102 protein-coding genes are annotated in these 111,485 nt (G+C 69.9%); 32 read left to right on the forward strand and 70 right to left on the reverse strand.

The features are described from left to right. Positions 1-63: 63 nt before the first annotated feature. The 5 genes from IEY33_RS05140 to IEY33_RS05160 all read right to left on the reverse strand — a co-directional run bounded on the left by IEY33_RS05140 (position 64) and on the right by IEY33_RS05160 (position 5,914). Positions 64-576 carry an ankyrin repeat domain-containing protein gene (locus tag IEY33_RS05140; protein WP_188961192.1) on the reverse strand — a complete coding sequence of 171 codons (513 nt, stop codon included), beginning with the start codon at positions 574-576 and terminating at the stop codon, positions 64-66. Positions 577-598: 22 nt separating this feature from the next. Then, positions 599-1,333 carry a ferritin-like domain-containing protein gene (locus IEY33_RS05145; RefSeq protein ID WP_188961193.1) on the reverse strand — a complete coding sequence of 245 codons (735 nt, stop codon included), beginning with the start codon at positions 1,331-1,333 and terminating at the stop codon, positions 599-601. A gap of 125 nt (positions 1,334-1,458) precedes the next feature. Continuing rightward, a complete protein-coding gene (locus IEY33_RS05150; RefSeq protein ID WP_188961194.1) occupies positions 1,459-3,723 on the reverse strand; it encodes a catalase in 2,265 nt (754 codons plus the stop codon). A gap of 230 nt (positions 3,724-3,953) precedes the next feature. Then, positions 3,954-5,255 (reverse strand): sensor histidine kinase, encoded by a 1,302-nt coding sequence (locus IEY33_RS05155; protein ID WP_188961195.1) that lies wholly within the window; start codon positions 5,253-5,255, stop codon positions 3,954-3,956. Then, entirely contained in the window at positions 5,255-5,914 is a 660-nt protein-coding gene (locus tag IEY33_RS05160) for a response regulator transcription factor (protein ID WP_188961196.1), read from the reverse strand. The genes IEY33_RS05155 and IEY33_RS05160 overlap by 1 nt, the downstream gene beginning before the upstream one ends. Positions 5,915-6,127: 213 nt before the next feature. On the opposite strand from IEY33_RS05160, the gene IEY33_RS05165 reads away from it, so the two are divergent. Together IEY33_RS05165 and IEY33_RS05170 are read left to right on the forward strand one after the other, a co-directional pair. Continuing rightward, a complete protein-coding gene (locus tag IEY33_RS05165; protein WP_188961197.1) occupies positions 6,128-7,072 on the forward strand; it encodes an AraC family transcriptional regulator in 945 nt (314 codons plus the stop codon). 88 nt (positions 7,073-7,160) lie between these two features. Further along, on the forward strand, positions 7,161-8,090 hold the full coding sequence (locus IEY33_RS05170) for an NADP-dependent oxidoreductase (RefSeq protein ID WP_188961198.1): 930 nt from the start codon (positions 7,161-7,163) through the stop codon (positions 8,088-8,090). A 78-nt stretch (positions 8,091-8,168) separates the two neighbouring features. On the opposite strand, the gene IEY33_RS05175 is transcribed toward IEY33_RS05170, so the two are convergent. From IEY33_RS05175 to IEY33_RS05205, 7 genes are read right to left on the reverse strand one after another with little or no spacing between them, the layout of a single operon-like run. Continuing rightward, positions 8,169-10,739, reverse strand: coding sequence for a polynucleotide kinase-phosphatase (locus IEY33_RS05175; protein WP_188961199.1), 2,571 nt, complete (start codon positions 10,737-10,739; stop codon positions 8,169-8,171). Next, positions 10,736-11,470 carry a hypothetical protein gene (locus tag IEY33_RS05180; protein ID WP_188961200.1) on the reverse strand — a complete coding sequence of 245 codons (735 nt, stop codon included), beginning with the start codon at positions 11,468-11,470 and terminating at the stop codon, positions 10,736-10,738. Before IEY33_RS05180 ends, IEY33_RS05175 begins: the two co-directional genes overlap by 4 nt. Beyond that, on the reverse strand, positions 11,467-12,222 hold the full coding sequence (locus IEY33_RS05185) for a nucleotidyltransferase domain-containing protein (RefSeq protein ID WP_188961201.1): 756 nt from the start codon (positions 12,220-12,222) through the stop codon (positions 11,467-11,469). Before IEY33_RS05185 ends, IEY33_RS05180 begins: the two co-directional genes overlap by 4 nt. After that, positions 12,219-13,130 (reverse strand): nucleotidyltransferase domain-containing protein, encoded by a 912-nt coding sequence (locus IEY33_RS05190; protein ID WP_188961202.1) that lies wholly within the window; start codon positions 13,128-13,130, stop codon positions 12,219-12,221. Before IEY33_RS05190 ends, IEY33_RS05185 begins: the two co-directional genes overlap by 4 nt. Further along, complete coding sequence (locus IEY33_RS05195; protein WP_188961203.1) at positions 13,127-14,491, reverse strand: 3' terminal RNA ribose 2'-O-methyltransferase Hen1; 1,365 nt, start codon at positions 14,489-14,491, stop codon at positions 13,127-13,129. The genes IEY33_RS05190 and IEY33_RS05195 overlap by 4 nt, the downstream gene beginning before the upstream one ends. Before the next feature lies 1 nt (position 14,492). After that, positions 14,493-15,740 carry an AAA family ATPase gene (locus tag IEY33_RS05200; RefSeq protein WP_188961204.1) on the reverse strand — a complete coding sequence of 416 codons (1,248 nt, stop codon included), beginning with the start codon at positions 15,738-15,740 and terminating at the stop codon, positions 14,493-14,495. Beyond that, a complete protein-coding gene (locus IEY33_RS05205) occupies positions 15,737-16,369 on the reverse strand; it encodes an RNA ligase family protein (protein ID WP_188961205.1) in 633 nt (210 codons plus the stop codon). Before IEY33_RS05205 ends, IEY33_RS05200 begins: the two co-directional genes overlap by 4 nt. A gap of 358 nt (positions 16,370-16,727) precedes the next feature. On the opposite strand from IEY33_RS05205, the gene IEY33_RS05210 reads away from it, so the two are divergent. Then, positions 16,728-17,156, forward strand: coding sequence for a hypothetical protein (locus IEY33_RS05210; RefSeq protein ID WP_188961206.1), 429 nt, complete (start codon positions 16,728-16,730; stop codon positions 17,154-17,156). 10 nt (positions 17,157-17,166) lie between these two features. Here IEY33_RS05210 and IEY33_RS05215 read toward each other — a convergent pair whose 3' ends face one another. Then, positions 17,167-18,156: a DMT family transporter gene (locus tag IEY33_RS05215; protein ID WP_306415598.1), complete on the reverse strand. Its 990-nt coding sequence runs from the start codon at positions 18,154-18,156 to the stop codon at positions 17,167-17,169. Between IEY33_RS05215 and IEY33_RS05220 the strand changes: the two genes are divergently transcribed. Then, a complete protein-coding gene (locus IEY33_RS05220; RefSeq protein WP_188961208.1) occupies positions 18,116-19,525 on the forward strand; it encodes an aminotransferase-like domain-containing protein in 1,410 nt (469 codons plus the stop codon). The genes IEY33_RS05215 and IEY33_RS05220 overlap by 41 nt on opposite strands. On the opposite strand, the gene IEY33_RS05225 is transcribed toward IEY33_RS05220, so the two are convergent. Both IEY33_RS05225 and IEY33_RS05230 read right to left on the reverse strand, forming a co-directional pair. Further along, the gene (locus IEY33_RS05225) at positions 19,513-21,813 is read right to left on the reverse strand and encodes a 3'-5' exonuclease (RefSeq protein WP_188961209.1); all 2,301 of its coding nucleotides are present in this window, start codon (positions 21,811-21,813) and stop codon (positions 19,513-19,515) included. The genes IEY33_RS05220 and IEY33_RS05225 overlap by 13 nt on opposite strands. A 133-nt stretch (positions 21,814-21,946) precedes the next feature. Further along, entirely contained in the window at positions 21,947-22,855 is a 909-nt protein-coding gene (locus tag IEY33_RS05230; RefSeq protein ID WP_229670784.1) for a LysR substrate-binding domain-containing protein, read from the reverse strand. Between the two features lie 62 nt (positions 22,856-22,917). On the opposite strand from IEY33_RS05230, the gene IEY33_RS05235 reads away from it, so the two are divergent. Beyond that, positions 22,918-23,418 (forward strand): GNAT family N-acetyltransferase, encoded by a 501-nt coding sequence (locus IEY33_RS05235; RefSeq protein WP_188961210.1) that lies wholly within the window; start codon positions 22,918-22,920, stop codon positions 23,416-23,418. Between the two features lie 33 nt (positions 23,419-23,451). Here IEY33_RS05235 and IEY33_RS05240 read toward each other — a convergent pair whose 3' ends face one another. The 9 genes from IEY33_RS05240 to IEY33_RS05280 form a co-directional block, all read right to left on the reverse strand. Beyond that, positions 23,452-24,540: an aminopeptidase gene (locus IEY33_RS05240; RefSeq protein WP_229670785.1), complete on the reverse strand. Its 1,089-nt coding sequence runs from the start codon at positions 24,538-24,540 to the stop codon at positions 23,452-23,454. Next, positions 24,537-25,322 (reverse strand): SDR family oxidoreductase, encoded by a 786-nt coding sequence (locus IEY33_RS05245; protein WP_188961211.1) that lies wholly within the window; start codon positions 25,320-25,322, stop codon positions 24,537-24,539. The genes IEY33_RS05240 and IEY33_RS05245 overlap by 4 nt, the downstream gene beginning before the upstream one ends. Continuing rightward, positions 25,322-26,005 carry an RraA family protein gene (locus tag IEY33_RS05250; RefSeq protein ID WP_188961212.1) on the reverse strand — a complete coding sequence of 228 codons (684 nt, stop codon included), beginning with the start codon at positions 26,003-26,005 and terminating at the stop codon, positions 25,322-25,324. The genes IEY33_RS05245 and IEY33_RS05250 overlap by 1 nt, the downstream gene beginning before the upstream one ends. After that, positions 26,002-27,621, reverse strand: a complete 1,620-nt coding sequence (locus tag IEY33_RS05255; RefSeq protein WP_229670786.1) for a DUF885 family protein — start codon at positions 27,619-27,621, stop codon at positions 26,002-26,004. The genes IEY33_RS05250 and IEY33_RS05255 overlap by 4 nt, the downstream gene beginning before the upstream one ends. After that, positions 27,618-28,757, reverse strand: coding sequence for a Gfo/Idh/MocA family protein (locus IEY33_RS05260; RefSeq protein WP_188961213.1), 1,140 nt, complete (start codon positions 28,755-28,757; stop codon positions 27,618-27,620). The genes IEY33_RS05255 and IEY33_RS05260 overlap by 4 nt, the downstream gene beginning before the upstream one ends. Then, the gene (locus IEY33_RS05265; protein WP_188961214.1) at positions 28,754-29,833 is read right to left on the reverse strand and encodes a ketopantoate reductase family protein; all 1,080 of its coding nucleotides are present in this window, start codon (positions 29,831-29,833) and stop codon (positions 28,754-28,756) included. Before IEY33_RS05265 ends, IEY33_RS05260 begins: the two co-directional genes overlap by 4 nt. A 67-nt stretch (positions 29,834-29,900) precedes the next feature. Beyond that, the gene (opp4C, locus tag IEY33_RS05270) at positions 29,901-30,785 is read right to left on the reverse strand and encodes an oligopeptide ABC transporter permease (RefSeq protein WP_188961215.1); all 885 of its coding nucleotides are present in this window, start codon (positions 30,783-30,785) and stop codon (positions 29,901-29,903) included. Next, the gene (locus IEY33_RS05275) at positions 30,778-31,731 is read right to left on the reverse strand and encodes an ABC transporter permease (RefSeq protein WP_229670787.1); all 954 of its coding nucleotides are present in this window, start codon (positions 31,729-31,731) and stop codon (positions 30,778-30,780) included. The genes opp4C and IEY33_RS05275 overlap by 8 nt, the downstream gene beginning before the upstream one ends. Positions 31,732-31,791: 60 nt before the next feature. Then, complete coding sequence (locus IEY33_RS05280) at positions 31,792-33,354, reverse strand: peptide ABC transporter substrate-binding protein (protein WP_229670788.1); 1,563 nt, start codon at positions 33,352-33,354, stop codon at positions 31,792-31,794. A 255-nt stretch (positions 33,355-33,609) separates the two neighbouring features. Here IEY33_RS05280 and IEY33_RS05285 point away from each other — a divergent pair, with 255 nt between their 5' ends. From IEY33_RS05285 to IEY33_RS05295, 3 genes are read left to right on the forward strand one after another with little or no spacing between them, the layout of a single operon-like run. Next, positions 33,610-34,806: a hypothetical protein gene (locus IEY33_RS05285; RefSeq protein ID WP_229670789.1), complete on the forward strand. Its 1,197-nt coding sequence runs from the start codon at positions 33,610-33,612 to the stop codon at positions 34,804-34,806. Positions 34,807-34,826: 20 nt separating this feature from the next. Beyond that, positions 34,827-35,612: an IclR family transcriptional regulator gene (locus IEY33_RS05290; protein ID WP_188961217.1), complete on the forward strand. Its 786-nt coding sequence runs from the start codon at positions 34,827-34,829 to the stop codon at positions 35,610-35,612. 20 nt (positions 35,613-35,632) lie between these two features. Beyond that, on the forward strand, positions 35,633-36,853 hold the full coding sequence (locus tag IEY33_RS05295) for a M24 family metallopeptidase (RefSeq protein ID WP_188961218.1): 1,221 nt from the start codon (positions 35,633-35,635) through the stop codon (positions 36,851-36,853). On the opposite strand, the gene IEY33_RS05300 is transcribed toward IEY33_RS05295, so the two are convergent. Continuing rightward, complete coding sequence (locus IEY33_RS05300) at positions 36,827-38,431, reverse strand: GGDEF domain-containing protein (RefSeq protein ID WP_188961219.1); 1,605 nt, start codon at positions 38,429-38,431, stop codon at positions 36,827-36,829. The two genes, IEY33_RS05295 and IEY33_RS05300, sit on opposite strands and share 27 nt — an antisense overlap. A 91-nt stretch (positions 38,432-38,522) precedes the next feature. Further along, complete coding sequence (locus IEY33_RS05305) at positions 38,523-39,461, reverse strand: DUF808 domain-containing protein (protein ID WP_188961220.1); 939 nt, start codon at positions 39,459-39,461, stop codon at positions 38,523-38,525. A 470-nt stretch (positions 39,462-39,931) separates the two neighbouring features. Between IEY33_RS05305 and IEY33_RS05310 the strand changes: the two genes are divergently transcribed. Continuing rightward, complete coding sequence (locus IEY33_RS05310; protein WP_188961221.1) at positions 39,932-40,390, forward strand: sulfocyanin-like copper-binding protein; 459 nt, start codon at positions 39,932-39,934, stop codon at positions 40,388-40,390. Between the two features lie 204 nt (positions 40,391-40,594). Here the strand turns inward: IEY33_RS05310 and IEY33_RS05315 are convergent, their stop codons facing one another. From IEY33_RS05315 to IEY33_RS05335, 5 genes are all read right to left on the reverse strand, one after another. Next, positions 40,595-41,383: an isocitrate lyase/PEP mutase family protein gene (locus tag IEY33_RS05315; RefSeq protein ID WP_229670790.1), complete on the reverse strand. Its 789-nt coding sequence runs from the start codon at positions 41,381-41,383 to the stop codon at positions 40,595-40,597. Then, positions 41,380-41,973, reverse strand: coding sequence for a TetR/AcrR family transcriptional regulator (locus IEY33_RS05320; RefSeq protein WP_229670791.1), 594 nt, complete (start codon positions 41,971-41,973; stop codon positions 41,380-41,382). Before IEY33_RS05320 ends, IEY33_RS05315 begins: the two co-directional genes overlap by 4 nt. Positions 41,974-42,047: 74 nt before the next feature. After that, positions 42,048-42,662, reverse strand: a complete 615-nt coding sequence (locus IEY33_RS05325) for a LysE family translocator (protein WP_188961222.1) — start codon at positions 42,660-42,662, stop codon at positions 42,048-42,050. A gap of 172 nt (positions 42,663-42,834) precedes the next feature. Then, complete coding sequence (locus IEY33_RS05330; RefSeq protein ID WP_188961223.1) at positions 42,835-43,299, reverse strand: NfeD family protein; 465 nt, start codon at positions 43,297-43,299, stop codon at positions 42,835-42,837. 1 nt (position 43,300) lies between these two features. Then, positions 43,301-44,218, reverse strand: coding sequence for an SPFH domain-containing protein (locus tag IEY33_RS05335; protein WP_188961224.1), 918 nt, complete (start codon positions 44,216-44,218; stop codon positions 43,301-43,303). A 290-nt stretch (positions 44,219-44,508) separates the two neighbouring features. On the opposite strand from IEY33_RS05335, the gene IEY33_RS05340 reads away from it, so the two are divergent. Further along, positions 44,509-45,231, forward strand: coding sequence for a hypothetical protein (locus IEY33_RS05340; protein ID WP_188961225.1), 723 nt, complete (start codon positions 44,509-44,511; stop codon positions 45,229-45,231). 178 nt (positions 45,232-45,409) lie between these two features. On the opposite strand, the gene IEY33_RS05345 is transcribed toward IEY33_RS05340, so the two are convergent. The 6 genes from IEY33_RS05345 to IEY33_RS05370 form a co-directional block, all read right to left on the reverse strand. Then, positions 45,410-47,344 carry a pectate lyase-like domain-containing protein gene (locus IEY33_RS05345; protein ID WP_188961226.1) on the reverse strand — a complete coding sequence of 645 codons (1,935 nt, stop codon included), beginning with the start codon at positions 47,342-47,344 and terminating at the stop codon, positions 45,410-45,412. 324 nt (positions 47,345-47,668) lie between these two features. Next, positions 47,669-48,877: an aminotransferase class I/II-fold pyridoxal phosphate-dependent enzyme gene (locus tag IEY33_RS05350; RefSeq protein WP_188961227.1), complete on the reverse strand. Its 1,209-nt coding sequence runs from the start codon at positions 48,875-48,877 to the stop codon at positions 47,669-47,671. Continuing rightward, positions 48,874-50,184, reverse strand: coding sequence for an adenosylmethionine--8-amino-7-oxononanoate transaminase (gene bioA / locus IEY33_RS05355; protein WP_229670792.1), 1,311 nt, complete (start codon positions 50,182-50,184; stop codon positions 48,874-48,876). Before bioA ends, IEY33_RS05350 begins: the two co-directional genes overlap by 4 nt. After that, positions 50,181-50,840 (reverse strand): dethiobiotin synthase, encoded by a 660-nt coding sequence (bioD, locus tag IEY33_RS05360; protein ID WP_229670793.1) that lies wholly within the window; start codon positions 50,838-50,840, stop codon positions 50,181-50,183. Before bioD ends, bioA begins: the two co-directional genes overlap by 4 nt. A gap of 2 nt (positions 50,841-50,842) precedes the next feature. Then, positions 50,843-51,880 carry a biotin synthase BioB gene (gene bioB / locus IEY33_RS05365; protein ID WP_188961228.1) on the reverse strand — a complete coding sequence of 346 codons (1,038 nt, stop codon included), beginning with the start codon at positions 51,878-51,880 and terminating at the stop codon, positions 50,843-50,845. Positions 51,881-52,085: 205 nt separating this feature from the next. Beyond that, positions 52,086-54,707, reverse strand: a complete 2,622-nt coding sequence (locus tag IEY33_RS05370) for a glycoside hydrolase family 9 protein (RefSeq protein WP_188961229.1) — start codon at positions 54,705-54,707, stop codon at positions 52,086-52,088. Between the two features lie 564 nt (positions 54,708-55,271). Between IEY33_RS05370 and IEY33_RS05375 the strand changes: the two genes are divergently transcribed. After that, positions 55,272-56,111: a family 16 glycosylhydrolase gene (locus IEY33_RS05375; RefSeq protein ID WP_188961230.1), complete on the forward strand. Its 840-nt coding sequence runs from the start codon at positions 55,272-55,274 to the stop codon at positions 56,109-56,111. A gap of 85 nt (positions 56,112-56,196) precedes the next feature. Beyond that, on the forward strand, positions 56,197-57,201 hold the full coding sequence (locus tag IEY33_RS05380; RefSeq protein ID WP_229670794.1) for a LacI family DNA-binding transcriptional regulator: 1,005 nt from the start codon (positions 56,197-56,199) through the stop codon (positions 57,199-57,201). Positions 57,202-57,237: 36 nt separating this feature from the next. On the opposite strand, the gene IEY33_RS05385 is transcribed toward IEY33_RS05380, so the two are convergent. Both IEY33_RS05385 and IEY33_RS05390 read right to left on the reverse strand, forming a co-directional pair. Continuing rightward, the gene (locus IEY33_RS05385) at positions 57,238-58,821 is read right to left on the reverse strand and encodes an FAD-dependent oxidoreductase (protein WP_188961231.1); all 1,584 of its coding nucleotides are present in this window, start codon (positions 58,819-58,821) and stop codon (positions 57,238-57,240) included. A 34-nt stretch (positions 58,822-58,855) separates the two neighbouring features. Further along, complete coding sequence (locus tag IEY33_RS05390) at positions 58,856-60,202, reverse strand: family 1 glycosylhydrolase (protein WP_229670795.1); 1,347 nt, start codon at positions 60,200-60,202, stop codon at positions 58,856-58,858. 216 nt (positions 60,203-60,418) lie between these two features. Here IEY33_RS05390 and IEY33_RS05395 point away from each other — a divergent pair, with 216 nt between their 5' ends. From IEY33_RS05395 to IEY33_RS05405, 3 genes are read left to right on the forward strand one after another with little or no spacing between them, the layout of a single operon-like run. Then, complete coding sequence (locus IEY33_RS05395; protein WP_188961232.1) at positions 60,419-62,686, forward strand: acyl-CoA dehydrogenase family protein; 2,268 nt, start codon at positions 60,419-60,421, stop codon at positions 62,684-62,686. After that, positions 62,671-63,390 carry a PIG-L deacetylase family protein gene (locus tag IEY33_RS05400; RefSeq protein WP_229670796.1) on the forward strand — a complete coding sequence of 240 codons (720 nt, stop codon included), beginning with the start codon at positions 62,671-62,673 and terminating at the stop codon, positions 63,388-63,390. Before IEY33_RS05395 ends, IEY33_RS05400 begins: the two co-directional genes overlap by 16 nt. Beyond that, positions 63,387-63,977 (forward strand): class I SAM-dependent DNA methyltransferase, encoded by a 591-nt coding sequence (locus tag IEY33_RS05405; RefSeq protein ID WP_188961233.1) that lies wholly within the window; start codon positions 63,387-63,389, stop codon positions 63,975-63,977. The genes IEY33_RS05400 and IEY33_RS05405 overlap by 4 nt, the downstream gene beginning before the upstream one ends. Here IEY33_RS05405 and IEY33_RS05410 read toward each other — a convergent pair. Beyond that, positions 63,951-65,021: a glycosyltransferase family 2 protein gene (locus tag IEY33_RS05410; RefSeq protein WP_229670797.1), complete on the reverse strand. Its 1,071-nt coding sequence runs from the start codon at positions 65,019-65,021 to the stop codon at positions 63,951-63,953. The two genes, IEY33_RS05405 and IEY33_RS05410, sit on opposite strands and share 27 nt — an antisense overlap. Before the next feature lie 291 nt (positions 65,022-65,312). Between IEY33_RS05410 and IEY33_RS05415 the strand changes: the two genes are divergently transcribed. Both IEY33_RS05415 and glf read left to right on the forward strand, forming a co-directional pair. Continuing rightward, positions 65,313-66,488, forward strand: coding sequence for a glycosyltransferase family 1 protein (locus IEY33_RS05415; RefSeq protein WP_229670798.1), 1,176 nt, complete (start codon positions 65,313-65,315; stop codon positions 66,486-66,488). Then, on the forward strand, positions 66,481-67,623 hold the full coding sequence (glf, locus tag IEY33_RS05420) for a UDP-galactopyranose mutase (RefSeq protein ID WP_188961235.1): 1,143 nt from the start codon (positions 66,481-66,483) through the stop codon (positions 67,621-67,623). The genes IEY33_RS05415 and glf overlap by 8 nt, the downstream gene beginning before the upstream one ends. A 123-nt stretch (positions 67,624-67,746) precedes the next feature. Here glf and IEY33_RS05425 read toward each other — a convergent pair whose 3' ends face one another. Both IEY33_RS05425 and IEY33_RS05430 read right to left on the reverse strand, forming a co-directional pair. Continuing rightward, positions 67,747-69,903, reverse strand: coding sequence for an MDR family MFS transporter (locus IEY33_RS05425; protein ID WP_188961236.1), 2,157 nt, complete (start codon positions 69,901-69,903; stop codon positions 67,747-67,749). Further along, positions 69,900-70,409 (reverse strand): MarR family winged helix-turn-helix transcriptional regulator, encoded by a 510-nt coding sequence (locus tag IEY33_RS05430; RefSeq protein ID WP_188961237.1) that lies wholly within the window; start codon positions 70,407-70,409, stop codon positions 69,900-69,902. The genes IEY33_RS05425 and IEY33_RS05430 overlap by 4 nt, the downstream gene beginning before the upstream one ends. Before the next feature lie 78 nt (positions 70,410-70,487). Between IEY33_RS05430 and IEY33_RS05435 the strand changes: the two genes are divergently transcribed. The 3 genes from IEY33_RS05435 (at position 70,488) to IEY33_RS05445 (ending at position 72,913) form a co-directional block, all read left to right on the forward strand. Continuing rightward, positions 70,488-70,955: a DUF1801 domain-containing protein gene (locus IEY33_RS05435; protein WP_188961238.1), complete on the forward strand. Its 468-nt coding sequence runs from the start codon at positions 70,488-70,490 to the stop codon at positions 70,953-70,955. 90 nt (positions 70,956-71,045) lie between these two features. Then, positions 71,046-72,035, forward strand: coding sequence for a type II toxin-antitoxin system prevent-host-death family antitoxin (locus IEY33_RS05440; protein ID WP_188961239.1), 990 nt, complete (start codon positions 71,046-71,048; stop codon positions 72,033-72,035). Then, positions 72,032-72,913, forward strand: a complete 882-nt coding sequence (locus tag IEY33_RS05445) for a ParB/RepB/Spo0J family partition protein (protein ID WP_188961240.1) — start codon at positions 72,032-72,034, stop codon at positions 72,911-72,913. The genes IEY33_RS05440 and IEY33_RS05445 overlap by 4 nt, the downstream gene beginning before the upstream one ends. 374 nt (positions 72,914-73,287) lie before the next feature. Here the strand turns inward: IEY33_RS05445 and IEY33_RS05450 are convergent, their stop codons facing one another. The 3 genes from IEY33_RS05450 to IEY33_RS05460 are packed head-to-tail and all read right to left on the reverse strand — an operon-like array spanning position 73,288 to position 77,190. Further along, positions 73,288-75,528 carry a xanthine dehydrogenase family protein molybdopterin-binding subunit gene (locus IEY33_RS05450; RefSeq protein WP_188961241.1) on the reverse strand — a complete coding sequence of 747 codons (2,241 nt, stop codon included), beginning with the start codon at positions 75,526-75,528 and terminating at the stop codon, positions 73,288-73,290. Then, positions 75,525-76,514, reverse strand: a complete 990-nt coding sequence (locus IEY33_RS05455; protein WP_188961242.1) for an FAD binding domain-containing protein — start codon at positions 76,512-76,514, stop codon at positions 75,525-75,527. The genes IEY33_RS05450 and IEY33_RS05455 overlap by 4 nt, the downstream gene beginning before the upstream one ends. Then, entirely contained in the window at positions 76,501-77,190 is a 690-nt protein-coding gene (locus IEY33_RS05460) for a (2Fe-2S)-binding protein (RefSeq protein WP_188961243.1), read from the reverse strand. Before IEY33_RS05460 ends, IEY33_RS05455 begins: the two co-directional genes overlap by 14 nt. Positions 77,191-78,059: 869 nt before the next feature. Here IEY33_RS05460 and IEY33_RS05465 point away from each other — a divergent pair. From IEY33_RS05465 to IEY33_RS19555, 3 genes are all read left to right on the forward strand, one after another. Further along, positions 78,060-78,467: a (R)-mandelonitrile lyase gene (locus tag IEY33_RS05465; protein ID WP_188961244.1), complete on the forward strand. Its 408-nt coding sequence runs from the start codon at positions 78,060-78,062 to the stop codon at positions 78,465-78,467. Positions 78,468-78,939: 472 nt separating this feature from the next. Continuing rightward, the gene (locus IEY33_RS05470) at positions 78,940-79,491 is read left to right on the forward strand and encodes a DUF4384 domain-containing protein (protein ID WP_188961245.1); all 552 of its coding nucleotides are present in this window, start codon (positions 78,940-78,942) and stop codon (positions 79,489-79,491) included. 300 nt (positions 79,492-79,791) lie between these two features. After that, positions 79,792-80,220 carry a transposase gene (locus IEY33_RS19555; protein ID WP_373287992.1) on the forward strand — a complete coding sequence of 143 codons (429 nt, stop codon included), beginning with the start codon at positions 79,792-79,794 and terminating at the stop codon, positions 80,218-80,220. Between the two features lie 303 nt (positions 80,221-80,523). On the opposite strand, the gene IEY33_RS05485 is transcribed toward IEY33_RS19555, so the two are convergent. The 8 genes from IEY33_RS05485 to IEY33_RS05520 all read right to left on the reverse strand — a co-directional run bounded on the left by IEY33_RS05485 (position 80,524) and on the right by IEY33_RS05520 (position 85,792). Then, positions 80,524-80,934: a VOC family protein gene (locus IEY33_RS05485; RefSeq protein ID WP_188961247.1), complete on the reverse strand. Its 411-nt coding sequence runs from the start codon at positions 80,932-80,934 to the stop codon at positions 80,524-80,526. After that, positions 80,931-81,377: a YdeI/OmpD-associated family protein gene (locus tag IEY33_RS05490; protein ID WP_188961248.1), complete on the reverse strand. Its 447-nt coding sequence runs from the start codon at positions 81,375-81,377 to the stop codon at positions 80,931-80,933. Before IEY33_RS05490 ends, IEY33_RS05485 begins: the two co-directional genes overlap by 4 nt. Before the next feature lie 80 nt (positions 81,378-81,457). Next, positions 81,458-82,672 (reverse strand): hypothetical protein, encoded by a 1,215-nt coding sequence (locus IEY33_RS05495; RefSeq protein WP_188961249.1) that lies wholly within the window; start codon positions 82,670-82,672, stop codon positions 81,458-81,460. Continuing rightward, a complete protein-coding gene (locus IEY33_RS05500; RefSeq protein ID WP_188961250.1) occupies positions 82,653-83,378 on the reverse strand; it encodes an ABC transporter ATP-binding protein in 726 nt (241 codons plus the stop codon). The genes IEY33_RS05495 and IEY33_RS05500 overlap by 20 nt, the downstream gene beginning before the upstream one ends. Further along, positions 83,375-84,298: an HTTM domain-containing protein gene (locus IEY33_RS05505; protein WP_188961251.1), complete on the reverse strand. Its 924-nt coding sequence runs from the start codon at positions 84,296-84,298 to the stop codon at positions 83,375-83,377. The genes IEY33_RS05500 and IEY33_RS05505 overlap by 4 nt, the downstream gene beginning before the upstream one ends. After that, a complete protein-coding gene (locus tag IEY33_RS05510; RefSeq protein ID WP_188961252.1) occupies positions 84,298-84,984 on the reverse strand; it encodes a DUF5819 family protein in 687 nt (228 codons plus the stop codon). The genes IEY33_RS05505 and IEY33_RS05510 overlap by 1 nt, the downstream gene beginning before the upstream one ends. A 242-nt stretch (positions 84,985-85,226) precedes the next feature. Then, positions 85,227-85,583 (reverse strand): hypothetical protein, encoded by a 357-nt coding sequence (locus IEY33_RS05515; RefSeq protein ID WP_188961253.1) that lies wholly within the window; start codon positions 85,581-85,583, stop codon positions 85,227-85,229. Continuing rightward, positions 85,580-85,792: a hypothetical protein gene (locus tag IEY33_RS05520; protein ID WP_188961254.1), complete on the reverse strand. Its 213-nt coding sequence runs from the start codon at positions 85,790-85,792 to the stop codon at positions 85,580-85,582. The genes IEY33_RS05515 and IEY33_RS05520 overlap by 4 nt, the downstream gene beginning before the upstream one ends. Positions 85,793-85,972: 180 nt before the next feature. Between IEY33_RS05520 and IEY33_RS05525 the strand changes: the two genes are divergently transcribed. Next, positions 85,973-86,170, forward strand: a complete 198-nt coding sequence (locus tag IEY33_RS05525; RefSeq protein ID WP_188961255.1) for a hypothetical protein — start codon at positions 85,973-85,975, stop codon at positions 86,168-86,170. A gap of 25 nt (positions 86,171-86,195) precedes the next feature. Here the strand turns inward: IEY33_RS05525 and IEY33_RS05530 are convergent, their stop codons facing one another. Together IEY33_RS05530 and IEY33_RS05535 are read right to left on the reverse strand one after the other, a co-directional pair. Then, positions 86,196-86,399, reverse strand: a complete 204-nt coding sequence (locus tag IEY33_RS05530) for a hypothetical protein (RefSeq protein WP_188961256.1) — start codon at positions 86,397-86,399, stop codon at positions 86,196-86,198. A 276-nt stretch (positions 86,400-86,675) separates the two neighbouring features. Then, positions 86,676-89,555, reverse strand: a complete 2,880-nt coding sequence (locus IEY33_RS05535; RefSeq protein ID WP_188961257.1) for an AfsR/SARP family transcriptional regulator — start codon at positions 89,553-89,555, stop codon at positions 86,676-86,678. 379 nt (positions 89,556-89,934) lie between these two features. On the opposite strand from IEY33_RS05535, the gene IEY33_RS05540 reads away from it, so the two are divergent. Together IEY33_RS05540 and IEY33_RS05545 are read left to right on the forward strand one after the other, a co-directional pair. Continuing rightward, the gene (locus IEY33_RS05540; protein ID WP_188961258.1) at positions 89,935-90,321 is read left to right on the forward strand and encodes a hypothetical protein; all 387 of its coding nucleotides are present in this window, start codon (positions 89,935-89,937) and stop codon (positions 90,319-90,321) included. A gap of 195 nt (positions 90,322-90,516) precedes the next feature. Then, the gene (locus IEY33_RS05545) at positions 90,517-90,735 is read left to right on the forward strand and encodes a hypothetical protein (protein ID WP_188961259.1); all 219 of its coding nucleotides are present in this window, start codon (positions 90,517-90,519) and stop codon (positions 90,733-90,735) included. 485 nt (positions 90,736-91,220) lie between these two features. Here IEY33_RS05545 and IEY33_RS05550 read toward each other — a convergent pair whose 3' ends face one another. From IEY33_RS05550 to IEY33_RS05575, 6 genes are all read right to left on the reverse strand, one after another. Next, positions 91,221-92,351, reverse strand: a complete 1,131-nt coding sequence (locus IEY33_RS05550; protein ID WP_188961260.1) for an alpha/beta hydrolase family protein — start codon at positions 92,349-92,351, stop codon at positions 91,221-91,223. A 64-nt stretch (positions 92,352-92,415) separates the two neighbouring features. After that, entirely contained in the window at positions 92,416-93,717 is a 1,302-nt protein-coding gene (locus tag IEY33_RS05555) for a transglutaminase-like domain-containing protein (protein WP_188961261.1), read from the reverse strand. Next, positions 93,708-94,697 (reverse strand): HTTM domain-containing protein, encoded by a 990-nt coding sequence (locus IEY33_RS05560; RefSeq protein WP_188961262.1) that lies wholly within the window; start codon positions 94,695-94,697, stop codon positions 93,708-93,710. The genes IEY33_RS05555 and IEY33_RS05560 overlap by 10 nt, the downstream gene beginning before the upstream one ends. Next, positions 94,694-95,425, reverse strand: a complete 732-nt coding sequence (locus IEY33_RS05565; RefSeq protein WP_188961263.1) for a DUF5819 family protein — start codon at positions 95,423-95,425, stop codon at positions 94,694-94,696. The genes IEY33_RS05560 and IEY33_RS05565 overlap by 4 nt, the downstream gene beginning before the upstream one ends. A 45-nt stretch (positions 95,426-95,470) precedes the next feature. After that, complete coding sequence (locus IEY33_RS05570; RefSeq protein ID WP_188961264.1) at positions 95,471-95,797, reverse strand: hypothetical protein; 327 nt, start codon at positions 95,795-95,797, stop codon at positions 95,471-95,473. 118 nt (positions 95,798-95,915) lie between these two features. Further along, entirely contained in the window at positions 95,916-96,275 is a 360-nt protein-coding gene (locus IEY33_RS05575) for a hypothetical protein (protein ID WP_188961265.1), read from the reverse strand. 608 nt (positions 96,276-96,883) lie between these two features. Here IEY33_RS05575 and IEY33_RS05580 point away from each other — a divergent pair. The 3 genes from IEY33_RS05580 (at position 96,884) to IEY33_RS05590 (ending at position 98,692) form a co-directional block, all read left to right on the forward strand. Next, on the forward strand, positions 96,884-97,045 hold the full coding sequence (locus IEY33_RS05580) for a hypothetical protein (protein WP_188961266.1): 162 nt from the start codon (positions 96,884-96,886) through the stop codon (positions 97,043-97,045). 376 nt (positions 97,046-97,421) lie between these two features. Continuing rightward, positions 97,422-97,832 carry a VOC family protein gene (locus IEY33_RS05585; RefSeq protein ID WP_188961267.1) on the forward strand — a complete coding sequence of 137 codons (411 nt, stop codon included), beginning with the start codon at positions 97,422-97,424 and terminating at the stop codon, positions 97,830-97,832. A gap of 194 nt (positions 97,833-98,026) precedes the next feature. Then, positions 98,027-98,692 carry a Type 1 glutamine amidotransferase-like domain-containing protein gene (locus IEY33_RS05590; protein WP_188961268.1) on the forward strand — a complete coding sequence of 222 codons (666 nt, stop codon included), beginning with the start codon at positions 98,027-98,029 and terminating at the stop codon, positions 98,690-98,692. 142 nt (positions 98,693-98,834) lie between these two features. On the opposite strand, the gene IEY33_RS05595 is transcribed toward IEY33_RS05590, so the two are convergent. Then, positions 98,835-99,689 (reverse strand): helix-turn-helix transcriptional regulator, encoded by an 855-nt coding sequence (locus tag IEY33_RS05595; RefSeq protein WP_229670799.1) that lies wholly within the window; start codon positions 99,687-99,689, stop codon positions 98,835-98,837. 106 nt (positions 99,690-99,795) lie between these two features. On the opposite strand from IEY33_RS05595, the gene IEY33_RS05600 reads away from it, so the two are divergent. Continuing rightward, a complete protein-coding gene (locus IEY33_RS05600; RefSeq protein WP_188961270.1) occupies positions 99,796-100,491 on the forward strand; it encodes an SDR family NAD(P)-dependent oxidoreductase in 696 nt (231 codons plus the stop codon). A gap of 15 nt (positions 100,492-100,506) precedes the next feature. On the opposite strand, the gene pcaB is transcribed toward IEY33_RS05600, so the two are convergent. The 5 genes from pcaB to IEY33_RS05625 are packed head-to-tail and all read right to left on the reverse strand — an operon-like array spanning position 100,507 to position 105,620. Beyond that, on the reverse strand, positions 100,507-101,850 hold the full coding sequence (pcaB, locus tag IEY33_RS05605) for a 3-carboxy-cis,cis-muconate cycloisomerase (RefSeq protein ID WP_188961271.1): 1,344 nt from the start codon (positions 101,848-101,850) through the stop codon (positions 100,507-100,509). Positions 101,851-101,865: 15 nt separating this feature from the next. Then, positions 101,866-102,483 (reverse strand): protocatechuate 3,4-dioxygenase subunit alpha, encoded by a 618-nt coding sequence (gene pcaG / locus IEY33_RS05610; RefSeq protein WP_188961272.1) that lies wholly within the window; start codon positions 102,481-102,483, stop codon positions 101,866-101,868. Continuing rightward, positions 102,473-103,195, reverse strand: coding sequence for a protocatechuate 3,4-dioxygenase subunit beta (gene pcaH / locus IEY33_RS05615; protein ID WP_188961273.1), 723 nt, complete (start codon positions 103,193-103,195; stop codon positions 102,473-102,475). Before pcaH ends, pcaG begins: the two co-directional genes overlap by 11 nt. Continuing rightward, positions 103,192-104,427 (reverse strand): bifunctional 3-oxoadipate enol-lactonase/4-carboxymuconolactone decarboxylase PcaDC, encoded by a 1,236-nt coding sequence (gene pcaDC, locus IEY33_RS05620; RefSeq protein ID WP_229670800.1) that lies wholly within the window; start codon positions 104,425-104,427, stop codon positions 103,192-103,194. The genes pcaH and pcaDC overlap by 4 nt, the downstream gene beginning before the upstream one ends. Then, positions 104,424-105,620 (reverse strand): 4-hydroxybenzoate 3-monooxygenase, encoded by a 1,197-nt coding sequence (locus tag IEY33_RS05625; RefSeq protein ID WP_229670801.1) that lies wholly within the window; start codon positions 105,618-105,620, stop codon positions 104,424-104,426. Before IEY33_RS05625 ends, pcaDC begins: the two co-directional genes overlap by 4 nt. Before the next feature lie 208 nt (positions 105,621-105,828). Here IEY33_RS05625 and IEY33_RS05630 point away from each other — a divergent pair, with 208 nt between their 5' ends. After that, positions 105,829-106,653 carry an IclR family transcriptional regulator gene (locus IEY33_RS05630; protein ID WP_188961274.1) on the forward strand — a complete coding sequence of 275 codons (825 nt, stop codon included), beginning with the start codon at positions 105,829-105,831 and terminating at the stop codon, positions 106,651-106,653. Positions 106,654-106,763: 110 nt separating this feature from the next. Here the strand turns inward: IEY33_RS05630 and IEY33_RS05635 are convergent, their stop codons facing one another. Genes IEY33_RS05635 through IEY33_RS19205 form a run of 3 tightly spaced genes read right to left on the reverse strand, consistent with a single transcriptional unit; the run spans position 106,764 to position 110,243 of the window. After that, positions 106,764-107,213, reverse strand: a complete 450-nt coding sequence (locus IEY33_RS05635) for a response regulator (RefSeq protein ID WP_188961275.1) — start codon at positions 107,211-107,213, stop codon at positions 106,764-106,766. Further along, entirely contained in the window at positions 107,203-109,488 is a 2,286-nt protein-coding gene (locus tag IEY33_RS05640; protein WP_188961276.1) for a sensor histidine kinase, read from the reverse strand. Before IEY33_RS05640 ends, IEY33_RS05635 begins: the two co-directional genes overlap by 11 nt. Continuing rightward, positions 109,485-110,243, reverse strand: a complete 759-nt coding sequence (locus IEY33_RS19205; RefSeq protein WP_229670802.1) for a helix-turn-helix transcriptional regulator — start codon at positions 110,241-110,243, stop codon at positions 109,485-109,487. Before IEY33_RS19205 ends, IEY33_RS05640 begins: the two co-directional genes overlap by 4 nt. A gap of 345 nt (positions 110,244-110,588) precedes the next feature. Between IEY33_RS19205 and IEY33_RS05650 the strand changes: the two genes are divergently transcribed. After that, the gene (locus IEY33_RS05650; RefSeq protein ID WP_188961277.1) at positions 110,589-111,059 is read left to right on the forward strand and encodes a DUF4440 domain-containing protein; all 471 of its coding nucleotides are present in this window, start codon (positions 110,589-110,591) and stop codon (positions 111,057-111,059) included. Positions 111,060-111,485: the final 426 nt, after the last annotated feature.

Below are 111,485 nucleotides of genomic sequence, written 5' to 3' on the forward strand. Positions count from 1 at the left end.
ACGGTCTTCGGAAACTGTTCCGTCAGACCGTGGGGCCGTTGTCGTCGTGTCCGGGGACCGGGACTACGCTCCAGGGGGCGTGGCGCTCAGGGCTTCGAGCTGACGGGCAGCGTTGGCCGCCCCCATCGCTTTCGCGGCGTCGAGGGCCGTGGCGCCGGACGCGTCACGCGCATGCGGGTCCGCGCCGCGCTCCAGCAGGGCCTGCAGGAGGTCGGTGCGGTCGAACATCGCGGCGAGCATCAGGGCGGTGCGGCCGTTCGCGCCCCGGCCCTCGACGTGCGCGCCGTGCTGCAGCAGCAGGTCGAGCATCTCGCGGTTGCCTTTGAATGCCGCGCCCTGCAGGGGCGTCTGGCCCTGGTCGTTGCCGACGTCCGGGTCGGCGCCGCGTTCGAGCAGCAGGCGGGTCGTGTCGAGGAACCCGTGGTAACTGGCGAGCATGACCAGGGTGTCGCCTTTTTCGTTGCGGATGGTGGGGGGAACGCCCATGTCGAGCAGGCCGCGCAGCGCGTCCGTGTCACCGGCTCGGACGTGCGTGAAGGCGGACTGCAGGAGGGCGAGGATGGCGTCGTCGTCCATGATAGGTCCTCCGTTGGAACGTTCAGCCCTGCCCTGCCGGGCGGTGAGCGTCCACGAAGGAAGATACCGCAGGGCGGGCGCGCGGACCGGTGAAGGCCATGACCTGCTCGGCACTGGGCAGGTCCGCGCGGACGCGTCCGGCCGTCACGGCGCCGACGAACGGCGCGAGGACCGGCGGGGCGTCGGTGATGAGACGCAGCGGCGCGGCGGGCAGGGTGAGCTCACCGGGACCGTAGCCCGCAAGGTGCGAGAGGAGCGTGAGGTGCTGCGCTTCGCTCGCGCCGAGTTGCGCGGCCGTGGCGGCCAGGGTGGCATGACCGGCCCCGGCCAGCTGGTGCGCCGCAGCGAGGTACGCGCCGGTCAGGACGCGCTCCAGGTGCAGTCCGGTCTCCGCGAAGGCGGCCGCGTCGGTTCGGACGGCGACCGGCAGGGAGAACCTCTGCGTGAGGGGGCGTCCGCCGAGCGTGCCGAGCAGGTCGAGGTGCGCCTGTTCCGCGGCGAGCATGGCGTGCAGGTGCGCGCGGGTGTCGCCGTTCATGCCGAACGTCGCGCCGCTCAGCGCGTGGTGGTAGAAGGTCACGGCGAGCGCCTCTGCGGTGGCGGCCATGTTCAGCACCTGCGCAGGGCTCTCGGACGTGCCGGGCGAGGGGAGCGTGGCGCGCTGACCGAAGGCCTGGTCGAACCCGGCGACGGCGACGCCGCCGGTGAGGTAGCGAAGTAGGGTGCGGCGGCTGGTGCTGGGGTGATGTTCTGTCATCGTTCCTCTCTGTTCGGAAATAGGGTGGTGGGAGGCCCGCTGGCCCAGAGGCAGGGCGGCCGGTCCGGGAAGGGAGCACGCGCTCCCTCCCGTTCACGTGATTTCCCTCCGGGAAGCGCGGCGGATCAGACCTGCGGGCGGCCCCAGTAGCGGTGGGCGGCGAGGGCCTGCACGAACGCCTTGACCGTCCTGTCCGCGTCCGCCTGGCCGATCAGGATGCCGTGCGTGGCGAGCGTCTCGGCTGCGCCGGCCGTGAGGCTCATCGCGCCGACCTCCGAGAGGTTCTGCACGCCCTGCGCGGGCGCCGTTCCGTCTTTCGTGCCGGCGAGGCTGCGCAGCAGGCGGCCCACCGGGGACGCCGTGAGGATCTCGGCACCTTCGCCGAGCGCGCCGATGGGTTTGGCGTGCCGGTACGCTTCGGTCACGAAGGTCTGCGCCTCCGGGCGGGCCATCAGGGCGCGGGCGCCGCCTTCCCCGCCGGGGACCATCACGGCGTCGTACAGGACGGGGTCGGTGTTCCCGAAGGTCTTCGTGGCCTCGATGCCGGGCGCGATCGTCCCGAGGTGCGGGCCGACGATGACGCCCTTCGCGCCGGCTGCCGTGAGGGCCGCCGTGAGCGAGGCGACCTGCGCGGCGTCCGTGCCGGGCGCGACGAGCACCGCGACCATGCGGCCTTTCGGGCTCATCGGCTGGTTCTCCAGCTGGCTGAGGCCCGACGCCTTCTGCAGTTTCCCGGAGGCGGTGGTGCGGGCCGTGGCCGTGCCGAGCAGCGCGACCTCAGCGGCGCTGTCCTGACCGGCGCCGGGCATGACGGCGTTCTTGCTGCGGGGCGCCTCGCCGATCACGACAGCCACCTGCGACGCCAGCACCGGGTGGATCTGTTCGAGCTGATCGAGCATCCGGACGCGGATGTCGCGGACCGTGCAGTTGCTCAGCTCGAACGCGAGGGACTTCGTGATGTGCTCACGTTCGACGGGCGTCACCGAGTTCCAGAAGAGGCGCGCCTGACCGTAATGGTCGGCGAAGGACTTGGCGCGCGCCCGCTGCTTCACGCCGCTCAGCCGTTCCGGGTAGCTGACGTAGCCGTTCACGCCGGCCTTGGCTTCCTGAGCGCCGCCGAGCGTGTTGGGGAAGTACGAGACGCGGCCCGTGTTGATGGTCTGCCGCATGTGGCCGTCCCGCTGGTTGTTGTGGACCGGGGCGAGCGGGCGGTTGATCGGCAGTTCCACCCAGTTGGGGCTGCCGAGACGCGAGAGCTGCGTGTCGAGGTACGAGAAGAGTCGGCCCTGCAGCAGGGGGTCGTTCGAGAAGTCGATGCCGGGCACGATGTTGGTCGGCATGAACGCGACCTGTTCCGTCTCCGCGAAGTAGTTGTCGGGGTTGCGGTTCAGGACCATCCGGCCGACGCGCTGCACCGGCACGAGGTCCTCCGGGACGAGCTTGGTGGGGTCGATCACGTCGAAGTCCCATTTCGCGGCCTGCGCTTCCGTGAAGACCTGCACGCCGAACTCCCATTCGAGGGTGCCGCCCGCGTCGATGGTCTCCCACATGTTGCGGCGGTGGAAGTCGCTGTCCTTGCCTGCGATCTTCTGCGCCTCGTCCCACACCAGCGAGTGCGCGCCGAGCACCGCCTTGAAGTGGAACTTCACGAGGTGCACGTCACCGGCCTTGTTGATGAGGCGGAAGGTGTGGATGCCGAAGCCGTCCATCATGTCGAAGGAGCGGGGAATGGCCCGGTCGGAGTGCACCCACATCAGCATGTGCATGCTCTCGGGCGTCAGCGAGATGAAGTCGTAGAAGGTGTCGTGCGCGCTCGCGCCCTGCGGGATCTCGTTGTGCGGTTCAGGCTTGACGGAATGGATCAGGTCCGGGAACTTGATGGCGTCCTGAATGAAGAACACGGGGATGTTGTTCCCGACGATGTCCCAGTTGCCTTCGCTGGTGTACATCTTCACGGCGAAGCCGCGCACGTCCCGGGCGGTGTCGGCCGCGCCGCGCGATCCGGCGACGGTGGAAAACCGCGTGAAGAGCGGCGTATTCACGCCGACCTCGGTGAGGACGCGGGCGTACGTGTACTCGGCGAGCGACTTCTCCAGCACGAAGTACCCGTGCGCTCCGGCGCCGCGGGCGTGCACCACGCGTTCGGGAATGCGTTCGTGGTCGAAGTGGCTGATCTTCTCGCGCAGCAGGAAGTCTTCGAGGAGCGTCGGGCCGCGCTCTCCGCCGCGCAGGGAGTTGTTGTCGTCGGTGACGCCGTGGCCGAGGTTGTCGGTGAGGGTGGCGCCCGGCTGGACCGTGTTGACGCTGAGGTCCTCGGCCTTGCTCTGATCGTCGATCCGTGCGGGCGTGGGGTCGAGGGACAGCGGGGTGGAGCGTTTGCGTGGTGCCATGGTGGACCGCCTTTCGTCGGTGAGGGCTGGGGGGTGGGTGGGCCTGCACCTCAGGACAGCGCCGCCGTGTAAGACGGGCGTAAGAAAGCCGGGTGAGTGAAGGAACACCCAATTGGCCGGGCCGACGCGCGCCGCGGCTCCAGGGCGTGCAGCACGCCCGGCGGCCCCTGACACCCGGACGATCCGGCGCGGCCGGACGGAGGACCTTCACACCGGAAGGCGGGGGCGGGTCAGGAGCCGGACGCACCCGCAGGCGGGAACGTGACCTGAACGTCCAGCCCACCCTCGCTGCGCAGCGTGAGGACGGCGCGGTGCGTGACGGCGATCCGTTCCACGATCGCGAGCCCCAGACCGGTCCTCGGGCCGCGCCGCGCCGGGTCGAGACGGTAGAACGGCTGGCGCAGGTGCGGCAGCGCGTGCACGGGCACGCCGGGCCCGGCGTCGCGGACCTGCAGCGTCACGCCGTCCTCCGCGCCCGTCACGGACACGAGCACCGGCGCGCCCTGCCCGTACTGCATGGCGTTCTCCAGCAGGTTCTCCACCAGCTGCGCGAGCAGCGTCGCGTCGCCCTTCACGGTGACGTTCCCGCGCGTCCCGAAGTCCAGCTGCACGTCCGGCCACGCCTCCCGCGCGCGGTCCACCCCGCGGCCCGCGAGGTCCGAGAGGTCGACCGCCTGCCACTGCACCTCGTGCTCCCCCTGCGCCAGCAGCAGCAGGTGCTCGCTCAGGCGACGCACGCGTTCCACGTCCACCAGCGCCTCCGTGATGTCGTCCCGCAGGTCCGCCTCGCCGCGCGGCCCCACCAGCGCGCCCTGCAGTCTCGCCTTGACGGCCGTGAGCGGCGAACGCAGGTCGTGCGCGGCCGCCTGCGTGAACAGCGCCTCGCGTTCACGCAGGTCCGCGATCTGCGTGAAGACGCGCTGCAGCACGCCCGCCAGCCGACCGAGCTCGTCGCGGCGCCCCGCGCCCGGCAGGGCCCGGCGCCACTCGCCGTCCCGGCCGACCGCCTCCGCCGAACGCTCCAGCCGCCGCAGCGGCGCCAGCAGCAGGCCCGCCAGCAGATAGCTCAGCAGCCACGCCAGGCCCACCGACACCGGCGCAACCACCGTCAGCGACTGCAGGTACGACCGCAGGGGATTGACGGTCCCGAGCGCGTCGCTCGCCAGCTGAACGAAGCCCGGCTGCCCCTCCACCACGGCCGTTCCCACCAGCACCTCGTGCCCGGCCGCGTGCCTGAATCCCGGCGGCAGGGTGGCAGGCAGCGGCGGGAAGTCCGGCGTCTGCGCGTACACCGATCCGGCCCGCAGCACGCGCACGTCCACCGTGCGTGGCAGGCCGGAAAGCACGGACGACCGTGAAGCGTCCGGCCGGTCCAGCCGCCCTTCGAGCTGCGGGAGCAGCATGCTGAGCCGTTCGCGTTCCCCCACCGTCAGGAATGACCGCAGCGCAGCGTACTGCACGCCCGACACGACCAGCACCACCAGCAGCGTCAGCAGGGCCACGCCCGTCGCCAGACGCGACCGGATCGTCATCACGGCGCCCGGTACCCCAGGCCGCGCGAGCTTTCCAGTGCGTCCGGCGAGAGCTTCCGGCGCAGGTAACTCACGTACACGTCGACCACCCGTGACGCCCCGTCGAAGCTCGGCCCCCACACCCGCGACAGCAGCTCCTCCCGCGTGAACCACCGCCCGCGCGCCGCGACCAGCGTCTCCAGCAGCGCGTACTCCCGCGCCGTGAACCCGACCGGCACCTGATCCCACGTCACCTGACGCCCGCGCATATCGAGCCCGCCGCGCCCGGCGGCGAAGGCCAGCATGTCGTTCGCGGCGCCCTGCGCGCGGCGCACCACGGCCCGCAGGGTCGCCAGCAGTTCCGGCAGTTCAAACGGCTTGCTGAGATACGCGTCCCCCCCCAGGTCGAGCCCCGCGACCCGGTCCTTCAGGGCGCCGCGGGCGGACACGAAGATGATCGGCGCGTCCACCCCCTCGGCACGCAGGGTCCGCGCGACCTGAAAGCCGTCCAGACCGGGCAGCAGCACGTCCAGCAGCACCGCGTCGTACTCGCCCGAACGGGCCGCCGCCAGCCCCCCCTGCCCGCACGACTGGGTGACGACGACGTGCCCCGCGTCCTCCAGCGCCCGCGCCGTCGGCCGGGCGATGCGCGGGTCGTCCTCCACCATCAGGAGCCGCACGGCACTCCCGGCAGGACGAAGCGGCAGCAGCGGGACACGGAGGTCATGATGGCCCCACTCTAGGCACGGCCTCCACCGCCCCGGGTGAAGACACGCCCGTCAGACCTTCAGAAACCGGCGTGGCGGGACGGGGCAGGTCCCGCCCGTGCCCGCCCTCCCGCGCGGGCGGGCACGGCGTAGACAGCGCCGGACGACCTGGGCAGACTGTGCACGATGACCCACGTCGCGTCCCCCACGTCCGAACTCGTCCCGAAGACGGTCCTGCAGGGCGGGGCGCGGCTCTTCGCCGCGTCGTACGTCATCCGGAACGCCGAGCTCGGCCGGATCTGGCGGTGCGGCTTTCACGCGCTGCTGTGGCTGAGCGGCGGTGAAGCCACGCTGCACTGCGACGGTGAACGCTTCGAGGTGCGTGCCCCCGCCCTGATCTGCCTATCGCCGGGGCAGGTGTACCGCTGGAGCGCGGCAGACGACGCCAGCCGCGCGACGCTGCTCGGCTTCGAGGCCGACATCTTCACGGCGGGCCGCGCCCAGGACGGGCTGCTGGACGTGGCGCTGCTCCACGACCTGCCGCTCTTCCGGCCCGGGGGGACCGCCATGCTCGCGGCAGCACAGAACGCCGCCACCCTCGACCGCCTGTTCGACCTGTGCCGGCAGCGGTACCGGCAGCTCAGCGTGCCGTCCGGCCGTCAATCCTGGAGGGTGCTGCCCAGGCATCAGGAGGGCGTGCTCCTCGGTTACCTGCACGTCATCCTGGCCGAGGCGGCGACGCTGGCCCCGGCGCAGGCCCTGCCGGTCCCGGCCGCCAGCAGCGACCTGCGCCTGTCACGCCTGTTCCGCCTGCACGCCGGTCAGCGCGCCCTGGAGCGGCTGCCCGTCGCCGCGTACGCCGAGCTGCTGCACGTCTCACCCGATCACCTGACGCGCGCGGTGCGGCGCGCCACCGGGCAGACGCCCAGCGCGTGGCTGCAGGAACAGCTCCTCACCGAAGCGCGGCGGCGACTGGCCCTCACTGCACAGCCGGTGGAGCAGGTGGCCGAGGAGCTGAACTTCGCCTCGGCCTCGCAGTTCAGCCGCTGGATCCGCGTCCAGACCGGTCAGACGCCCCGGCAGATCCGGCAGCAGGGAAGCGGAAATTGGACGGTTCCGGGCGGACTTTGATCTTCCGGCCGGAAGTCCGGCGATCTAGATTCAGAGGCATGAAGGGCACCGGTTCATTCACCCGGAGCCCCACCCCAGGAGGGTTCTGATGCCACAAGCAGTGAGGCTCCACGAGTACGGCGGTCCGGAGGTCCTGAAGATCGAGCAGGTCCCGCAGCCGACCCCGGCGGCAGGTCAGGTCGTCGTGCGGGTCAAGGCCGCCGGAATCAACCCTGGTGAGGCGTCCATCCGCAAGGGCGTCTTCAAGGACACCTGGCCGTCCAGCTTCCCCTCCGGCCAGGGCAGCGATTTCGCCGGCGTGATCGAGATGGTCGGCGAGGGCGTCTCCCACCTGCAGGCAGGCGCGGAGGTGATCGGCTTCACGCACGACCGCGCCAGCCACGCGGAGTTCGTGGTCGTGCCGCACGACCAGGTGACGCCCAGACCGGCAGGCGTGCCGTGGGAGGCCGCAGGTGCCCTGTTCGTCGCCGGAACGACCGCGTACGCCGCCGTGAACGCCGTGGACGTGCAGGACGGCGACACGGTCGTGATCTCCGGGGCCAGCGGCGGCGTGGGCACGATCGCCGTGCAGCTGGCCCGCCTCAGGGGCGCGCGGGTGCTGGGCATCGCCAGTCCGGCGCGGGCCGAATGGCTCACCGCGCACGGCGCGGAACCCGTGCCGTACGGCGACGGCCTCCTGGAGCGGCTGCAGGCCACAGCTGGAGGGCCGGTGGACGCGTTCATCGACACGCGCGGTCAGGGCTACGTGAAACTCGCCGTGGACCTGGGCGTCCCCACGCAGCGCATCGACACCATCATCGACTTCGCCGCCGCCCAGGAGTACGGGGTCAAGACCGAAGGCAACGCGGTCGGCGGGCGCACCGAGGTGCTGGCGGAACTCGCCGGCCTGATCGCGGCCGGACAGCTGGAAGTGCCGATCGCCCGCACGTTCCCGCTCGAACAGGTTCAGGACGCGTACCGCGAACTGGAACGCGGCCACACCTTCGGCAAGATCGTCCTCACCCCCGGGGAGGGCTGAAGCGCCCCGGCGTCCCCACCCTCCTCGCGCTGAACTGCGGGGCAGGACGGAACGCACGGCCCCACGGGAGAGGCCCACTCAGAGACGCGGGTCGAGCGGTTCGCTGTCGAGGGCGAGCACCCCGAACACGCACTCGTGGGTCCGGCGGAGCGGTTCGTGCCGCACGAACCGTTCGAGTCCCTCGACGCCGAGCGCAAATTCCCGCAGGGCGAGCGTGCGTTTCGCGTTCAGGTTCCGGGCACGCAGCCGGTCGAGGTGTTCCGGCAGGGTGTACTCGGGCCCGTAGATGATCCGCAGGTACTCCCGTCCCCGGACCTTGATGCCCGGCTGCACCAAACCCTTCCTGCCGCGGGCCGTGAAGGTCGCGGGCTTCACGACCATGCCTTCGCCGCCCGCCGCGGTGAGGGCGATCCACCACGCTTCGGCCTCGGCGACACTGCCGGGATTCCCGAGCTCCACGTGCCGGTGCGCCGTGCCGGTCACCAGTCCGGGTGCGGCGCGCGCCAGCGACGCGAGCAGTTCGAGGTGCCAGGCGTGCTCCCGTTCCGTGTGAACGGCGCCCTCGCTGGCGAGCACGTGAAACGGCGCGACGCGCAGGTCGCCGGGCGACTTGACCGGCCGCACGTACGGCCGGTACGCGTCCGAGTACGCGCGGGTCAGCGCGAGCCGCTGGCGGGTCCGGGCGAGCAGGTCCGCCAGCGGCAGTCCGCGGTCCACACCGGCCTCCAGCACGGCCACCTCGGCGGGCAGGGCCGCCTGCGCCGCGGCCCCCACCGCGGCGTACTGTTCGCGGATCAGGGGCCCGGCCTTGAAGGACCACGGGAGGATTTCCGCGTCGAGGATCACCCATTCACTCCCGAGCGCCTCCCACAGTCCGGCCACCTGCGCGGCCCCGCGCAGGCCGTCCAGCACGCCGGACGCCAGGGCGTGGTCCCCTTCCTCGAAGAAGGGGCGGCCGGTGCGGGTGTACACGGCACCCGCATGGCCGTCCTGCACCCCGAACCGCTGCGCGGCCACGTCGGCCGAGCGCGTCAGCACGATCACGGCGCGGGACCCCATGTGCTTCTCCTCGCAGATCACGTGCGTCAGCCCGGCGCGGCGGTAATGCTCGAACGCCTCGGTCGGGTACTCCAGGAACCCGTCCCGTCCGCTCGTCTCGCAGGGCGACATGGTGGGCGGCAGGTACACCAGCCAGCGCGGGTCGGTGGAGTACCGGCCCAGCACCTCCAGCGCCGCTGCCGCCTCGGCCTCCCGCACGGCGATCCGGCCCCGCAGCCGCGTCTCGATGAGTCGCGCGCCCGTCACGTCCGCCAGATCCAGCAGCGTGTCGTGCTGCTGCTGAGCCGAGACGTTTACCGGACGGACCAGCGGACGGACCAGCGGACGGACCGGCTCGCTGTACACCTCACGGGCAGGCACGCTCAGCACCTCCAGCTCCGGGTACCGCAGGGCCGTGAGCGCTCCACCGAACACGCACCCCGTATCGATGTCGATGGTCCGGTTGAGCCACTCCGCCTGCGGGACCGGCGTGTGACCGTACACGACCAGCGCCTCACCCCGGTACCCGGCCGCCCAGTCGAGCCGGACGGGAAGACCGAATTCGTCCGTCTCACCTGTCGTCTCCCCGTACAGTGCGAAGGCCCGGACCCGGCCCGACGCGCGGCCCTGGAACGCCTCCTTCATCCCCGCGTGCGCGACGACCACCCGGCCCCGGTTGTGCTCGTCCCCGTCGAGCACGTAATGGCTGACGAGCCCACGGATGAAGTCCGCCACCTGTTGCCGGAACTCCGGACCCTCTCCTTCCAGCTGTGCCAGCGACCGGTCCAGGCCGTGCGCGACCGTGACCTTCTCGCCCCTCAATGCCCGCCCCAGCTTCTCGTCGTGGTTGCCGGGCACGCACAGCGCCGTACCTGCCGCCACCATGCCCATCACCAGCCGCAGCACGCCGGGCGTGTCGGGACCCCGGTCGACCAGGTCGCCCAGGAAGACAGCCTTACGTCCGGCCGGAGGTGTCACCTCCAGGCCGTCCAGCGTGTAACCCAGCTGCTCCAGCAGTTCCCGCAGTTCGGTCAGGCAGCCGTGCACGTCGCCGATGAAGTCGAACGGTCCGTGCTCGTGCCGCAGGTCGCTGTACAGCCGCGTGCGGGTGATGCTCACGGCCCGCACGTCCTCCGCCGAGCGCAGCACTGTCACGTGCCGGAACCCTTCGGCCTGCAGCTTGCCGAGTGACTTCCGGAGCTGACCCACCTGCCCCGAGATGACCTGCGGCCCGAAATGCCGGTCCGTCCGGGCGCGGTAACGGGCCATCAGTACGTCCTCCGGCAGGTCGAGCACCACCGCCACCGGCAGCACGTCGAACTCCCGGGCGAGCGCCACGATGTGCCTTCTGGCGTCGGCCTGCACGCTGGTCGCGTCAATCACCGTCAGCAGCCCGCGCCTCAGCCGCTGCCGCGCCACGAAATACAGCGCCTCGAAGGCGTCGTGTGTGGCGTCCTGAGCGTTCTCGTCGCCGCTCACCAGCATCCGGAAGGCGTCGCTGGACAGCACCTCACCCGGCGCGAACTGCTCACGCGCGAAAGTGGTCTTGCCGGACCCGGACGCGCCGATCAGCGCCACCAGACAGAGTTCAGGAAGGGAGATGGATGTCATGGTGCCACCAGGATTCGACGCATGACCCGGCAGGCGATCTCATAAGCTGGGAGCATGTCTGAACTTGCCGTTGCCACGCCAGAGTTCAAACGCGTGAGAACAGATGGTCGCAAGAACCAGTGATTCAGAAGATGGTGAGTCTGCAATTTATCTGGGGCATAGACGTTAAAATCTAAAGAGTCCTCTCCGTCTGAACGTAGAAACTGAATGGTAAGAGCGAGGTGGTCAGAAGCTGCCAGTGTTTTTGCTTGCTCCCAGAAGCTCAAGTACGATTCAGGGGACTCGTCCGTCTCGACGATGCTGAAAAATACATCCATTGCAGAAGTGTCATCTCTTCTCGCGGTCTTCATTAATGCCATCTGCCACCAGGCCATCAGATAGGCCCGAATCGCCTGCATCTGTTCAGGGGACCAGCTCGTCCAGGCAGTGTATTTCAGGCGACGAAGAGTCCAGCCGGCCCCTATCTCCTGAAGTTCGCCTTCGGCCACCAGTTCAAAAATGCGTGGCAGGAAGTATTTGAAATCTGCTTCAGTTCCGACGGTATCGGGCACGTTCCAGGCGTACGATTTCAGCTCGTCTGCTGTCAGCTCCGCTCTCGGCACCTCGACCAGCCGCGCCAGTTCTTCCTCGCTTATGCAGCAGTGGGTACAGCCTGTGATCCGGGCAGGCTGCGGAACGTCCGCGAAGGCCGTGTGCAGCTCCTCCACCGCTCGCTTCAGGCCCGCGGTCATATGGGCAGCCTCAGCCGGACGAGCAGGTCGCTCAACTCAGCTTCCACCTCCGGCTCGACGTTCGCCGGAAGGTGCGTGGCCACCTGCGCCTCTTCCAGCTGCCGGGTCAGCCGCCGGAATTCCGTCTCGTAGAAGCCCAGATCGCCCGTGAGCGGTTCCTTCTCGTGGCCGGTGCGCTTCTGCGCGATCAGGTCGTCGAGGTAGGGCAGTCGAGTCTCGGTGTTCAGCACCTCGAGGTTCGCTTCGATCTCACCGGTCCGCATGAGGTGCAGCCCGGTCAGCAGGGTGCGGAAGGTGTACAGCAGCGGCTTGATGCGCGGCGGGTCGTCACGGTTCAGCAGCTTCCACTGCCCGGCGCTGAAGCCCAGGTAGTGGTGCGCGTGGTGGCGGGTGACGCAGCGGCGGCCCAGGTCGCGCAGCTCGGCGTGCTCGCGCGTGGTGAGCACCACCAGCGGTGAGTGCAGCTGCTCCAGCACGTACCCGTTCGGTTTCAGCATCAGGGCCATGAACTTGCGCAGGTCGTGCGTGACGAGGTCGAGTTCCAGGCCGCCCACGACACGGTCCGAGTCGATGGTCTCGCGAATCGGGTGCAGGCCCAGCACCTCGCGGGCGGGCAGGACGTGCACGCCGCGCAGGTCCCAGTCGCTGTCGGGGCTGGGGAACCCGTACAGGTGCGCCCCGCTGACGGTGGCGAACAGGAGCGGGTAAGGGTGGGTGCGGACGGCGTCGTGAAGGGGGTGGGGGTAGATCATGGGTGCTCCAGCATCGCCGTTCGGGCGCGGATCAGGAAGGCGTTCACGCGGGCGGCGTCGGGACGTTCGGGCAGCCGGGTGGTCTGCACGGCCGCGGCCATCTGGCGGTGCAGGTCAAGCCGCCAGGCGTTCAGTTCGTCCCAGGGCACCTCGCCGCGCTTGACGGCCAGCAGCGTGCTCCGGTGCTCGCCGACGTGCACGAGAACTTCGCCTTCCTGGAGCACCGAGAGGCCCGACAGCAGGAGGCGCAGCAGGTGCATGGCGTGCTTCCAGCGGATCTCGCCGTGGTTGCGGAGGTCCGCTTCCAGCCGCTTGAACTGGCCCATCACGTAACTGTTGTACGTCTGGTACACGAGGGTGGACAGAAAGGCTGAGCGCATGGCGAGCAGTTCCTCCGCGAGGGGCGTGGCGTGCTCGACGAGGGGACTGTACAGCACTTCCAGGATGTTCGGGTTGGCTTTGAGGGCCAGCGTCAGGAATTTCTGGAGTTCCCAGTACGTTTCCTGGGTTTCTTCGTTCTCGAGCTGTTCCGGCACGCCCCACAGGGCCCAGTGCTGCGCGGCGGTGGGCAGCCAGAACCCGCGCCGGTCGGTGTCTGAGGTGTCGGTGTCGAGGCCGAAGGCGCGCGAGCCGACCACCACCCGCAGCTGAACCTGCGCCCACAGGTCACTGGACTGCGGCGCCACGAGGTTCCCCTGCTCGCGGTGGAGGCTCAGCTGACGGCGCAGGAAGCTGTGCTCGCTGCCGTCGGGGAACTGCACGCGGTAGGTGTGCGGCGCCGCGGTCGGTGCCCGGACCACCACCCCGAGCGTCCCGGCCGGGTGCAGGACGATCTGCGCGGGCGTGTGCAGCACGGAACGCGTGACGACGCGCGTGCCGACCGGCAGGACGCCAGTCTCGCCGTTCACGGAGCACTCCTGCTGAACACGGCCATCTGGGTGGGTGATCCGAGGTCCGCGTCGCTCTGCCCGACGGGCCGGACCGTGACCGTGTACCCGAACGTGTCGCTCACGCGCGCCGCCCAGCGGCGGAACGTCTCGCGGTTCCACTCGAAACGGTGGTCGAGGTGCCGCCGTTCTCCTTCCCCGAGGGACGCGTAACGGGCGTTGTACTCGGCGTTCGGGGTGGTGACGATCACGGTGCCGGGCCTCGCCTCACCGAACACCACGCGTTCCAGGGTCCACAGCCGCGGCTCGTCGAGGTGTTCGATCACCTCGACGAGCGCGGCGGCATCGTAGCCGCTCAGACGGGCGTCGCGGTACGTGAGCGAGCCCTGCAGCAGCGTCAGGCGGGCACGGACGGTGGGCGGCCGTTCGTCCAGGCGCAGGTACCGTGCCGCGCGGCTCAGTTCGCGGGCGCTGACGTCCATCCCGACGATCTCCCGGAACTGGGGGTTCGCGAGGAGGAGGTTCAGCAGGTGCCCCTCGCCGCAGCCGAGGTCCAGCACGCGCGCCGCGCCGCTGGCGACCAGTTCGGCCTCGACGGCCGCGAGCCGCTGCGCGTTCAGGGAAGGTGTGGCCGGCCCGGCCGCGGGCTCGTCCAGCGGTCCGAACGTCCCGGCTGCCGCCCGCAGCAGGTCCCGCTGGTGCTTCAGGGATCGGCGCAGGATCAGGTCGCGTTCCGGATGCCCGGGCAGCCAGCCGTCCCCGAGCCGCGCGAGGCGGTCGATCTCGCCCTCGTCGACGAAGGTGTGCCTGGCGTCGTCCAGCACGGGAATCAGGACCGTCAGGTGCGCCAGCAGCGCCCTGAGCTGCACGGTACCGCTCAGCTTCAGGTCGAGGTACGGGCTGTCCCCCCATTCGGGAAACGCCGGGTCGAGCGTCACGGGGCGGGCGTGCACCGCGTAGCCCAGCGGCCCGAACAGCCGCCGCGGGAGGTCCGGATGGCCCCGCGAGGGCAGGACAGGCAGGTGAATCTCGAACGGCAGCGCCGTGTCGGCGAGGTCCTGCCGTTCCTTGCTGCGTCCACTCAGGGCGGTGCCGAACGCTTCGCGCAGCGCTGCGGTCAGGGCACTGCCCGCGGCGTACGGGCGGTCGTTCACGTACGGTTCGAGCGGCGCGCTGCCGCGCCCGGCCCGCCCACGGGACAGGGCGACCGGGTCGAGCTCCACGAGCAGGGCCGCCGTGCAGCGCTCCTCGCTGACCTCGGGGTAGAACACCTGCGCCTGCCCTCCCGGCAGGGGGAACGTGAAGAGCCGGTCCGGATGCTTGTGCAGCAGGAACCCGAGGTCCGTGGCGGGCCGGTGGGTGGTGGTCAGGGTGATCAGCATGTCAGGTTCCTCTGCGTGAGACGGTGTCTTGGCCGCCCGGAAGGACGGTCCGGTGCGCTTCGGGCAGGTACGGGAACTCGGCGTGCTCGAGCTGCTGGGCGAGCACCTGCGCCGGAACCGGGTGCGGGCGCGCGGCGTTGCGGGTGAACAGGGTGCTGGTGGGCGGCTGGAACACGGCCAGCGTGGTCAGCGCGCCGTAGTCGAGGCCCAGCCCAAGCGGGACGCGCCGGAAATCACGCCGGGTGCAGGTGGCGTCCCAGACGACCTTCCTGCCGCGCCGGAGCGCTTCGCGCAGCTGTTCCTTTGCGGCCTGCAGCACCTGGCCGTTCACGGACTGATCCGCCCGCCGGCCGGCCAGCGCCTCCCGCAGAGCGTCGAGCGAAACGATCTCGTGGTCCGGGAGGTGCTCGGCGATCCATTTGCTCTTGCCGGACCCGCTCGGACCGCAGGTGACCACCAGTTCAGGGAAGCCGCCACGGGCCGCGTAGGCGCGCGCGACGGCCTCCTCGGGCGTCTGGATCAGGCCCGACTCGTGGTCGAGCACGCCGCGCTGCAGGGTCAGGTCGAGCAGGGCGGGTGAGGCGTCCGGCAGGGCCGCCCGGACGTGCTCCCGCCACCCGGCGTACGGGTCGCGGGCGTCCCAGAGGTCGTACTCCTCGGCCTGCAGCCGGAAGAGGTCGAGGTCGTCGAGCCGCGACGCCTGGTCCGGCGTGACGCGGCCGCGCGTGTCGGCGACTTCCAGCAGGTACAGCGGCCGGAGATCGACCTGGCGCGCCAGTCGGCGATACGCGGGAAGCGTTCCGTCCCGGAAGGTGCGGGCCAGGTCGTGGTGATGACCGACCAGGGCCATCACGCCGCTTTGCACGGCCGTGGGCAGCTGCAGTTCGGGGAGGCGGTACGCCAGGAAGGAACGGCCGCGGTCCGCGTGGCGCGGTGAGATCACGCGGGGCCGGCCGGTCTCGTCCTGCTGGGTCCGGGTCGTGAGAGGTTTGCCGATGTCGTGCAGCAGGGCCGCCAGGATCAGGGTCAGCCGGGCGTCGCCCTGCAGCGCGGCCGCGTCGGCGAGCCGGTACGCTTCCTGCAGCACGCGCCCGGTGTGGACGGCCACGTCCCCCTCGGCGTGCCATTCCTCGTCCTGAGGGGTACCGGGAAGCTGGGACAGCAGCGGCAGCACGTCCCCGAGCGAGGCGGTGAGCGCGGCCAGGTCCGGCGTGCCGGTGCCGCGCAGGTCCTCCAGCGGCGGCCTCACCGGGCGCTCCTCAGGCGGTTCGGCGTGACCGGCTGACGACTCCAGTGTTCGTCCGTCTGCACGTGACCGGCCCGCACGAATTTCGCGACGTGCTCCTGAAAGTCCCCGTACCGGAAGGCCTGCACGGTCCGGACCACGTACCCTTCCGTCACGTCCGTGTTCACCTGCAGGGCCCGCAACTGCCGCTCGTCCCACGGGCCACGGTAGAACTCCCGGGGCGTCGGGACGCCGAGTCGCGCGGCCCAGGCGAGCGTGTCGTCCCAGGAGAGGGCGACGTTCGTGTCGTCCCAGACACTGAACAGGTAGAAGTACCCTTCCAGGTCGTCGTAGGGCAGCGAGTGCCGGGCGAACACGTTCTCCCCGCAGACACGCCAGCCTTCCGGGATCAGGTACCCGGTCCTTCCCTGCAGCGCCTTCACCCAGTCCCGGGAGGGGTGCGGCCCGGAATCCAGTGAGCGCGCATGCATGCCCGAACGGGAGAGGGTGGTGTTCTCACCGTCGAGTTTCTCGGTGACGACCACCTCCCGGCCCTCGAACGGCAGGCTCGCGCCCAGGACCGTGTCGTCCGCACCCCGTCCGGGGGACCAGGGGAGGTGCGGCGTGCGCGGGTATTTTCGTCTCGTGTCCATGCTCGCCCCTTTCAGGTGCAGGCTAGCGGGTTCCCGCCCGCCCGCACAGCGCCGTCTGCACGGGTCGCCGTACGCCGAAACGCCTATCCCCTGCAGCCGAGTGGGAACGGGTCACGCGGACAAGGCCAACGGTCCGACCCGGAGGGACGCTCACCGGGCGTGAAGGCCGGGCACCTGGGCGCTGCCGTACGTTCCGGAAGAAGGACAGCCCTGTTCACGGAGGCCGGCAAGCAGACCGGTGACGCTCTTCCGGGAGGGCAGCGACTGGGTGCCGATCGTGCGCATCGGTGAACGGTGACCTGAGCCCCTCCCGGCGCCGTTCCCGGTCCTGGCGGCCGCCGGGTGGCAGACTGGGGGCATGCTGCTCGTCACGCACGCCGCACTGACCTGGGCCCTGGTGGGCCTGATCCTGACCATTCAGGTCGTGCATTACCCGCTGTTCGCCCGCGTGGGGACGGGCGGGTACGCGGCGTACCAGCAGGAGCACGTGACGCGCATCACGTGGCTGGTCGCGCCGCTGATGCTGGCCGAACTTGGGACGGGGGCCGCGCTGGTGCTGTTCCGGCCGCCCGCGCTGCCGGCCGTGTCCGTGTGGCTGGGGCTGGCGCTCATCGTCCTGATCTGGGGCTCGACGGCGCTGGTGCAGTCTCCCACCCACGGGCAGCTCGCGGCGGGCTTCGACGCGGCCCTGCACGCGCGGCTCGTCCGGACGAACCTGCTCCGGACCGTGCTGTGGGTGGCGCGCGGCGTGCTGGCCGGATGGTGGCTGCTGCGCTGGGGCGCGTGAGGGTGGCGCGTCAGCGGGTGAGGCGGCTGAGAGCGGCGCAGGCGATGATCAGCAGGGCGGCCATCAGGGTCGGGAACGTCAGGTGCTCGCCGAGCAGCAGGGCGGCCCAGCCGAGCGTCAGGGCCGGCTGGATCAGCTGGGCCTGACCGGCGTGCGCGATGCCGCCGAGCGCCAGTCCGCGGTACCACGCGAAGAAGCCGAGGAACATGCTGAAGACCGAGATGTACAGGAAGGCCAGCCACGCCGGGAGGGACGGCACGTGCGCCGGGAGCGGGGTGAGCAGCAGGACGCTCAGGGCGGCGGGCAGGCCGAGCACGAGGGCCCAGCTGACGACGCGCCACCCATCGAGCGTGCGCGCGAGTCGCCCGCCCTCGGCGTACCCGAGCGCGCCGAGCAGGACGGCGAGCAGCAGGTACAGGTCCCCCAGGCCGAGGTGCCCGGCGCCGATCACCGCGCCGAACCCCAGCACGGCGAGGAAGCCGAGGGCGCACACGAGCCAGAAGGCGGGTCGGGGGCGTTCCCGGGCGAGCAGGACGGCGGCGACGGCGCTGGCGGCCGGGAGCAGGCCGACCACGACGGCGGCGTGCGTGGCGGGCACGGTCTTCAGGGCGAGGGACGTGAAGACGGGAAAGCCGAACACGACGCCGACCGTCACGAGGGTCAGCCCCAGCCAGTGCCGCCGTTCGGGAAGGCGTTCACGGCGCGCCGCGAGCAGGGCCACGGCGAGGAGGCCCGCGACGACCGCCCGGCCGAAGCCGGTGGCGACACTCCCGAACTCCGGGACGGCGAGCCGCGTCATGGGGAGGGTCAGGCTGAAACACAGGACGCCCAGGGCCGCCCACCACCAGCCGGCGGACTGAGGGGCGCGGTTCGTGGGGACAGCCGGGCGGGGCGGCGGAGGCGTTATCGCGACCGGAGCAGTAACGTTACCTGTAGTCTTCACGGAATAGGATATCAGCATGAAGCCCACACAGGGAGAACCGCAGGGAAGCGTACGCATCCTCGAAGCCCTCAGGGCCCTGCTGGAGCAGGAATACCGCCCAGGTGACAGGCTCCCGTCGGTGCGCGACCTGACGCGGCAGTATCAGGCGAGCCCGGTGACGGTCAGTGCCGCCCTGACGCGGCTGGTCGGAGAGGGCCGGATCGTGACGCAGCCGGGCCGGGGCACCTTCGTGGCGCAGGTTTCCGCCCCCACACCCGTCCGGGACGTCGGCTGGCAGACCGTGGCGCTCTCCGAGACCCTGGCCCTGCCCGGCGAGATGCAGACCATGCTGAGCCCCACCCCGGCCGGCCTGATTCCGCTCGGGAGCGGGTACACCGACGAGTCCCTGCACCCGGCGGACCTGCTGCACAGGACGGCCGCCAGCGCCGCCCGCAGGCCCGGCATCTGGTCGAGGCTGCCGCCGGAAGGTCTGGAGGCGCTCCGGACGTGGTTCGCTCAGCAGCTCGGCCCGGAGCACCGGCCGGAAGACCTGCTGATCGCACCCGGCGGGCAGGCCGCGCTGTCTACTGCACTGCGCGCGCTGGTCCCACCGGGCGCGCCGCTGCTGGTGGAATCCCCCACGTACTACGGGGTGCTGGCTGCCGCGCGCACCATCGGCGCCCGCCTGATTCCCGTCCCCACCGACACGCACGGCATCCGGCCCGACCTGCTGCACGCGGCGTTCCGCGCCTCGGGCGCCCGGGTGCTGTACCTGCAGCCGCTGTACGCGAACCCCACCGGCGCCGTCCTCTCGCCGGAACGGCGGGCCGAGGTCATCCGGGCGGCCGAGGAGGCCGGCGCGTTCATCGTCGAGGACGACTATGCGCGCGACCTGAATCTGCACGGCACGCCCCCGCCGCCGCTCGCCGTGCTCGCCCCCGACCGCGTGGTGTACCTGCGGTCCATCACGAAATCCACCGCGCCCGGCCTGCGTGTCGCGGCCATCGCGGCACTCGGACCGGTCCGCACCCGGCTGCGGAACGCGCGGGCCGTCGAGGACTACTTCCTGTCGGGCCCCATTCAGGAGACGGCGCTGCAGGTCCTGACGTCCCGGATCTGGCCCCGGCACCTCCAGCACCTGCGCGGCACCCTACGCGGACGCCGGGACGTGATGCGCGCCGCGCTGGCCCGTCACCTGCCGCACCTGCAGGTGATGGGCACCCCGGCAGGCGGCTTCAACCTGTGGGTGCGGCTGCCGGACCACACCGACGACCTGACCTACGTGGCGGACGCGGCCCGGCAGGGCGTGCAGGTCAGCGCCGGACGCAACTACTTCCCGGCCGAACCGGACGGATCGTACGTGCGCCTGAGCTACGCGGCCTGCAGTGCCCAGCGGATCGAGGACGCCGTCCTGCGGCTCGCCGCCGTCCCACTTCACTCCGCCTGACTGGACCCGGACCTCGCTCTTCCGTCCGTACGGGCGGGCACAGGCTGCCACACGGTCCGCAGGTCCGTCAGGGGCGTGTCGAAGAGGCCCGGCTGGCGCTGCCGCGTCACCTGCGCGTACCCGTCCGCCGTGAGCCCCTTGCGCAGCCGGGTCGCGAACCCGTTCAGCAGCACCTGCCCGTAATGCCGCGCGTCGTAGTCGCGGTCGTCCGGGTCGTCCAGCATGCACAGGCCCGCCCCGGCCCGCTGGTAGACGATGACGCGGTCCCCGGCCTGCCAGGCCCGCCCGGCACGGAATAGGGCCTCGTACACGGCCTCCTGCCGACCCGGGCGGGACTGCCGGTACTCGTCCTCGCTGCGGGTGAGGCGCACGCGGCTCGCGACCTCCGCGTTCCGCAGGTGCCCGCGCGTCACGTCGTCCAGCGCGTCCTCGAACGCCGCACGCACGCCCGGCACGTCCCCCTGCAGCAGGCACGTCACGGCCCGCCTCAGGAACGCCCGCCCGTACGCCTCGCCGCGGCTGGACGTGAACGCCGCCCCCCGCAGGTCAAGCTGCCCGTCGTACCCCAGCAGCGCGTAATTCTTCGTCTCGTGGCTCAGCATCGCCGCCCAGCGGCCGTCGAACTCCAGCGTCACGCCGTCCGGCAGCAGGGCGTCCACCTCACGGATCACGCGGCGCTCGTCCTCTTCGCTCCAGCCTTCCGGCACGCTGAAGTACACGCCGTCCGTGTCCGCCTCGATCAGGGTCACGCCCCGGTCCGCCAGACCGTCCGTGACGAGCCGCAGCGTCTCCCGGCCGCGCGTCGTCACCCGGTTCGCGGCCTGCACGTCCCCGAACACGCTCATGCGCCCCGCCCCCAGGTACCCGTACCCGCTGTTCACGACGAGTTTCATGGCATTCTGCATCGCGTCGTGCTCGCCGGGATCCCCGCGCCTCGCGGCCGCCTTGTGCTCCAGCCGCAGCCGGGTCAGGTGATCCATCAGGTGCAGGAACACCCCGAGGGTGTCACTCACCGGCCCGATGCGCCCGTGCCGGATCAGGCTGGGGTACATGCTGGCCACGTCCGCCTTCACCACGCGCCTGAGCACTCCCTCGGCAAACAGCGTGACCGCGCCCCCCTGGTGCGCCTCGCCGGGCGGCTGCGGGCCGGGCAGGGCGTGCGCGGCGCGCAGGTACGCGCGGACGAGCATCGGTTCGAGCATCCCCATCGCTGTCCCCGCGTACGGCAGGCGGTGGTACGGCCGGGGCGCCATGCGGGCCAGCGCGAACGACGGCGCGAGCACCCGCCGGGCGAGCGCCTCGACCTCCTGCACGTCCTGCAGCGCGTACCGCCGCACCAGCGCCGGCTGCGACACGTACGTCTGCGCGATCTTCGCGCCTTCCAGGTACACGCGGCCCTCCGGGGCGAGTCCGAACAGCTGCGACACGGCCTTCAGGCCCGCGCTCGGCAGGTTCAGACGCCGCACCGCGTCGATGGTGTCCACGATCTCACGTCCCGCGCACGCCCAGTGCGCGTCCCGCCCGCCGTCCAGCACCCGCCACAGGCCCGGCGGCGCGCCGGGACGGCTGAAGTTCAGCGTCACGCCCAGCCGCTCCGCGCGGCCCTGCAGGAACGGCAGGTCGAAGCCGTGGATGTTGTGGTTCTCGATGATGTCCGGGTCGCGCTCCCGGAGGACCCGCATCAGCCCCTCGACGAGCGCCGCCTCCTCGTTCGCCCTGCGGGCCTCCAGCACGGCCTCGAACCCGCGGTTGTCCCGGACGGCGATCATGAAGATGCGCGACGTCGCCGGATCCAGGCCGGTCGTTTCCAGATCGAACTGCAGTCGGACCGGACCGTCAAACTCCAGGCCCTTGAAGTACGTGCGGCCCGACGCCATCAGGTACCCCTCCACCGGCTGCACCCCGTGGTACCCGGGGAGGTCCCGCAGACCGGTGACGCGCCGACCGGACCGCTTCGACGCGCCGCGCAGCACCTCCTGCCGGAGCGCCTGACCGTCCCGCGCCGTCAGCAGGTACCGCAACCTCCCCTCCCCGCCCCGCAGGGAACGCACGGCGAACTCGGCCGAATCGTCGTTCCAGGCGAGGCGGGACCCGAGATGCTCCAGGTCCCGCAGGTCCGCCGCGAACAGCCAGGGCCGGAAGGTGTCCCGCTCCAGCGTGAGGGACTCGCCCACCCGCCGCCACACCCACGCGCGCCCCCGGTGGTCCGCGTGCACCGAGACGATGCCGGGCGTGGCGTCATGCCCGAACAGCTGCGCGTCCGTCCCGAGGTCCGGCGAGAACGTCACGGCGTCTCCAGGTTCACGGACCGGAGCCACCACCCGGACAGCAGAAGGGCACGCACTCCAGGATGATGCCACGCCCGGACTGGACGGCCCGCACCTCCCGCTGCGGACCACCGTCGCGGGTGTGGGGCCAGGTTCAGCCTTCCAGCGCCAGGGCTTCGAAGCTGCGGACCAGGGGGCGGCGGTCGTCGGCGCGGCGGACGACCTGCAGTTCGCTCTCCAGGCTGACGCCCTGCAGGGGAAGGCAGACGACGTTCGCGGGCGCCACCCCGGCCACGCATGCGGGCGCGAGCGACACGCCCAGGCCTGCCCCCACCAGACGCAGGATGGTCAGCCACTGCGAGGCCTCCTGCGAGGCGACCGGCCTGAACCCGGCGGCCTCGCACACACTGAGCGGTTTCTCGTAGGCCCGCGCTCCGGCCGAACGCGGGTAGTACACGAAGGGCCGGTCCCGCAGGACCGTGACCGGCACCGACGCCCTCCCCGCCTCGGGGTGGTCGGCCGGGAGGACCACCACGAACGGTTCCGACGCGATAACGTGTGCGTGGAGGCCCGGCACCGGTTCCATGTCGCGGACGATGCCGGCGTCCAGCGCGCCGGACAGCAGGCCGTCCACCACCTGCGCCGTGAACGACTCCCGGAGGTTCAGTTCGACGTTCGGCTCCTGCGCCCTGTACCGGCCGAGCAGGCCCGGCAGGACCGTCAGGATGGCGGAGCCCGCGAACCCGATCCGCAGCACGCCCCGCGCGCCGCGCGCGATGCTGCGCGCCTCCTGCACGTCGTCCTGAACGTTCCGCAGCGTCCGGCGCGCCCGGTCGAGGAAGGCTGCACCTGCCGGGGTGAGCTGCACCGACCGGGAGGTCCGCACGAGCAGGGCGCAGCCCACGAGGTCCTCCAGTTGCCGGATCTGCTGCGAGAGCGGCGGCTGCGCGAGGTTCAGGCGCCGGGCCGCCCGGCCGAAATGCAGTTCCTCGGCGACCGCCACGAAGTACCGCAGGTGACGCAACTCCAGCGCCCGAGGGATATTCAGCTCGTCTCGTTCCACGCGAACAAGATATTGGACATCTCGGTGACACGCTCCCCATACTGGTCCGCAGCGAGGTGCGCATGAACGACGACCGCAGTGCAGCTGGCACGTCCGTCCCCGAGTTCGGCCCGGCCCACGGACCACAGGACCTCACCGCCTTCCGGACCCTGAACGAGGAATGGATCACGCATCACTTCACCCTCGAAGACACCGACCGGCAACAGCTCGGCGACCCCGAAGGACAGATTCTCGCGCCGGGCGGCCGGATCTTCATGGCGCGAATGCACGGTGAGGCGGTCGGCTGCGTGGCCCTGCGGCCCACCCGGCCCGGCGAGTACGAGGTCTCCAAGATGGCCGTCACCCCGAGGCTGCGCGGGCAGGGCATCGGCCGAAAGCTCCTCGAGTACACCATCTTGCAGGCCCGCGGCCTGGGCGCCCGCCGACTGATGCTCGGCAGCAGCACCAGGCTCGGCAGCGCCGTCCACCTGTACGAACAGCTCGGCTTCACGCACCTGCCGCCGGAACGCCGCCCGGACCTCGCCTACGCCCGCGCGGACGTCTTCATGGAACTCGACCTCTGACACGGACGCCGCGCCCCGCCGGAACGGGCCTGCTCACATGAACTGGCCGTCCTGCTGGAACACCTCCCCGTCGAGGAGCACCTGACCGCCGGTCCGCAGGTCCTTGATGAGGTCCCAGTGCACGGCGGAGACGTTGGTGCCCCCGGTTTCCGGGTAGCCGTTGCCGAGGGCCACGTGCACGGTGCCGCCGATCTTCTCGTCGAACAGGATGTTCCGGCTGGGCGTCTGAATGCCGGCGTTGGTGCCGATGCCCAGTTCACCGACCACCCGGGAGCCGTCATCGGTGTTCAGGGCGGCGAGCAGCACGTCCTCGCCCTCCTCGGCGCTGGCGTTCACCACCCGGCCGTTCTCGAAGGTCAGGCGGACGTTGCGGACGTCCGCGCCGCCGTACTGGGTGGGCAGGTCGAACTGCATCTCTCCCTGCGCGCTCGTCTCGACCGGGCTGATGAAGACCTCACCGGACGGCATGTTGCGCCTGCCGTCGCTGTTGACCCAGCTGCGTCCCCGCACGTCGAGGCGCAGGTCGGTGCCTGGCCCCACGATCCGTACCTCGCGCGCCCTCGACAGCCGTTCCACCAGGCTCGCCTGCAGGGCCCGCACCTCGCCCCATTTCGCGACCGGGTCGGCCGCGTCGAGGAACATGGCCCGCGCCACGAAGGATTCGTAGTCCGGCAGGGTCATTCCGGCCGCGTCCGCTCCGTACGGCGTCGGATACAGGGTCAGGTTCCAGCGGCGCTGGGCCCGGAGGCGAGCGACCGGTGCCAGGGCCTTGCGGTGCCGGGCCTGCCGCAGGGGACCGAGTCCCGGCACGGGTGCGGACGGCGTCAGGATCCGGATGGAGGCCTGGACGCTCTCCACGTCCGCCAGCAGCAGCGGGTCCGCGGCGTCCAGCAGGTGATCCGCGGCCAGACGCTGGAAATCGCTTTCCTGAGCGGGGTATTCGAGCCGCACGACCGGCGCCGCGCCGCGCTCCAGCACCGCGCGGGTAAGCGCCTCCACCAGGGGGAGCGCCAGCGTGGTGCCCTGAATCAGCACCCGTTCGCCCGGCTGCACGGCGAGACAGTAGTCGGTCAGCAGCAGGGCGTGCGTCTCGGGGCGGTAGACCGTCCGTTCAGGATTCACAGGCTGGTCACGGCTCCCCCGTCCACGAGCAGGACGCTGCCGTTCACGTACGCCGCGGCGGGGGAGCACAGGAAGGCGGCCACCCGTCCGAACTCCTCGGGACGCCCGAGCCGGCCCGCCGGGATCTGCGCCTCGGAGGCCGCGCGGATCTCCGCCCGGCTGCGGCCCTTCCGGGCGGCGAGCGCGTCGTCCAGCTGATTGATCCGTTCGGTCTCGATGCGTCCAGGAGCCAGGCCGTTCACCTGAATCCGGTCCCCGGCCAGCTCCAGCGACAGGCTCTTACACAGGCCCTGCACAGCAGGCCGGAAGGTGTTGGAGAGCGTCAGGTTCTCGATCGGCTTCTTCACGCTGCTGCTGAGAACCGTCAGGATCCGCCCGCCTCCGGCGGCCTGCATCAGGGGCACGGCCAGCCTGACGCTGCGCACGACGCTCATCAGCGTCAACTGGAAAGCCGTGCTCCACTCCTCCTCGCCGAGCGCCGTGAAGTGACCGGCAGGCGGTCCGCCCGCGTTGCAGACGAGGATGTCGAGCGGACCCAGCGCGTCGCCCGCCTCACCGAAAAACCGCGTGAGGTCGTCCATCCGGGCGACGTCCGCCTGGAAGGCCAGCGCTTCCCCGCCGTCCGCCTGAATCTGTGCCGCTGCGCGCCGGGCGCGGCTCAGGTCGCGTGAGCACAGGGCGACCCGTGCGCCCTCGGCGGCCAGGGCCGCCGCGGTGGCGTAACCGAGGCCCGAACTGGCCGCTGTGACGATGGCGGTCTTGCCGTTCAGTCCGAGGTCCATCAGACGTGCCCGTACTTCGCCAGCACGTCCGGCAGCGTCATACCCCGGTCGAGGTCCTCGCGGATGGCCGCTTCCTTCCGGGTGAGGGCCTCGGCCTTTTCGAGCACCGTTTCCACCAGTTCCTGCGGGATCAGCATCACGCCGTCGAAGTCGGCCAGGATGAAGTCGTCGGGCCGGACCGTCACGCGGTCCACCGTCGCGCCCGGCAGGTAGACCGGGACCTGCCAGGCGTTGACCTGCCAGCGGCCGATGGACTGCACGGGCGAACGGTACTGGGTGAACACCGGGAAGTTCATCTGCGCGATCCATTCGATGTCGCGGATGCCGCCGTCGATGAGTGAGCCGGCGCAGCCCCGGTGCTGCATGCCGCGCGCGATCAGTTCACCAAAGAAGCACACGCCCTGCGCGCCACCGCCACTCCAGACGCTGATGCTGCCCGGCTCCAGGCCGGACACGGCTTCCATCTTGGCCGGATCGCCCGTGCCAGGGTACGGAGTCATCTGACCGCGGACGGTGTAGGCCCAGCCGGCCATCTTGTTCTGCGATTCGCGGATCGGCCAGAAGCTGCTGGCCAGACCGTGGTCCGGGTGGCCCATCTCGTCGAGGATGTCAGCCACGTTGGCAGTGTCGACCTTGAGGTAACGTTCCCGGAGTTCAGCTTTTCGTGCGGGCGTGAGGGTCATGCTACTCCTTGTGGGGCGGTAATCCGGCGAAGTTCCGCGGCAATCCACGTCACCGGGGCGTGGCCGTACGACAGCAGCCGGTCGTGAAAGTCCTGGACCTGCAGGGGAAGCTCGGCGCGTAACGCCCGGATGGCCCGCGTGCCCAGCCAGTACATCAGGCGGGTGGCGGGATAGATGCTGTTGCGCGTGGTTTCGGCCCACACGCGGCCCGGCGCGAATCCCACCTCGTCGCGGTAGAAGGCCCGGACTTCGTCGAGGCTCCAGCGGCCGGTGTGCAGGCGCAGGTCCGCCAGGCAGCAGGCGGCGTTTCTCATCTCAAACTGCTTGAGCAGCAGTTCCTCGGCAGGCGTGTAGAAGCCGGGGATTTCGAGGAGGAGGTCCTCGGCGTAACAGGCCCACCCCTCGATGAGGGTGCCGGCGCTCAGGAAGGCGATGCCGCTCGCACCGTCGGTGCCGCCCAGCCGTGCCAGCCGCGACGCGGCCTGCCGGGCGCGTGCGTTCTGCGTGTGGTGACCGACCGACCCGTGATGCACCGCGTGAACTGCCTTGATGAAGGGAACGTTCTGACCGCGCAGGTAGGCGTCCTCGTCCGGGCCGGGCGGGAAGATCCAGTACACGCTTCCCGTTCCCGGCGCCTGAGCGGCCGGCGAGCGGTAGAACAGGAAGTACAGGGCGCCCGCGGCCTCCCTCGCCCAGGCGGGCAGGAATTCGAAGTTCAGGCCGTACTCGCGGGCCGGGGTCATCAGCGGCGCGGCGGCGTCCAGGGCGCGCTCGTGCCAGATGCGGTAGGTGCCCGGCAGTTCGTCCAAGGCCGGGTGCTGGAGTTCGAGCGCGGCGAGCTGCTCGCGCCAGCTTCGGCCGCTGTCGCGCTGCAGCGCCATCGCTTCGAGGTCCGCGCGCAGGGTCCCGAACGCTGCTGCCGCGAGGCCTTCCGCCTCCTCGGCCGTGAACGGCAGGGCGTGCGCCTCACGCATCAGGAACTCCAGGTACGCGCGGCCGCAGGCGGGATCGGCCGTGCCGGGCGTCAGCCTGGTCCCGAACCGCTGGACGGCGTCGGCCGCGTCGGCCGCCGGGTCGGCCCAGTCCGCCTGCCAGTCCGGGTGCAGTGGCAGCCCGCGCCGCAGGAGCGCTTCGAGCGCCGCGGCCTCGTGCCGGGCCCGCTCGACCCAGTCGGGCGGCAGGTTCAGCGGCGTCAGGGTCCGGGTGCCGTCCTCCAGAAAGGCCGGGATGGCCTGCAGGCGGGCCGTGACGGCTGCCGCCCTGGTGGGCTGCGGGCCGGGCAGGAGCAGGCTGATGAGTCCGAACGCGGCCTCACCGGTGTACCAGGCCGGGTTGTGCTGCCGGGGCCTCTCCTGCGCTTCCCTGAGTGTGACCCTGAGCTGCGATCGGAGCAGGAACAGGTCGAGACGGTCGGCGGGCGTGTCCGGGGTCAGTCCGGCCGCTTCGGCGTCCTGCAGCAGGGCCGTCAGCTCCGCCTGCTCCTGACGTACCGCCTCGGAACCGCTGGGGGGCAGCTGCCCGTCGTGTCCCTTGAGGCCCATGAAGGTGGCGTCCACCGGCCGCGTCCGGGCGAACAGGTCCAGGTAGCGGTCGACAAGATGCTGGAGGCCGTTCACGGCGCTGTCACCGGGCGCTCCGGGCCGGTCGGCAGGTCCACCCAGCGCCGTTCGAGGTGGGACCGCACGATGGCGTTCACGGTCTCCTGGCTCTTCGCGCCGTCGAAGAAGGTGCACTCGCCCGGCCGGTCGTCGAGGATCTCGTCGACCCAGTGGCGGATCAGGTTCCGGTAGTACAGTTCCGGCCAGGGCGTGTGCAGGGTGGTGCCGGGCGGGTAGGCCGTGTCCGGCAGGTCGATCTTCCTGAACTCCACGGCGTCCGGCGTGGCGAAATGCAGCGTCTCCGCCACCCCGCCCTCCTCGACCAGTCGCGCGACGGCCGCGCCGCGGCTGCCGTACACGCGCAGTTCCACGCCGGGGTAGTTGCCCACGGCGATGTACGAGGTCTGCAGGATGCCCTGGGCGCCGCTCGCGAATTCGGCCAGCGCCACCGTCCCGTCCTCCACCGGGATCCGCTGCGGGCCGTCGTAGCCGCGCACCAGCCGCTGCGGAACGTAGTTGTGCATGCTGCCGATCACGCTGCGGTACTCCCCGGCGCACCAGCGCACCAGGTCCAGAAGGTGCGAGCCGTACCCCACGACCGACGAGGGAATCAGGGCACTCCAGTCGGCGTCCGCCGGAACCTGCCGCAGCGGGTAGGTCGGATCGAGGAACTGCGAGTTCTGCTCCAGGCCGTGCACGTGAAAGAGCTCGCCGAGCGTTCCGTCCCGGATCCACCGGTGAATCTGCCGGATGGCAGGCGAGTAGCGGAACGTGAAACCGAGCTTCGTCCGTACCCCGTGCTCGTCGGCCAGCCGTGCGGCCATGAACGCGTCTGCCGCGTCGTGCGCCAGCGGTTTCTCGCTGATCACGTGCTTGCCGGCCCGGATGGCGGCCAGGCTGAGCGGCAGGTGCGTATCGGTCGGCGTGCACACGTCCACCATCTGCACGTCGGGATCATCGATGAGCTGCTGTGCGTCGGTGTAGACCTTGCGGACGCCGAACTTCCGCGCCATCGCCTCGGCACGTTCCGGAACGGTGTCGCAGATCGCGACCAGTTCCGCGCGTTCGTAGGCGTGATACCCCGGCAGGTGCGCCTGCTCGGCCCACGCGTGCGCGCCGATCACGCCGACGCCCAGCCGTGCCGGGCCGCTCACGGCAGCGCCTTGCCGAGCGCCGTCACGTACGCTTCCAGCTCGTCGTAGTTGTGGAAGCCCAGCTGACGCTGCCCGTCCTCGATCTCGTAGATCATCTCGCACAGCCGGGCGTTCAGGCGCGCGTCGGCGCCGACCTTCGCGGCGTACTCGACGAGTTTGCCGTTGCTCGACCGGACCTCCGACGGCCTGTTGCGGTACACGATGTCCCACCAGATGCCGCTGCCCTGCTTCCTGAAGACGTGCGCGTCCGGTTTCTGGTCCTTCTTCAGCAGCCACACCGCGTGATTGATGTTGTCGAGCAGGCGCTGCGTCTCGGCAGGCGTGCGCGGCCTGTAGTTCGCCGGGTCGAAGAAGTCGAACGCCTCGACCGTGATACCGTTCGCCTCGGCGATCTCCAGCGCCTCCCGGACGACGGCACCGGCCACGCGGGCGTAGCGTTCCACGCCCAGCGTCTCACGGATCGGGGCGTTCACGAGGGCGCTGAACACCACCTGGGCACTGTAGACTTCCTTCGCCCAGATCTGACCCCAGATGTTGTCCGAGAGCTGCACCTCCGTCAGGGCGGAGAGCCGGTCGGCCAGGGCCTGCAGGCGAGGCGTCCGGCCGCCGGTCATCTCGCCGAGCTGAATGGCGCCCTCGTGCACGAACTCCAGGTGGCCGGGATCGACGAGCGCCCCACCGTAGTTCGGAATGGACCCGATCACGCGTTCCAGCCCGCCCAGGCCCGCCTGCGTCAGCCGTTCGGCGATGGCGTGTTCGTTGAAGCCGTTCTGGTACGACACCACGAAGGTGTCCGGTCCGAAGAGCGGCAGGACGCTCTCCAGGGCTTCGAGGGTGTGCTGGCTCTTCGTGGCGATCAGGACGGCTTCCAGCGGTCCCTGCAGTTCGGCCGGGTGCAGGGCGTTCACGTCGAAGTGCAGGTCGCCCCGTACCCCGTCCACCGTGATCCCGTGCCGTTTGATGGCGTCGATGTGTTCGGCCCAGCGGTCGACCAGGGTGACGTCATGGCCGGCCGCTGCCATGTAGGCCCCGGCGAGCCCGCCGATGGCTCCCGCTCCAAGGATGGTGATCTTCATGTGTGCTCCTCCGACGGGTTCGTCGGTCCAGCGGGTGTGGGAGGTTCGGGGCGTGCTGTTCGCGCCTTCAGTTGCGCGGGTCGAACGCGTCGCGCAGTCCGTCGCCGAGAAAGTTGACGGACAGCACCGTGATCAGGATCATCAGGCCGGGAAACAGCGCCAGCCACGGCGCGCCCGTCAGCCACTGACTGGCGTAGTTCAGGAGGTTTCCCCAGGTGGGCGTGGGCGGCTGGACCCCCAGGCCCAGGAACGACAGGGCACTTTCGAGCATGATCGCCCCGCCGACCGAAAGGGTTGTCGAGACGATGATCGGGCCGACCGCGTTCGGCAGGATGTGCCGGAACATGATGCGGTTGTCGCGTCCTCCCAGGGCACGCGACGCTTCCACGAACTCCCGTTCGCGCAGGCTCAGGAACTGTCCGCGCACCAGCCGGGCCGTGCCCATCCAGCTCAGCCCGCCCACGATGCACACCAGCAGGGGCACGCTGGGCCGCAGGATGCCCGAGAGCACGATCACCAGCGGCAGCAGCGGAATGCACAGCACGACATCCGTGAAACGCATCAGGACCGTGTCGATCAGCCCCCGGTAGTAACCGGCCAGGGCGCCGATCAGCGTGCCGACGCCGGTGGCCAGCAGCGCGCTGCACAGGCCCACCATCATCGAGATGCGCGCCCCGTACAGCACGCGGGTGAACGCGTCGCGGCCGAGCTGATCGGTACCCATCAGGTGCGCGCGGCTGGGCGGCTGAGGTTGACCGATGATCGACAGGTCCTGCCCGTCGAAGCTGTAGGGCGCGATGAGCGGCGCCAGCAGGGCCAGCAGGGCCAGCAGCAGCAGCACGATCAGTCCCAGCACCGCCAGCCTGTGCCGCAGGAAGCGCCGGACCAGCAGCGGCCAGAACCCCACGGCCGGTTTCCGCGGGACGGGCCGCGAGACCAGAACGTCATTCATAGCGGATCCTCGGATCGATCGCCGCGTAGGCGAGGTCAGCCAGCAGGTTGCTGACGATCAGCGCGAACGAGCCGATCATCAGCACGGCGAGCAGCACGGGATAGTCGCGCCCGTTCATCGAGTCGATGAAGAGCCGCCCGATCCCCGGCCAGGCGAAGATGGTCTCGGTGATCACGGCGCCCGACAGGATGCTGGCGAAATCGAGGGCCACGACCGTGACGACCGGAATCAGGGCGTTCCGGAGGGCGTGCGCGTACGTGACGCGCCGGGCCGGTACGCCCTTGGCGCGGGCGGTACGGACGTAGTCCTGGCCCATCACCTCGACCATGCTGGCGCGCATGTACCGGCTCCAGCCGGCCACCGAGGCGAAGGCGAGGATGAAGGTGGGCAGCGCGAGGTGCCGCAGCAGGTCCGGCAGGGAGCCGTCGCCAATGGTCTGCATGCCTGCCGAGGGCAGCAGGTGCAGCTGCACCGAGAGCAGCAGCTGCAGCATCAGGGCCAGCCAGAACACCGGCATGCTGATCCCCAGGAACGACAGCAGCGTGATCAGGTAGTCGACGCCAGTGTACCGGCGGGTGGCGCTCAGCACCCCGAGCGGAATGGCGATCAGCAGGGCCACCACGAAGGCGCTGCCGCTGAGCAGCAGGGTGGCGGGCAGGCGGTCGAGGATTTCCTGCACCACCGGCTGCGCGGTCCGGATGCTGAACCCCCACTCGCCCTGGAAGAAGGCCAGCACCCACGAGGCGTACTGGACGGGCAGCGGCTTGTCGAGCCCGAAGGCCTGCCTCATCTGGTCGAGGGCTTCCTGCGTCACCGACGGGTTGTCGGCGTAGACGTCGAGCGGGCCTCCGGGGGCCAGGTGCAGCACCCCGAACAGGATCAGCGACACGCCGATCAGGAGCGGCAGCATCCCCACGAGGCGTTTGACGAGGTAGGAGAAACTCACGGGCGCTCCTTTCATGCCCTGGGGTCCGGCGCGTCAGGTGACGTCACCGGACCCCGGGGGTCACTTCTTCAGGTACCAGCCGCTGGTGTTCACGAAGTTGGTCATGTTGGTGGGGTTCGGCACGAACCCGCCCAGCTTGTCGGTCACGGCGATCATGGACGGGTTGCTGGTGACGGGGATGCTCGGAAGGTCCTGCATCAGCAGCGTCTGGAAGTCACGGAGCGCCTTGCCGCGTGCGGTGGCGTCGAGGGTGCTCTCGGCGGTGTTCAGCAGGGCGTCCACTTTCGGGTTGCTGTACCCCTGGCCGTTGTTCACGCCCTTGCTGCCGAAGAAGACGCTGTAGGTGGGATCAGCCGCGGTGATCCAGCCGCTGTAGAACAGGTCGTAGCCGCCCTTGTAGCGGGCGTCGCGGAACGCCACGCCGGACTTGTTGTCGGGTTTGAGTTCCACCCCGATCGCTTTGAGGGAAGCGATGATCACCTGTTCGGCGTCCTCATCGGTGCTGCGTCCGGCCTGCACCATGATGTTGAAGCTCAGCCGCTGGCCGTCCTTGACGCGGATGCCGTCCGGGCCGGGTTTGTATCCGGCGGCGTCGAGGAGCTGCCGGGCCTTGGCAGGGTCGTAGGGGTACTTGGGAACCAGTTTGTTGCTGTACGAGAAGACCGGCACGACGACCGTGTCGATCGGGGTCGGGTAACCGCCGAGCGCCCTGCTGACGGTGGCCTTGTTGATGGCGTACGCGAAGGCCTTGCGGACGTTCAGGTCACGCAGCGGGGCCGGGCCCTTGAAGTTGAAATCGAGGTGCTGCCAGGACAGGACGGCGTTCTTCACGATCTGCAGGCCCGGCTGGCTGTCGAGCTGCGGCACCTGCGAGTACGGGACGCCGTAGGCGAGCTGCACCTCGCCGGACTTCAGCTGCGTCACCATGGTGTTGCTGTCTGGAATGATCTTGAAGACCATGCGGTCGAGGTACGGCAGCTGCACGCCCGAGCTGTCTTTCCGCCAGTAGAAGGGATTGCGGTCGAGGATGACGTACTGGCCTTTCCGGTATTCCGTGACTTTGAACGGTCCGGTCCCGAGCGGCTGCTGGTTGTAGGTGTCGGTGTTGAGGTCCTTGCCGTCCAGCGTGTGTTTCGGCAGGATGCCGAAGGTGAACAGGGTGCTGGCGAAGTCCGGCGCGACCCGTTTGTAGTTCACGACCACTGTCAGCGGATTGGGCGTGTCGATCGAGCTGATGTCGTCGGTGCCGTCCTTGGACTCGGCGATGAATTTGGGGTTCTTGACGGCTTCCCAGGTGAATTTCACGTCGGCCGAGGTGAAAGGCTGCCCGTCGGACCATTTCACGCCCGGGCGCAGGGTGTAGGTGACGACCATGCTCTTGCCGTCCGGGGCGACCTTGATGCCGCCGTTCTGGATGGTCGGGACGCGGGTCGCGAGGACCGGCACGTACCTGGCTTTGCTGTCCGGTGCGAGGAGGCCCTCGACCACGGCCGCCTGCACGTCACCGAGGTACCCGGTGGAGTACACGTTGAGGGTGTCGATGTCGTATCCGAGGCCGACCGTGAGCGTCCCGCCGCGCTGCTGCGCCATTGCCATTCCGCTCAGCAGAATAACGGTACCCACTGCACCCCTGATGCCACGCCAAGAAATGGAAGGTCCTGCACGCTTCTGATGCCCCATGTTCCTACCTCCGTGATGAGAGATAAAACCGACCAGAACGACAAAAACCCGGCAATCCACCGTAGGTTTAGCCGGTAGTTTAGGTAGCATTCTGTGAAAAGTCAAGGTGGGATTCATGCTCATATTCCATCTGACGGAATAGACCCTTGACTTCCGGTTCCGTTTGGCGGAATGATGGAGGCCATTCAGGAGGAACCCATGCAGATCCACGAACCGACCGTCAACGACGCGCACCTCGGCCGACAGCTCACCGCTCTGACCGTCGGCATGGATCACCTGGAACGCCGACTCTCGCGCGGCCACGGCGTCCTGGACAGCGAGGGCCTCGTCCCGATCTACCTGGGCGACGACCTCGTCCCGCCCCTGAATCTCGACGACTGGGACGCCGTCCACAGCGAACTCGACGACCTCGAACGCCAGACGGCCCGGTACCCGGCGGGCGTGCGCCGCACCTTCCTGCAGGACATGCTGCGCTCACTGCGGACCGCCACGCGCCTCTTCGAAGGGGAAGAGCTCAGCTTCCGCGAGAAACTCGAAGGCCTCGTCGGCGTTCCGGCCCAGCCGGTCTCCGCGGACGCGCTGCACGACATGCACGCCCAGCTCGCCGTGCTCCTCGAACGCGCCGGCCTGCGGCACGGCCCCCTGGCCGACCAGGTCGTCCGGTGGGAACAGGAACGCGCCCTGGACGCCGGGCAGCTCGAACCGACCTTCCTGGCCCTGATGACCGAAGCGCAGCGCCGCACCGACGCCCGCATCTACCCGACAGGCGACTACACCATGCGGCTCAACGCGCTGCGCGGCGTGCCGTTCACGGCCCGCTGCAACTTCACGGCGGGCCAGATGGACCTCAACATCGACCTGAACTTCACGCGCGCCGCACTCAAACACTTGGTCTGCCACGAGGTCTTCCCCGGACACTCCACCCAGCTGCTCTATACCCGCGACAAGGCCGCCAGCGGCGAATGCAGCGCCGACGTCCTGCTGTGCACCACGAACGCCGTCACTGGCTGCGTGCAGGAAGGCATCGGCGACCAGGGCGTGGACCTGCTCGACTGGACCGAAGACGAGGACGACGCCGTTCATGTCCTGCTGCGCCGCATCCGCAGCGCCAGCGCCACGAGTGCAGCCTGGTACCAGATGGGTGAAGGCTGGAGCGAGGACCGGGTGCACACCTACCTGGAACGGACCTCCTTCGGACAGAAGCCCTGGATCGAGGGCCGGATCCGTTTTGCCAGCTACAGCTTCCGCGGACCGTTCATCGCGTCATACTGGTTCGGCAACGAGGCGGTCCGTGAAGTCCGTGAGCGCGTCACGGCTGAGCAGTGGCCGGAATTCATCTCGTTCCTGTATGGCCAGATGCACTCACCGCGCAGCATCGGTCAGTTCGGATCCTGAACCATGAGCGACCCCATCCAATGAGCGAAAACGTCCAGAGTGTCGAGCGGGCCCTCGACATCATCAACACCATCGTGGCCGCCAACCGTTCCCTGAGCATCGCGGAACTGTCGCAGAACATGGGCCTGGCGCCCAGCACCATCCACCGTATCCTGCAGACCCTCACCGCCAAGAACTACGTCTACCAGGACCCGCAGAGCAAACGCTACGACATCGGCCCGGAGATCGTCGACATCAGCAGCGCCCTCTACCTGCGCTACGACCTCGTCCGGCGGATCCGGCCGTACCTGCAGATGCTGGTCGAACTGACCGGGGAAACGGCGCACGTCGCCCAGCTGAACGGCACCACCGCCATGTACCTCAGTCAGGTTGAACCGCTCAGCATGGTCCGGATGTTCACGACGCCGGGCAGCATCGCGCCGCTGCACTGCAGCGACGTCGGCAAGGTCTTCCTCGCGGACCTGCCCGCCGCGCGGGTCGAGGAGATCGTCCGCAAGACCGGCCTGCCGGTCCGGACGCCGCACACCATCACGGACCCCGTCGGCCTGACGGCAGAACTGCAGCGCGTCCGCGCGGACGGCTACGCCATCGACGACGAGGAGCGCGAGATGGGCGTCCGCTGCCTGTCAGCCGGGATCCTGAACGGCGCCGGGAAGGTCATCGCCGCCATCGGGGTGGCCGGACCCACCAACCGGCTCAGCCGGTCAAGGATCGACGAGGTGAGTGCCGCCGTGGTGAGCATGGCCGACCGCAGCGCCAACGACCTCATCCGGCAGCCCGCCGTGCCGGATCACGTGGAACGCTGAACGACCCGGGGAGGAACAGCATGACGCAGCCCGACGCCCGACTGGAGATCACACCGGACGAATACCGGCAGAGGCGCGAACGTCTCTGCCTGCTCCTGCAGGCCCAGGGCCTGGACGCCGTCTGCGTGTTCGCGCCGGTCCGGGTCGCGTACCTGAGCGGCTTCTTCTTCTCGGCGACGGAACGACCGATCGCGCTGATCGTGACCGCCTCGGGCGAGGTGGCCGCCCTGCTGCCCCGGCTGGAGGTGTCACACTACGAGCTTCAGGGCCCCGGCGGCACCCTGCTGGAGGTCTACGCCGAGTACCCGGGCGGCGGCAGCGGCAGACACCCCATGCGGCACCTGCAGGACCTCCTGACCCGGCTCGGCCTGCAGGACCGGCGTGTCGCGGCCGACGTGGACGGCTACGAGCACCGCTGGGGGTACCGTGGACCGGCGCTCAGCGAGGTGCTCGGGCGGCCCGTCCCGTCCGCGCTGGCCCTGATCGACGATCTGCGCGCCGTGAAGAGCAGCGCCGAGATCGCCCTGATGCGGGAAGCCTGCCGCTGGGGCGACCACGCCCACCGGCTGATGCAGGACGGCCTGCACGTCGGCGCGCAGGAGCTGCTCGTGTCCCACGCGGCGAGCCTCCAGGCGACCGAGGACCTGCTCGGCACGCTCGGAGGGCGGTACGTGCCGAAATCACGCGAGGGGATGCCCGCCAACGCCATGTTCATCCGCGGCGCGAACACCGCGCACCCGCACGGTCTTCATCAGGCCGGGCCCGTCCAGAGAGGCGACGTCCTCGTCACCGGCGCGTACGGCATCATCGGCGGGTACGAGTCGGAACTGGAACGCACCATGATCGTGGGCGACCCTGGCCCCGACGTCGCCCGCTACTTCGGCGCGATGCTGACGGCGCAGCAGGTGGCCTTCGGGGCCCTCCGGCCCGGCCGGACCTGCGCGGAGGTCGAGGCGGACGTCCGGAGGTTCATCCGGGACGAGTTGGGCATGGACGGCCTCGTCCGCCACCACACTGGCCACGCGTTCGGCCTCGAAGGACATGAGCACCCGTTCCTGGACCTCGACGACCACAGCGTCATCGTGCCGGGCATGGTCTTCTCGGTCGAACCTGGACTGTACGTCCCGGACGTGGCCGGGTTCCGCCACTCCGATACCGTGGTCGTCACGGCGACCGGAAACGAGCGCCTCAGCCTCTACCCGCGTGACCTGGCATCACTCACCGTTCCGGTCCCCGGCTGACCGTCCCGCCTCCCGCACCGCGCTCCCCGGCTCGGCAGGCGTCAGCCTCGTCCTGTTGCGTCCAGCCTGTTTCGCGGCGTAGAGGGCCGTGTCGGCATGCCGCACGGCGTCCGCTCCCGTGACGGCATCGACGAGGACGCCGCCGACGCTGACCGTCACCGCGCCGGCCGGATCGTGGCGGCCAAGCGCGACGGCGAGGCGCAGGCGTTCGGCGACCGTGCTCAGCTGGGTGTGGCCCGCGCCCTTCAGGATGACGGCGAACTCCTCCCCGCCGTAGCGGTACGCGCGGTCACCGGGTCTCAGCGCGCCGCGGATGGCGACCGCCACATCGCGGAGCACCTCGTCGCCCGTCTGGTGGCCGAAGGTGTCGTTGATCCGCTTGAAGTGATCGATGTCGATCATCAGGAGGCCGTCGTCGTCCGCGAGGAATGGGAGGTCCCGGTCGAACTGCCGCCGGTTGCTCAGGCCGGTCAGGGCGTCCGTCACGCTGAGCCGTTCGTAATGGCCCTTGATGGACTGTACCTCGTCCAGCCGGACCATCAGCGCGCTCGTGACCTGACGCGCCTCCTGCGCCTGCAGCTGAGCGGCTTCGGTCACGCGGTGCAGTTCCAGACGGCTGACGAGTGTGACCCGCTCGTGCTGGTACTGCTTCAGCAGGGTCTCCAGCAGGGTCCGCATGCTGCGGTACGCCTGGGCATGGTCGCCCAGTCCGGCGTGAATGGACGCCGTGAGGTCAAGGAGATGCAGGCGCGCGTCCCCGCGCAGGGCGTCCTCGTCCTGCAGGCGACCCAGCCAGATCATCGCCTGCCCGGGATCGCCGAGCTGCAGTTCAAGTCGGGCGGCCGTCAACCAGAGCATGTGCAGCGCCTCACCCATGAACTCGGAGCGTTCGTCCAAGCGCGCCAGCGCGGCGTTCAGCAGCTGACGGGCCTGCCCGTACCGACCCGCGTGCGTCGCCTGAGCGATCTGCAGGTTGACGCACCAGGGCCACAGCATCATCGCGTGCGCGTCCAGGATCAGCGCCTCGGCCAGATCGACGAGTGGAGCGGCCAGCGCGAACTCCCCCTGGTGGTGATGCACCCCGGCCATGTTCGCCGTGATCAGCCCCCGGATGGCCGTCATGGCCGGGCTGCCGTCCGTGACCAGGTCAGCGGCCTGCCGGTAGTAGTCGTAGGCGCTGGAGGCAGAATTCCACGCCATGATCGCGCCCAGGTCATTGAGGGCCAGCGCCTGAAGTTCAGCGTCCTGCAGCCGCTGCCCCAGGCTCAGTTGTTCCTGCAGCAGCGTCACGCAGCGCGCGATGTCCCCGGAAATGTACAGCAGCACGGCGTGGAGGTTCAGCAGGCGACCGTGCCACACGGTCTGCCCGTCGCCCGACAGCGCCTCCTCTGCCTGCCGGACCATCGACAACGCCTGCCGGATCTGCCCGCGCCGCCACTCCAGAAAGGCCTCGACGGCCAGCACCTGCACCGACGTGGCGTCGGCGTGCGGCACGGAGCGGAGCCACGCATGCACGGCAGCCGGAGCGGAAAAACGCAGGTCCCAGGCCTGCTGCGCGTCGGCGACCGTGACGTTCATGTCACGATGATCGGCCATGGCGTCTTGCAGACCTCTGACTCGGACCGGTCACGCCGTGCAGTCCAGTCACCGTCAGGGCGCCCAGTCACTGTCAGTGCGCAGTCCGGCGTGCGGGCATCAGGTGCAGGATCAGCACGATCAGTCCACCGACCGCGGCGCCCACCACGGCAGAGCCGAGCGTCTCGACCAGCCATTCGAGCACGCCTTCCAGAGCGGGGACGGCGTGACCGGCCGCGAGGGACCATCCGTGCAGCAGGTGCGCCGGGCCGGTCACGCCCAGCTTGTTCAGACCGTCGATCAGGATGTGCCCGCCGACCCACAGCATGGCGGCCGTGCCGATCACGGACAGGGCCGACATCACGACCGGCATGCCTTTCACGAGGCCCCGCCCGAAGGCGCGCGCGGCGCCGGAACCGCTGCGGGCGAGGCGCAGACCGAGGTCGTCCATCTTCACGATGACGCCCACCACGCCGTACACCAGGGCCGTGATGAGGACCGCGACGACCACCAGGATCAAGGCGCGGGAGAAGAACGGCTCGTCCGCGACTTCGGCCAGCGAGATCGCCATGATCTCCGCCGAGAGGATGAAGTCCGTCCGGATGGCACCCGACACCATCTTGCGCTCGTGCTCGGCGCTGCTGAGCACTTCAGGGTCCCGCGATTCCTCGTGCCCGCCGCTCAGGGCCTCGTACACCTTCTCGGCACCCTCGAAGCACAGGTACGCGCCGCCCACCATCAGGAGCGGCGTCAGCGACCACGGCAGGAACTGACTGAGCAGCAGCGCGGCCGGGAGGATGAACACGACCTTGTTGCGCAGGGAGCCGCGCGCGATCTGCAGGATGATCGGCAGTTCCCGGTCGGGCGAGAACCCCGTGACGTACGTGGGCGCGACGGCCGTGTCGTCCACGACCACCCCGATGGCCTTGACGCTGGCCTTCCCGGCCGCGGCACCGATGTCGTCGATGGACGCGGCCGCGAGGCGGGCGATGGCCGCCACATCGTCGAGCAGGGCGACGAGGCCGCCGCTCACGCGGCACCCCGAAAGGAAAAGCTGGTCTGGTGGTGGGCGGGATCAAGGGCAGGCATCTGCGGTCCAGCGTACCAACCCGGCCGCTGCGGGTTCACCTGAGCGTCAAGAGCATTCCTTGAGGTCGCCGGGAAGGTCGGCAGGCGGGACGCCCCGGGGGCGCGGAGCGCGGCCGAAGCGAAGTGAGGTCATGGGCCACGGAGCCGAGTCACCGGGAGGTGGGCAGAGGGACTGAAGGCCAAGCGGTCCGGTCCTGAGCGTCCAGCGAAGTCCCCACCGCTAACGCCGAACACCTTCTGTGCTGGGCCAGGAATCCTCACCCGTCAGAGTGATAAATGTCCCGGTCATCATAAAGGAATGTGGGCTGAGATCATAAATCTGCGGCACTATTGCGGGGAATGCGGCAATTGACCGGTCTGCCTGGGTCTATCTTGATTCACGGAGGAACACAAATGAATAAAAGACTTCTTCTCTTGCTCACACTGAGCATTTCCAGCGCTTCGGCGGCCAGTTACGTCAGCAGCAACGCCTCGACCAAAACGGCCACCATCACGGTCGACGCCGGGCAGGGCGCTGCGGGCGGCGGGCTGAACTTCAACGGTGCCGTCAAGGGTGCCAAGAGCTTCACCGTTCCGGCCGGCTGGAACGTCGTCATGAAGTTCAAGAACATGGGCAGCTTCGGCCACAGTGCCACCGTGGTGAAAGGCAGCACCCCGCCCGCCAGCGTGACCGAGAAGACGGTGGCGTTCCCCGGCGCCTACACCAAGATGCTGATGCAGGGGCTGGGCATGAACGCGGCCGACACGGTCAAGTTCAAGGCGACCACCGCCGGCAGCTACCTGATCATCTGCGGCGTTCCGGGCCACGCGCTCGGCGGGCAGTACCTCGGTCTGAAGGTCGTGGCAGGGGCGAAGGCAGCCACCTACCAGTAATCGACGGGCCGGACCGCGGGTGACGCTCCGGGTTTTCCGCTGGTCCCCCGCGGTGCTCTCCACACTGCCTGCGGAGCAGTGCCCGGGAGGCCTCGTGGACCGGCAGGTATGCAGAAGGGACGGTACATGAGTACCGTCCCTTCTGCATGTCTCCCGCAGTTTTCTCGCTCCGTCGTCGCGGTCACCGATGGACCGGAATCCGGGTCAGTTCAGGGGCCGGGTGGTGGCGGGCAGCGTTCCACCGGCGATGAGTTCGGCGGCGGCGTCCTGCAGGGCCGTCAGGGCGACACGCTGGGTGAAGGGACCGGTCGAGAGCCGGGCGACGCCCAGGGTCTGCAGTTCGCGGGCAGCGAGGCTGGCGCCGGGAACGCTGATCAGGGTGAGTTTCTGCGGTCCGAGGGCGTCGCTGACCTCCTGAATCTCGCCGCGGGCCACCAGTCCGGGCACGAAGACGACGGGCGCGCCCGCTTCGAGGAAGGCGAGGCCGCGGGTGATCGCTTCGCGGATGACCTCGGAGCGGGACTGGTCCGGTCGGGCGTGCGCCACGGCGTCGGTACGGGCGTTGAGCACGAAGTCCACGCCGGCCGCGCGGCCCGCTTCCATGACGGCCTGTACGGCCGCGACGGCCTCACCGAGGGGCCGCATGCCGTCCTCGAGGTTCCCGCCGACCACGCCGATCTCGATGGCGCGGCGGGCGGTTTCGCCGGGGTTCCCGTACCCGGCTTCCATGTCCATGGAGACCGGGAGGGACACGGCCTGCACGATGCGGCGCACCATGTCGAGGTGCAGGTCGAGGGGGATGCGTTCCCCGTCGGGGTAGCCGAAGGTCGAGGCGATGGAGTGGCTGGCCGTGGCGAGCGCCTGCACGCCGGGCGTGGCGGCGATCACCTGGGCGGACACGACGTCCCAGACGTTCGGGAGGACGAGGATGTCCGGCTGGGTGTGGAGGTCGAGGAGACGGCGGGCCTGGTCTGCGGTGGTGGGGGTCATCATGCACTCCTGGGGGTGGGCACGTGCAGTGCCGTGAGGGCGCGTTCGGTGAGGTCGTGAAACCGTTGCGGGCTGCGGGCGGCGCGGGCCATCAGCATGGCCCCTTCGACGGTGGCGAGGAAGGTCTGGGCGGCGTCGGCGGCCGACCCGGGGAACTGGAGTTCGCCCTGGCGCTGGCCGTCCTCGAAAGTGCGGGTCAGCCACTGCTCGCTGCCGGTGAAGAAGGCGGCGAGCTCCTGCGTGACGGGGGCGGGCAGCACGCAGTCCTCAGCGATCAGCTGGGTGCACAGGCAGATGCGGCCGTCGTCGTGGATCACGGTCCGGTAGGACGTAAGGTAGCGGTGCAGGCGGTCCAGGGCGGAGGGGACGGTGGCGGTCAGCTGGTCGAGGAGGGTCTGCGCTTCGGTGCGGTACCGCAGCACCAGAGCGGCGCCGAGGTCGGTCTTGCTGGGGAAGTGGTGATGGACGCTGGCGTTGCGGATGCCGAGGGCGGTGCTGATGTCGCGGTACGCGACGCTGGAGTATCCGCGCTGCTGCATGAGGCGTTGCGCCTCGTCAAGGATGCGGTCGCGGGTGGTGGGGTGACCAGTCACGCCATAGACTATCTACCTGTAGGTAGGGAGTTGTCAAGCGCACGCCCCGGAACCCTGCCCGGAGCGCGACAAGATCAGGCCCGCACGAGCAGCAGGCCGGTCACCACGGCATACAGCGCGAACGCCAGCAGCACCATGCCCGACCCCACGTTGACCGCGCGCAACGCACGGCTGGACAGCCGGTGACGGACCACGGACACCACACCGCTCAGCAGCGCCCACCACGACGCCGAACCCAGGAAAAACCCGAGGACCAGCACCGCCCCTGCCCGGCCGTCCCCGGCGATTCCCGCACTGGCGACGACGGCGACAAACGAAAGGATCGTCAGTGGACTCGTCAGGGTCAGCAGGAACGTCGAGGCATACAGCGAGAGCGGACCCTGCGGCCGGACCGCCGCGGCCGAAGCGGCGGTCCGGGTCCGCAGTGCGGTCACCGCGAACACCAGCAGCAGCAGGCCGCCGAACAGACGAATCCAGGCCTGCTGCGCGATCAGCTTGTGCGTCACGAGCGTGGCACCCGACACGGCGAGCAGACCGTACACGGCGTCGGCCGTCGCGGTGCCCAGCCCGGCCAGCATGCCCGCCCACCAGCCGGACGCGAGCGTGCGCTGAATGCACAGCACGCCGAGCGGACCGACCGGAGCGGCAACGGCGAACCCCAGCAGCATCCCGTGAAGCAGCGTCCCCATCCCCCGCAGTCTGACATGGTACTGATCCGGTGCCGGGGAGGCCGGAACCCGCACCGGCCTCCCCTCCGTCTCCTCCGAACCGGACGTGTCGCTGCTCGCCTCGCCCAGCTGACCTTCAGAAGTTCAGGTCAGTCTGGTGTGACGCAGCCGTCCCGTGAACGGCAATCTCGCGCTACCGCTGCACGCCGATCTCGACCTGCGCGACCGTCAGGGTGGCCCCGTCGGCCGCCACGATCCTCACCGTGTGCCCGGCGGGCGTGTCAGGACCGCTGACGGTCCACACGCCGTCCCCGACCCTGGCGCGCCCTTGCCCGTTCACGATGGCGTCCGTCAGGACGACGGTCCGGCCGATCAACCGTGACGCGCCCAGATTCAACCGGTCCGACTCGGCGCTGCGCGGCAGACGCCCCAGCACCCGGCGTCCCAGGAAGATGCTGACGACGCTCAGCAGCGCGAACGCGATCAGCTGGACCGGCACGCCGAGCGGCAGCAGCAGCACCAGGAACCCGACCAGCAGCGCCGCCAGCCCCAGCCACACGAAGAACACGCCCGGCAGCAGGACTTCCACCGTCAGCAGGACGGCACCCAGCGCCAACCAGTGCCAGGGGGCCAGGTGCGTCAGGCTCGGCCAGTCCACGTCAGGTCTTCTTGCCGAAGGCCGCGCCGGCAATCTCCGCGATGCCCTGAATGCTGCCCAGCACGCCCACCGACTCCAGCGGCAGGATCAGCGTCTTCTGGTTCGGGCTGGTCGCGAGCTGCCCGAGCGCCTCGATGTACTTCTGCGCCACGAAGTAGTTGATGGCCTGCACGCTGCCGGACGCGATGGCCTCACTGACCATCCGGGTCGCGGCCGCTTCCGCCTGCGCCTGCCGTTCCCTGGCTTCCGACGACAGGAACGCCGCCTGCCTCGCCCCCTCGGCGCTCAGGATCTCCGCCTGCTTCTGCCCTTCGGCCTTCAGGATCGCAGCCTGCCGCAGGCCCTCCGCTTCGAGGATCACGGCCCGCTTGTCGCGTTCGGCCTTCATCTGCCGGCCCATGCTGGCCACCAGATCGGCAGGCGGTTTGATGTCCTTGATCTCGATGCGGGTGATCTTGACCCCCCACGGTTCGGTGGCCTCGTCCACGACGCGCAGGAGGCGGGTGTTGATCGAGTCCCGCTGGGAGAGCAGTTCGTCGAGGTCCATGCTGCCCATCACGGTCCGGATGTTCGTCATGGTGAGGTTCAGCATCGCCTGGTTGAGGTTCCCGACCTCGTAACTGGCGCGCGCGGCGTCGAGGATCTGGTAGAACATCACGCCGTCGACGGTGACCTGGGCGTTGTCTTTGGTGATGATCTCCTGCGACTGCACGTCCAGCACCTGCTCCATGATGTTGACGCGCCGACCGATGCGGTCGACGTACGGCAGGATGAGGTTCAGGCCAGGGTTGAGGGTGCGCTGGTACTTCCCGAAGCGTTCCTGCGTCCACTGGTAGCCCTGCGGCACGCTTTTGATCCCGGCGGCCAGCGTCACGATGACGAGCAGCAGCAGCAGACCGGCGAAAATGGCGAATCCCATGATGACCTCTCGGGGCGGTGCAGGCCGGGACAGGCCTGGAGGGTGCGGGCGTTCACGGTGAAGGCTTGCGTCCAGTGTGCGCCTTTCGGTGGGGGGGCATTGCGGCAGGCGGCAGATTCCGGACGTGGATGGGCTGCAGCAGGCTCCGGGCCACCCCTGCACCTTTCGTCGGACGCCCTCGGCAGGCAGGGACGCTATCACGTGGGCGGCAGGGCCCCCTGCGGGGTCGGCGCTGCACGGGAGGAAGACATGAGGAAGGCTGGAACAGGCGGCGACGTTCGGGAGCGCGGGTGACGCGGGGAGGCGACCTGCTGCCAGGCGCACTCCGGGAGTCGCTGCAGGCCGGAGCAGGGACAAACGCGGCCCTGGGCGTGCTGCTGGACGATTTCGTCCGGTACCACGCCGTGCTGGTGGGGCTGGGCGGGGCCGTGGCCGCGGCGCTGCTGGTCCTGGGCGGGTGGTGCTCGAGGCGCTCCGGCCGGGTGAATGCAGGTGCGGGCGGCGCCTGGACGTTCGAGCGGCGGGTGTACGTGTCGTTCGGGGGGACCGGAATCGTGAGTGGCCTGCTGATGGCGGTGATCGTCGCGGCGAACGTCTCGACCGTCCTGCATCCCGGGCCGGGGTTCGCGGCCCTGGCAGGCGCACGTCCGCACGCGCAGGCCGGAACGGACCGCGACCGGCTGCAGCGGGCCGTACGGACGTGGCTGGAGTCCGGCCAGCCGGACGTCCCGGCGGTCCTGCGTGACCGGGTGGAGGCGCGCCTCGCGTGGCAGAGGCCGAAGGCCGCGCTGAGCGGGGTGTGCCTCGTGGTGCTCGTGCTGGTCGGACAGCAGGCGTGGCAGGCCCTGATCGCGCGGTCCAGGCGGCGTCCCGGCCGGTGGACGTTCCGTGAGCGGGGCCTGCTGTTCGCCGGAATCGGCGCGGTGCCCGGCGCGCTGCTCGCGGCAGTGATGGCGGTGGCGAACACGCAGGCGAGTCTCGCGCCCCTCACGCTGACCCTGCTGTACGGCTGAAACGCCCCCGCCCGCAGATCTGCGGGCGGGGGCGCTCCTCGCGTGGAGCTTCATCCGGTGTTGATCCGATTCCAGGGATGCCGGAAACAGCAAAGGCGTCCCTTCCACCTCCTGCAGACCGGACTTGTTGGCGCTCGCTTCGCTCGGCTGACCTCCAGGAGTTCAGCTCAGCACCGGATCAGGGGTAGTCGACGACGATGCTGGGAGCACCCACGGCCGCACCGGTGACGGGCGCGCCGGTCGTGTTGACGACGTGGTCGATGGTGCCCGCGCCGAGCTGCACGGTCAGCAGGTCGTGCAGGCGCACGCCGGGCTTCACGGGCACCTCGAAGCCGTGCGTGGCGTGGATCGTCGGGTCGACGTTGGTGAAGATGTAACTGCCCATACCCCAGCCTTCGTGCGTCCGGACGCGGTCTGCCACGCGGTACCCCGCGTACCCGAGGACCGCGCCGTGCTGCCATGCGGCCTGACTGGGGGCGTCGTAGGGCATCTCGTTCTGGAACATCACGGTCCGGCCGCGCTCGCCGTTCCAGACGACCTCGTCCTTCTGGTAGTGCTCGACGAACAGGCCGGTGGCGGTCACGTCGTCGCCGTTCACGATCAGTCCGGTGTCGGCCGTGTTGACGGTCCAGCCGACCCCTTCGCCGTGATCGGCGCGCCATGCCCAGACGTCGTCGAGGAGGGTGCCGTCCGTGTTCACTTCGAGGCTCAGGGTGGCGCGGCCCGCCTGCGCTCCGCCGATCCGGAAGAACACGTCCTGCAGGGCCGTGGGCGTGCGGGCGTCGTCGCCCCGCCCTTCCCGGTCGCGGTCGTCACCGCGGTCGTCGCGCCCGCGGCGGGTGCCGACCCGCAGGAGGACGGGCGAGTTGACGGGACCGGCGTCGAACATCACGCCCGCGATATCGACGCCCGGCACGTCCGAGACGGCCAGCGCGACCACACCGTTCTGTGGGACGAGCGTGGCGACGCCCAGGCCCAGCACGACGGTGCCGGGACGGCGGACGTTCAGGGTCCGGTCGAGGCTGTACACGCCGGGCGTGAGGAGCAGGTTGCGGCCCTGCGCGAGCTGAGCGTTGAGGGTCTGCGCGGAATCCGAAGGCCGCGCGACGTAGAAGTCGCTGATGGGGAGGGACGTGCCTGGCGTCTGGCCGCCCTGCCAGGTGGTGCCGCGGCTGCCTCTTCGGGCGTCCGGCACGAAGACGCGGGTGCTGCCCTGCGCGTCCACGTACAGGTACGGTTTCTCGCGGGAGGCGGGCGTCTGCGCGAGCGTGGTGTACACGCCGCCCGCACCGAAGTTCTGGGCGGGCGCGCCGTTCACCCCGGCGAACACCTGGTTCCACACGCCGTTCGACCAGTCGGTGAGGGCGCTGTCCCGTACGAGGAACTGCTGCTGGCTGCCGTTGATGACGCTGCCCAGGCTGGAGTCCGCGATGAATCCGCCGCTCGCGTACTGTGGTCCGGCGGTGCAGTAGTCCATCAGGGAGAGCTTGCCGCCCGTGATGTTGACGCGCCGCATCGGGGAGGCCTGGGACACCGCCCAGAAGGTCGCGCTGGACCGGCAGCCGTCCAGGCCCAGGACGTTGACGGTGAGGTTCGACACGCTCCGCCAGAAGTTGTTGAGGGCGATGCAGCCGCCCGCGTCGCACTGGTTGTAGGCGTCCACGTGGCCGTTGATGACGACGTCCGTGGGGTTCCGGCCCAGTCCGGCCACCTCGGTGTAGTACCCGACCTGGATGATGAGCGGCTTGTCGGGCGTGCCGTACGTGCCGGGACGGAACAGCAGCGCGTAGCGTTCCCGGCCGAACTGGTTCCCGACCTGCTGCGCGGTGATGGCGTCGACGGCCGCCTGAATGTCGGCGGTCGACATGCTCGGGTCGAAGATCCGGACGTTCGGTCCGAAGTCCGGCGCGCGCAGCTTCTCGGCGCTCAGTGCGGCGCTCCCGGCAGCGTCACCGGTGACCGCGTCCGTCGCCGGGGGCGTCTGCTGCCCGCAGGCGGCGAGGAGTAGGGTCAGGGTGGCCAGCAGGGCGGAGCGGCGACCGGTCCCCCCGGAGGCGTGAACGCGCTTGCGAAGGGAGGCCGGAAAGGCGGGTGCCGGACGGTCAGAGGACATATGGTCTCCTGTCTTACCCTGGAACGAGAACTCTCAGGGGACGTGAACGCGCCTCGCGTCACGCCACCCCACGTGGGCGGGCCGTTCACCACCGCCCCGCGTGCCGGGCGCGGGGGCAGGCCAGGGGACCGGGCAGGTCGGCCTGCCAGGATCCGGGACGACGGGACGCTCCGGTGCAGCTGCGACCGAAAACGCCTTAGCTAAGTGAAGCCTGATGGTGACCCCAAGCATACCAGTCGTCCGGCAGGTCTGCACATCGGCGCCGTCCGGCCACCGGGCCGACTTCCGGTCCGGAGGCGGAGCGTTCCTTCCCCGCACGGCCCCTCAGCTTCCAGTGGACGTGCCGGCGTGCAGGGCGTCCAGGCAGGCCTGCAGGGCGTCCCAGGTGTGCGCGGCGTTCAGGGCGAAACGCACGCGGGCACGGCCGTCCGGCACGGTGGGCGGGCGGATGGCGACAGCCGCGAAACCCTGCTCGCGCAGCTGCGCGGCGCGCGCCAGGGTGGGCTGTTCCCCGCCCAGCACGACGGGAACGACGTGGCTCTCGCTGCCCGCAAGGTCATGCCCGGCGAGCGTGAGCGCCTGACGGAAGCGTGCGGCGTTCGCGTGCAGGGCGCGGCGCGCGCCGTCCATGTCGCGCGCGTGCAGGACGTTCAGGAGGCTGACGGCCGTGTTGGCGGGCGGGAGGCCCGTCGTGAAGATGAAGCTCCGCGCCGTGTTCACGAGGTAACGGATGAGGGTGCGGTCCCCGGCGACGTACGCGCCGACACTGCCGTACGCCTTGCCGAGCGTGCCCATCAGCACGTCGATGTCCGCCGTGACGCCCTGCGCGTGCGCGAGCCCGGCGCCCTGCGCGCCGATGACGCCGCCGCTGTGCGCCTCGTCGATCATCAGCCACGCCCCGGACCGGCGTTTGAGGGCCACGAGGTCCGGGAGGGGTGCGAGCGTGCCGTCCATGCTGAAGAGGGCGTCCGTGACGATCAGCTTGCGCGGCGCGCGGCTCTCCTGCAGCTGCCGTTCGAGGGTGTGCAGGTCCCGGTGCGGGTACACGTGCACGTCGGCGCGGCTGAGGCGCGCGCCGTCGATGATGGACGCGTGGTTCAGGGCGTCGCTGAACACCGCGTCGCCCCGGCCGACGAGGGCCGGGATGACGCCGGTGTTCGCGGCGACGCCACTCCCGAACAGCAGGGCCGCCTGCTGGCCCTTGAGGTCCGCGAGTTCCCGTTCGAGCAGGGCGTTCACCGGGTGGTTGCCGGTGATGAGCCGCGCGGCGCCCGCCCCGAAGCGCGTGAGGGCGTCCGTGACGACCTCCGTCTCGCCCGGCGGCAGGTGACCCTGCAGGGCGGCGCGGGCGGTGTCAGGCGTCCACGTGAGGCGCGACAGGCCCAGGTAGTCGTTGGAGGCCAGGTCGAGGAGACGCTGCCCGTTCAGGCGCAGGTACCCGGGCGCAGGGTCGGGCGTCCAGTCGTGCAGTACCCGTTCCCGACCCTGCACCCGCAGGGCGTCCAGGCGGATGCCAAGGTCAGCCCAGCTCACGCGGGACGGCCGTAGGTCCCGGCGGCGTCCAGCATGGCGCCGTACGCCTGGCGCAGCTGCTCGTCCGTCACGACGTACGGCGGGAGGAGGTACATGACGTTCCCGAGGGGACGCATCAGCAGGCCGCGCGCCGCGAAGTACTGCCGCAGTTCGAGGCTGGTGTTCCCGCCGTACTCGCCCGCCCCACGGATCTCGGCAGCGAGGATGGTGCCGACCTGCCGGACGTGCGTGACGTTCGGGTGCGCGGCGAGTTCCGCGCGTGCCGCCGCGTGCCGCGCCCCGATGCGCGCCCAGTGGGCGGACGTCTCCGCCGAAAGCGTGAGGTCGAGGGAGGCGAGGGCGGCCGCGCACGCGAGCGGGTTCGCGGTGTACGAGTGCCCGTGCGCGAAGGCCCGGTCGAAGGTGTCGCCCTCGAAGGCGAGGTACAGGTCCTCGGTGGCCGCGGTGAGGCCCATCGGCAGGAACCCGCCGGTGAGGCCCTTGCTGAAGCACATCAGGTCCGGGCGTTCCTGCAGGTGCCGCGCGGCGAACAGTTCACCCGTCCGGCCGAAGCCCGTCATGACCTCGTCCAGGATGACGAGCGCGCCGCTCGCGTGCACGCGGCGGATCACCTCGTTCAGGAAGGCGGGGCGCGTGACGCGCATCCCGGCCGAGCCCTGCACGAGCGGTTCGAGCAGGATGGCGCTCACGTCGTCCCCGAGTGCGGCGTCCAGCGCGGCGAGTGCGGCCGCCTCGCGCGCGTCCACGTCCTCGTCACCGTCCCAGGTGGCGGGGTACGGCAGGAACGTCACGCCGAACAGCTTGTCCTGGAACGGCGCGTAGAAGCCGCTCGTCGCGCCCGCACTCATCGCGCCGAACGTGTCCCCGTGATACCCGCCGTCGAAGGCCAGGAGGCGCGTGCGGCGCTCGCCGCGGTTGTGGTGCGCCTGCAGCGCGATCTTCAGGGCGACCTCGACGGCGGTGGAACCGTTGTCGCTGAAGAACACCCGGGACAGGCCCGGCAGTTCCGCGGTGAGGCGCGCGGCGAGGTGCGTGGCGGGCGCGTGCGTGAACCCCGCGAAGATCACGTGTTCGAGCGTCCCTGCCTGCCGCGCGATCGCCTGCGCGATGTGCGGGTGCGCGTGCCCGTGCAGGTTCACCCACCACGAGCTGACCATGTCGAGCAGTTGCGAGCCGTCCGCCGCGTGCAGGACGGCGCCCTCGCCGCGCACGATCACGGTGGGCGTGGGGGCCGTGCGGGACTGCGTGAAGGGATGCCAGACGTGCCGCGCGTCCAGGTCGAGCAGCGTGGGCGGCGCGGCGCTCACCCTGCCGCCCCGGCCGTCAGGAGGGCCTGCGCGGCGTCCTGCACGGCGGCAGGCGTCACCGCGTCCAGCGGGGGAATCTGCAGGATCACAGGCACCTGAGCATGCCGTTCGATGGCGTCCCGGTTGTGCGGGGCGAGCGGGCCGCTCAGGATCACGCCCGCCACGCTCAACCCCCGCTCCCGGACGGCGTTCACGGTCAGGAGCGTGTGGTTGATGGTGCCGAGCGTGCTGCGCGCCGCGATCACGACCGGCAGGCCGAGCGCGGCCATCAGGTCGAGCATCGACTCGCGGTCGTTGATCGGCACGAGCACCCCGCCCGCGCCCTCCACCACCAGCGGGCCGGCGCTGGAAGGGCGCGCGGCGAGGACGTCCGCGACGCTCACGCGTTCTCCCTCCAGCGCCGCGGCGCGTTCCGGGGCGGACGGGTCGCGGTACACGCGGACGGGCGCGTGCACGCGCTCCGGCGGGAGGCCCGCGAGCGTGGCGACGGTGCCGGTGTCGTCGTCCCCGTCCGCCGCGCCGGTCTGCAGCGGCTTCCAGTACCGGGCACTCCACGCGCGGGCCAGCACGGCGCTCACGAGCGTCTTGCCGACCCCGGTGTCGGTGCCGGTCACGAACACCTGCCGCTCGGCCGTCAGGGCTTCAGGCGCGTGCACCGTCAGTCCCCGAGGGCAGGCGCGAGGTCCGCCTGCGGGGCGTGCGGGGTGGGCGCGGCATGCAGGCCCAGGTCGCGGATCATGTTCCAGTCCGCGCCCGCCTCCTGACCGCCTTCCGTGAGGTAATCGCCGAGGAAGATCGAGTTCGCGACGAGCAGCGCGAGCGGCTGCAGGCTCCGCAGGTGAATTTCACGCCCGGCGCTCGCGCGCAGTTCCGCCTGCGGGTTCAGCAGCCGGAACAGGCTCAGGACGCGCAGGCAGTACCACGGCGTGAAGTGCGCCGTCGTCTGCGCGCCGTCGAGGCCCGTCCCGTCGATGGGAATCAGGAAGTTCACGGGAATGCTGTCGGCCCGCCTCGCCCGCAGGGTGCGGGCGAGGTCCACGATCTGCTCGGCGCTCTCCCCCATCCCGATGATCACGCCGCTGCAGGTGCTCATGCCCGCCTGGGCAGCGTGCGTGAGCGTCTCCACCCGGTCCGCGTACGAGTGTGTGGAGCAGATGTTCCCGTAGTGGTCCTCGTGCGTGTTGAGGTTGTGGTTGTACGCGTCGACGCCCGCGTCCCGCAGGGTCTGCGCCTTGCGCTGGCCGTCCTCACCGAGCAGCAGACCCATGCAGGCGCACACCTCCAGGTTCGTTTCCGCCTTGATGAGCCGCGTGGCCTCGCTCACCTGCTCGACCTCGTTCCACGTGCCGCCCCGGCCGGACAGCACGATGCAGTACCGCTGCGCGCCCGCCTCCTGCGCCTTGCGGGCCTCGGCGAGCATCTCGCGCGGGTGCAGCACCCGGTACTTCGGGACGCCCGTATCGGCCTCCTTGGCCTGCGAGCAGTACGAGCAGTCCTCGGCACACAGGCCGCTCTTGGCGTTCAGGAGGATGTTCACCTTCACGCGGTCCCCGAAGGCCTCGCGCCGGACGCGCCACGCGGCGTCCAGCAGGCGCAGGGTGTCGGTGTCCGGCAGGTTCAGGACGGCGAGGCCCTCCTCGGGCGTGAGGATCTCGCCGCTCAGGACGCGGCCAGCCAGGGTATCGATGTTCAGCATGTGGGTGGACCTCCAGTGATTTCGTTCAGCAGTGTACGCGGAACACTGAACGAAACCCCCGAACCTGAACCCGGTCCAGAAAATCCCTTCACGCCCGCGAAGACCTGCTGGACAGCGGAAGGAGGGGGCCGCGTCCACAGGCTCCCCTCCCCCTCGTCGTTCCGTCAGGTCGTGTGCCCGCAGTGCGGGGGCATCTGGCCCCGGGTCAGCGGGCCGACTGGTTCACGAAGCCCGCCACCCACGCGAGCGGCGCGTTCCAGTTGATGGTGACCTCGTTCATGGTGTACGCGCCGATGTCGTCGACGTAGCACTTCAGGCCCGTGCATCTGCCGCGCAGTTTCGCGGCGACCGGGTCGCTGAAGTTCACGGCGTTCGGTCCGCCGGACACCACGCCCCTGGGCGGCGCGGGCAGCGTGGCGTCCAGCGAGGGCGCCCAGAAGCGGTGGTGGGGGTTGCGGAGGGGACGCGTGCCGTACCCGGACACGTACGACTTGTCCATGGGGTTGCGGCCGAGCAGGTAGTTCAGGCCTTCGAGCACGGCGTCCTGGTACGACGCGTCACCGGTGAAGTCATACGCGAGCCCCATCAGGACGGAACGGTTCAGGATGCCGCTGTTCGATCCCCACTCGGGCATGGCGCCCCGGAACGGGAGGCGGTACCCCTGCGTGGCGAGGTCGGCCCGGTCGCGGGCCGCGGCCGCCACGATGTTACCCCGGGCCTGCTGCACGTCGGCGGCGGGAAGGCCGCTCGGGACGGTGGCGAGCGTGATCGTCCCGGCCGTGGCGAGCTCGTTCCAGGCGAGTTCCTTGTCGGCAGGCACCTGCAGGTACAGCGGGCTGGCCCGGAGGAAGGTCAGGTACTGGGCGTCGCCGGTCGTGGCGTACAGTTCAGCGGCCGCCCAGTAGAACTCGTCGTTCACGTTGGCGTCGTCGTACGGTCCGCCGCCGACGAACAGGTCGTAGGCGTACACGTCCGGCTGGGCGCGCGCGGCGGTCCAGGCGCGTTTCGCGGCCGTGAGGCAGCGGTCCGCGAAGGCCGGGTTGGACGCCCGGTAGATGCGGGCGCACTGCGCGGCGTTCGCGGCGAGGTTCAGGGTGGCGGCGGTGGTGGGGTAGTACAGGGCGCGCGGCTGCGGGTCCTGGTCCGGCCGGAGCGGCAGGCCCGTCCAGGCGACGTCCGTGAGCTTCTGGTGCACCATCCCGCCCGCGTCCGTCGGGGTGAAGGTGAGGGCGGACGTGTGGGCGCTCTGATCGCCGTGCGGGAGCGGCAGGGTCTGGCCGTCCGGGACCTGCAAGGCCAGCATGAACTGCAGTTCCCAGCGCACCTCGTCGAGCAAGTCGCTCCTGCCGTTGGCCCGCTCGGGGAGGTTGAGCGCGCCGTCGCCGTCCTGCACGCCCATGCGAGCGTCGCGTTCGGCGAGGTTCAGGAGCGTCCAGACGCTCACGCCGCCGTTCACGACGTACTTGCCGTGGTCTCCGGCGTCGTACCAGCCGCCGGCCGCGTTCAGGCTGTACGCGCAGCCGGGCCAGACGTTCCCCCTGGCGTCGGTGCCGCTGAAGCAGGTGACGCGGGTGTCGCCCTGGTTCGGCGCGGTGCCCGTGTGTCCTGCGGGGCGGGCGAGGGCCGGGTCGCCGACGTACGCGGCCTCGATCGGGATGCCGCTGCGCGTCTGGTAGAAGTACCCCAGGGCGTCGGTCTTGAGGGTGCCGTACACCGCGCCGATCTCGAAGGGGTGGCTGGTGAAGCCCGCGACGTCCAGCACGTAGCCCCGGCCCTGCGTGGTGACGCCGCTGAAGTCCGCCTGATGGACGGACTCGCCGCTGGCGGCGTCGGCACCGAACACGGTGGTCCGGCCCGACCTGACGGCCGTGTGGTTCGCGTCGTAGAGCGTCCAGGGGAGCGGGGCGCTGGACTCGAAGGGGATGGCGGCGATCTTGGGTTTGCCGGGCAGGTACCCGGTCTGGTTGACGCGCACGAGCGCGAGGTCGTCCTGCCCGGCCGCCGGGACGGCCGCACCGTAGGCGGGGCCCTTCAGGGAGACGCCGCTCAGGCAGACGCGGGTGGCGAGTTTCGCGCCCAGCTGGAACTGGAAGCTGGCTTTCGGGTCGCTGGCCTCGTTCATGGTGAAGGTGTACGCGTACGTTTTCGGGATGGACGTGACGTCCACGTCGGCGGCGAAGTACGAGGTGTAGGGAGCGCCGTCGTACTGCAGCAGGGTCTTGAAGGCGGTGGCCTGGTCGGCGCGCGCGGTGAAGGTCAGGGTGTAGGTCGCGCCCTGGTTCAGTCCGATGCCGGCCTGTCCGAAGATCACGTCGTAGACGTTCGTTCCGGCCTGCGTGATGTTCAGGCAGCTTTCACCGCCGGCGACGGTGGCGCTGACCGCGCCGGACGTCCACCAGGGGTCCTGCCCGCCGCTGAAGGTGCCGTTGCTGAGGAGTTCGGTGGTGGAGGTGTCCTTGATCCGGACGTCGACGGGGACCGGCGCGGAGATGCCGGTCACGCCGGTGGTCGTGACGGCCTGGGCGGAGTAGACGTGCGTGCCGTTCTGGGTGGGGTCGACGGTGACGGTGGCGTCGTAGGGGGCGGCGCTGTCCTCGCCGATCCTGCGGCCGCGGTCGTAGAAGACCACGCGGGCGACGTTGTCAGTGCCGGGGGCGGTGGCGAGCAGGTGGACGGTGCCTGCGGCGGTGACGGTGGTGGTGTCGGCGCTGAGGGTGACGGTGGGGGCGGGGGCGGTGGGCGGGTCGACCGGCTGGCTGGCGGAGCAGGCGGTGAGGAGGAGGCCGCAGGTGAGGGTGGCGAGGGCGCCGAGTCTGGGGTGTGACATGGAAGCTCCTGGGAGAGGGCGAAGGAAATGAAAGCGCTTTCAAAGCTGGCCAAGGAGGCAACTGGACGACGCCCCCACGAGAGATGCGGGAACAGATGAGACCCGGCCCACAGCAACGGACTGAAGAAGGCGGATGAGGGATTCGAAGGGACTGGATTGTGGTCTGAGCAGTACCGTACCAGTTCTGGCCGGGAGCGTCAAGAAAGCCTTTTCCTGACATCCGCATCACACCTGATCCCGAGGACTACCTGACCCGGCAGACTCGCCGTCATGGCGAGAACCCCATCTCAGACACGCAGAAGGAAATCTCGCTGCGGCTCTTACCCCACGGCGGCCGGGCGCACCTTCCCCGCCGCTCGGTGGCCAGAGGCCCTTCTTGACGAAAAGGCTTTCACAACTTACGCTGTCCCTGCACCTCCACAACAGCCCGCTCCTGCACGGCCCCGGCCACCACCGATGCCCGTCAGGTCGGCCTTCAGGTTGCCGGGAAGTCGCGTGCCAGGGACCGGCGCCGCCCCCGCACGGCCCGGTCCCCCGCCCTCCGCCGATCAAAGGACGCTGCCCATGACCACACCCGCTCCCCGCGCCCTGCTGCTCCTGATGCTCACCGCCGGACTGGCCGGCTGCGCTGGCCCCGCTGCCCAGACGCCGACAGTACAGACACCAGTTGCCCAGACCCCTGCCGCCCAGACGCCACCATCCGGTCAGGCCCTCAATGCCCAGGCTGTCAGCGGGCCGTTCAGCCGCTGGGGCCAGACCTGGACCGCGTCCAGCTGGAAGAACGGCGACCCCCTCTTCGGGTGCACCTTCTCGCCCGCCAACCTCACCCTCGGCAGCGGCAGTGACACCGCCGTCTACGGCTGGCTCGACAGCAGCACCTGCAGCGAACTGAAATCCAACCGCTACAAGTCGCAGGGCAACGCCTTCGGCGGCGACATCTTCGTGCCGAACATCTCCGGGACGACCTCCACCCTCTTCACGTACCTGGACGACGGCAATGTCTGGAACGAGATCGACGCCGAATTCGTGCCGGGCAGGGGCCTGCATCCGGCCCTGATCTACCGCGGCAGCAGGGGCGGCGTCCGGTACATCTATCAGGCCTGGGTGCCCGCCACGGCCGGCGCCTGGCACACCTTCAAGGTCGACTGGCAGAGCACCACCATCACCTGGACCCTGGACGGACGGGTGGTCTTCACCATGATCCGGGACAGCACGCTCGGCCTGGGCGCCGCCGTCGTCACCGGCAGCGGCGCCAGCATGCGGATCCCCGCGCAGGCGTGGCCGACGCGCAGCCAGCAGCTCATCGCGAACTTCTGGCGCGGCAGCAACACGGGCGACTCGGTCGGCTTCCTGGGCAGCTACACCGGCGGGACCGGCAACGCCATCTGGAACAACCTGTACTGACCCGGGCCGCCGCGCAGCGCGGCGCACCCCGGCAGGGCAGGCGATACAATGCCCCCGTGAACGACCGCGCGAAGCACTGGTGCAGGTGAACAGAGGAACCGTCACCATCCACGAGGTGGCGCGCGAGGCGGGGGTCTCCATCAGCACCGTGTCGCGCATCATCAACGGCACGGCGTACGTCGCCGACGACAAACGCCAGGCTGTGGAACGCGCGATGCTGAAGCTGGGCTTCCGCCCGAATTACCTCGCGAAGACCCTGATGACGGGCCGCAGCATGAGCATCGGCGTCATCGCGGAGGACATCGTCAGCCCGTACTATGCCGACGTCATCCGCGGCGTGGAGCACGCGATGCTCGACACGCCCTACCAGCCGATCGTGAACAGCGGCCACTGGTCGCGCAAGTACGAGTCCCGCGCCGTCGAGACCCTGATCTACCGCAAGGTGGACGCCATGCTGCTGCTCGGCAGTACCCTCCCGGACGGGACGCTGCAGGAGATCGCGTCGCGCGTGCCGCTCGTGGTGTTCGGAAGGACCGTGCCGGGCCTGGAAGAGCACTGCCTCGCGCTCGACAACGTGCACGGCGCGTACCTCGCCACCCGGCACCTGATCGAACTCGGGCACCGCAACATCGTTCACGTGCGCGGACCGCAGGGCCAGCAGGACGCCGAGGACCGCCTGCACGGCTACCGTACGGCACTCGCCGAGAACGACGTGCCGCACCGGCCGGAACTGGAGATCCTCGGGGACTTCACGGAGCAGCCCGCGTATCAGGCGCTGACGCACCTGCTGGACGCGCGCGTGCCGTTCACGGCCGTGTTCGCCGCGAACGACCAGATGGCGGCCGGGGCGCGCCTCGCGCTGCACCGCAAGGGCCTGCGGGTGCCGGAGGACGTGTCGCTCGTCGGCTTCGACGACCTTCCGTCCAGCGCCTTCACCAGCCCGCCCCTGACCACCGTGCACCAGCCGACCTACCGGATCGGGCTGGCGCTCGCCACGCACCTCCTGAACGTCGTCCAGGACCTCCCCTCGCAGTTGCCCGCTTTCGACCTCACGCTCGTCGTACGGGAATCCACCCGCCCGCTGCGGTAACGGCCCGCCGAGGACGGGGCATGCCCTCCGGTGCGTTCAGGCGGTCAGCCGCTCCACGAGATCGAACTCGCCCGCACGGATCTCGGTGGGCGTGGGCGCGCGGCCCATCCGCAGGAGTTCCGCGAAGGCCGCGAGCGCACGGTCTCGGCCCATGGCGCTCGCCACCACGGTCCGGTCCCCGTCGAAGGTGAACTCCATGAAGTCGTACGCGTCCGGGTCACCCCAGCAGGCGGTGTCGTGCAGCGATTCGGCGTGACCCACGTACCGCAGGCTCTTGCCGTACTGCTGCGTCCAGAAGAACGGCACGCGCACGTCCGTCCCTTCACCGCCCATACTCTCACCGTCCGCCCCTCCGGCGCGCCCCAGCAGGGTGTACGCGGCGACCATGCCGTGCTGCAGGGCAACACGCCAGTGCTCGACGCGCATCTCACCGAGCACGGTGGGCGCGGACGCGATGTCCCCGGCGGCCAGGGTGTCCGGATCCAGGCGCAGGAGGGCGTCCGGGTGGACAGCGCCCTTCTCGTCGGCGGCGTCACCCAGGAGGTCTGTCACCGGACGGACGCCGGTGCCGAGCAGCACCACGCCTGCGGGCAGCGTCTCGCCGGACCGCAGGGTGACGCCCGTGACCGCCTGACCGTCGCCGTCCAGGCGGTCCAGTTCCGCACCGAGCCGGAAGGTGACGCCGTGCTCTTCGTGCAGGCGGCGCACGGCACGGCCGACGGCGGGCGTCACGGCGCGGGACATGATCTCGTCCTCCTGGGCGACCACGGTGACGCTCGCGGCCGTCTGAACGAGGCTCGACGCGGCCTCCAGGCCGATGAAGCTGCCGCCGACGATCACGAGGTCCGCGCCGCGCGCCGCGTCCCGCAGGGCCCGGGCGTCCTCCAGGGTGCGCAGGGTGAACACGCCGTCCAGCGCGGTCCCGGGCCGGTCCGGCCGGACCGGCTGGCTGCCGGTCGAGACGAGAACCCGGTCGGCCGTGAAGGTGCCGGTGCCACTCACCGTGACGCGGCCGGACGCCCGGTCGATCGCCGTGACGCGCGTGCCGGCCCGGAGGTCGACGCCGTGCGTGCGCGCCCAGTCGGGGCCGCCCAGCGGGAGGTCGGCCTCCTGCACCTTGCCGCTCAGGTAGCCCTTGCTGAGCGCCGTACGGTCGTACGGGGCGTGCGGCTCAGCGGTCAGGAGGGTGACGCGGCCCGCGTAGCCCTCCTGACGCAGGGTCTGCGCGGCCATGAAGCCGGCCGGGCCGCCGCCCACGATGACGGTGTGCTCCTCCGGTCGGCCCTGCGGGGCGGGCGCGGGGCGTTCCAGCGGAACGGCCGGATCGACCGTGCACTGCGCGCCGTCCCGCGTGACCGTGTACGCGGCGAGGCCCTGCAGGGCCGGCGGTTCGGTGAGCGCGCCGCTCGCGGCATGAAAGGTCGCGTGGTGCCAGGGGCACACGACGCGGTCGCCGCAGCGGACGCCCTCGCCGAGGTTCGCTCCGGCGTGCGGACAGCGGCCGTTCATGGCGTGGACGGCGTCACCGTCGCGCGTCACGAGCACCAGGGCGTCACCGAGGTCGAATGTTCGCATGCCGCCGTCGGGCACGTCGTTCAGCTGGAAGGTCAGGGTGGGCATCAGGGTCTCCTCTGCGGGAATCGGGCGGGCGCCGTCACACCTGCACGCGCAGGGTGGCCGGCTGAGCGGTCAGTTCGAACATCTCGCCGTGCGGCACGACCGTGATCTGCCCGTAGTTCTGCAGCAGGTCGCGGTACGCGGCCTCCACGGGACGCGGCTGACGCTGCAGGTCGTACAGGCCGACCGGGTTCACGCGGCTGTTGAGCTCCGCGAGGCCGGTGTCCCAGTCGATCTGGTCGGTGAGCGAGTACCACGTGAAGCCCACGACGGGCACGCCTTCCCGGCGCAGCTGCAGGACGTTCATCCACTGCTTCCACAGCCACGCCGGGTTGCGGTCGGCGTCGAAGGTGTTCGTCTCGGTGTGCATCACGGGCCGCCGGTAGCGGCGGTGCAGGCGGCTCGCCAGCGTGTGCCAGCCGAGGACGTCCTCGGCCTGCAGTTCGCTGCGGTCGGGGAGCACGATGCGCTCGTTGCGGCCGTAGTAGTCGCTCCCGATGATCTGATGGCCGGGCGGTTCGCCCGCCATGAACCACTGGTACTCGTTTTCGCTCAGGCCGTGCGTGCGCGCGTGCCGGTAGGTGTCCACGTCCGGCACGTGCGCGTACAGCAGGTCCAGCGACAGGCAGCTCATCTTGTTGTGCAGCGCGAGGTCGGCGCGCGGTTCGGCGCACGCGTCGTGCAGGTACTCGGCACTCTCCGACTGGATGATGACCGCGTCCGGGCGTTCCCGGACGATGGCATGGCACGCGAGGATGCTGGCGGCCGCCGCGTGCTTGAGGGCCGTGACGAAGCCGCGTTCGGACTTCAGCCGCTCGTTCCACAGGCCGTCGCGGCCGGAACTGCGTGCCGTGACGTAGATCTCGTTGACGGGCGTGAAGTGCCGCACCCACCCGTAGCGCCGCGCGGCCTCCCCCGCGAACGCCGCGAAGTGCACCGGCAGCTCCGGGTTCTGGAAGTCGCCCAGCCAGTCGGGCAGCCCGAAGTGCAGCAGGTCGAGGATCGGGGTGATGCCGCGCCGACGCAGGCCCGCCATGAGTTCGTCGGCCTTCTCCCAGTCGTACGTGCCGGGACCGGTGCTGATCTCGTGGTACGGCAGGCCGTACCGGAGGTACTTCAGGCCCAGGCCCTGCACGAGGTCGAAGTCCTGCTCCCAGTGGCTGTAATGCCCGCACTCGCGAAGCTGGTCGCGGCGACCGTGGCGCGTCATGGGGTACGAGCATTCGATGCCGGTCGCGAACATGAAGTTGCCGGGCGTGCCGGTCGGCAGGCCGTCGCCGCGCGTGCCGCTCGCACCGCCGAACTCGTCACCCGCGTAGGTTCGGCTGCCGTTCACGCCGATGTTCACGGCCTCCATCGCCGCGAGGAAACTCCGGGGAGCCACGCTCAGGACCTCCGGGGGACGGGCGCGGTCACGGGTTCACCGCGCGCGGGCGGGCAGGGCAGCCGGAAAGGGGGAGGGTCACCATGACGGTCACGGTAGGTTCGGCGGGCGCGGCGGGACGCAACACATCTTACGAAGCGGAGCGACGCTAACGAAGCCTAAAGGCCCCGTTCAGGCTGCGTTCCCGGCACCCTGCGCGTGTCATGCTGCGGCGTGATGCCCGTTCCCCTGTTCCGTTCGTTCTTCCAGGGTGGCTTCGAATGCTCGGCCCACCGGCGCCCCTCCGGCCGCCGGGTGGACGTGATCGACGCCACCCGTCACGACCACTTCGCGCGTGAGGACTACGCGCGCCTCGCCGCGACCGGCCTGCGGACCGCGCGCGACGGGCTGCGCTGGCCGCTGATCGAACGGGTGCCGGGCGAGTACGAGTTCACGTCGGTGGCCGCGCAGCTCGCGGGCAGCCGCGAGGCGGGCGTGCAGGTCATCTGGGACCTGCTGCACTACGGCACGCCAGATCACGTGGACGTGTTCGCGGCGGACTTCCCGGCGCGGTTCGCGGCCTTCGCGGCGGCGGCCGCCGCGTACCTGGCGGCCGGCACGGACGGCGAGCTGTGGCTGTGCCCCATCAACGAGGTGTCGTTCTTCGCGTGGGGTGGCGGCGAGGTCGGGTACCTGAATCCCTTCGTGCACGGGCAGGGCCCGCGCCTGAAACGGGCGCTGGTCCGGGCCGTGATCGCCGGGATGGACGCGGTACGCGCCGCGCACCCCGGCGCGCGGTTCCTGCACGCCGAGCCGCTCATCCGGGTGAGCGCCCACCCGGACCGCCCGTGGGAGGACCTTCACGCGGCGGGCGTGCAGGAGTCGCAGTTTGAGACGCTCGACCTGCTGAGCGGCCGACTGAACCCCGAACTGGGCGGCGGTCCGGCGTACCTCGACGTGATCGGCCTGAACTACTACCCGGACAACCAGTGGCGGCACCATCCCGACCACGGGCAGCGCAGCGTGCTGCCGCCCACCCATCCCGAGTACCGGCCGCTGCGGACCCTGCTGGCCGAGGTGCACGCCCGCTACGGACGGCCGCTGCTGATCTCCGAGACGGGCGCCGAGGACGACGCGCGCGCCCCATGGTTCGCGCGGGTGGCGCGCGAGGCGCTGGCCGCGCGGGCAGCGGGCGTGCCGGTGCAGGGCGTGTGCCTGTACCCGGTCGTGAATCACCCCGGCTGGGACGACGACCGCCACTGCCACAACGGCCTGTGGGACTACCCGGACGCGCAGGGGGGCCGCAGCGTCCACCCGCCGCTGCTGGAAGCGCTGCGGGCCGCGCAGGCCGAGGAGCGCGGCGAGGGCGTGCCAGCCCCTGCCCACTCCGGTCAGGGGCTCGCGGAAGCGCTCCGCCGCTTCGCGCGGGCCGAGCCCACCCTCCAGGCCGAGGCGGCCGTGCGCGACCTGGACGCCCGCGTGCCTGCCGCCTCCCTGGCCGCCCTGCACGCCGAGGGCCTCCTGAGCGCCACGCTGAGCACCGAGGACGGGGGACTGGGCGTCGCGGGCGTGGACCTGCTGCAGCTGCTGCGCCGCGTGGGCCGCGCCAGCCTGCCGGTCGCGCGGCTGTACGAGGGGCACGTCAACGCCCTGCTGCTCATCCGGCGGTACGGCACGCCCGCACAGTCCCGGCAGGCAGCACAGGACGCCCTCGCGGGCCACCTGTTCGGCGTGTGGAACACCGAGGACCAGGACGCCCTGCACCTGCACGGCGGCGAGGACAGCTGGACGCTGCGCGGCGGGAAGACCTTCACGTCCGGCGGGGCCGCCGTCACGCGCGCGCTCGTCACCGCCGAACGCCCGGACGGCGAGGGGCGACAGATGCTGCTGCTGGAGCACCTGGACGACGCGCGTTTCGACGCGTCGTTCTGGCAGCCGCTCGGGATGCGCGCCACGGCCAGCGCCCGCCTGAACCTGAACGGCCTGCCGGTGTCCGGGGCGGCGCTGATCGGCTCGCCCGGCGATTACTATGCCCAGCCGGAGTTCGGCGGGGGCGCCCTGCGTTTCCTGGGGGCGCAGCTGGGCGGCGCGGACGCCCTGATGGACGCGAGCCGGGACGCGCTGCGGCACCTGGGCCGGACGGGCGACCCGGTACAGGCCCTGAGGTTCGCGGACGCGGCCGGACGCGCGGAGGGAGCCTGGCAGATCGTGCTGGAAGGTGCGCGCCGCCTGGAGCGCGGCGAGACGGGCGAGGCGTTCCTCGCGTACGTCGCCCTGGCGAGGGCGCAGACGGAGGACGCCTGCCTGCAGGTCGCGGAGGCCACCGAACGGGCCGTCGGGGCGCGCGGCCTGCTCGAACCGCACCCGGCCGCGCGGCTGCTGCGCGACCTGCGCATGTACCTGCGCCAGCCCGCCCCGGACGCCGCGCGACTCGCGGCCGGGCACTGGCTGCTCGGGACGCCCGGCCCCGGCCCGGAGGACGTCAGCCCGTGGCGGCCCGCGTGAACGGCACGCCCCCCCGGCAGGCCGGACTGCTGGACCCCGCGGCGCTGACCGGTCCGGTCTGGGTGGTCGCGCCGCACCCGGACGACGAGGCGCTCGGCTGCGGCGCCCTGATCGCGGCCCTCACGGACGCCGGGCAGGAGGTGTGGGCGCTGCTCCTCAGCGACGGTGGGTTCTCGCACCCGGCCTCCGCCGCGTACCCGCGCGAACGGCTCGTCCGCACCCGCCTCGCCGAGTGGCGCGCGGGCCTGGCCGTGCTGGGCGTCCCGGCCGAGCGCACCGCCGCGCTCGGCTTCCCGGACGGCGCCCTCGCCGGGCACGCGCAGGAGATCCAGGAAGCCGCCCGCGCGGCCTTCAGGGCGGCGCCGCCCGCCACGGTCCTGCTGCCGTGGGGCCGGGACCCGCACCCCGACCACCGGGCCGCGTGGGCCACCCTGCACGCCGCGCTGCCCGGCCCCTGCCGCGTCCTCCTGTACACCGTGTGGCTGCAGGAGCGCGGTCAGGAGGGCGACTGGCCCGCGCCCGGCGAGGCGCGCACCCTGACGTTCCCGCCGTCAGGCTGGGCGGACCGCAAGGCCGCCGCCATCGCCGCCCACGCCACGCAGCTCGGGACCATCACCGACGACCCCGGCGGCTTCACCCTCGCCCCGGACATGATCGCCCGCGCCGTGCGGGAACCCGAGACCTACTTCGAGGTGAACCCATGACCCTGCCCGACCGCTACTTCGACGACGTGTACGCCGCGAACGACGACCCCTGGAACTTCCAGGGCAGCCCCTACGAGGCCGCGAAGTACGCCCGGACCCTGGCCGCCCTGCCGCAGGAACGCTACGGACGCGCGCTGGAGGTCGGGTGTTCCATCGGCGTCCTGACCGGCCTGCTGGCCCGGCGCGTGGACGCCCTGACCGCCGTGGACGTGAGCGAGGCGGCCCTGCAGCGCGCCCGGGCACGCAACCACGGCGCGCAGAACGTCACCTTCGAGCGCCGCAGGCTGCCGCAGGACGTGCCCGCAGGCCCCTTCGACCTCGTGATGCTGTCGGAAGTCCTGTACTACCTCTCGCCGACCGACCTGGAGGCCGCGCTGGACGTGATCGTCGCCCGGACAGCACCGGGCGGGACGGTGCTGCTGGTGCACTGGACGCCGCACGTGCACGACTACCCGCAGACCGGGGACGCCGTGCACGAGGCCGCGCTCGCCCGCGCGGGCCGCGGCGAGCTGACGCACCTGCACGGCGAGCGGCACGGCGACGACCGCGAAGGCTACCGGCTAGACGTGTTCGAGCGCCCCGCGTAGCTCCGCGAGCGCCCGCTCGACCGGCACGGGCCGGAACGTCACGCCCCACCAGCCGGCCGCGAGCCGCGCCGCGTGCGCCCGTTCCAGCGCCTCCCCCAGGGTCGGTGAACGCAGCGCGGCCCTCAGTGCAGGAATGGACGTCAGCCACAGCGCCGCCAGTGAGCGCGCGGCGCACGCGGCGTGGCCGGGACCGGCGGCGTACGCGCGCCGCAGCGCCGCCTGCGCGCGGGCCAGCGCGGCGACCTCCTGCCCGCCCGGCACCGTCCACACCCGCCCGGACGCCCACTCGCCGAGCTGCGTGGACAGTCCCACCCCCACCCGCCCGCAGCGGCGAGCCGACGTGTACACCCGCGCGTGAGGCGTGTGCCGCAGCGTCAGGTCCGCCCGCTGCAGCGCCCGCACCAGCGCCACGTCCTCCAGCGCCGTCACGTCCGGCACGCCCCCCACCTGCCGGTACGCGCGGACCGTGAGCGCCAGGCTCGCCCCGAAATGCTGCGCGTGACGCGGCCAGGGATCGTGCGCGACCGGGTCGAAGTGCGCCTCGACCCGGCTGGCCGCCAGCCGGTACGCCAGGTCGTACAGGTGCGTGCGGCGCGCGGCCTCTGTCAGCGCGGCCCGCTCGTGCGCGCGCAGCAGGATGCGCCCTGCGGCGGCGTCCGCGCCGTCCCGCAGCGGGACGAGCATCTGCGCGAGCCAGTCCGGCGCGGCGCAGGTGTCCGCGTCGGTGCTGACGATCACGCCGTCCGGCCCGGCCCACCCGGCCGCGAGATCCAGCGCCCGGCGCCGCGCGCCGACCACGCCCGCCTCCGCGCCGGTCAGCGCGCAGTCCACGACACGCACCTTCAGGCGGTCCCGGAACGCGCGGGCCACGTCCGCCGTGCCGTCGGTGCAGTTGTTCGCGAGGACGAGCACCCCGAACGCCGGGGCGCCCACCTGAGCGGCCAGCGCGGCAAGGGTGCCGGGCAGCCACGCGGCCTCGTCACGCGCCGGGATCGCCACGACGACCGGCACGGGTTCGCAGGGGGCAGCAGGAGGACGGGTCACGGTGTCCCAGACTACAGCTCCGGCAGGGCACGCGCCGGACATGAAGCAACGAAAAACGGCACAGATTACGGCTGCGCCGAAGTCCGTGCATTACTGACGCATACGGATTCCGTCCGTCCCCGACCTCCCCGGCAGCAGCACACACGTCCCTCCCCGCCGGGAGACACCCTGCACTCCACGCGCTCACGGATTCCGCGACCCGTCCGGAATCCAGCGAACTCCGTTCCGGGAACAGCACAGCACGTTCCCCCGCACGCCCATCACCGACCCACGTTCACTTCAGGAGACCCCGTGACCCTGCCCAGCCCCCATCGCCAGCCTGCCCTCGTGGTGCTCGCGCACCTGCGCTGGAACTTCGTGTTCCAGCGCCCCCAGCACCTCATGATCCGGGCGGCCCGCGACCGGGCCGTGTACTACGTCGAGGAGCCCGTCTTCGGGCCCGGACCCGACCGCCTGCAGATCGAAGCGGGAACGGACGGCGTCCTCGTCTGCACCCCGCACATCGAGGTCGGGCACTCCCCCACCGAGTCCCAGGCCCGCACGGCCCGCGTGCTGCGTGACGCGCTGGACGCCGCCCACGTCCGTGAGTACGACCTGTGGGTGTACACCCCGATGGAGTACCCGGTGGCGGCCCTGCTGCGGCCCCGCCTGACGGTGTACGACTGCATGGACGAACTCGCGAACTTCCGCGGCGCGCCGCCCGAACTGCGCCTGCGGGAGGACGTGCTCTTCGACCGGGCCGACGTGGTCTTCACGGGCGGGCAACGCCTGTACGAAGCGAAACGCGAACGCCACAGCAACGTGCACGCCATGCCGTCCAGCGTCGACACCGCGCACTTCGCGGCCGCCCGCACCACCCGCACCGACGCGCCCGCGCAGGCGCACCTGCCCCGCCCCCGCCTCGGCTTCTACGGCGTCATCGACGAGCGCCTCGACACGGCGCTGCTCGGCGAACTCGCGCGCCGGCGCCCCGAATGGCAGCTCGTGATCGTCGGCCCGGTCGTGAAGATCGACCCCTCCCGCCTGCCGCAGGCCCCGAACCTGCACTTCCTCGGACAGCAGGCGTACGCGGACCTCCCCGCCTTCCTGTCGCACTGGGACGTGGCACTGATGCCGTTCGCACTCAACGCCGCGACCGAGTTCATCAGCCCCACCAAGACGCCCGAATACCTCGCGGCCGGCGTCCCGGTCGTCTCCACCGGCATCCGTGACGTGATCGCCCCGTACGGCGAACAGGACCTCGTCCGTATCGCCGACGGCATCGACGCCTTCGAAGCGGCCTGCGCGGCCACCCTCGCCGAGACCGGCACGCCGGAAGCGGCAGACCGGCAGGCGCGCGCCGACGCCTTCCTCAGCACGCTGTCCTGGGACCGTACCTGGGCCGCCATGCAGCACGAACTCGACGCCGCCCGGTCCACACAGGCCGGGCCGGGCGAGCAGTCCACCCCGGAGGTCCCCCATGTCTGAGCACGACTCCCCCGCACGCCACCCCGCCGACACCGAACCCTTCGACTACCTGATCGTCGGTGCGGGCTTCGCGGGCAGCGTTCTCGCCGAACGCCTCACCGCCGACGGCAAACGCGTCCTGGTGGTCGAGAAACGCGCCCACATCGGCGGGAACGCCTACGACACCTACGACGACGCGGGCGTCCTGATCCACCCGTACGGCCCGCACATCTTCCACACCAACTCGGCCGACATCTTCGAGTACCTCTCGCGCTTCACCGAATGGCGGCCCTACGAGCACCGCGTGCTCGCCAGCGTCGACGGCCAGCTCGTCCCGATGCCCATCAACCTCGACACCGTCAACGCCCTGTACGGCCTGAACCTCACGTCCTTCGAGGTCGAGGACTTCTTCGCCTCCCGCGCCGAGGAAGTCGAGCAGATCCGCACGAGTGAGGACGTGGTCGTCTCCAAGGTCGGACGCGACCTGTACCGCAAGTTCTTCCAGGGCTACACCCGCAAACAGTGGGGCCTCGACCCGAGCGAACTGGACGCCAGCGTCACCGCGCGCGTCCCCACCCGCACCACCCGCGACGACCGGTACTTCACCGACACCTTCCAGGCGATGCCGCGCCACGGGTACACGCGCCTCTTCCAGAACCTGCTGCGCGACGTACCCGTCATGCTGAGCACCGACTACCGCGACGTGATCGGCCTCATCCCGCACCGGCACCTGATCTTCACCGGACCGATCGACGTGTTCTTCGACCAGTGCTACGGCGCCCTGCCGTACCGCAGCCTGACCTTCAAGCACGAGACGCACGCCACCGAGGTCTTCCAGCCGACCGGCACCGTGAACTACCCGAACGACCACGGATACACTCGCGTCAGCGAATTCAAGTACATCACCGGCCAGCAGCACCCGCAGACGAGCGTGGTGTACGAGTACCCGCAGGCGCACGGCGACCCGTACTACCCCGTGCCGCGCCCCGAGAACGCCGAGCTGTACCGCAGGTACGAGGCCCTCGCGAAGACGCGCCCGGACGTCACCTTCGTGGGCCGCCTCGCGACGTACCGGTACTACAACATGGACCAGGTGGTCGCTCAGGCCCTCGCCACATACCGCCGCCTCGCCGGACTTGCCCAGGGCGCCGACTGACCCCGGCAACACAGCAGGGAACGCCGGACCGCATGCTGCAGTCCGGCGTTCCTTTTTTCAGCACCTGGAGGGTGCCTGTGGGCAGGGACGCGGTTGTGCCCGTCTACCGCCCACAGACGTGGGTCATTCCAGGGCGGGGGCGGCGCCGGCGCGTCTGCGGAGCGGCAGCTGCGGCAGGAAGATGGTGGCGAGGAAGCCGAGGATCACGGCGATCAGGCCGTAGCGGAACACCTGTGTGATCGCGTCGGTGAGGGCGGCCTTGAAGCCCGCGCCGAACACGTCGATGGCGTGCAGCACGGCGGGCCGGTTCGTTTCGATGGCGCTGGTGGCGCTGCGGACGGCCTGCGTGCGGGCCTGCGTGCTCGCCTGGCGTTCTGCGGCGGCGAGGGCCGTGCGGACGCGGGTGAGGACGGCGTCCTGTCCCTGCGTGGTCGTGATGGCCTGCGGGGGGATGCTGGCGAGCTGCGTGCGGAGCGGGGCGGGCAGGGCGGAGGTTGCGGCGAGGGCCGTCATGGCGGCGGGCTGGCCGCTTCTGACGGCAGTCGTCACCTGTGCGAGCACCTGCTGGAATCCGGCGTTCACCTGCCGGTCGATGCCTCCGGCGGCGAGGACGGTGCGCAGCTGCTGCGGGGTCCGGGGGTCCTTCAGGAGGGCCTGGACGCTGGCGGGATCGTTGTCCTGCAGGGCGCGGGTGATCGTGGCTTCCTGCGCGTCGAGGGTGCGGTTCACGCTGTTCTTGAGGGTGCTGACGCTGAAGTTGCTGGTGCTGCTGCCTTCGCTGGCGCTGCTGCTGCTGCCGAGCGCGGTGAACTGGGCGCGCATCTGGGCGGGCAGGGAGGCGCTGGCGTCGCTGCGGGCGACGTTCACCTGGGTGCTGAGGGTGTTGGCGAAGATGGTGCCGAGGACCGCGACGCCGACCACCTGGCCGAGGTTGCGGAAGAAGGTGACGGCGGACGTGACCTGTCCGGTGAGGCGCGGGTCGGCGGCGTTCTGGATGGCGAGCGTGTACAGCGGGATGGACGGGCCGAGGCCCAGGCCGATCAGGATCATCTTCCAGGTGACGGACGCCTGTGAGGCGTCGACCTTCAGGGTGAGGCCCATGATCAGGAAGGCCGCCATGAGCAGCACCAGGCTGGCGAGCATGATGCCCTTGTACCGGCCGATGCGGGTGACGAGCTGGCCGCTGAGGACGTTCCCGGCGACGAGGCCCAGCACGAGCGGCGTGAGGGTCAGGCCGGAGTTCGTGGCGTTGAGGCCCACGACGTTCACCATGAAGAGCGGCAGGAAGATGATCGGGCCGAGGAACGCCATGCCGAGCAGGAAGGTCGCGGCGGAGCCGACGGAGAAGACGCGGTTCTGGAAGAGGGCGAGGCTCATGAGCGGGTCGTGCGCGCGCCGCTCGGTGAGCAGGAAGGCGCAGGCGCCGAGCACGGCGAGCGCGAACATGCCGAGGATCTGCCAGGAGCCCCAGAGGAAGCCGGTCTCGCCGGGCGTCAGGAAGGACTTGCCGAGGCTGAGGGCCAGCAGGAGCGGCACGACGGCCACGATCAGCCAGAACGCGCCGAGCAGGTCGAGGCGCGGGCGCGCTTCCGCCTGGCCGTACAGGTGCTTCAGGGCGGGCATGCGCGTGATGATGAAGGCGAGCGCGACGGCGCCGACCGGGAGGTTGACGTAGAAGACCCAGTGCCACGTGAGGTGGTCGGTGAAGTACCCGCCGATGAGCGGCCCGAGGACGCTGGAGATGCCGAACACCGCGCCGAAGAGGCCGGTGTACCGCCCGCGTTCGCTGGGCGGGTACAGGTCGGAGATGACGGCGAAGGCCGTCGTGAAGAGGGCGGCGCTGCCGAAGCCCTGCACGGCCCGGAACGCGATGAGCTGGCCGGTGCCGCCGCCGAGGAGGTTGCCCATGAACGGCTCGCCGGAGAAGCCGCACAGCAGCGACCCGAGCAGGAACACGACCACGCCGAAGATCAGGATGACCTTGCGGCCGAACAGGTCCGAGAGCTTCCCGTAGATGGGGACCATGACGGTGGACGCGACGAGGTAGCTGGTGGTGATCCAGGTGTAGAGGCTCGGGTCGATCTGCAGGTCCTTCTGGATCTGCGGTCCGGCGGTGGAGACGATGGTCTGGTCGAGCGCGGCGAGCAGCAGGCCGAGCAGCGTGCCGATCATGGTGAAGAGCTTCTCCTGCCGCGTGAACTGCGGCCCGGCGTGCGGGGCGGCCTGCGCGGTGGTGCCGGGTGCGGTGGGCGTCGCCGGGGTGGGCGTCTGGGTGGTCATGGGGTCTCCTCGGGCGTGGCGGGTGGGGTGGGCGGCTGGCGCACGGTGACGGCAAGGTGCTGCAGGGTGCGGGCGAAGAGGTGCACCTGCGCGCTGTCGAGGGAGGTGAGGCCCTGCTGGAGCAGCTGGTGCATGGTGCTGCGCGCGGCGGTGAGGACGGCCTCGCCGCGCGGGGTGAGGTTCAGCTGGACGCGGCGTGAGTCCTGCTCGTCGAGGCGGCGTTCGATCAGCTGGGCTCGGGCGAGGTCGTCGACGAGGCGGGAGACGGCGCTGGGGGTGAGGGCGGTCCGGGCGGCGATGAGGCTGGGGTAGTTCGCGCCGGCCTCGATGGCGCTCAGGCCGACGAAGTCCTTGAATTCCAGGTCGTGTTCGCGGGCGAGCATGGGCGCGACGTGGAGTTTCATGGCCTGGGTGAGGTCCCACCAGGCGGTCATCAGTTCGGAGATGACGGGGTTGCTGGGCGGTGAGGTGTCGGGGTGGAGTGGATCCTGCGGAGGTTCTTTCACAGCGCAATAGTACCGCCCCGCAATTATTTCATTCAGCAACAGCTCACACAGTGACCGGCCCACCGGTACAGTGACCGCATGACCCGCAACGACCTGCCCGGCCAGGACAGCCAGATCCTCCACCCAGAGGAGAATCAGCCTGTCACCGCCTCCGAACGCATCGACGCCCGGATCGCGGACCTGGGCGACTGGCGCGGCGAGACGCTCGCTGCCGTCCGCGCCCTGATCCGCCGCGCCCTGCCGGACGTGCAGGAGGAGTGGAAGTGGGGCGTGCCCGTCTGGTCGCAGAGCGGCGTGCTGTGCACCGGCGAGACGTACCGCAGCGCCGTCAAGCTCACCTTCGCGCACGGCGCCTCACTGCCCGACCCCACCGGGCTCTTCAACGCCAGCCTCGAAGGCCGCGTGCGCCGCGCGATCGACCTGCCGCAGGGCGCCCTGCAGGACGGACAGCTGCCGGACGCCGACGCCTTCATGGCCCTGATGCAGCATGCCGCCGCGCACAACCTCAGTCGGCGTCCCGTCCGCGCCGCCCGCCCGAACCGCTGAACCCGGCCTCACCCCCGGGCCGACCCGGGCACGACAATTTATGTACATAAATTCTTGCATTTCGGTACAGGTGTCTCGTACAGTGGAGGCATGACCGCCGGCAAGAACCACATTCAGGTGGGCGCACTGCGCGCCCAGCTGGCGGACACCCTGCAGAAGGTCGAACGCGGGCAGCGCATCGTCGTGGAACGCCACGGCGCGCCCATCGCGGCGCTCGTCCCCATCGGGGACTACCACGCGCTCGGACACCGGGAGGAACACATGGCACAGCGGATCATCTTCACCAACATCAGCGGAGGGGAAGGCAAGAGCTTCTTCACCTTCCACACCGCCTTCGCCCTGGCGGACATGGGCTACCGGGTCGCGGTGATCGACGGTGACCCGCAGGCCTCCCTCACCAAACGCCTCGGCCTGCACGACGACCCCAACAGTGCCGCCCTTCGCGCCGACCACACCATCCTGCGCGCCTTCGAGCAGGACGACGGCGACATCCAGCTGCCCGACCCGGTCCGGACCGGGAACCTCGACGTGTGGCCCGCCAACCGGCACCTGCTCGAAGCGGACAGCAAGATCAGCGCCGACCTGTCGCGCATCGGGAACCTGCACGACGCCCTCCTGACGCTCGAAGACCGCTACGATTTCATCCTGCTCGACTCCAAACCCGGCGTCTCCCCCCTCCTGACCGCCGTCACCGCCGCCGCCGAGCACGTGATCGTGCCGGTGTCGGCCGACAAGGGCATGGAGAACCTCGACGAGCTCGCGCGCCTGCTGCGCACCGCCAAAAAATTCAACTCGCGCGTCGGCATCCGCCTCTTCGTGCCGAACCGCGTGCGCAGCACCAACCTCAGCCGCCGCGTCATGGAGCGCCTGACCAGCTACTCGCAGATCGCGCCGCTCTCCCCCGCCGTGCGCGAAAGCACCGTCGGCGGCGAGGCCGAAGACGCCCGCCTCGGCGTGACGCGCTTCGCACCGAAAAGCCCGCTCGCCGGGGACCTGCGCCAGATGGTGGACGCCCTGCTGCAGGCGATCGGCAGTGGCGCGCCCGTCCCGTCCAGCGCGCCCGCCGGGGGGCAGGGATGACCGGCCGCGCCCACACCAACCCCGCCATGCTGATGGGGATGCTCGACGAACAGCCGACCGAGGTCGAACGCAGCAGCATCCGGATCCTGCCGGACTTCAACCCGCGCCTTCCGCTGCCGGGTGAAGCGGACCCCTTCAGTGACGACGCGCTCGCGGACCTGACGGCCAGCATCGCCGAGCAGGGCATCCTGCAGCCGATCCTCGTGCGGCCCGCCGCGCGCGGCACGTACGAACTCATCGCCGGGGAACGCCGCTACCGCGCCGCCGGACTCGCGGGCCTGCAGACGGTCCCGGTCCTCGTCCGGGAACTCACGGACGAGCAGGCGCGCCTCGCGGCCCTCACCGAGAACGGTCAGCGCCGCGCCCTCCCCTACGCGCAGGAGGCGCTGCTCGGCATGCGCGACATCGCCCGCCTGACCGGCAGCGACATGAACGCCGTGCCCGCCCTGCTCAACCGCCTCAAGAACGGCGCGGACGACGAGCACGGCGTCGCCCGTTACCTGCAGGTCACCTTCGGCGAGACCGTGAGCACCTGGGCACAACGCCGGGCGCTCGTGCTGAAGCTCACGCCGGACGAGCACCGCGCCCTGAACGCCCGCGAGGTCACGCTGAGCACCGTGCAGCCCCTCACCCGCCTCGGCACCCGTCCCGAACGCGCCAAACTGCTGCAGCAGGCGATCCGCGGCGAACTGACCGCCGACGCTGTCGCCGCCCGCGTCCAGGACCTCCTGAAGCCCCTGCCGGCACGCCAGCAGACCGTGCCGGTCGACCGCCTGCGCCGGGCCCTCCCGGACCTCGGACGCCTCAAGGGACAGGACGCGAAGCGGGCCGACGCGCTCATTCAGGAACTGCTGAGCCTGCTCCCACAGGACAGCTGAACGCCATTCACCACCGGCACCGACCGGCCGCCGCGCTTCCTGCACGGCGGCCGGTGACTGTTTCATACGGTTTTGATCCGATTCCAGGGATGCCGGAAACAGCACCGACATCCCTTCCATCTCCTCCAAACCGTACTTTTTGGTGCTCGCTTCGCTCGGCTGAACTCTACAAGTTCAGCTCAAAACCGTCTCATCTGCTGGCCCGGATCTGTCCAGGGTTGGAAGACTTCGGCGAACCTGACACGGCCGGCCGCTATCCAAACCCTGGATAACGCGGCCCATCCCTGTCTGGCCGGACATCCGGCCGCCGCCCATGCCGCAGGCACCACTGGCCCGACTGGACGGCCGGTCCCGGTTCTCCGTGCAATCTGGGATCAGGCCTGTGCCTGCAGCAGCTTGTCGAGGGTGATGGGAAGCTCACGGATTCGCGTTCCGGTCGCGTGATACACCGCGTTCGAGATGGCGGCGGCCACGCCCACGATCGGCAGTTCACCCAGGCCCTTGGCCCCGAGTGGCCCGATGTGCGGGTCGACCTCCTCCAGGTAGAAAGGCTCCAGCACCGGGATGTCCGCATGCACCGCAATCAGATACTCGGACAGGTTCGCGTTCATGTGCCGTCCCAGCCTGAGGTCGCGGTCGGTGTGCTCCAGCAGCGCCATGCCCACCCCGCCGATCATGCCGCCGACCGCCTGACTGTGCGCGGTGCGCGGGTTCACCACGCGGCCCACGCCGTAGGCGGAGACCATCCGCCGGACGCGGATCTCGAAGACGTCCGGATCGACGCTCAGCTCGACGAAGTGAGCGCCGAAAGAGTGGATGGAGTGGGTGGGCGGTCCGGCGGCCGGCGAGCTTGTCACCCGGGCGTCGAGGGTCCGCTGGGCGCGCCTCAGCAGCGCCGCGAAGGTGTCGGAGCGGGCAGTGTCGCTCGTCACGAACACCCGGCCGGACCGGACGGTCAGCGCGGCCAGCGGCGTCCCGTACAGCGGTGAGTTCCGGTCGGCCACGGCCAGCTCGGCGAGCTGACGGCTCACCTGTCTCCCGGCCTCACGAACGGCGGGACTCAGGCTGGCGAACAACGCCGAGCCGCCCTGAGCGAACGAGTACGGCAGCTGCGAGTCGGCCAGCTCGACCTTGACCTGCCCGACGTCCACGCCCACCGCGTCGGCCGCCACCTGCGCCATGCTGGTGTACGTGCCGGGGCCGATGTCGGTGCCGGCGCTCTGCACGGTCACGGTCCCGTCGATGTTCATGACGACGCGGGCGCTCGCCGGGTTCCGGTTGCCGGGGTAGGTCGCCCCGGCCATGCCCATGCCGATCAGCAGGCCTCCGTCCGTCATGGACCGGGCCGCCGGGGTGCGCCTGGACCAGCCGAAGCGCTCGGCGCCCAGGCGCAGGGCCTGCGTGTACGACCGGACCGACCACGGCAGCCCGCTCTCGGGATCCACCGGCGGCTCGTTCTTCAGGCGCAGCTCGACCGGGTCGATGTCGAGCGCCACGGCGAGTTCATCCAGCGCGCTTTCCAGGGCGAACATGCCGGTCACCTCGCCAGGTCCGCGCATGTAGGTGGGCGTCGAGATGTTCATCGGCACCATCCGGTAGGTGGTGGACAGGTTAGGCACGTCGTACATCAGGCGGGTGGCGCCGAGGGTGTTCTCGGTGAACTCCTCGTAGGTGGAGGTCTGCGCCCAGGCCTCGTGCATCAGGGCGTTGATCCTGCCGCTGCGGTCAGCGCCGAGCCGCACGCGCATCCGGGTTTCCGGGCGGAAGCCGACCGTGCCGTACATCGCTTCCCGGCTCAGCGACAGCTTGACGGGCCTGCCGACCACCTTCGCGGCCATCGCGACCAGGTCGATGTGCGGCCAGGCGCGCAGGGCCGAGCCGAACCCGCCGCCCATGAACGGGGAGAGCACCCGCACGTTGGCGTACGGGACGCCGAACGCCAGCGCCGCGTGCCGCTGCACGTTCTGCACCCACTGACTCTTGTCGTAGAGCGTGAGTTTGTTGCCGTTCCAGACGGCGATGGTGGCGTGCGGTTCGAGCGGATTGTGGTGCTCGGCGGGCATGATGAACCGCTGGTCGATCCTGACGGCGGCGGCCTCGAAGGCGGCCTCCGGACGCCCACGCCGGTACGGAGCGGACGTTTTCCCCTCGGTCGGCTGGTGCGCCCCGGGCAGCGCACTGTCGAAGGTCGAGACGCCGCCCGTTCCCAGATAGGTCACCTGGACCTTCGCGGCCGCCGCTTCCGCCTGTTCCAGCGTGGTCGCCACCACCAGGGCCACGTACTGGCGGTCGAAACGGATCACGTCGCTGCGGAGCGGCCGGAACGGTTCGCCCACGCTGGGATCGGTGGCCGGCTTGTCTTTGCGCTGAAGGTACGGCAGTTTCGGCGCGTTGAGGTGCGTCAGGACCTTCAGGACGCCCGGCATCGCTTCAGCCTCGGCCGTATCGATGGTCCCGATCCGCCCGCTGGACACCGTGCTGAGAACCGGAACGGCATGCACCACTCCGCGAATCGGATACTCGGCCGCGAACCGCGCGCGCCCCGTGACCTTGGCGCGCCCCTCGATCCGGGCGATGGGACGACCGACGGCCGGGCCGGAAGAAGGCCCGGTCACGCCGTCACCCCGGCAAGCTGCCGCAGCGCCTTGACGAGGGTCCGCTGCGCCAGCGGGATCTTGAAGGCATTCTGACTCTGGGGTCTCGCGCCGGTCAGCGCGGCCCTCGCAGCGGCCGCGAAGGTCGCCTCGGAGACCGGCTGCCCGACGAGCGCAGCCTCGGCTTCGGGAGAACGCCAGGGCCTGGTCCCGATGCCGCCCAGGGCGACGCGCGCCGAGACGACCCGCCCCGCCTGAACGTTCATGCCGACAGCGGCCGAGGTGAGTGCGAACTCGTAGGACGCCCGGTCACGGACCTTCAGGTACAGCGAGCTCACGGCGTGAGGCGCGGCCGGCAGATCGACGGCCAGGATCAGCTCGCCGTGCTGCAGGACGGTCTCGACGTCCGGTGTGGTTCCGGGCGTCAGGTGGAACTCCACGAGGTTCACCGTACGGTCCCCTTTCGGTCCACGAATCCGGACCACCGCGTCGAGCGCCGACATCGCCACCGCCATGTCACCGGCATAGGTGGCGATGCAGGCGTCACTGGTTCCGAGCACGGCCTGCATGCGGTTCTCACCGCCGATGGCCGAGCAGCCTGATCCCGGCTCGCGTTTGTTGCAGGGCAGCGCCACATCGCGGAAGTACGGGCAGCGGGTGCGCTGCAGCAGGTTACCGCCGACGCTGGCCTTGTTCCGCAGCTGCGGCGAAGCACTCAGGAGCAGCGCCTGCGACAGGGCCGGAAAGCCGCTCAGCACCAGCGGATGCTGCGCCACCTCGCTCATGCGGGCCAGCGCACCGATCCGGATGCCGCCGCCCGGGAGCGCCGAGACACCCTTCAGCGGAAGGGCATTGATGTCGATCACCTGTGCCGGCGCCTCGACGTTGATGCGCATCAGGTCGACCAGGTTGGTGCCGCCCGCGATGAACTTCGCTTCCGGCTGCGCCGTCGCCATCATCACCGCGTCACCGGCCGTCTTCGTCCGGCTGAACTCAAACGCCCGCATGGTTCTCCTTCACGTCTTTGACGGCGGCCAGGATGCCGTTGTAGCAGCCGCAGCGGCAGAGGTTGCCGCTCATCCATTCCCTGATCTCCGCCTCCGATCCGGCGTGGCCTTCACGGATGCACGCCACGCCCGACATGATCTGCCCGGACGTGCAGTAACCGCACTGGAACCCGTCGTGCGCGATGAAGGCCGCCTGCATCGGGTGCAGCGCGTCTCCCTGCGACAGGCCCTCCACCGTGGTGACGGCCTGACCGTCATGCATCACCGCCAGCGTCAGACAGCTGTTGATGCGCACTCCATCGACGTGCACGGTGCAGGCCCCGCAGGCGCCCTGATTGCAGGTCTTCTTCGTGCCGGTCAGACCGAGATGCTCACGCAGGGTGTCGAGCAGACTGGTGCGCGGGTCGAGCTGCAGGGAGCGGGCCACGCCGTTCACCCTGAGGGTGACCGCGACGAGGGCGGGCGCCGTCTCGTCGCTCGCCTGAGCGGCAGCCGGGCGGGTGAGGAGCGTGGCCGCGCCCAGCGCCGCGCTCCCGGCCACGAAGGTGCGGCGCGAAGGGTCGACAGGACCAGAAGGGGCCGGTGTTCCGGTCACGGACGCCGGTTCCGGACGCACCGGCTGCTCCCACGTCGGGAGTCCGGCCTGTGAATACTGATCGGGTTCTTTTGGATTCATACAGCTCCTCCTTGAAGGTCAGAAACGCGCAGAGAGACACTCGCCCCCCGTGGGACAGGCCATGACGGCCAGCATGACGGCGAGCGGGTAGACCGTGCCGGAGACCTGGACCTGAGCTCCGGCATGGCGGAAGACCCCCTGATCGCCAGCGACGACCGGCACGGTCCGGACGAGGACGCGTCACGCTGAGCCGCACAGACCCGGCCAGGCCGTGTCACGACCATCCACGCCTGCTCGGGGATGCCAGGGTCGGTCCGGTGTGAGGCCGCGCTGACGCTTTCAGGTGCGACTGCGCGCCCGGCAGCTGTTCCAATCCGGCGCCGGGCGCCGGTCACGGCGGAAAGGCGTCCCGCGGCATCCTGGGTCTGACTCGTGGTCATCGGCTTCCCCTTCCCCTCAAGTGAACCGCACAGAGTCGAACGAATTTCGGCCAGTTGATTTGAAAGTACACAAAACACCGTGAGCGCTGATGAGCCGAAGGGGTGGCCTCCACTTATGGTTCGGCCGGACGGCCGTGAGACCGCAGGCCGCAGCGGAGCAGTTGGAGGGCTGGCGTGCCGCTCGTTCAGCGCGCGGTTCCCCTCTGCCAGCGGGTCCAGGTGCAGGGCCGAACACCGGCCACACACTGAGTTCTCGCCCCGAAACCCGTGCAGCCGGGAACGACAGGGACGGCTCCACACCACCCACGCGTCTGCCAGGAACGGTCGGATCAGGGCAAACCTTCAGATCTTCAGGTGAACCGCCGGAAGACAGATCACCTGCCCTGGAGGTAAGGTGAGCGCCTCGGCCAGGACGGAAACAGCACCCGGAAAGGACGGCAGGTGACCACCTGAACACCGTTTCGGCAGAACCACACGAAGGAGAACCTCATGGACATCAAACGCGCAGGCAGCCAATCCTCACAGCGGGGACCCGCCGACTGGTTCACTGGAACCGTCCGTATCGACCCGCTCTTTTCTGGCCCTGAGCCTGCCCGCGCGGCCGGAAACACCGTCACCTTCGAGCCGGGCGCGCGCACCGCCTGGCACACCCACCCGCTGGGTCAGACCCTGATCGTGCTGTCCGGTGCGGGCCGGGTGCAGCGCGAAGATGGTCCTGTTGAGGAGATCAGACCCGGTGACGTCGTGTGGTTCGCGCCCGGGGAGAAGCACTGGCACGGCGCCGCGCCGACCACGGCCATGACGCACATCGCCATTCAGGAATCCCTGGACGGCAGGGCGGTGGAGTGGCTGGAGCACGTGACCGACGAGCAGTACGGGACGACCGGGGGTTCATGACCTTCGGGCACATCGCAACGCCGATCACCTGGACCGGAGCGCCGTCCTGTTCGGTACGCCAGCATCTACGAATACACAGGACTCCATCAACGGTGTTACGTCTCTCGCATTTTATTTTTGAGTTATGAAGTGCATCTTCGCAACGAGCGTCCCGATATGAGGCGTGCCTCAGCATCAGCAGGAAGGCACGCAGCGCAGGCCAGAAGTCGAGATTCAGCGACTCTGATGACCGCGGCTGCTGCCATATCCTGCAGTCGTACGACTGTTATGGTGCAGTCTGCAAACATGCCGTCCACCACGGCCTTGCCTTCAAATCGTTCATACGAAATCAGCACCTGGAGATTGTCCAGGTGCTGTTCAATCTCCTCCTGACGGTGATAGGAGGGCCACTGCTAACGGCTGCACCAGTCAAGTCGCCCATACATCGAAGAACTTGTCAGGAGCCTTCGGGTGACATCGCTACAATTCAGGCATGAAATCATGGCTCGCCAGTGCACCGTTGACGTTCGTCCTGATGGCCTGTGGCTCGGATCGACCAGCTGTTCAACCATCGACGCCGCCGACCGTGACGCTGGCCCTCCCGGCAAGCACGCTCAGAGCAGGCGACAACTTCGCCCTGACCACCAGCGTGGACAGGACAAGCGCGTATCTCTACCTGTACTCGGTGGATCCGGCGGGTCAGATCCAGCAGCTGCTGCCCAATCGCACGGGTTCCGCGACCAAACCGCTGCCAGAGCAGCCTTTCCTGGTCGAGGCCGGACAGACCATTGCCTTTCCTTCGAAAGACGCTCGGTTCTCTGTCTTCGTTGAGGGCCCTCCGGGCACGTCCACGCTGGTGGCATTCGCCAGTGTCCAGCCGCTCAATCTGGACGCTCTGCGGACGTATCCTTCGACCAGCGATACCTTCGCTCAGATGAACATCGCCGGGTTCAATGCATTGAGTGAGGGTCTCAAGATGGCGGCCGACGCACTGCCTGGAAATCTTTATGCCCAGACAACCGCCGCGTTCACTGTTGTGAAGTAGGATTTCTGACCTCCTACGGTTCAAAGTTTCACGCGAAAAAGGGCGTCCTGAACGGCATTCAACGTATTCATCTCTAGAGTGAGTTCTGCGAGGTGCGCTTCAGCCAGCACCTTCTGTCGAACGTATCGCGCCAATGCTCTCCAGTCAGGCCAGGCAGGAGCGCCCGGATCCAGGCGCTCCAGAAACTCGAAGTGGTGGTGTCCCCCCCTGAAAACGGACGAAGCTGATGAGCGTCATTCGGATCTCCCCCGGTGGCGCACAAGGGAAGCCCTTGTGCGCTCCGGAAAGCGAGGATGACCTCTGAACGCAGGAACCTTTACCGAAGAGCAGATCGTTGCTCTCCTCCAGAACGCTCAGAAGGGCGAAAAAACCGTGGAGGAGCTCTGCCGCGACCTCGGATGCAGCACCGCGTCCTGCTCCACCTGGAAGAAGCGTTACGGCGACGCTGGCGTCGCCAAAGCCAGACGGCTGAGACAGCTGGAACGCGGAAACGACCGTCTCCTCAAAATAGTTGACCAGCAGCGTCTCGAGATTGCGTGCGCTCGCCAACTGGGCCATCCCACACCGCCTGTGCCCGGATCGACCTGTGGCGGGCAGGCGGCATACCGGACCTGCGGGTGGCCGTCAACGTCTCGCCCCTGCAGCTGGCGCAGCCGGGCTTCGCTGCGAGGGTCCAACAAGCCGTGGAGCGCGCTTCCCTGGACCCTGCGGCGTTGGAACTCAAACTGACGGAACGACGTCCAGCCTTCAGCTGGACCTGGTGGTCGAGGGAATCGAAACCGTCACACGATTGAACGCCGTCCGCGATCTTGGCTGTCAACGCGCACAGGGTTCCCTGCTGAGGCAACCCGCACCGTTCTGGTCACGGGAGGAGTTGAACACGCCACGTCAGATGCTTCAAACGAAATAAACGAAACGGGGCGAAGCGCGCGGTGGACTGTGAGGGCTCGCGATAGGAATGGGCGGGCATGAGGGGCGGTGAAACAGGGCGGCGGCCCTCCTCGGGGAACGCGGCATCCGAGCGACGCCGGATCACGTCCTGTTGCTGATCTGCTGGACGCTCCAGCCGTTCCCGTCCGGGTCCCAGAACGACAGGAAGCCGACGTGGTTCAGGTCGTCGTCGTCGGTGGCCATTCTCGGCGGGCCGCCCAGCACCTGAATGTCCCCGGTCTGCACGCCCCGGGCCTGCAGTTCCGCACGTGCGGCGCGCAGGTCACGGACCACCAGTTGCACGCCCTGGAGCGCGCCGGGCGGCATTCCGTTCGGGCGCGGGCCGAGCACGACGGAGCAGCCGGAACCTGGCGGCGTGAGCTGCACCAGCCGTCGCCCGCCTCCCATCTGCAGGTCGTGATCCACGTGAAACCCCAGCCCGCCTTCGTAGAACGCCTTCGCTCGGTCGATGTCCGTGACGGGCACCACGACGACCTCCAGCGTCCAGTTCACTGTTCGCCCGACAGGGTCCGGATGGCCTTCTCGATGCGGCGCGCCCGCGTCTCTGGGTTGGCGGTGCCTTCCACGGACAGCGTATGCTGCCGCTTCCCGCTGCGGGACAGCTTCCCGAACGCGCTCAGGGCGGCTGGATGGGCGTCCAGTGCCGCCTGCAGGTCGTCCGGCACGGTGACGTCACGCGGTTCGGTGTCGAGTTCCACGGTGACGTTCACCGTGTCGCCCGCGCTCAGGCCGGCGTTGCGCCGGTGTTCGGCGCTCACGGGAATCATGCAGCGCCCGCCCATCACGCCGACGGAGGTGCGGTACACGTAGGCGTTCAGGGTGACTGTCACGGCCGGTTTCCTGCCACCGCCCAGGGCGGTCACGATCTCCTCCGGCACCTCGATGCCGGTCGCGGTTTTGCCTTCCTGCTTCAGGGACGCGGTGAATGTCGGCATGCTCCTCCTTGCGGGGCCGTTTGAAGCCGCCCTCGGGCATGATAGACGTTGCGTCTGCAGGACCGAAGGGCGGGCCGCCCTCACAGCAGTTGCGAGGCGAGGGTGCCGACCACCAGGTTCAGCAGGCTCAGCGGTCTGGCGAGGCGGGCGTAGCGGGCGGGATGAGCGAGCAGCAGTTGCGGGAGCAGCAGCAGTCCGGTGACGGCGCCCCAGAGGACGTGACGGCTGCTCAGCGCGGTCGCCAGCAGGAGGGCCAGGTGACTGATCAGCAGTGGCCGGAGCATGACCTTCTCGAGCTGCCGCAGGACGCCCTGCCGGTCCGGGAACAGACTCAGGCGGGACGGGTGCTGCAGTTCGTCCTTCAGGGCGCGGCCGACCAGCGTGAACACCGGGATGTTCAGGACGTACAGGGCGATCAGGGTCCGGGCGTTCGGGGTCGTGAGTCCCAGGCGGGCTGAGACGAGCACCGTGAACAGCAGGCTCCCGGCGACCAGCAGCGGGCCACCCTCGCGCGCCGCCAGTTTCCACCACGGGAACGCGGTCCACGAGACGGGACTGCGTTCGTCCGACACCTGCGGCACGAGCAGCAGGTGCCGCATGACGCGCATCTGGCCGGTCAGGACGGCCGTGGAGATCAGCAGGGCCGCGAGGAGCGTCCACGGGTCGAGCCGGGCGGTCCAGTCGAGCAGTGCAGGGTCACGGACGAACGCCAGGCCAGCCAGGCCGAGCAGCGGGGAGCTGAAGTTGATGACGCGCTGCGCCTTCGACCGTTTCAGCACGGTCACGAGGACGTTCACGGCCAGGATCACGGCATTGAGGACGACGCCGTAGACGGTCACGCAGGTGAGGAGGGTCGTCAGGCCGAGCGAGGGGTGGACGATCAGCAGGACCGCTCCGAGCGGCACGACGAAGAGCAGCAGCGGAATGAATCCGACGGAGACCACACCGGTGATGCCGAGCAGCACGCTCAGGCTCGCCGGGACGGGCGCCAGGGCCAGCAGGGTGAACTTCTCCTCGCTGACGTCGAGGAAGTCACCGATCAGTTTCAGGGACAGGATGCCGCCCAGGAAGGCCACGGTCAGCAGGAACCCCCCGGCGGTGTCCAGGGCCGCTCCGCCCGGCGCGGGTGCACGGTGCAGGAGCGCGACCGAGAACACGAAGGCCAGGAAGAGGCTCCCCAGTACGACTGTTCCGGCGACGAGGCGACGCAGCGTCCGGTCGGGAATCAGGCCCCTGAGGGTGTGACGGACATCCCACGCCATGAACTGCAGCACGTCAGCGCTTCTGCCCGGCATGGCGTTCCTGTTCGGCGAAGAACCGCTCGAAGCCGTGATCGGCGAAGAACACTGCAGGGTCCGGCGGCGTGGAGATTCGGCCGTCCGTCAGCAGCAGCAGGTCCGTGACGTAGTCGTGCAGGACGTCGGGGGAATGCGAACTCATCAGCACGCAGCCTCCCTCCTGACGGTACGTGTCGAGCAGCTGCTTGAGGCTGCGGACGGACGTGTAGTCCAGGCCGTTGGTCGGTTCGTCCAGCAGCAGGAGTTGCGGGGTCGGCAGCAGCCCGGCGATGATGCTGGCCTTCTGCTTCATGCCTCTGGAGAGGTCCTGCACGTACTTCCGGCGGTGCTCCCAGAGATCGAGGCGCTTCATCAGGTCCTCGGCGCGGGCGCGGGCCTGCCGGGAAGGCACGCCCCACAGCAGCGCGAAGGCCGCCATGTTCTCCTCCAGGGACAGCCTGGGGTACAGCAGCGGCATGTCCGGCACGAACGCCACCACCGAGTCCTGCCGGGCGCGGTCCGCGGATCGCCCACCGATGTGCAGCTGGTCCGGGTCGGAGGGGTACAGGCCGGCGATCAGGCGGAACAGGGTGGTCTTTCCGGCGCCGTTCCGGCCGAGCAGACCGATCATCTGACCGGCACGCGCCTCGAAACTGCAGTCGGTCAGGACGGGATGCCCACCGAACTGGAACTGCAGGCCGCGGACGGACAGGACGGGCGTCACTTGCTGAACCGGGCGGGCCGCAGCGGCAGGAGCCGGGAGAGCTTGCCGTTCACGCGCCCCCGCACGGTGCTGAGGGCCTGACCGATCCGGGCGTACTCGGCGTCTGAGATCAGGATGAGTTCGCAGGCGATCATGATGCTCGAAAAGGTGACGAGCCCCATCATGAAGAGGATGCCCAGGTGCAGGCCGATGCCGAGCGCGATGGCGGGAAGCTTGAAGCGGGTGAAGATGATGAACGGAAACCCGACCTGATACCCGATCGTGGTGTAGCAGGCCAGCGCGGAAACGTACGCGTTCCTGAAGAGCGCCGCGAAGAGCGGCAGGGAGAACCACTGCAGCTGGGCGATCGTGTACATGGCGCTGCCCTGAATCCAGGCGTCCCCCATCAGCTTGCTCGTCCCGGCCGTGAAGTACACCACGATGACCTGCAGCACGATGGCGTAGACCGCCAGGTTGTGAAAGAACGTCCTGAGCGGCGTGGTCCTGCGGACGCTGGTGTTCAGGAACACCATGTAGAACAGCAGGATCTGCAGCAGGTTGTCCCCGCCGTCCCCGATGGTGGGATTCCGGGCGTTGAGCAGCATGAAGGTGCCGGCCGCCACGAAGGCGCAGAGACCACCGAGCCGGCCGAGCATCAGGCCCAGGGCAGCGAGGACGTGCATCCCGAGGATCACGTAGATGCCGCCCGGCTGGTCGAAGAGCCGCTCGACGGACGTGGCTGCCGCGCCGAAGAACGGCATGAGGTTGCCGTGAGCGGCGCCGTGCGCGCCCCAGAAGTACTCTGCGAACGGCAGTTCGGTGAAGGTCCGGTACAGCAGGAAGAACCCGGCGAAGAACTGGAGGATCCGGCTGCCGCGCAGGTTGAGGCGTTCGGTGGGCGTCGTGATCGCCTTCAGGGCGGTGAGGGGACCAGGATTCATCAGGCACCTCGGTAGATGAGCGGGGACGTGACCCGGGCGGTGTCGTGGATGCCCAGGTCGTAGTCCTGGACGGTGGAGTGGCCGGTGGCCCGTTCTCGCCAGGCGGGCGGCGTGACGACCCGGATGCGCAGCGCGATCCGGCTGACCTGCTCGAACGGCAGGTGGGCCTCACGCTGGCGGTTGATGCAGTACACCGAGGCTGCGTTCTGGACGGCCTTGAGGGCCTTCGTTTTCGCTTCGTCGCGTTTCTTCTTCGCGAGCGCGCAGGCGGCCTGGTCACCGTCGGTGCATTTCTTGGTGATTCCCACCAGGAAGAGCGGCACCTGAACGATGTCCCGCAGGGGATTTTCGATGGTCCGGCTGAACCGGTCGTACGCGGAGAGGCGGTTCTGCTGGTTGGCCTTCCAGACCGGGCTGAGCACGTCCACCCATTCGCCCGGTCGGGGCTTCGCCTGTGCAGGCAGGCACTGCACCAGCAGCAGGGTGTCCGTCCCGACGGGCGTGGGCGCGAACAGCGTCCAGACCTGATCGAAGTAGGGGCGCATGTATGCGCTGTTCACCTGCCCCAGCGTCGTCCCGTCCTTCAGGACGTTGCTCGGCATCACGTACAGCGCCGTCTGCACGAAGTGATTGACGAACACCGTCAGCGCGGCGATTTTGAGGATCAGCACCAGTGTCGCTTTCATTGCGGGTTCCTTTGATCTCGGCAGGGTGAGGGAGCAGTCAGGTGGGGAGGGAACACTCCCGCCGTCCCTCACCCGTGATCGGTCGTCGCGGCCCTCCTCACGCGCCTCACGGGGCGGCCGGGCAGGAGGGCGTGTCCACCCGGGGGGGACACGCCCTCCTGCCCGGCTCGGCCTTCAGGCACTTCGGGTGGTGCGCGGACGGGCGCGGCCGACCCGCGAGAGGTCAGCTGCTCCCGTGAGGCTCAGTAGCTCTCTTCCGGCGCCTCCGGGGACCGGCCGAACGCCTGACTCCAGCCGTAGGTGGCGGCCCCCCAGAGGGCTCCACCCACACCACCCGCGGCCGCACCGACCGTCGCGGCCGGCGTGCCGACCAGCGCGGTGTAGGTGCCGCCGGCCAGTGCGCCCCCCAGGGCGTTCCCGCCCACCGCGTTGCCGAAGTCACGCCAGGTCCAGCTGGCCGCGAGATCCGAGCCGAGTGGCGTGGAGGTGGTCGAGACCGTGTTGTTCACGGCCACCGCCCCCGTGTTGTTGGCCAGTCCGACCGCGGCGATGCTGACCGCCAGGAAAAACGCGACCCCACCCTTGTTCTTCTTGTTCATCTTCCAGCTCCTTTCTTCCGTAACGTGGCGATGACCGCCACGGTGAGAAGCATTCCTATGAAAAACACGTTCCTGTAGTGCTGGTTGCCGAAGACGGCCCCCAGACTGAGCATGAGCAGCAGCATGATGAAGACGCTTCGCCATCTGGAGGACATGAAGCGTTCACGGTCCGGTTCCGGCGAGTGGTCAGGGTGGGTGGAGGTCGGCATGGCGTTCTCCTGTATGGCCGGAAGACCGGCAAGGTGAGAGGATAGAAAAGCAGTCGGGACAGTCACGCCGCACGGTGTTCAGGTGAGGCGCGCGGCGGGTGGACGGGGGTGTAGATTGGCGGGGACCGCACCGGGAGGCGTCCGGGGACCCGGCACTTCGCTGCGTGTCAGGAGGTTCGCATGACTGTTCAGCCGCGCTGCCCCAACGATCAGACGGAGATGCTGCCCGCGAAGTTGCGTCAGGTGAAACTCACCCTACAGTTGCAGACGGCCGGGTACTTCACGGGCGGCGGGCATGAACTTCAGCTGTTCACGTGTCCCGTGTGCGGGCTGACGCAGGGCTACGCCCGACCGCCCCTCACGCCGGAACCGCGCTGAGTTCGGCCCGGACGGTCCGCGAACCTCAGCTCGACGGCAGGGGCGGTAAGACAGGCAGCGGCGGCTGGTGGCAGTCGTCCGGGTCGGGGGTGGGGTTCGGTCGCGGAATGGGCAGGGGAATCCACCGGTCCGGGTTCACCTGCGTGTCCGGGTGGGCGGACACCATCCCGCCGGCGCTCCCCAGCAACGCGACCAGCAGTACTGTCCGGCGCAGTGTTCCGTACTTCATGTCTTCCCCCTGAGACGCAGCGCACGGCTGCCTGGCACCCGAAGTGGAGTTTGAGCGGCCGTGCGGCTGCTCCCGGATGCCTGAACACCACCTTGAAGAACGCACTGGAAAAAGAGCGTGAAACCTTACGGTTCAGGGACGCCACGAACAGCACCGGCCTCCCTTTTCGGGCAGGACAGCGCCCTGCAGGACGCTTGCCTGCTCCCACCTCCTCCAAACCGTATGTACTTGCACTCGCTTCGCTCGGCTGAACTCCAGGTTCAGCTCAACACCGGATCAGTGCATGAGCTGCTGGAGGGCGGCAGCCGGTGCGACGCCGTATTCCTCCTGAATCAGGCGCGCGTACCGCTGGAAGAGGTGCTGCGCGACTTCGCGCTCCCCGCCGTTCAGGTGATGCCGGATCAGGCCGTGGTACGCGGCCTCGTTCAGGCGATCGATCCGCAGAACCTGCCGGAATGCTTCGGCGGCCGACCCGTCGAGCGTACGGTCGGTACGTGCGGCGAAGGTCAGGCTGGCACGGATGAGCTGCTCGCGGTACTCGGCACGCCAGTCGTGCGCCCAGGGACTGTCGAGGGTCGGCAGGAAATCACCCTCGTACGCCGCCCAGGCCACCTGGAGGGAAGACAGGTCCAGCTGAGCGGCCGCGCGGGTTACCCGGTCGAAGTCGCGCTGCAGGGCGTAGCTTTCCGCCAGGGCGTAATGGCCACCCTGATACGTGACGGGATTTGTCACGGTCGGGTCGGCCTCAGCGAGCGCGAGGCGCAGGCGGCGCACGGCAACCCGGAAGTAGTCCATGTGCCGGGCATCCGACGAGCCGTTCCAGAGGGCATCCACGATTTCCTCGCGCCTGCTGGGGCCGTGCACGATCAGGTACGCGCACAGCTCGGCCGCCTTCGCGAAGGGGAAATGAACGACGACGCCGTTCACGCGGACCTCCAGGCGCCGGAACGTCACCACGTTCACCGGAACCTCGGTGGCCGCCGCCGTCCGGGCAGGTGCGGCCGTGTTCCCGGCGGGTTCCAGGGCGGCGAGCTGTGTGGCCGTCAGCGCCTCCAGCCAAGCGATCGCAGGCGGCGGCGGGCACCGGACTTCGCCATGCTCCCCGGCCGCGCGGAGCAGGTGCAGGGCCCGCCAGCGGTACACCGAGGCGATGTCGGTTTCTGCCGCTGCCCTGAGGGCACGGGCGGCCCCGTCGGGATCACGGTGCCACAGGGCCTCCACACCCTGGAGGTAGAGCAGCAGCGTCTCGTCTTCCGGGTGTCCGGTCCGGGTGATCTGCCGGACGTGCGCGGCTGCCTCGTCCGGCCGACCATTCAGGAAGCACAGGTCTGCCAGCCTTCCCGTCGTCTGGTTCCAGCCGAGATCGAACTGCGTCTCGCTTGCCACCTGCCGTGCCTGACCGTACAGCCTGTCCGCTCCATTGAGATCGCCCGCGATCAGGGCCGCGTCACCCTGGGCACGCAGCAGTTCCGACGCGGCCGCCCCCCATTCCTCGGCCTGCACCAGACCCGGCTGCTGCAGCCACTGCCCCGCTGCCGGAACCTGCGCTCGTCCGGTCAGCACGTAGGCGTCCAGCAGGCCCGGCAGGATGACCGTACGCACGGCGTCCTGCGGGCCGTTCCGCTGCAGCAGCGCGGTCAGCCGGTCCGTGACGCCGGTCCTGGCATCCCGAGCCTCGAGTGGCAGGACAAGCAGGTTCAGGTACAGCCGGTACGTTTCTTGCCAGGGGTCGCTGGACGGCAGGGAAGCCAGGTGAGCCTCGTAGAACCGTTCCGCTTCGGCGCGCCGACCGACGGAGACGAGCGAGAAGACCTGCAGTCCGGCCAGGTACGCCTCCTCCTCGGCGCCACGCACGAAGGTGCGGGCCGAGTGCAGGTGTGCCAGCGACGCGGCGTACTCGCCGAGCCGCCCGCACAGCAGGGCCAGACCGCACTCGCGGTGGAATCCGACCTCGTCCGGAAGGCTGAAGAGCATCGCCCGGGCCTCGTCGGCGCGTCCCACCTCGATCAGGGCGTAGGCGCACTGACTGCGCAGTGGGGGCTGCAGGACCGGGAAGGCGAGCAGGACGCTGAGCACCGACCGGTACTCGGCACGTGCCCACGGACCGGCAAGCCACGTCCCGGCGAGCGATTCCGCTTCATCCAGGTTGCCGGCATCTACCAGCGTCCTCACGGCGTGGAGCGGCTGGCCGGTGGCCTGGTAGGCGGCCGCGACCGCCTGATACCGGTGCCGGGCACGCTGCGGGTCCTGTTCCAGTTGGGCGCGCAGCCAGTGCAGCAGGTGGCGGTGCGGCACGAACACGCCCTCCCCGAGCGGCGTCAGCGGCAGCCCGCAGCGCTGAAGTTGCTCCAGCCAGTCGCCGTGCAGGGCCATGCCGCTGGCGCGCATGAACCCGTCACTCCAGACGTGACATGGTGCGAGGTCCGGCAGGATGGCCCGGATCGCGGGCGGCAGATCCGCGACGATCTCGGCGATCAGCTGTGCGGGGCCCAGCAGGGACGGCCGGTCCCTGCGCTGCAGGGCCACGGCGATCGGCCAGCCGCCGCAGGTCTCGACGAGGGCCGCGGCCTCGGCGGGCGTACCATCGGTCAAAGCCTGCACCTCATCGGCCGTGAACGCGAGGCGCTGCTGGGCGACGACCGTGGCCTGACCGCTGGCGACCAGTCGTGCGAGCGGCATCGCCATGGACGGGTAACCGCTGATGAACACCTGATGTCCTTCGCGCAGATGCTCGATCAGGCGGACGATCCAGCGCCCGCCGTCCTCGCTGAGACGGCCCGCCTGATCGAGCACGATCAGCACGTGTTCCTCCGTCGCGTTCAGGTGCCCGGCCAGCACGCGCGCGTCGAGCGCGGGATCTTCCGGCCTGTGCGTGCCGCCCAGCACGTGGTCGAGCGCTTCCGAGGCGCGGCACAGGGCGCCGACGAGGAGCGTCGTGACGTGATGGACGTCGGTGGCCTCCTCGTCGAGCCGGATCCACGCCACCGGTCGGTCCGTCTCGCGGGCGTACTGTGCCAGCACGGTCGTCTTGCCGTACCCGGACGGGGCGAGCAGTGCCACGAGCGGGTAGTCGCGGAGTTCCGCGAGGTGCTCCAGAACAGAGGTGCGGCGGACTTCCGAGCGGAGCGGGCGTGGGATGGCGGTATTCGTCAGCATGTCGTCCCTTCAGCCCGCACCTGGAGGTCCCGAAAGGTGGGTCGGCGTGTCTTCCCTTCGTGTCCTGGCCCGGGTCGCTGCATGGCTGTCTTTAAAAATAGCAGTGAAAAATTCATTTTTCTGTCACACTTTGAATTTCCCGCTGGAGGCGGACGGAATCGGGGCCACCTACCGGCGGCCGCCCGGGCCACCCGTTGACCCGCGTGGCACATCCCACCTTGCCCGCGCGCCCGGCAGGCCGGACGTGGAGCCGGACCCTGTTTCCCCGTCTGTTCCCGGCGCACCGTTCACCCTGAAGTGCCCAGGAAGCGCACGGCCAGCGCAACGCACGCCCACGCGGCCAGGACCGTGCCGTTCCCCCGCGGCGAAGGAGCACCGAATGAACGAACCGCATCCGCACCCGGCCCCCAGACACGCCCCCTCCCCGACCTCCCTCCCCTCCGGTCCGGTCACCTGCCCGGACCGGAGGGGAGCGGTATCCGTGAACCCGCGCCGTCTGGCCGGGCGACTCGCTGTGATCACCGGGACATGCGCCGCCGCGATCGCCGCGTGGAGCGGCACTGGGGCCGCGATGGAGGTGCAGCATCTCCCAACGGCGAGGGCCGCACAGCTCGTCCGGACCGGAGTGCAGACGAGTTTCACCGACGCGACCGTGCAGCGGATCGTCGTGGCAGCCTTCAACGGCACGACCTGGGTGGTCGAGGTCGGTGGGCCACTGCCGCGGCCCTCGGCCCCGGCGTTCGATTCCGAGGCCTTCGACCGCTGACAGAGACGCTGACCGGCGGCCCCGGACCGGAAGACCCGGACGGGGCCGCCGCCTCGTCCCGCACCGTTTCCCTGGTTGTTCACTCGGCCTGGAGCACAGTGGTGTCCAGCAGGCCGTCCCGCACCCTGAGTCGGCCAACGACTCCACGTCCACCCGGCCCGACCGGCCGGACCGCCAGCGCCCGAGGAGGACTTCATGATTCACTGCCCGAACGACCACACCGTCATGCTGCCCGCCACACTGCGGCAGCTGCGGCTGGTGGTCCAGCTGCAGGCCGACGCCGGATTCTTCAGCGCTTCCGGGAGCGACCTGAAGGTGTACACCTGCCCACGCTGCGGGCTGACGCACCTGTATGCGGAACCGCCGCTGGGTCAGGCGACGGACATGTCAGTGACTGCCACGCGAACCGCTTGAGCCGACCCGCGCGCGGCAGGATATGCCGCGCTCGTGGTCGGTTCGGGCCCCACCGGACTGGCCGCCGTAAGGCTGGCGCACAAAGGACTTCAGGTTGCTGTCTAGGCGTATGCAGCGACGTCCACCCGATGGCGGCGGCCAGTCCGTTTCTCCGGACGCTGCCGCTCGAATGGCACGGCCTGACCGGGGTGCAGCTGACCGTTCACCTTGCGCATGCCCTGGGGGACGACAGCGTCCTGCTGTACCGGGACCACGGACGAACCAGCGCAACACCCTGCCGGGACGGGCCACGCTACCGTGCCCTGACGGCTCCGCTCCTGGAGCGGTTCGATCTGGCGGCCCACCCGGTGAACTGGCCGTTCCGGCGCGGTGGTGCGCAGGCCCTCGCAGACACGGCGCGCGCGCTTCCGTTCATTCGGAGGTGAGGTGTTCACCGGGCGGCCGGCCGGGCCTGCGGACGGCGCCACCCGGCCTCTGACGACGCTTCAGCGGCACCCGGTGCAGTGCTCGCGCAGCCACGCCACGATGTCGGCGACGACCTCCGGACGGATGGGCGCCAACGTGTCCGACTCCGGAGCGTCGGCCAGGCCGAGGGCGTGACCGAGTGCCGGGTAGGACCGCCAGTCGCTGCCGGACGCCCTGGCGTACCGTTCGCTCGCCGCCGGATCGACGTGCGCGTCCCGCCCGCCCTGAACCACCAGGGTGGGCCTTGACGGTGGAGGCAGCTGCGTCAGGGCCGGGAGACTGAGACCGCTCGCGTACACACCGAGGACCTCCGGCACATCGAGAAACAGACGACGCGCGCGTCCTGCCAGGACACCGGGGAAAACGCGGTCCTGCGGCAGGCCGAGTTCGGTGCGGAAGCGCAGCGGGGCGTCATCGGCGAGCAGGAGACCGGCGTCGGTGCGGAGCACGTTCCCTCCCCCGGGCGTCAGGAACGCGCCTGCCACAGCCTGCACGGACAGCTGTCCGTCCGTGTCGGCGAGCCGCGTCAGGGCGGGGAGGGTGACACGCTCGAACTGCGTCCACAGCACCTGCGCCCAGGGTTGCGTGACGGGGGCCAGCAGCACCGTGCTCCAGACCTCCCGGTGGCGCAGCGCCAGATGCTGCGCCACGATGCTCCCCTCGCTCCACCCGAGCACGCTCACCCGGTCAGGGTCGACCTCCGGCTGCTGCTGCGTCCAGCGGAGCACCGTCCCGGCGTCCTGCACGCTCTCTTCTTCGGTGACGGACGCGCTCCCGGGCGCGGTGTCCTCCCCCGGCCCGGTCACGTAACGCTTGTTGAACCGCACCACCACGAAGCCCGCCGCGGTCAGCCCGTCACTCAGCACGCGCAGGTCCTGCGACTCGAGCTGACCGTCAACGTCGAACACCGAACCGTCCAGGTCTGTCGGACCGGACCCCTGCAGCAGGATCACGGCAGGCCGACCTGCAGCGCCTGCCGGGGCGCTGAGCACGCCGCTCGCCTGAAACGACGCGAACCACACACGGAATTCCCGCGCCGAGGACGCGGCCTGCGGCGCCGAGGGGTCTGCAAGGACGGACGTGCAGCACAGCAGGCCGAACACCAGGACCGCGAGACGCGCCAGCGGACACCACGAAGCGCGCAAGACCATGGCGCGCCCATCCTGGTGGTTCAGGTCGAGCGGGACACCCGGACTGAAGGGCCGTACGGCAGCGTCAGATGAGATGGAACACCTCCCGCACGCCGAAGAAGCACAGCACGGTCCACAGTGCCAGCATGCCGACGTAGCTCCAGAAGGTGTAGCGCTGCGCGCGCACCAGGCTGGCCTCGAACCCCCGCGTCAACGCCTGACCCACCCGCAGCGCGGCCACCAGGGACGCCAGCGTGACCAGCACCTGCGCGGCCCGGCCCGACAAGAAATCATGCGCCAGGATCAGCAGGACCGACAGCACGATGAGCGGCAGGGGACTGAACTCGCGGAAGGCCAGCAGCGGCAACAGGCGCACGTCCCCGCTCCCGGGAAGCCAGTGCCCGATCAGGGAGGGACGGAACGCGCCGCCCAGGAACGGCAGATCACCGAACCTCGGGTAGGCGGGCTGCAGGTACGGGACGTTCCCGCAGAGCGCCTCGCCGCCCCACACGAGCGGGCGGCCCTCGAACCGCACGGTCCTCCACCTGTTCCGGTGCGGACGTCGTGCCGCTGCGGGCAGAAGGTCGCCCGCGTTCCAGTCCTGGGCAGGGAGGTCCACGTCGGTGCTGAACGCGAAACGGATGGGCTTCAGGTGCCCGAACACCACGCCCGGGTCGGGGCTGCCCGGCGTGGCCCGGTGCGTCAGGGCCTCGCCGATGCTGACATCCACCGGCACCCATCCGGCCCCGTCCAGCCAGAATTCAGCCCAGACGTGCGGCGACATCTGCGCCACCGAGGTGAAGGTCCCCATGACCACCCTGGCCGGGATGCCGCACGCCCGGCAGTACGCCACGAACAGCAGCGAGAACTGGCCGCAGTCGCCGCGCCACGTCTGCTGCATGCGGCCCGCACCCCGGTCCTTCACCGGGTACAGGTACTGTCCACGGGTCCTGAGGTCGTCGAAGAACCGGCGGGCGATGCCCAGTACCTCCATCTCCTCGCCGCGCAGGGCGTGCGCGGCTGCGACGATGTCCGGGCCGAGCGGCACCTGCACCGATGAGCGCAGATACCTGGCACGTTCCTCGTCGCTCAGGACGCCGGACTCCGGACACCCGTAGGCACCGGCGACGTCCAGCGTCACCTCGAGGGGCGTGTAGCTCCATGTGATCAGGAGACGCTGCAGGGGCCGCAGGGCGTACACGCCGACCCGGTTGCCGCCGAGTTCCAGCCTGCTGACCGGGGGCACGTTGCACGAGAGCACGCCCACGTCCCGCTGGGTGTTCCCGCACGGCGGATCGGCGAGGTACAGCGACACCGGACGCGGAGAACTGTTCCAGTACACGTACGTCAGGGTGGCCCGCGGGCCGGGCGTATGGATCAGTCGCATGCCTGCTCCTGCACGTCCGCTCCGGGCAGGCCGAGTGCGGGCCTGCGCAGGCTGGTGACCCACCGCCGGAACGCCAGGTACTCCCGGTCGGAGAGGATCAGGAACTCGGCGGTGATGAGTACCAGCGAGAACCACGCCAGGCCCATGCAGTACGCGATCCCGAGGTGAAACGCCACCGCGCCCGCCACGACCAGCCACTTGATCCTGGGATGCCAGATCAGGAAGGGATACGCCGCCTGGAACAGCATCGCCGAGTACGTCAGGAATGCGATCAGGTACGCGTTGCTCGAGAGGTAGTGCCCCAGGGCCGTGAGGTTGAACTCGTTGACGTTCAGCACGTAGTACAGCGCCGTCCCGTTCTGCCACATGTGGCCCTGCATCTTGTAGAACGCCGAAGTGAAATACAGCAGGCAGAGCTGAACGATCATGGCCGCCAGAGCGTAGTTGTGAATCAGGGACAGGAACGGACGGTCACGGGCCGGCCGGTCGGCGTGCAGGAGACGGTCGATCGAGAGGTATTCGCCGCAGCGGGTGAACATCAGGAAGAATGCCAGGATGTACAGCAGGTTGTCGCCACCGTCGAGCAGCAGCGGGTTGCGGGCGTACAGGGACCACGTGAACACGTAGAAGAGCACGGCGTTCAGGCGGGACTTCCAGCCGACCATCAGCAGGAAACTCACGAGCATGCCCGCCACGTACACCAGCAGCTGGTAGGTGGGCGCGTCCGAGAAGGCATACAGCGAGAAGCTGCGCTGCGCCCGCAGCACCGAGAGGAACAGGGAGGTGGGGTATGCCCCGTCACTGCCCCACAGAAACGCCCGCTGCGCGAAGTGCATCACGTAGATGGCCAGGACGACGGCACTCAGCCCGACGCGCAGGAGCGCCACACCGTACAGGCGGTGAGGGACCGAGAGCGCCGCCTGGGCGGCATGCAGGGCGCGCCGTGGCCCGGTCGACGCCATGCCGTCGGCGCCGTTCACTTTGTCCTCCCGGGGAGGACCGCGCGGTCCACCTGAACGCAGCAGAACCCCTTAACGTCCGGCGCGGGCTGCCATTCCACCGCGAAGAACGACGCGGTGTGTTTGGCCGTGGGGTCGTTGCGGCGGGTGAAGCGCGGGTAGGTGTCGTCCACGATGCCGACCTGAACCCGGCTGAACCTGTAGTCCGGGTGGGCGGCCTTCAGGACGGCCATGCCGGTCCGGTTCATGACCTGCGCGTCGAGCGGATCCACGGACGCGGGGACCACGGAGCGGATATACGTCACGCCGTTCCGTTTGAAGGTGGCGTCCTGCTTGCCGGACAGCTGGTTCTTGAAGTCAACCACCGTGTTCGACAGCATCAGGCTGATCATGCCGAGCGGCGTGAAGCGGTTGCGCCCCACGGCCGTGAACAGCGGGTCACTGACGTTCACCCAGCCGGTCTGCATCTTCGTTCCATCGGGCGAGAGGTACTCGCCGCGGGTCACCATGGAGAGGCTGTGATCAAGGGGCGTGGGCGCGAAGAAGCTCCAGTTCTGAGCGAAGTACGGACTGACGTACCGGTCGAGCAACGGCTGAAGGTCGAGCTTGACAGGCGTCATGGGGAAGTTGGAAATCTGGATGAGAGCGGAGTGGACGAGCAGGGCCAGACTGAGCAGGACCGTGAGCAGCCAGAAGGCCGCCCGGTGGAGTCTGGAAGACGGACCGAAAGGAACGTGAGCGCTGTGCATGGGGTTCTCCAGCGTGGGGAGCAGGCTTCGCTCCCCACATGCGAATCAGTCGAACGCTGCCCTGGCCTCAGCGGCCCGGTTCCGGACGCGGTGCACGCCGCCCGAGGACGAGCTGCTGCTGCTGAGGTCCAGCGCCGTCAGCCACACCACGTCCCGGGTCACCTGCACCACCTTGATCACGGCAGCGGCCTTCGCGGTGACGTTCACGGCCTTCTCGACACTGTGCCAGTCGTACTCGGCGCTGGGGCCTCCCTCGATCTGCGTTGGCGCTCCCAGCTGCAGGGACGCGCCGGAAGCGGCGGCACGGCCAAGCCCGACAAGTGCGGAGGCCGAAGCCATGACGATCACGGCCAGACGTTTCGGTTGATTCATGTCACTCCTTGACGCCCCGCCGGAGCCGAACGGGTCCGGCGAGGACGAGACGTTTACCTGCTGAACGAACGGCGTGATCCCGCCGCAGACGTGGACCGCGCCGTGCGGCCCGGACAGTTCACCGGTCGAATCCGGCGAGCGCGTCCCGTTTGGCTTTGAGTGCCGCCCCACCGGACGAAGAGGACGACGAACTCGTGATGGTGGCGGCGATGTCGGCCGTGTAGGGCGTGGCGCGAGAGGTGACCTGCACGACCTTGACCACGAAGGTGGCCGCCGCGACCGCGTCCGCAGCCTTTTTGGTGGCGTTGACGACGTTCTCGGCCGTGTACCAGTTGTACTCGGGCGTCACGATGCCCTGCTCCGGCATGGACGGGATGACCGTCACGGTCAGCGGTGCGGCACTCGCGGCCGGCAGCGCAATGAAAGCGAGTGCGGCACTGCCGGCCAGCACCATCAGGGTCAGCTTGTTTCTGTTCATCTGGATTCCTCCTGAAAAGGGACGACTTGGGAACGTGGACCCGGCAGGTCCGGACTTCCGACGTGGGCGAACGAATGAATGACCTCAGCTCACGAACACACCCTCCTTGACGCCTCAAGGAAACTGCCGCGCCAGGGAAAGGGGCGGGAAACTCCGTGCTTGAGGATGGGCGTCACCCGGTCGCACGACCCGGGGGGCAGCGCACCTGACACGGTGTTGAGCTGAACTTCTGGTGTTCAGCCGAGCGATAAGGGCACCAACAAGTACGGTGTCGAGGAGGTGAAAGCGGGCAGGCGTCCTGCAGGGCGCTGTTTTGCCCAGGAGGGGACGCCTTTGCTGTTCCCGGCATCCCTGCCCTGGAATCGGATCAGACCCGTACGACACCCCGCGAAGGGAGCGGTCTCCGTCACTCTCCCGGTGACCGGACGGTATGGACGCCGAGCAGCGTGCCTGTGTTTTCACACGGTGTTCCCTGCCGCCCGGGTACGTTGAGGTCTGGCACACCGATCACGCACGCGTGACCCCTCACCCTGTCGGCGGCGCAGGCTCAGAGCGAACCTGCACGCACACCGCTCCGAAAGACTGCCCATGAAGTTGGAGGCCCCGCGATGACCCAGAAACCCACAACAGACGAGCACCACGAACCCGCCACATCCCACGCCTCGGCCTCGGAGCGGCCTGCGCCCAGACCGCGCTGGCCCGACCGGCTGCTGCGCCTCCTGTCGTTCGCGTTCTGGGCGGCCCTGATCGGCTCGTTCTTCGACTCCTGAAGCGGTCACCTGCGACCCGTCAGCTCGCGCACCTGCCCCCCCCCCGGAGTGGCGCTTCACCGACCGCGTTCAGCTGACCGTCACCGGGCATTGACGATCGGGAGGGGTGGGATGGCCAGCCGCGTCTGTTTATAACGAAACGCCTGACAGGACGCCTGATCGCTTCCGTCTCCTCCAGACCGTACTGTTTGGTGTTCGCGGCCAGGCGGCGGCTTCGCGTTCCGCTCGGCCGAACTCCAAAGGTTCAGCCCGACACCGTATGACCTCCGGTATTCCGCTGCCGGGACTTGCGCAGCACCTCATTCTGTATTAGGCTAACCATGATCGTCTGATTCGTTACATTCAGGTGGGACCGTTTCCCGCCAGGAGGATTCCCATGTTCACCCTGCACCCCTACCTCGGCTTCAACGGCCAGGCCAGAGAGGCCCTGGAATTCTACCGCTCCTGCCTGGGAGGCACCCTCGACCTCATGCCGGTCGCGGACTCCCCCGTCGCCGCGCAGATCCCCGCCCACATGCAGGACTACATTCTGCACGGCAGCCTCACCATCGGCCCGCTCACCCTGAGCGCCTCGGACATGACCGAGGACGTGGGCCGCACCCACAGCGTCACCCTGGCCCTCACCAGCCACGACCCCGCACAGGCCCGGCAGGTCTTCGACGCACTCGCGCAGGGCGGCACCGTCACCCACCCGCTCAGCCCATCCTTCTGGAACGGCACGTTCGGTCAGCTCACCGACCGCTACGGACACCACTGGATGATGAATGTCCTCCCCCAGCCGCAGTGAGACGCGCCCACCGGCATCCCTGAGGTCCAGGATGCATGCCCTGACCGCTCGTCACCACGTCACGCTCTGCTGCCGCTCCGAAACCGCCACCCGGATCAGGAAGGACAGGACGCGTCTCCGCCTGCACCCACGCTGCGTTCCTTACGCCGGAACCTTACCGAACGGACGGCCAGCAGGACCGCCACGGTGACCGAGTGAAGCTGCTCCTCACGTCCGGCGGCGTCACGAACGCGGCCATCCATGCGGCCCTCGTCGACATGCTCGGCAGGCCGCTGCAGTCCTGCCGCGCCCTGTGCATCCCCACCGCGCAGCACGGCCACCCCTGGTGTACACCCGAAACCGCTTGGCGCTTCGTCGCCGGGCGCAGTCCGGCCCGTATGGTCGACCTGGGATGGCAGTCGGTGGGGCTGCTGGAACTCCTCGCCCTGCCGGAACTCCCCCCTGAACGCTGGGGGCCGTGGGTGCAGGCTGCCGACGTCCTGCTCGTGGACGGCGGCGACGCCACCTTCCTCGCCCACTGGCTCCGCGTCTCCGGTCTGGCCGCGCAGTTCCCGACCCTGCAGGACACCGTGTGGGTGGGCGTGAGTGCCGGGAGCATGGTCCTGACGCCCCGCGTCGGCCCGGAGTTCGTGTCGTGGTCCGGCGCGAACGGGGACGACCGGACCCTGGGTCTCGTGGATTTCTCGGTCTTCCCTCACCTCGACCACCCGGACTTCCCCTCGAACCGGATGGTGAACGCGGAGAAGTGGGCGGCCGGCATCGGCGGGCCCGCGTACGCCATCGACGATCAGACCGCCCTGCGCGTGGTGGACGGCGAGGTGGACGTCGTCTCCCAGGGGCAGTGGCGGGCGTTCCGGTAAGCGGGCCTCCACCAGGTCGTCCCGACCCTGCATGGACGACCGCAGCAGGGACAGACATGACCATTCCCCGTGATCCGGCGTTGCCCGATTCCAGGGATGTCAGCACCGTTCCCGACATGCCTGGAATCGCCTCAACACCGGATCACTTCGTGACGGTACGAACGGCGCGCCGGACCTGCTCGATGAGACGGGCGTCGATGCTGCCCGCCTCGGCCGTCAGCGCGACGATCCTGAGGTCCGCGTCCCCGGCCGTCAGCACGTCGCAGTCGACGTGCACGTGACCGACAACCGGGTGCTCGACGACCTTGCGGTCCTCGCTGTGCTCACCGACGGCCCCGGAGCGCCACATCCGGGCAAAATCAGGGTTTCCGCCGAGCAGGCGCTGCAGCAGGCCGCTCAGGCGAGCGTCGCCAGGGTAGCGGGCACTGGCCCGCCGCAGGTCCGCGACGAGGCCACGCTTCGAAGCGTTCAGGTCGGCGACCTGAACGGGCCACGCCTCCACCCGCGCGGGAAACCCGGGGACGGGGAACCGTGACGTCGCGAAGTTCCTTTCCTCCGGCGCGACTTCGGCCGGGTCGCCGATCAGGGCAGCCCAGCTGTCGTTCCACCACACCTGCTGCCAGTCGGCCGCGAACACCGAGACCGGCACGTCGCCAAGGCGCGTCAGCAGGCGCTGCACGCCGGGCGTGATGCGGTCGCTCACGGGCCGGTCACCTGGGGGCCGCAGGCCCGTGAGGCGGTACAGGTGATCGCGTTCGGCCGCGCTGAGCTGCAGGGCACCGGCAAGCGCGGCCACCGCCTGACCGGACGGCGCGGTCGCGCGGCCCTGCTCCAGCCGGGTCACGTAATCCACCGAGAGTCCGGCCCGTTCGGCGAGGTCCTCGCGGCGAAGCCCGGCCGTCCGGCGGGCCGCCCTGAACGGCAGGCCCACCTGATCGGGCGTCAGCCGTTCCCGCCACACGCGCAGCGTCGCCGCGAGACTCGTCTGATCCGTCATGCCGGTCATGCTAGAGCCTGCAGCGGGCGCGCGTGAAGGTAGGACTCACGGTCCTACGGTCAGGCCCTCCCTGGGCAGCCGGGGAGGACCGGAGCACACTGACCGCATGACGATCACCTTCATCACCGGAGCGAACAAGGGCCTGGGCTTCGAAACGGCCCGCCGACTGAAAGACCTGGGACACACCGTCCTGCTGGGCGCACGAGACGCCGCGCGCGGCCAGGCGGCCGCCGAGACGCTGGGCGTGCGGTTCGTGCAGATCGACGTCGCGGACGACGCTTCCGTGACGCGCGCCGCGCAGGACGTCGCGGCGCACGAGGGACACGTCGACGTGCTCGTCAACAACGCCGGCATCATCGGCCCGCACGTTCCTGCCGATCAGCTGACCGGCGCGCAGGCGATGGAGGTCTTCGGAACGAACGTGGCCGGGATCGTCCGCGTGACAGGCGCGTTCCTGCCGCTCCTCCGCAGGTCCGGCGACCCGGTCGTCGTCAACGTCAGCAGCGGTATGGGGTCCTTCGCGGTGACGCACGACCAGGACCGCATCGAGTCCACGGTCATCGCGCCGCTGTACACGGCCTCCAAGGCGGCCGTCACGATGCTGACCACCCAGTACGCCCGGGCCTTCCCCGGCATCCGGTTCAACGCGGCGGACCCCGGGTACACCGCGACGGACCTGAACGGTCACAGTGGCCCGCAGACCGTGACGGAAGGCACGGACGCCATCGTGACCCTCGCGACCGAGCGGGCGGACGCCGGGACCGGACGCCTGATCGACCGGTACGGCAGGGTGGCCTGGTGAGGCACGGCGCGGCCGTCACCCTGCCTGCCGCTGCAGGGCGTCCAGGGCGGCCGTCACACGGTCGATGAGTTCGCCGCTCGCCCCGAGGACGTCCACCTCGTTCAGGCGTGGGAGGGAGGCCGGAATGCCGTCCTGTCCCCCGAGCGCGTCCTGCAGGGTCGGGGCCTGCCGGTGCAGGACGGCCTGCACGGCCTCCTGCACGCGGCGGGCAGCGTCCGCGCGGCCGATCAGGGGGGTGAGGGCGAAGGTGTACGCTTCGGCGAGCATCAGGCCGCGCGACGCGTCCAGGGTGGCCTGCATGTGCGCCGTGTTCACGTTGAGGTCCTCCAGCAGGTGCCGGGCCCGGGTGAGGGCCCCGGCGGTCAGGCCGAGCATCTGCGGCAGCGTCAGCCATTCCAGCTGCCAGCCGTGCGTGCCGCGCTCGTGTTCCTGAACGAGGGCGTGGTGCAGGGCGGGCAGCAGCGTGGCGTTCATGCGGGCGGCCGCGACGAGCAGTTCGCTCTGGACGGGGTTGCTCTTCTGCGGCATGGTGCTGGACCCGCCGCGGGCGCCCTCCGTGACCTCGGCCACCTCGCTCTGCGCGAGGAGCAGCAGGTCCTGCCCGACCTTGCCGAGGCCGCCCGTCACCAGGGACAGCCAGCCCGCCAGTTCCGCCAGCGCGTCCCGCTGCGTGTGCCAGGGCATGAGGGCCTCCGCCAGCGCGAGTTCCCCGGCAAGTGCCGACGCGACGCGCAGCCCGTCCCCGTTCAGGGCCGACAGGGTCCCGGCGGCCCCGCCGAACTGCAGGACCAGCAGGCGCGGCCGCAGTTCATGGAGGCGACCGGCGTGCCGGACGAGCGGCGCGAGCCAGCCCGCGACCTTCAGTCCGAACGTGACGGGAACCGCCTGCTGGCTGTGCGTGCGGCCCGCCATCACGGTGTGCCGGTGCCGCTGCGCGAGGGCCGCCATGACGGTCATCAGGGCGTGCAGTTCCGCGTCCAGCAGCGCGTGCGCGTCCCGTAGGGTCAGCACGAGCGCGGTGTCCACGATGTCCTGCGTCGTCGCGCCCCGGTGCAGGGCGGTGCGGGCCGGTTCCGGCAGCTGCGCCCGCCACTCGCCGAGCAGGGCAGGCACCGGCACCCCGTCGCGCAGCAGGCCCGGCTGCAGGCGCTGCAGGTCCACGCTGAAGGTCAGGGCGGACGCCGCGATCTGCTCGGCCGCCTGTTCCGCGATCAGGCCCAGGCGCGCCTGCACGCGCGCCAGGGCGACCTCCACCTGCAGCATGCGCGCGAGCTGCGCGTCGTCGCGGAACAGGGCCGTCATGTCCGGCGTGGTGAACATCGGGCCGTACAGCGCCGAATCCAGCGGACTGAAACTCACGCTGCCCCTGGCCGTTCAGTACGCATCGAAGAACACCGTCTCGTCCTGCCCCTGCATGCGGAAGTCCAGGTGGTAGACCGCGCCGTCCGGGGTGTCCTCACGCCGGGCGATCAGGGTGTGGCGGCGGTGGTCCGGCACGGCGTTCAGCAGGGGGTCGCCGCTGTTGTCCTCGTCGCTGAAGTACACGGCCGTCACGAGGTGCGTCAGCAGGCCGCGCATGCCGAGCCAGACGTTCAGGCGCGGCGCGAGGCCAGGCGCGGCCGACCCGGGCTTCAGGGTGTGCAGCGCGTAGCGGTGAAGGGGCGTGCGGGTGTGCGCGCGGCCGTACCCGCCGAAGTCCGCGTCCGCGCGGGCAGGGTACGCGCCGTTCGCGTCCGCCTGCCACACCTCGATCAGCGCGTCCTCGATGGTGACGCCGTCGCCGTCCAGCACGCGTCCCGTCAGGGTGACGCGCTCGCCGGGCACGGGACTGCCGGGCGTGACCATCACGTGCCCCAGTCCGGCCTGCAGGCCCTGAACGCCGGGCACGAGGCCCTGATGGAAGTACGGGCCGACCGTCTGGCTGGGCGACGGGCCGAAGTTCCCGGCGAGGTTCGAGGTGTCTTCCGGCAGCGGTGGGGGTTCAGTCGTCATGGTCCTCATCCTCGAAGGGGGTGGCATGATCGCCGCCCAGCACGATGTCGAACCGGTACCCGAGCGCCCACCCGGGCCGCGTGAGGCTCAGGTCGAAGCGGCTGACGAGCCGATCACGGCCCTTCGGATCGGGGATCCCCAGGTAGACGGGGTCGTACGCGAGGAGCGGATCGCCAGGGAAGTACATCTGGCTCACGAGCCGCTGCGTGAAGTTCGTGCCGAACACGCTGAAGTGAATGTGCGCGGGCCGCCAGGCGTTGTGGTGGTTGCGCCAGGGGTACGCGCCGGGCCGGATGCTGATCAGTTCGTACTCGCCGCGCTCGTCGGTGAGCATGCGGGCCGTGCCGGTGAAGTTCGGGTCGAGCGGCGCGTCGTGGTCGTCGCGCGCGTGCACGTAACGTCCGGCGGCGTTCGCCTGCCACGTCTCGATCAGCGCGCCCCGGACGGGCCGCCCCTGCCGGTCGAGCAGCCGCCCGCGCACCACGACGCGCTCCCCGAGCGGCTCGCCGTTCACGCGGGCGTTCACGGTCGTGTCGTGATCGCCGGGCTGCAGGCGGCCCGCCCCGAAGACCGGCGCGCCGAAGTCGTGCAGGCCGTGCGGCAGCGGGATCAGGCGTTCGTGCGGGGCGCGTTTCACGCTGCTGGCGTACGCGGGCGACAGGTGCGGGGCGTGCACCCCGCCGGGACTGGGGTGGCGTTCCTCGTGGTTCATGGCTTGTCCTCCTGGGCGTGCGGGCCTTCCGCGCGCGGTTCGGCGAGCACGCGTTTGGCGATCTGGAAGGCGCGGTTCGCGACGGGGACGCCCGCGTACACGGCGACCTGCATGAACACCTCGCGCAGTTCGTCGGGCGTGACGCCGGTGTTCACGGTCGCGCGGACGTGCATCTCCAGTTCGTGCTCGCGCGGGAGGGCCGTCAGGACGGCCAGGGTGAGCAGGTGACGGGTGTGGGTGTCCAGCGTGCCGCGCGACCACGGCCCGCCCCAGGCGTACTCGGTGATGAACGCCTGGAAGTCGCGGTCGAGGTCGGTGGTGGCCGCCGACGCGCGGTCCACGTGAGCGTCCCCCAGCACGCGGCGGCGCGCGGCCATTCCGGCGCTCACCCGGTCCGGCCACGCAGGTGCGTTCAGCCGTTCCAGGAACGCCAGCAGGTGCCGGGCGACGGCCTGCGGCTGTTCCACGCCCGGAAGGTGCGCCGCGCCCGGCACGGATTCGAAGGGCGCGCGCAGCAGGGCCGCCAGTTCACGGTTCAGGTCCGGCGGGGTGGCCTCGTCATGCTCGCCGCATAGCACCACGGCCGGGACAGTCAGGGCCGCCGTCTGCACGCGCAGGTCCGCGTCCCGCAGGGCGGCGCAGGTGCCCGCGTACCCCTGCGGGGCGGTGCGGGTCATCATGTTCAGGTACCCGCGCGCGCTGGCCGGGCGGGCCGCCATGAAGGCAGGCGTGAACCAGCGGGCGAGCACGCCGGGCGCGATGCGGCCCAGGTCGCCCGCCTCGGCCGCCGCGATGCGCGCCGCCCACAGTTCCGCCGTGCCGATGCGCGCGCCCGTGTCCATCAGCACGAGGCCATCCACGCGCTCCGGGAACGCCGCCGCGAAATCCTGCGCGATCAGGCCGCCCACCGACACGCCCGCCAGAACCGCGCACTCCACGCCCAGCGCGTCCAGCAGCCGGGCGAGGTCCAGGCTGTGGTCACGTACCGTGTACGGCGCGGGCGGCGCGTCCGACAGGCCGTGCCCGCGCAGGTCGTACTGCACCGTCCGGACGTGCGGGGCCACCGTGCCGGCCACGTCGTCCCAGATGCTCAGGTCGCTGCCCAGCGAGTTCAGGAACACGACGGTACGGTCTCCCCTGCCGCCCTGACGGCAGTGCAGGGTCAGCTCGCCCGCCTGCACGAACGGCTCCGGCCGTCCCGTGCGTGCCGTTCCCGTGCGCGCCGTCGTCACAGCTCCACCGGAAAGCCCACGTAGTTCTCGGCCAGCGAGCGGGACGCGGCCTCCGAATGTACGAGGTAGTCCAGCTCCGCGAGATGAATCCGCCCCTCGAACGCCGACCCGGTCGGGTCGCGGTGCAGCATGCGTGTCATGCTCCACGAGAAGCGCTCGGCGCGCCACACCCGCCGCAGCGCCCGCGCCGAGTACGTGTCCAGCGCGTCCCGGTCGCCGTGCCTCATGGCGCGGATCATCAGGTGACTGAGCAGCACCACGTCACCCACCGCGAGGTTCAGGCCCTTCGCGCCGGTGGGCGGCACGATGTGCGCCGCGTCGCCCGCCAGGAACAGGCGCCCGTACCGCATGGGTTCCGACACGAAGCTCCGCAGCGGCACGATGTTCTTCTGGAAGATGCGGCCCTCGGTGACGCACGACCCGGGCACGTCCAGGCGGCGGTGCAGTTCCTCCCACACGCGGTCGTCCGGCCACTCGCCGAGCGGGTCGTGCGGGCCGCACTGCACGTACATCCGCTGAATTTCCGGCGTGCGCGTGCTGAGCAGCGCGAACCCGCGCTCGTGGTTGGCATAGATCAGCTCGTGGTACGACGGGGGCGCCTCGACCAGCACGCCCAGCCACCCGAAGGGGTACACCTTGGTGTACTCGCGCCGCTCCGTGACGGGGATCGCCTGACGGCCCGGACCGTGAAAGCCGTCGCAGCCCGCCACGTACTCGCACAGCAGTTCCTCCGGCTCGGCGTCCGGCGCGCGGCGGAACGTGAGGCGCGGCCGGTCCGTCCGCAGGTCATGCATCGCCACGTCCTGCACCCCGAAGATCACCTGCCCGCCCTCCGCGTCCAGCGCGGCCAGCAGGTCGATCAGCACCTCGTGCTGCGGGTACACCGTCACCTCCTTGCCGTCCGTCAGTTCACGGAAGTTCAGGTGGTGCCGCTCGCCGCAGAACTGCAGGGTGACGCCCCCGTGCCGGTGCGCCAGCCGGTCCATGCGCCCGTTCAGGCCGAGGTCCCGTATGAGGTCCGCGGTCCAGTGTTCGAGCACCCCGGCACGGATGGTGCCTTCGATCTCCGCGCGGCTGCGGCTGTCCAGCACCACGGACTCGATGCCTTCGCGGCGCAGCAGCAGGGAGAGGAACAGACCGGCAGGGCCGGCACCGACGATCCCCACGGGAACGCGGGAGGTTCGGGTCATCATGCGGTCTCCAGGAATGAGAGAAGGAGTTGTGGTCCTGCTGAACTGACGCCCACTCTGCCGCGTGGAGGGCGGCCACTCAAGGCAGGCGTTCATCCATACCGAATGGGGGGCCGAATAGGGGGAGGAGCGTGCGCGCGATCGACGTCACGCCCTGAACGGAACCCGGCAGGACAGGGAAGCCGCCGCGATCCGCTACCCTGGACGGACGATGCTGAGCACGCTGGAAAAAGCCGGGCGGGTCCTGCGGCTCTTCACGGCCGAGAACCCGGAGTGGGGCGTCAGTCAGGTGGCCCGTGCACTGAACGTCTCGAAAGGCAGCGCGCACGACGCGCTCGCCACCCTCACCGAGACCGGACTCGTGCACCGGATGGTGACGGGGCGCTACCGCCTGGGCTTCATGATCGTGTCGCTGCACGCCGTCCTGATGGCCCAGACCCCCTGGCGGCACGTGGCACAGGACGAGATGGAACAGCTGGCCGCGCGCGTACAGCAGACGGTCACCCTCAGCGCCTTCGACGGGGGAAACGCCATCTGCGTCGCCGTGACCGGCACAGGGCCTCGCGCGCCGCACGACACGGTCGGCGCGCACCTTCCCGCGTACGCGGCGGCCGCCGGAAAGGCGATGCTCGCCTACCGCAGCGCCGAACAGGTACAGCGCGTCTGCGGCGCGGGCCTCTCCCCTTTCACGCCGACCACGCTCACGTCGGCGGACGCGTTGACGGCAGAACTCGCCCGGACCCGCCGGGCCGGGTACGCGGTAGAGGACGAGGAACTCCTGCCGGGCCGCGGCGCCCTCGCCGCACCGTTCCGCAATGCCAACGGCGAGGTGATCGCCGCCGTGACGGTCAGCGCCCCCACCGCCGCCTGTCGGGCGGCCCAGGACCGCTGGGTGCCGGACCTGCTCGCCTGCGTGAAGGCCATCTCCGACCGCCTGGGCCACCAGCCAGGCGAAGGAAAAGACCGGCTGCACTGGCACCTGATCGACGGAGAGGAACGCCTGATGCGCCCGCCCGGTCTACGCCGCGAACCCTGACCCGCATCCGGGGTGAATCTGCCGGCGCGTCGCCAGCCGACCGGAGGCCGCCACACGCGAGTGAAGACGGCCGCCCGATCGACAGTTTCAGTGTGCCGGTTGGCCCGCGGTCAGGGCAGTGGCTCGCCCGTGCGGGCCTGCTGCACCTTCAGGTACAGTGACCGCGCCTCCAGGAGGTTCGCGACGCGGATCAGCAGCTCGAACACGTCAAAGGGCTTGGTCAGGAAATCGCGCGCTCCGAGGGCCAGGGCGCGGCGCCGGGTCTCGGGCGTCGCGTCGGCCGTCAATACCAGGACCGGCAGGTACGTTCCTTCCGGCAGTCGGCGGTGCAGCTGCTCCAGAGCGGCGAACCCGTCGAAGCCGGGCATCCAGAGGTCCAGGATGATGAGGTCCGGGTCGTGCTGCGCGTGCAGTGCAGGAAGGCTCGCGGCGCTCGTCACGCCCGTCACGTGCCGGTACCCTTCGGTCTTCAGGATCTCCTCGACCAGTTCGACGTTGGGGGCGTGATCGTCGATCACGAGAATTCGGGCCGTGTCGTGCTGCGGAGCGTCATGGATCATGCGGTGCCTCCTGAACGGCAGGGAGAGGGAAGGGCGGGAACGGCAGGTGGACGCGGAAGGTACTGCCGCGCCCGGGCGTACTGTCCACGGTCATGTGACCGTGCATGGCCGTGACGAGGTGACGGCTGACCGCGAGGCCCAGGCCGGTGCCCTCGGTCGGACCGCTCTCCGCGCCGAGCCGGTCGAAGGGCGTGAACAGGTCACTGATCTGCTGCGGCGTGAGACCGGGACCCGAGTCGTGCACGCCGAGCGTCACGGTGCCGTCCGGCGCGAGCGAAGCGTCCAGCACGGCCGTGCCACCGGGCGAGTTGTACTTCACGGCGTTGTCCGTGAGGTTCAGCAGCACCTGCGTCAGCCTCTGCCGATCGGCATACACCTCGGGTGGGCCGCCACCCGGGACGACCACCGTGACCTGCCTCGCCTGCGCGGACGGCCCGACCAGTTCGGCCACCTCCCGCAGCAGGTCCGGAACGCTCAGGGACTCGGGGTTCAGGGTGAGGTGGCCGCTCTCCAGGCGACTGAAGTCCAGCACCTCGTTGATCAGGCCGAGCAGGTGCCGTCCGGCCCTCACGATCTGATCCGCGTACCGCGTCTGCTGCGCGTCGCCCGCACGCAGCTGCAGCAGCTGAGCGAACCCCAGCACGGCATTCAGCGGCGTGCGCAGTTCGTGGCTCATGCGCGACAGGAATTCGCTCTTGGCACGACTGGCGCGTTCGGCCTCCTCACGGGCGGCCCGCACTGCCAGTTCCGCCGCGTGCCGTTCGGTGACGTCCCGCGTGATCTTCGAGAAGCCGCGCAGCGTCCCGTCAGGAGCGTGCAGCGCCGTCAGGACCGTGCTCGCCCAGAAGGTACTCCCGTCACGCCGCACCCGGATTCCCTCATCCGCGACGCGCCCGTCACGCTGCGCGGTCCGCAGTCGTTCCTGCACGGCGCTGCGGTCGCCTGGCGGGTAAAAGGTCGCCAGGGAACGGCCCAGGATGTCCGGCGCGTCGTACCCGTGAATGCGTTGCGCGCCGGAATTCCAGCTGGACACCCGACCCTGCGCGTCCAGCGTGAAAATCCCGTACTCCTGCACTCCCTCGATGGCCAGCCGCAGGCGCTCCTCGCTGTTCAGCAGGGCGCGCGCCGCCTCTTCGCGCTCCGTGACGTCCAGCGCGTACACGAGCAGTTCGTCACCGTCCGGCAGCAGGGACGCCTGAAACCAGCGGGGACGGCCGTCACCGTGACGAAACCGGGTGAGCAGCGTCCCACCGGGCGGCGGCAGCGGCGCGTGCCGAGCGGCGAGCGCGCGCGTCGCGTGATCCACGCGCGCCCACAACGCCGCGGGACGGGCCGCCTCCAGCGTCGGCAGCCCCAGCTCCCTGCCCGCGTTCGGGCTGAGGTACGACACCGTTCCGCGCGCCGAATCGTAGCGGACCATCAGGATCGGGCCGGAAGAGATCAGCGACTCCAGGAACAGCCGCGCCTCCCGCAGCGCGTCCTCCCGCGAGCGAAGCAGGACGCCCGTGTCACGCAGCGCCACGGCCAGCTGCGCGATCTCGTCACGCCCAGATGCCAGCGGACCGGGCTGCTGTCCGAGCGCGAGCGCCCGCGCATCCTCACGGAGCGCCTGCATGCGCCGCACGATGCTGCGCGCGTACAGCAGCGTGCCCGCCGCCGCGCCCAGGATGCCCAGCAGCGCGGCACCGATCAGCACGAGCATCCGCCACTGCCGGACGCGCGCACTGTCGGCCGTGCGGGCCGCGACGAGGTCCGCCTCGCGGACCGTCATGGCCTGCAGCTCGGCGCGCAGCATGTCGAGTAGCACCTTGTTCTGCACCAGCTGCCGGATGATGTCCGCGCGGCTGCCCTGCACGTCCCGCAGTTCCGTCAGACCAGCGAGTTTCTGCCCGACCAACCGCCGGACCCGCTCCAGTCGCGTCCGCTGCCCGGCGTCACGTACCGTGCCGTCCAGACGCGCGAGGATCACCGGCAGGTTCTGACGGGCCGACAGGTACGGCGCCAGGAACCGGACATCATCCGTCAGCAGGTAGCCGCGCACACCGGTCGCGGCGCGCTCCAGCTGCACGCTGACGCTCTCGATATCAGACTGCAGACGCAGCGTGCGCCTCACCTCGTTCTCGGCCGTCACCTCCCGCCCACTCACGACCAGCAGGGCCGCGAGCGACACCAGCAGCGCCAGCAGCGGCAACGTCATGGCAATCAGGCCCTTGACGGCCAACGTCTGATCCAGCCACAGCGACGCCACGCGGGCACGCACGCCCGGACGCGTCACGGGGCGATCAGACCCAGCGTCATGGCGCGCACGACCGCCTCCGTCCGGTCAGACACCCCGAGCTTCCCGAGAATGCGCTCCACATGAATCTTGGCCGTGCCGGGCCGAATGCCGAGCTGACGGGCGATCTCCGGGTTGCTGTGCCCGCGCGCCACGAGCGTCAGCACCTGCTGCTCCCTGGGCGTGAGCGCCTCGGTCAGCCCCGCCTGACCGGGCAACTGCTGCGCCAGGAACCGCGAACGCCAGTACTCCGCGTCCCGCCGCGCCAGCGCGAGATCACGCGAACACTGCAGCGCCGTGATGAGCGCACCCGCAAATGCACCCAGCACGCCCAGACACGCCAAATCCTCCGGACCGGGTGCACGGACCGGTCCGGACGTGAACAACAGCAGGACGCCCGCACCGCCCACCGGGACACTCAGCAGCGCGGTCCCGTCCGGCAGGACCTGAAACGCGGGGCGGTCCATGCCCCGCTCCGCGTCCGGCACCACCTCCGGGCCCGGACCGCTCGGCAGGACCGCACGCACCTGCCAGGCCAGCGCTCCCCACTCCAGGGCCCGGCCGCACTCCAGGGCGCTGTGACGCGACACGGCGTCCAGAGCGGCACGCCACACGTCCAGCGGTTCGGTGAACGCACGGGTTACCTCACCGAAATCGAGAAGCAGCTGAAAGCGCGTGCCCTGCGCCTGCGCCGCGCGGTACAGGGAACGCAGGTCGCCCATCATGGCGCCCTGCGTCTGCTGACCGCGCGTCACACCCCCCCCGGCACACCAACCGCGTGCAGGGAAACAGACCGGACCGGCAACCGGAAGGCGAACACATTCGGGGAAGGACGCATACCGCCCCCCACCCTATCCGCGACCGGAGCAAAAGTCAGCAGTCGCCCTGCCACTCTGACCGTCACCGGCCATCCTCTGCCGACCGGCATACACGGGACAGGTCACACCCCGACGGCAGACGCGCGCCACAGGGCCCACCCCCTAGCCTCTGCATACCCGGCAGAACAGGCCGGGAACGCTGGGAAACAGGCACGCCACCTCACGGTCATCCGACCAGTCTGCTCCCAATGACCCGACAGACACACCCATCAAGGAGCACCCATGACCCGCACCATCACCGTACTCGCCCTCACCGCCGCCCTCAGCAGCGGCAGCCTCACCGCCGCCCAGCAGGCCAGCACCGCCGCACAGGTCACCAGCCAAAGTGCACAGGACGCGTACCTCGCCTGGACGCAGGCCATCAACGCCCGCCAGACGGCCAACGTCGTGAACCTGTACAGTCCGAACGCACTCCTGCTGCCGACCGTGTCCAGCAAGATCATCAACTCTCAGGAAGGCCGCACCGAGTACTTCAACGGCCTGCTCAGCCGCAAGAACTTCATGGTGCAGCCCCAGACGCAGTTCGTGCAGCCCATCGCCTGGAACGCCGCCATCGTTTCCGGCACGTACACCTTCTCGTATACCGACGGCGAGAAGACCGTCAGCCTGCCCGCACGCTTCAACTTCGTCTTCCAGAAGACCGGCAGGACATGGACGATCATCAACCACCACAGCTCCGTCCTCCCCCAGTAGATGCCTGGAGGCACGGCAGGCCGTCCCAAGGCTCTCCCGACAGAATGATCCGGTTTTGAGCTGAACTTTTGGAGTTCAGCCGAGCGAAGCGAGTGCCAGCAAGTTCAGTGTTGAGGAGATGGAAGCGGGCAAGCGTCCTGCAGGGCGCTTCCTGCAGGGCGCTGTCCTGCCCAAGAAGGGATGTCGGTGCTGGTTCCGGCATCCCTGGAATCGGATCAACACCGTATGACACCAGAATGAACTGAACGCCTGGCGTTCAACCCAGCGGCACATGAAACCACTGCCCGGCCGCGAGCACCAGAACGTACAGTTGAGAGGAGGTGGAACGGCGCGCCCCCCACGGTGGGAGGCGCGCCGTCCGGAAGGGATGGCGGGTCAGGTCAGCGGATCACGCTGCGGAAGCAGCCCGTCACGGTCTCACCCGCC

Source organism: Deinococcus aquiradiocola, from assembly GCF_014646915.1.
GTDB classification, from domain to species: domain Bacteria; phylum Deinococcota; class Deinococci; order Deinococcales; family Deinococcaceae; genus Deinococcus; species Deinococcus aquiradiocola.

Bases quoted from the DNA above. Each gene is read 5' to 3' on its own strand.
- IEY33_RS05150 (WP_188961194.1), bottom strand. From the start codon at position 3,723: ATGGCACCACGCAAACGCTCCACCCCGCTGTCCCTCGACCCCACGCCC.
- IEY33_RS05545 (WP_188961259.1), top strand. From the start codon at position 90,517: ATGATTCACTGCCCGAACGACCACACCGTCATGCTGCCCGCCACACTG.
- IEY33_RS05520 (WP_188961254.1), bottom strand. From the start codon at position 85,792: ATGCCGACCTCCACCCACCCTGACCACTCGCCGGAACCGGACCGTGAA.
- IEY33_RS05180 (WP_188961200.1), bottom strand. From the start codon at position 11,470: ATGACCGCGGGCCTGAAGCGAGCGGTGGAGGAGCTGCACACGGCCTTC.
- IEY33_RS05630 (WP_188961274.1), top strand. From the start codon at position 105,829: ATGCTGAGCACGCTGGAAAAAGCCGGGCGGGTCCTGCGGCTCTTCACG.
- IEY33_RS05580 (WP_188961266.1), top strand. From the start codon at position 96,884: ATGACCCAGAAACCCACAACAGACGAGCACCACGAACCCGCCACATCC.
- IEY33_RS05425 (WP_188961236.1), bottom strand. From the start codon at position 69,903: ATGACCACCCAGACGCCCACCCCGGCGACGCCCACCGCACCCGGCACC.
- IEY33_RS05315 (WP_229670790.1), bottom strand. From the start codon at position 41,383: ATGATGACCCCCACCACCGCAGACCAGGCCCGCCGTCTCCTCGACCTC.
- IEY33_RS05250 (WP_188961212.1), bottom strand. From the start codon at position 26,005: ATGACCCTCACGCCCGCACGAAAAGCTGAACTCCGGGAACGTTACCTC.
- IEY33_RS05600 (WP_188961270.1), top strand. From the start codon at position 99,796: ATGACGATCACCTTCATCACCGGAGCGAACAAGGGCCTGGGCTTCGAA.
- IEY33_RS05375 (WP_188961230.1), top strand. From the start codon at position 55,272: ATGACCACACCCGCTCCCCGCGCCCTGCTGCTCCTGATGCTCACCGCC.
- IEY33_RS05170 (WP_188961198.1), top strand. From the start codon at position 7,161: ATGCCACAAGCAGTGAGGCTCCACGAGTACGGCGGTCCGGAGGTCCTG.
- IEY33_RS05235 (WP_188961210.1), top strand. From the start codon at position 22,918: ATGAACGACGACCGCAGTGCAGCTGGCACGTCCGTCCCCGAGTTCGGC.
- IEY33_RS05325 (WP_188961222.1), bottom strand. From the start codon at position 42,662: ATGGGGACGCTGCTTCACGGGATGCTGCTGGGGTTCGCCGTTGCCGCT.
- IEY33_RS05210 (WP_188961206.1), top strand. From the start codon at position 16,728: ATGCTGCTCGTCACGCACGCCGCACTGACCTGGGCCCTGGTGGGCCTG.
- IEY33_RS05635 (WP_188961275.1), bottom strand. From the start codon at position 107,213: ATGATCCATGACGCTCCGCAGCACGACACGGCCCGAATTCTCGTGATC.
- IEY33_RS05555 (WP_188961261.1), bottom strand. From the start codon at position 93,717: ATGCGACTGATCCATACGCCCGGCCCGCGGGCCACCCTGACGTACGTG.
- IEY33_RS05185 (WP_188961201.1), bottom strand. From the start codon at position 12,222: ATGATCTACCCCCACCCCCTTCACGACGCCGTCCGCACCCACCCTTAC.
- IEY33_RS05345 (WP_188961226.1), bottom strand. From the start codon at position 47,344: ATGTCCTCTGACCGTCCGGCACCCGCCTTTCCGGCCTCCCTTCGCAAG.
- IEY33_RS05285 (WP_229670789.1), top strand. From the start codon at position 33,610: ATGCAGATCCACGAACCGACCGTCAACGACGCGCACCTCGGCCGACAG.
- IEY33_RS05290 (WP_188961217.1), top strand. From the start codon at position 34,827: ATGAGCGAAAACGTCCAGAGTGTCGAGCGGGCCCTCGACATCATCAAC.
- IEY33_RS05550 (WP_188961260.1), bottom strand. From the start codon at position 92,351: ATGGTCTTGCGCGCTTCGTGGTGTCCGCTGGCGCGTCTCGCGGTCCTG.
- IEY33_RS05565 (WP_188961263.1), bottom strand. From the start codon at position 95,425: ATGCACAGCGCTCACGTTCCTTTCGGTCCGTCTTCCAGACTCCACCGG.
- IEY33_RS05205 (WP_188961205.1), bottom strand. From the start codon at position 16,369: ATGGACACGAGACGAAAATACCCGCGCACGCCGCACCTCCCCTGGTCC.
- IEY33_RS05530 (WP_188961256.1), bottom strand. From the start codon at position 86,399: ATGAAGTACGGAACACTGCGCCGGACAGTACTGCTGGTCGCGTTGCTG.
- IEY33_RS05435 (WP_188961238.1), top strand. From the start codon at position 70,488: ATGACCCGCAACGACCTGCCCGGCCAGGACAGCCAGATCCTCCACCCA.
- IEY33_RS05385 (WP_188961231.1), bottom strand. From the start codon at position 58,821: ATGCCCACCCTGACCTTCCAGCTGAACGACGTGCCCGACGGCGGCATG.
- IEY33_RS05535 (WP_188961257.1), bottom strand. From the start codon at position 89,555: ATGCTGACGAATACCGCCATCCCACGCCCGCTCCGCTCGGAAGTCCGC.
- IEY33_RS05595 (WP_229670799.1), bottom strand. From the start codon at position 99,689: ATGACGGATCAGACGAGTCTCGCGGCGACGCTGCGCGTGTGGCGGGAA.
- IEY33_RS05220 (WP_188961208.1), top strand. From the start codon at position 18,116: ATGAAGCCCACACAGGGAGAACCGCAGGGAAGCGTACGCATCCTCGAA.
- IEY33_RS05215 (WP_306415598.1), bottom strand. From the start codon at position 18,156: ATGCGTACGCTTCCCTGCGGTTCTCCCTGTGTGGGCTTCATGCTGATA.
- opp4C (WP_188961215.1), bottom strand. From the start codon at position 30,785: ATGAATGACGTTCTGGTCTCGCGGCCCGTCCCGCGGAAACCGGCCGTG.
- IEY33_RS05570 (WP_188961264.1), bottom strand. From the start codon at position 95,797: ATGAATCAACCGAAACGTCTGGCCGTGATCGTCATGGCTTCGGCCTCC.
- IEY33_RS05465 (WP_188961244.1), top strand. From the start codon at position 78,060: ATGGACATCAAACGCGCAGGCAGCCAATCCTCACAGCGGGGACCCGCC.
- pcaG (WP_188961272.1), bottom strand. From the start codon at position 102,483: ATGACGACTGAACCCCCACCGCTGCCGGAAGACACCTCGAACCTCGCC.
- IEY33_RS05405 (WP_188961233.1), top strand. From the start codon at position 63,387: ATGACCCTGCCCGACCGCTACTTCGACGACGTGTACGCCGCGAACGAC.
- IEY33_RS05625 (WP_229670801.1), bottom strand. From the start codon at position 105,620: ATGATGACCCGAACCTCCCGCGTTCCCGTGGGGATCGTCGGTGCCGGC.
- IEY33_RS05445 (WP_188961240.1), top strand. From the start codon at position 72,032: ATGACCGGCCGCGCCCACACCAACCCCGCCATGCTGATGGGGATGCTC.
- IEY33_RS05245 (WP_188961211.1), bottom strand. From the start codon at position 25,322: ATGGACCTCGGACTGAACGGCAAGACCGCCATCGTCACAGCGGCCAGT.
- pcaH (WP_188961273.1), bottom strand. From the start codon at position 103,195: ATGAACCACGAGGAACGCCACCCCAGTCCCGGCGGGGTGCACGCCCCG.
- IEY33_RS05585 (WP_188961267.1), top strand. From the start codon at position 97,422: ATGTTCACCCTGCACCCCTACCTCGGCTTCAACGGCCAGGCCAGAGAG.
- bioB (WP_188961228.1), bottom strand. From the start codon at position 51,880: ATGCTGAACATCGATACCCTGGCTGGCCGCGTCCTGAGCGGCGAGATC.
- IEY33_RS05490 (WP_188961248.1), bottom strand. From the start codon at position 81,377: ATGCCGACATTCACCGCGTCCCTGAAGCAGGAAGGCAAAACCGCGACC.
- IEY33_RS05370 (WP_188961229.1), bottom strand. From the start codon at position 54,707: ATGTCACACCCCAGACTCGGCGCCCTCGCCACCCTCACCTGCGGCCTC.
- glf (WP_188961235.1), top strand. From the start codon at position 66,481: ATGTCTGAGCACGACTCCCCCGCACGCCACCCCGCCGACACCGAACCC.
- IEY33_RS05335 (WP_188961224.1), bottom strand. From the start codon at position 44,218: ATGGGATTCGCCATTTTCGCCGGTCTGCTGCTGCTGCTCGTCATCGTG.
- IEY33_RS05140 (WP_188961192.1), bottom strand. From the start codon at position 576: ATGGACGACGACGCCATCCTCGCCCTCCTGCAGTCCGCCTTCACGCAC.
- IEY33_RS05525 (WP_188961255.1), top strand. From the start codon at position 85,973: ATGACTGTTCAGCCGCGCTGCCCCAACGATCAGACGGAGATGCTGCCC.
- IEY33_RS05175 (WP_188961199.1), bottom strand. From the start codon at position 10,739: ATGACATCCATCTCCCTTCCTGAACTCTGTCTGGTGGCGCTGATCGGC.
- IEY33_RS05470 (WP_188961245.1), top strand. From the start codon at position 78,940: ATGAAATCATGGCTCGCCAGTGCACCGTTGACGTTCGTCCTGATGGCC.
- IEY33_RS05295 (WP_188961218.1), top strand. From the start codon at position 35,633: ATGACGCAGCCCGACGCCCGACTGGAGATCACACCGGACGAATACCGG.
- IEY33_RS05495 (WP_188961249.1), bottom strand. From the start codon at position 82,672: ATGCCGGGCAGAAGCGCTGACGTGCTGCAGTTCATGGCGTGGGATGTC.
- IEY33_RS05145 (WP_188961193.1), bottom strand. From the start codon at position 1,333: ATGACAGAACATCACCCCAGCACCAGCCGCCGCACCCTACTTCGCTAC.
- IEY33_RS05395 (WP_188961232.1), top strand. From the start codon at position 60,419: ATGCCCGTTCCCCTGTTCCGTTCGTTCTTCCAGGGTGGCTTCGAATGC.
- IEY33_RS05300 (WP_188961219.1), bottom strand. From the start codon at position 38,431: ATGAACGTCACGGTCGCCGACGCGCAGCAGGCCTGGGACCTGCGTTTT.
- IEY33_RS05440 (WP_188961239.1), top strand. From the start codon at position 71,046: ATGACCGCCGGCAAGAACCACATTCAGGTGGGCGCACTGCGCGCCCAG.
- IEY33_RS05505 (WP_188961251.1), bottom strand. From the start codon at position 84,298: ATGAATCCTGGTCCCCTCACCGCCCTGAAGGCGATCACGACGCCCACC.
- IEY33_RS05515 (WP_188961253.1), bottom strand. From the start codon at position 85,583: ATGAACAAGAAGAACAAGGGTGGGGTCGCGTTTTTCCTGGCGGTCAGC.
- IEY33_RS05540 (WP_188961258.1), top strand. From the start codon at position 89,935: ATGAACGAACCGCATCCGCACCCGGCCCCCAGACACGCCCCCTCCCCG.
- IEY33_RS05510 (WP_188961252.1), bottom strand. From the start codon at position 84,984: ATGAAAGCGACACTGGTGCTGATCCTCAAAATCGCCGCGCTGACGGTG.
- IEY33_RS05165 (WP_188961197.1), top strand. From the start codon at position 6,128: ATGACCCACGTCGCGTCCCCCACGTCCGAACTCGTCCCGAAGACGGTC.
- IEY33_RS05460 (WP_188961243.1), bottom strand. From the start codon at position 77,190: ATGAATCCAAAAGAACCCGATCAGTATTCACAGGCCGGACTCCCGACG.
- IEY33_RS05455 (WP_188961242.1), bottom strand. From the start codon at position 76,514: ATGCGGGCGTTTGAGTTCAGCCGGACGAAGACGGCCGGTGACGCGGTG.
- IEY33_RS05265 (WP_188961214.1), bottom strand. From the start codon at position 29,833: ATGAAGATCACCATCCTTGGAGCGGGAGCCATCGGCGGGCTCGCCGGG.
- IEY33_RS05155 (WP_188961195.1), bottom strand. From the start codon at position 5,255: ATGACGATCCGGTCGCGTCTGGCGACGGGCGTGGCCCTGCTGACGCTG.
- IEY33_RS05650 (WP_188961277.1), top strand. From the start codon at position 110,589: ATGACCCGCACCATCACCGTACTCGCCCTCACCGCCGCCCTCAGCAGC.
- IEY33_RS05575 (WP_188961265.1), bottom strand. From the start codon at position 96,275: ATGAACAGAAACAAGCTGACCCTGATGGTGCTGGCCGGCAGTGCCGCA.
- IEY33_RS05195 (WP_188961203.1), bottom strand. From the start codon at position 14,491: ATGCTGATCACCCTGACCACCACCCACCGGCCCGCCACGGACCTCGGG.